This window comes from Mesorhizobium neociceri (assembly GCF_013520985.1).
Taxonomy (GTDB): Bacteria; Pseudomonadota; Alphaproteobacteria; order Rhizobiales; family Rhizobiaceae; genus Mesorhizobium; species Mesorhizobium neociceri.
The window spans coordinates 57,672-139,730 of sequence record NZ_JACDTY010000017.1 but is presented as its reverse complement, the minus strand read 5'-3'; the positions used below and the strand labels follow the sequence as shown (position 1 = coordinate 139,730).

At 60.1% G+C, this 82,059-nt stretch carries 70 protein-coding genes, 1 tRNA gene and 2 pseudogenes (1 of these 73 cut by a window edge); 29 read left to right on the top strand and 44 right to left on the bottom strand.

The features are described from left to right. Nucleotides 1-627 (top strand): transposase (locus H0241_RS27240; RefSeq protein WP_181060865.1); only part of this gene is annotated, 627 nt, incomplete at its 5' end. On the opposite strand, the gene H0241_RS35445 is transcribed toward H0241_RS27240, so the two are convergent. Continuing rightward, nucleotides 624-833: a site-specific integrase gene (locus tag H0241_RS35445; RefSeq protein ID WP_210285092.1), complete on the bottom strand. Its 210-nt coding sequence runs from the start codon at nt 831-833 to the stop codon at nt 624-626. The two genes, H0241_RS27240 and H0241_RS35445, sit on opposite strands and share 4 nt — an antisense overlap. Nucleotides 834-1,925: 1,092 nt before the next feature. Between H0241_RS35445 and H0241_RS27230 the strand changes: the two genes are divergently transcribed. After that, nucleotides 1,926-2,447 (top strand): helix-turn-helix domain-containing protein, encoded by a 522-nt coding sequence (locus tag H0241_RS27230; RefSeq protein ID WP_050596621.1) that lies wholly within the window; start codon nt 1,926-1,928, stop codon nt 2,445-2,447. A 684-nt stretch (nt 2,448-3,131) separates the two neighbouring features. Here the strand turns inward: H0241_RS27230 and H0241_RS27225 are convergent. The 7 genes from H0241_RS27225 to H0241_RS27195 form a co-directional block, all read right to left on the bottom strand. Then, entirely contained in the window at nt 3,132-5,735 is a 2,604-nt protein-coding gene (locus H0241_RS27225; RefSeq protein ID WP_050596620.1) for a Ulp1 family isopeptidase, read from the bottom strand. A 205-nt stretch (nt 5,736-5,940) separates the two neighbouring features. Then, nucleotides 5,941-8,052, bottom strand: coding sequence for a secretin N-terminal domain-containing protein (locus tag H0241_RS27220; protein ID WP_081738840.1), 2,112 nt, complete (start codon nt 8,050-8,052; stop codon nt 5,941-5,943). 78 nt (nt 8,053-8,130) lie between these two features. Continuing rightward, nucleotides 8,131-8,643: a hypothetical protein gene (locus tag H0241_RS27215; RefSeq protein WP_027038473.1), complete on the bottom strand. Its 513-nt coding sequence runs from the start codon at nt 8,641-8,643 to the stop codon at nt 8,131-8,133. A 40-nt stretch (nt 8,644-8,683) separates the two neighbouring features. Beyond that, nucleotides 8,684-9,433 (bottom strand): hypothetical protein, encoded by a 750-nt coding sequence (locus H0241_RS27210; RefSeq protein ID WP_155936644.1) that lies wholly within the window; start codon nt 9,431-9,433, stop codon nt 8,684-8,686. Nucleotides 9,434-9,607: 174 nt separating this feature from the next. Further along, nucleotides 9,608-10,606 (bottom strand): type III secretion system translocon subunit SctE, encoded by a 999-nt coding sequence (gene sctE / locus H0241_RS27205; RefSeq protein WP_181060864.1) that lies wholly within the window; start codon nt 10,604-10,606, stop codon nt 9,608-9,610. 7 nt (nt 10,607-10,613) lie between these two features. Further along, entirely contained in the window at nt 10,614-11,111 is a 498-nt protein-coding gene (locus tag H0241_RS27200) for a SycD/LcrH family type III secretion system chaperone (protein WP_032901167.1), read from the bottom strand. Nucleotides 11,112-11,159: 48 nt separating this feature from the next. Next, nucleotides 11,160-11,882, bottom strand: coding sequence for a CesT family type III secretion system chaperone (locus H0241_RS27195; RefSeq protein ID WP_027038469.1), 723 nt, complete (start codon nt 11,880-11,882; stop codon nt 11,160-11,162). 563 nt (nt 11,883-12,445) lie between these two features. Between H0241_RS27195 and H0241_RS27190 the strand changes: the two genes are divergently transcribed. The 7 genes from H0241_RS27190 to H0241_RS36480 are packed head-to-tail and all read left to right on the top strand — an operon-like array spanning nt 12,446 to nt 17,274. After that, a complete protein-coding gene (locus tag H0241_RS27190; RefSeq protein WP_155936642.1) occupies nt 12,446-12,814 on the top strand; it encodes a hypothetical protein in 369 nt (122 codons plus the stop codon). Further along, nucleotides 12,811-13,242 carry a type III secretion system inner rod subunit SctI gene (gene sctI, locus H0241_RS36260; RefSeq protein ID WP_181060863.1) on the top strand — a complete coding sequence of 144 codons (432 nt, stop codon included), beginning with the start codon at nt 12,811-12,813 and terminating at the stop codon, nt 13,240-13,242. The genes H0241_RS27190 and sctI overlap by 4 nt, the downstream gene beginning before the upstream one ends. After that, nucleotides 13,239-14,081, top strand: coding sequence for a type III secretion system inner membrane ring lipoprotein SctJ (gene sctJ, locus H0241_RS27180; RefSeq protein WP_050596619.1), 843 nt, complete (start codon nt 13,239-13,241; stop codon nt 14,079-14,081). The genes sctI and sctJ overlap by 4 nt, the downstream gene beginning before the upstream one ends. Beyond that, a complete protein-coding gene (locus H0241_RS27175) occupies nt 14,074-14,745 on the top strand; it encodes a hypothetical protein (protein WP_027038466.1) in 672 nt (223 codons plus the stop codon). The genes sctJ and H0241_RS27175 overlap by 8 nt, the downstream gene beginning before the upstream one ends. Then, nucleotides 14,724-15,350 carry a FliH/SctL family protein gene (locus H0241_RS27170; RefSeq protein WP_027038465.1) on the top strand — a complete coding sequence of 209 codons (627 nt, stop codon included), beginning with the start codon at nt 14,724-14,726 and terminating at the stop codon, nt 15,348-15,350. Before H0241_RS27175 ends, H0241_RS27170 begins: the two co-directional genes overlap by 22 nt. Nucleotides 15,351-15,361: 11 nt before the next feature. Continuing rightward, nucleotides 15,362-16,735 (top strand): type III secretion system ATPase SctN, encoded by a 1,374-nt coding sequence (gene sctN, locus H0241_RS27165; protein WP_050596618.1) that lies wholly within the window; start codon nt 15,362-15,364, stop codon nt 16,733-16,735. Then, on the top strand, nt 16,732-17,274 hold the full coding sequence (locus H0241_RS36480) for a type III secretion protein (protein ID WP_027038463.1): 543 nt from the start codon (nt 16,732-16,734) through the stop codon (nt 17,272-17,274). Before sctN ends, H0241_RS36480 begins: the two co-directional genes overlap by 4 nt. Here the strand turns inward: H0241_RS36480 and H0241_RS35440 are convergent. Next, nucleotides 17,158-17,607 carry a hypothetical protein gene (locus H0241_RS35440; protein ID WP_210285098.1) on the bottom strand — a complete coding sequence of 150 codons (450 nt, stop codon included), beginning with the start codon at nt 17,605-17,607 and terminating at the stop codon, nt 17,158-17,160. The two genes, H0241_RS36480 and H0241_RS35440, sit on opposite strands and share 117 nt — an antisense overlap. A 194-nt stretch (nt 17,608-17,801) precedes the next feature. Between H0241_RS35440 and H0241_RS27150 the strand changes: the two are divergent. Continuing rightward, nucleotides 17,802-18,184, top strand: a pseudogene (locus tag H0241_RS27150) (hypothetical protein); the annotation flags it as partial. A gap of 323 nt (nt 18,185-18,507) precedes the next feature. On the opposite strand, the gene H0241_RS27145 reads toward H0241_RS27150, so the two are convergent. After that, nucleotides 18,508-18,684 carry a hypothetical protein gene (locus tag H0241_RS27145; RefSeq protein WP_181060862.1) on the bottom strand — a complete coding sequence of 59 codons (177 nt, stop codon included), beginning with the start codon at nt 18,682-18,684 and terminating at the stop codon, nt 18,508-18,510. 545 nt (nt 18,685-19,229) lie between these two features. Here H0241_RS27145 and nifA (H0241_RS27140) point away from each other — a divergent pair. Then, nucleotides 19,230-20,939: a nif-specific transcriptional activator NifA gene (gene nifA, locus H0241_RS27140; protein ID WP_050596623.1), complete on the top strand. Its 1,710-nt coding sequence runs from the start codon at nt 19,230-19,232 to the stop codon at nt 20,937-20,939. A gap of 194 nt (nt 20,940-21,133) precedes the next feature. On the opposite strand, the gene H0241_RS27135 is transcribed toward nifA (H0241_RS27140), so the two are convergent. The 8 genes and pseudogenes from H0241_RS27135 to H0241_RS35825 form a co-directional block, all read right to left on the bottom strand. After that, on the bottom strand, nt 21,134-23,044 hold the full coding sequence (locus tag H0241_RS27135) for an ABC transporter ATP-binding protein (RefSeq protein WP_032901160.1): 1,911 nt from the start codon (nt 23,042-23,044) through the stop codon (nt 21,134-21,136). Then, a complete protein-coding gene (locus H0241_RS27130; RefSeq protein WP_027038459.1) occupies nt 23,044-24,906 on the bottom strand; it encodes an ABC transporter ATP-binding protein in 1,863 nt (620 codons plus the stop codon). The genes H0241_RS27135 and H0241_RS27130 overlap by 1 nt, the downstream gene beginning before the upstream one ends. A 41-nt stretch (nt 24,907-24,947) precedes the next feature. Then, nucleotides 24,948-25,871 carry an SIR2 family NAD-dependent protein deacylase gene (locus tag H0241_RS27125; RefSeq protein ID WP_050596617.1) on the bottom strand — a complete coding sequence of 308 codons (924 nt, stop codon included), beginning with the start codon at nt 25,869-25,871 and terminating at the stop codon, nt 24,948-24,950. 33 nt (nt 25,872-25,904) lie between these two features. Continuing rightward, the gene (gene nifT, locus H0241_RS27120) at nt 25,905-26,117 is read right to left on the bottom strand and encodes a putative nitrogen fixation protein NifT (RefSeq protein WP_027038458.1); all 213 of its coding nucleotides are present in this window, start codon (nt 26,115-26,117) and stop codon (nt 25,905-25,907) included. Then, nucleotides 26,114-26,434, bottom strand: coding sequence for a nitrogen fixation protein NifZ (locus tag H0241_RS27115; protein WP_027038457.1), 321 nt, complete (start codon nt 26,432-26,434; stop codon nt 26,114-26,116). The genes nifT and H0241_RS27115 overlap by 4 nt, the downstream gene beginning before the upstream one ends. 96 nt (nt 26,435-26,530) lie before the next feature. Then, entirely contained in the window at nt 26,531-26,725 is a 195-nt protein-coding gene (locus H0241_RS27110) for a 4Fe-4S binding protein (protein ID WP_027038456.1), read from the bottom strand. Between the two features lie 33 nt (nt 26,726-26,758). Beyond that, on the bottom strand, nt 26,759-28,240 hold the full coding sequence (gene nifB, locus H0241_RS27105) for a nitrogenase cofactor biosynthesis protein NifB (protein ID WP_027038455.1): 1,482 nt from the start codon (nt 28,238-28,240) through the stop codon (nt 26,759-26,761). 627 nt (nt 28,241-28,867) lie between these two features. After that, nucleotides 28,868-29,124, bottom strand: a pseudogene (locus H0241_RS35825) (DUF932 domain-containing protein); the annotation flags it as partial. A gap of 87 nt (nt 29,125-29,211) precedes the next feature. On the opposite strand from H0241_RS35825, the gene H0241_RS35435 reads away from it, so the two are divergent. Further along, entirely contained in the window at nt 29,212-29,868 is a 657-nt protein-coding gene (locus H0241_RS35435; protein WP_235984503.1) for a DEAD/DEAH box helicase, read from the top strand. Nucleotides 29,869-29,883: 15 nt separating this feature from the next. Here the strand turns inward: H0241_RS35435 and H0241_RS27095 are convergent, their stop codons facing one another. The 10 genes from H0241_RS27095 to H0241_RS27050 all read right to left on the bottom strand — a co-directional run bounded on the left by H0241_RS27095 (nt 29,884) and on the right by H0241_RS27050 (nt 41,619). After that, nucleotides 29,884-31,059, bottom strand: coding sequence for a Fic family protein (locus H0241_RS27095; RefSeq protein WP_027038454.1), 1,176 nt, complete (start codon nt 31,057-31,059; stop codon nt 29,884-29,886). A 678-nt stretch (nt 31,060-31,737) separates the two neighbouring features. Beyond that, nucleotides 31,738-33,507, bottom strand: coding sequence for a nif-specific transcriptional activator NifA (gene nifA / locus H0241_RS27090; protein WP_027038453.1), 1,770 nt, complete (start codon nt 33,505-33,507; stop codon nt 31,738-31,740). A 170-nt stretch (nt 33,508-33,677) separates the two neighbouring features. Beyond that, on the bottom strand, nt 33,678-33,977 hold the full coding sequence (locus H0241_RS27085; RefSeq protein ID WP_027038452.1) for a ferredoxin family protein: 300 nt from the start codon (nt 33,975-33,977) through the stop codon (nt 33,678-33,680). Nucleotides 33,978-33,988: 11 nt separating this feature from the next. Continuing rightward, the gene (locus tag H0241_RS27080; RefSeq protein ID WP_027038451.1) at nt 33,989-35,296 is read right to left on the bottom strand and encodes an FAD-dependent oxidoreductase; all 1,308 of its coding nucleotides are present in this window, start codon (nt 35,294-35,296) and stop codon (nt 33,989-33,991) included. 10 nt (nt 35,297-35,306) lie between these two features. Then, a complete protein-coding gene (locus tag H0241_RS27075; protein ID WP_027038450.1) occupies nt 35,307-36,416 on the bottom strand; it encodes an electron transfer flavoprotein subunit alpha/FixB family protein in 1,110 nt (369 codons plus the stop codon). A gap of 16 nt (nt 36,417-36,432) precedes the next feature. Then, entirely contained in the window at nt 36,433-37,284 is an 852-nt protein-coding gene (locus tag H0241_RS27070) for an electron transfer flavoprotein subunit beta/FixA family protein (RefSeq protein ID WP_027038449.1), read from the bottom strand. A 193-nt stretch (nt 37,285-37,477) separates the two neighbouring features. Then, nucleotides 37,478-37,858, bottom strand: coding sequence for a nitrogenase stabilizing/protective protein NifW (gene nifW, locus H0241_RS27065; RefSeq protein WP_181060874.1), 381 nt, complete (start codon nt 37,856-37,858; stop codon nt 37,478-37,480). A gap of 313 nt (nt 37,859-38,171) precedes the next feature. After that, a complete protein-coding gene (gene nifV / locus H0241_RS27060; protein WP_027038447.1) occupies nt 38,172-39,323 on the bottom strand; it encodes a homocitrate synthase in 1,152 nt (383 codons plus the stop codon). Continuing rightward, a complete protein-coding gene (nifS, locus tag H0241_RS27055; protein WP_050596616.1) occupies nt 39,313-40,536 on the bottom strand; it encodes a cysteine desulfurase NifS in 1,224 nt (407 codons plus the stop codon). The genes nifV and nifS overlap by 11 nt, the downstream gene beginning before the upstream one ends. A 762-nt stretch (nt 40,537-41,298) precedes the next feature. After that, complete coding sequence (locus H0241_RS27050) at nt 41,299-41,619, bottom strand: iron-sulfur cluster assembly accessory protein (protein ID WP_027038446.1); 321 nt, start codon at nt 41,617-41,619, stop codon at nt 41,299-41,301. A 763-nt stretch (nt 41,620-42,382) separates the two neighbouring features. Here H0241_RS27050 and H0241_RS27045 point away from each other — a divergent pair. The 4 genes from H0241_RS27045 to H0241_RS27030 all read left to right on the top strand — a co-directional run bounded on the left by H0241_RS27045 (nt 42,383) and on the right by H0241_RS27030 (nt 45,684). Then, nucleotides 42,383-43,450: a hemin-degrading factor gene (locus H0241_RS27045; RefSeq protein ID WP_181060861.1), complete on the top strand. Its 1,068-nt coding sequence runs from the start codon at nt 42,383-42,385 to the stop codon at nt 43,448-43,450. A gap of 463 nt (nt 43,451-43,913) precedes the next feature. After that, the gene (locus tag H0241_RS27040; protein WP_181060860.1) at nt 43,914-44,708 is read left to right on the top strand and encodes a type IV toxin-antitoxin system AbiEi family antitoxin domain-containing protein; all 795 of its coding nucleotides are present in this window, start codon (nt 43,914-43,916) and stop codon (nt 44,706-44,708) included. Nucleotides 44,709-44,783: 75 nt separating this feature from the next. Further along, nucleotides 44,784-45,173, top strand: a complete 390-nt coding sequence (locus H0241_RS35820; RefSeq protein ID WP_181060873.1) for a nucleotidyl transferase AbiEii/AbiGii toxin family protein — start codon at nt 44,784-44,786, stop codon at nt 45,171-45,173. Further along, on the top strand, nt 45,070-45,684 hold the full coding sequence (locus tag H0241_RS27030) for a site-specific integrase (RefSeq protein WP_081738836.1): 615 nt from the start codon (nt 45,070-45,072) through the stop codon (nt 45,682-45,684). Before H0241_RS35820 ends, H0241_RS27030 begins: the two co-directional genes overlap by 104 nt. 140 nt (nt 45,685-45,824) lie before the next feature. Here H0241_RS27030 and H0241_RS27025 read toward each other — a convergent pair whose 3' ends face one another. Beyond that, nucleotides 45,825-46,295, bottom strand: coding sequence for a hypothetical protein (locus tag H0241_RS27025; protein WP_027038443.1), 471 nt, complete (start codon nt 46,293-46,295; stop codon nt 45,825-45,827). 261 nt (nt 46,296-46,556) lie between these two features. Here H0241_RS27025 and H0241_RS27020 point away from each other — a divergent pair, with 261 nt between their 5' ends. The 4 genes from H0241_RS27020 (at nt 46,557) to H0241_RS27005 (ending at nt 49,987) form a co-directional block, all read left to right on the top strand. Then, entirely contained in the window at nt 46,557-47,609 is a 1,053-nt protein-coding gene (locus H0241_RS27020; protein WP_235984502.1) for a type IV toxin-antitoxin system AbiEi family antitoxin, read from the top strand. 1 nt (nt 47,610) lies between these two features. Further along, a complete protein-coding gene (locus H0241_RS27015) occupies nt 47,611-48,495 on the top strand; it encodes a hypothetical protein (RefSeq protein WP_027038441.1) in 885 nt (294 codons plus the stop codon). Between the two features lie 269 nt (nt 48,496-48,764). Continuing rightward, nucleotides 48,765-49,760 carry a DUF4238 domain-containing protein gene (locus tag H0241_RS27010; protein ID WP_027038440.1) on the top strand — a complete coding sequence of 332 codons (996 nt, stop codon included), beginning with the start codon at nt 48,765-48,767 and terminating at the stop codon, nt 49,758-49,760. Beyond that, a complete protein-coding gene (locus H0241_RS27005) occupies nt 49,757-49,987 on the top strand; it encodes a hypothetical protein (RefSeq protein ID WP_027038439.1) in 231 nt (76 codons plus the stop codon). Before H0241_RS27010 ends, H0241_RS27005 begins: the two co-directional genes overlap by 4 nt. 79 nt (nt 49,988-50,066) lie before the next feature. Here H0241_RS27005 and H0241_RS27000 read toward each other — a convergent pair whose 3' ends face one another. The 4 genes from H0241_RS27000 to H0241_RS26985 form a co-directional block, all read right to left on the bottom strand. Next, nucleotides 50,067-51,179 carry a potassium channel family protein gene (locus H0241_RS27000; protein ID WP_081738835.1) on the bottom strand — a complete coding sequence of 371 codons (1,113 nt, stop codon included), beginning with the start codon at nt 51,177-51,179 and terminating at the stop codon, nt 50,067-50,069. Nucleotides 51,180-51,627: 448 nt separating this feature from the next. Continuing rightward, entirely contained in the window at nt 51,628-52,083 is a 456-nt protein-coding gene (locus H0241_RS26995; protein ID WP_235984501.1) for a MucR family transcriptional regulator, read from the bottom strand. Between the two features lie 177 nt (nt 52,084-52,260). Further along, nucleotides 52,261-52,515: a topoisomerase DNA-binding C4 zinc finger domain-containing protein gene (locus H0241_RS26990; RefSeq protein WP_235984500.1), complete on the bottom strand. Its 255-nt coding sequence runs from the start codon at nt 52,513-52,515 to the stop codon at nt 52,261-52,263. A gap of 563 nt (nt 52,516-53,078) precedes the next feature. Continuing rightward, nucleotides 53,079-53,161: transfer RNA gene (locus H0241_RS26985), tRNA-Ser, on the bottom strand. Nucleotides 53,162-53,844: 683 nt separating this feature from the next. Between H0241_RS26985 and H0241_RS26980 the strand changes: the two genes are divergently transcribed. Then, a complete protein-coding gene (locus H0241_RS26980; RefSeq protein ID WP_235984499.1) occupies nt 53,845-56,028 on the top strand; it encodes a S46 family peptidase in 2,184 nt (727 codons plus the stop codon). A gap of 1,419 nt (nt 56,029-57,447) precedes the next feature. Here H0241_RS26980 and H0241_RS26970 read toward each other — a convergent pair. Next, nucleotides 57,448-58,674 (bottom strand): MFS transporter, encoded by a 1,227-nt coding sequence (locus H0241_RS26970; RefSeq protein ID WP_027038435.1) that lies wholly within the window; start codon nt 58,672-58,674, stop codon nt 57,448-57,450. A gap of 1,084 nt (nt 58,675-59,758) precedes the next feature. On the opposite strand from H0241_RS26970, the gene H0241_RS26965 reads away from it, so the two are divergent. From H0241_RS26965 to H0241_RS26940, 6 genes are all read left to right on the top strand, one after another. Further along, entirely contained in the window at nt 59,759-60,976 is a 1,218-nt protein-coding gene (locus H0241_RS26965) for a cytochrome P450 (protein ID WP_027038434.1), read from the top strand. A 59-nt stretch (nt 60,977-61,035) separates the two neighbouring features. Continuing rightward, nucleotides 61,036-61,320: a ferredoxin gene (locus H0241_RS26960; protein ID WP_050596622.1), complete on the top strand. Its 285-nt coding sequence runs from the start codon at nt 61,036-61,038 to the stop codon at nt 61,318-61,320. A gap of 125 nt (nt 61,321-61,445) precedes the next feature. After that, nucleotides 61,446-62,030: a nuclear transport factor 2 family protein gene (locus tag H0241_RS26955; protein WP_050596613.1), complete on the top strand. Its 585-nt coding sequence runs from the start codon at nt 61,446-61,448 to the stop codon at nt 62,028-62,030. Between the two features lie 220 nt (nt 62,031-62,250). Then, nucleotides 62,251-63,852, top strand: coding sequence for an SDR family oxidoreductase (locus H0241_RS26950; protein WP_027038432.1), 1,602 nt, complete (start codon nt 62,251-62,253; stop codon nt 63,850-63,852). A gap of 292 nt (nt 63,853-64,144) precedes the next feature. Continuing rightward, entirely contained in the window at nt 64,145-65,197 is a 1,053-nt protein-coding gene (locus tag H0241_RS26945) for an LLM class flavin-dependent oxidoreductase (protein WP_027038431.1), read from the top strand. A 308-nt stretch (nt 65,198-65,505) separates the two neighbouring features. After that, nucleotides 65,506-66,126 (top strand): nitrogen fixation protein NifQ, encoded by a 621-nt coding sequence (locus H0241_RS26940; protein WP_235984511.1) that lies wholly within the window; start codon nt 65,506-65,508, stop codon nt 66,124-66,126. A gap of 15 nt (nt 66,127-66,141) precedes the next feature. Here the strand turns inward: H0241_RS26940 and rpoN are convergent, their stop codons facing one another. The 5 genes from rpoN to H0241_RS26915 form a co-directional block, all read right to left on the bottom strand. Beyond that, a complete protein-coding gene (gene rpoN, locus H0241_RS26935) occupies nt 66,142-67,608 on the bottom strand; it encodes an RNA polymerase factor sigma-54 (protein WP_181060858.1) in 1,467 nt (488 codons plus the stop codon). 70 nt (nt 67,609-67,678) lie between these two features. Further along, on the bottom strand, nt 67,679-68,212 hold the full coding sequence (locus tag H0241_RS26930) for a peroxiredoxin (RefSeq protein ID WP_181060857.1): 534 nt from the start codon (nt 68,210-68,212) through the stop codon (nt 67,679-67,681). Nucleotides 68,213-69,666: 1,454 nt separating this feature from the next. Then, nucleotides 69,667-70,884 carry an ABC transporter permease gene (locus H0241_RS26925; RefSeq protein ID WP_181060856.1) on the bottom strand — a complete coding sequence of 406 codons (1,218 nt, stop codon included), beginning with the start codon at nt 70,882-70,884 and terminating at the stop codon, nt 69,667-69,669. Continuing rightward, complete coding sequence (locus tag H0241_RS26920; protein WP_181060855.1) at nt 70,881-71,585, bottom strand: ABC transporter ATP-binding protein; 705 nt, start codon at nt 71,583-71,585, stop codon at nt 70,881-70,883. Before H0241_RS26920 ends, H0241_RS26925 begins: the two co-directional genes overlap by 4 nt. 3 nt (nt 71,586-71,588) lie before the next feature. Then, nucleotides 71,589-72,875 (bottom strand): efflux RND transporter periplasmic adaptor subunit, encoded by a 1,287-nt coding sequence (locus H0241_RS26915; RefSeq protein ID WP_181060871.1) that lies wholly within the window; start codon nt 72,873-72,875, stop codon nt 71,589-71,591. 1,221 nt (nt 72,876-74,096) lie between these two features. On the opposite strand from H0241_RS26915, the gene H0241_RS26910 reads away from it, so the two are divergent. After that, the gene (locus H0241_RS26910) at nt 74,097-75,962 is read left to right on the top strand and encodes an ABC transporter ATP-binding protein (RefSeq protein WP_181060854.1); all 1,866 of its coding nucleotides are present in this window, start codon (nt 74,097-74,099) and stop codon (nt 75,960-75,962) included. 18 nt (nt 75,963-75,980) lie between these two features. Here the strand turns inward: H0241_RS26910 and H0241_RS26905 are convergent, their stop codons facing one another. The 3 genes from H0241_RS26905 to H0241_RS26895 are packed head-to-tail and all read right to left on the bottom strand — an operon-like array spanning nt 75,981 to nt 78,729. Further along, a complete protein-coding gene (locus H0241_RS26905) occupies nt 75,981-77,216 on the bottom strand; it encodes an HAD-IA family hydrolase (protein ID WP_181060853.1) in 1,236 nt (411 codons plus the stop codon). A 3-nt stretch (nt 77,217-77,219) separates the two neighbouring features. After that, nucleotides 77,220-78,275 carry a DNA-processing protein DprA gene (locus H0241_RS26900; protein WP_181060852.1) on the bottom strand — a complete coding sequence of 352 codons (1,056 nt, stop codon included), beginning with the start codon at nt 78,273-78,275 and terminating at the stop codon, nt 77,220-77,222. 19 nt (nt 78,276-78,294) lie between these two features. After that, nucleotides 78,295-78,729: a helix-turn-helix domain-containing protein gene (locus H0241_RS26895; RefSeq protein ID WP_181060851.1), complete on the bottom strand. Its 435-nt coding sequence runs from the start codon at nt 78,727-78,729 to the stop codon at nt 78,295-78,297. A gap of 659 nt (nt 78,730-79,388) precedes the next feature. Between H0241_RS26895 and H0241_RS26890 the strand changes: the two genes are divergently transcribed. After that, nucleotides 79,389-80,348 (top strand): omptin family outer membrane protease, encoded by a 960-nt coding sequence (locus H0241_RS26890; RefSeq protein ID WP_181060850.1) that lies wholly within the window; start codon nt 79,389-79,391, stop codon nt 80,346-80,348. 313 nt (nt 80,349-80,661) lie between these two features. Here H0241_RS26890 and H0241_RS26885 read toward each other — a convergent pair whose 3' ends face one another. Both H0241_RS26885 and H0241_RS26880 read right to left on the bottom strand, forming a co-directional pair. After that, on the bottom strand, nt 80,662-81,897 hold the full coding sequence (locus H0241_RS26885) for a type II toxin-antitoxin system HipA family toxin (protein ID WP_181060849.1): 1,236 nt from the start codon (nt 81,895-81,897) through the stop codon (nt 80,662-80,664). Further along, a protein-coding gene (locus tag H0241_RS26880; protein WP_181060848.1) for a helix-turn-helix domain-containing protein crosses the window boundary here: on the bottom strand, nt 81,890-82,059 show its 3' portion. Its footprint extends 478 nt past the window's final position; only the last 170 of its 648 coding nucleotides appear in the window; its start codon lies beyond the right edge, outside the window — the gene reads right to left on this strand; it ends in the stop codon at nt 81,890-81,892. Before H0241_RS26880 ends, H0241_RS26885 begins: the two co-directional genes overlap by 8 nt.

The following is an 82,059-nucleotide window of genomic DNA, read 5'->3' as shown; positions in this document are numbered from 1 at the left end:
GAGCGCTGGCTTGCAGCGGGCGGGGAGCCCGAGCACCGGCGGCCGCCCGCGCGCTCGGTTCTCATGGATCCTTTCCAGGAGTATCTCGAAGGACGCTGGCAGGAAGGCCAACGTAACGGGTTGCACCTGTGGAGCGAAATCAAGCGCCGCGGCTTTGCAGGCAGCAAGGCGACCGTCTACAGGTGGACCGCCGCCCGCCAGCAGTGCTCATCGACCGCTCCGCCAAATGCGCGATGGCGGCCGCCGTCGCGCCGAAACTGTGCATGGCTGCTGAGCGAAGACCCGACTTTGCTCGATGAGCAGACCGAGCAATTCTTGGGCAATCTCTATGACTGCGCGCCGGAGCTCTTGAAGGCGGGTGACCTGGCTCGACGTTTCGCTGCACTGATACGCGGCGACGATGATGCCGGCCTCGAGCAATGGATCGACGACGCCACGGACAGCGAACTGGCTTCCCTTGCAGCAGGCATCGGCCGTGACATTGCGGCTGTTCGGGCCGCAATCACCCAGCCCTGGAGCACCAGTCCCGTCGAGGGACAGATCAACCGTCTCAAGACCATCAAGCGCCAGATGTATGGGCGCTCTGGGTATCCGCTGCTGAGAAACAGGCTGCTGGCAGCCGCCTAACGACCGTAGAAACAGACGGGGCAACCAAGGGAACGCCGCCCCTGCACCAAATATGCGGAAGATCCCGATCTGGATGAGAAGCCGCTCTCAACTTGATTGTCGCGCTGCATGTCGGCCTGAAGATAGATGGCGGTGGTTTCGACCGACTCGTGGCCCAGCCACAGAGCGATGACCGAGCGGTCGACGCCGTGCTGGCGCAGGTCCATTGGCCAGCGATGGGCAGTGGCGACGTGCGACGGCGAGGTGCTTGTTCAGCAGGTATTGAAGTGCGTCGTGACTCAATGACGTGCCGCTTATCGTCGGGAAGGCAGGATCGGCGCTCCGCCCGCGTCGCTCGACAAGCCAGGCACGCAGCACCGTGACCGTATCCTTGCGAAGCGGGGTGTTGCGGAGTTTTCGGCCCTTTCCCCGTCATTGCACATAGGCGGCCGGGCCGAGGACAATGTCCTCGCAGCGTAGGCCGACGGTCGGCAGCACGCAGGCCGGTTTGCACGGCCAGCAACAGAAGCGCCCGGTCACGGCGCCCGATCCAACTGCTGAGGTCGGGAGCGGCGAGCAAGGCGGCCACTTCGACGCTGGTGAGGAAGGCGACCGGCCGGCGAACATAACGCTTGCTAGGGATGGCGATGCATCCGGTTCAAGCGCAAGCTTGTAGGACCTATCAAGCCGATGAGATGAGAAGGGTCTGATGAACGGGTGGAAGTCAGCCTGACTGATAGTCTTCGGAGGTCGGGAGAGCCGACTTCATGGGAAGCGGTCAGCTGTAGTTGAATTGTTCCAGGGCGACATGGGCTCCATTCAACGGGAATCACAGCCTTCTATTCAAAGAGAAGATCAACTGACCATGGAAACGAAACTTGAACAAATAGCAGACCGCTTATCCCGTTCGCTCAGGTGGCCACAATATATGGTGCTGCGTCTGTCCCCGTCTCCCGGTCGATTTAGCGTAGACTGGGCCAAGTTGGCACGATTCGGGTGTTGCCAGCATCCCGCCAATTCGGAGATCGGTCAGGCCTTGACGCTCGCCAGCACCTGACATACTTTCTATAAGCAAGTTGCGTAGGGATCGCGTTTGCAGCCCGATGACGTGGAACTCATTCTGGACGCCGACATTTCGGAGGACCCATGCCTCCTCTTTGATGTCGTCACGCCGGATGGCGTGCTTCAGCTATTAGGAGAAGTGGAGATGGGCAGCAACCATCTGGTCGTCCGTGACCTCCATATTGGGGGCGATGCCCAGGTCCAGTGGGGTTGGTCAAAATTGCGCAGGCTCGGTCGAGTGATCGCGGAGAAGCTTAATGTCGACTACATCGAAGTTCATGGAGCGGTTCGGACAACGGGTGCGAACCCGGGACGTCGTCCGAGTGTCGCCAGGCTCTCCCGTCCGGCTGAGCCTCAGCTTTCTACACGGCGCGAATACTCCTGAAGCTGCTCGGGTTCTCGTCAGGAGGCAGCTGCCGCTGAGGACGGCCCATGCGGTCCTCACGGAGATGGTCGATCACGGCAAGGCGTTCGTGACTGTTCCTTGCGTCGAGGACCTGCGGGCACTGAAGGACGAACTCTCGTCCGCAGGAGTGATCGCGAAGGTTCATGCGCCGCGGCCGATAAGCGTTCGCGAAGTTCGGGATAGCACGAAGCTGTCCCAGGAGGCGTTCTCCGTGAGGTATGGCCTCGATCTGGCAACGCTTCGAAACTGGGAGCAAGGTCGCTCGGAACCGGATGCAGCTGCGAATACTCTCCTTTGGACCATCGCCCGGAATCCGGAGGCAGTCGAAAAGTCGCTCGACATGGAGGACGAAGTGGCGGCGCCGTCTACCTAGTAGTCTAAGTCTAGGTAGAGGGCCGTCGGAACGGCCACTCCATCGCACGGCTACTCGGCCGCCAACGCGATGGCCGGCCGCCGGACGGGAGGCAACGCCAGGGTCCGCGGGATGAGCGGATCCGGCCTGCTGTAGCGCCTGCCCGTCAGCCGTTCCTCGCCTGCAGCCGCAGCCGTGATGGTGGTCGCCTCAGTTGGGGCGCTTTCTACCAGATCAAAGAACGGACCCGCTACTGCGACCCAAACTGCGGCCCCCACATAGGGAACTGCAAGCACTCGCGGTACTGTGAACCAACTGCCGAAGAGCGTGGTGCGGGAAAGCCGCACGCCACGTTCTGTGGGAAGCGGGGGCGGCGACCGCCTCCGGTGCCGGTGACCCGGTGGGCGGCGCCGTGAGGCGTCCCCCTATCCCGATCAATCACTCAAGATTTGGGAACCCCCTAACTGAGGACACGCCCTAGCACGCGGCGCATGGACAATATTTCCAGCCCGCCCGACCACAAAATTGACGGCCATCGCAGCCACCAATCCTGACGGTATCCAAAATGATTCACATAGTGCGTAAGCGACAAGCCAGATCGCCTTTGATTCGAAGCCGTCCTCCGCCGACAAGTTTGAAATCCTCGCGGGCTGATTGACCTCGCACCAGCGCCCCTGTTCAGCCGTTGCAACAAAACCGCCGTCATCAGCTAGGGTAGACCTGAATGAGGTCCTGCGTCCCATGCAGCACGGCTGTGTAGAGCATGCCACCGATCATGAAGTTAGTCTTGGGTTGGTCCTGGCTCGGCAGCACATTATGCCAGTACATTCCGCGCATAAGATCCGTCGGCGCCCACTGGTTGCCGTGTTGCCAGTCAGGAGGAGCGAACTGTCCCAGCTCCGGCGGTGCGGCCTGAACGGGAGGTGTCGCCCCGAAGATTGATGCGCCAAGGTCTGCCTGCCACGATGACTGCTCGACGCCTAGCTCTGGCACCTGGACAATTGGAGAAAATTGCTGCCAATGCTGCGTATTGAAACTATCGGCGGCAGCATCGGGCTCACCTCCCTCACGCCTGGGAGCGGGGCTCAACCGCAGTCGGAGTTGCTCGCGACTGACGACGATGTTGTCGAGGTGCAGCGGCTCCCGGGCTGGCCACCCGCCCTCCCGCAATCGTTGAACCAGTGCCCGCGTGCCGTCCACCACAAAGACGCCGCAATCGTAATCGTTCTGCTGTTCGGCCATGCGGGCTGGCGTCAGCATGGCGCCTATCCGCCTTGCGAGAGCTGTTGCGGCCGCGTCGTTGTATCTCCTTCGCTGGAGGGAGTCGTAGTGGTAGGCGACGGCCGGCCTTTCCGAGTTGCTGCTGTCGACGAGCAACAGCGACCAATGGGTGCCATTGTTTATCGGCAAGAACAGGAAGTTGGCTCGGGCGTTGTTCTGATCAATAATGGACTGCAAATGTCTTTGCACGGTTCGCTGGTCCGTGCCGGGCAAGCCCAGTAGATGGGATACCATCGGATCCACCAGCCTTATGCTGGCGGCGAAGCCTGGATCGATTTGCTGGAGTTCCTCCTGCAGGAGCTCGTAATCCCTCTGGATATGGGCGTCGCTCAGCCACTCGGTGTAGCCGAGCACCGACCCCACCGGGACGTTGGACGAGGCTGTCGGACCCAAAGCCGCGGTGCGAGCATTGGAGTTGGTCGGAAACTCCTGGTGCGAGGAGGAGGACGGGCGGCCGCGAGTTGGCCGCTGACGTGCCTGCTCAGGCGGCGACTCCAACGGCCGGTTCTCTTGTACGTACTGCGCAAGCGCGCCAACCATCCTTTTCAAACTCATGCCCGTTGGTCCTACGGCTTCGCGGAAGTCCTGGTAATTTGCTGCCAACGACGCTTGCTGCTGCTCAGTGCCGTTGAGGCAGCTCATTATGCTATCTCTTTTCTCGGCTTGGAGCCACTCACTAAACCTGCGCTGACGTGTAGCAGTACTTTCGGCAGTTTTAATATTTGCGCCGTTGCTCACCTGTTCAGTGAGGAAGCCACGGATGATCTCGGCGTCGTCGGGATAAGGCTGATGCCGGGTCAATTTGGGCTGGGCGCCTATGTACGTCCGAAACCGATCGAACGCCACGCCATAGCGCTGACCCATCGCTGTTATAAAATCCCCGTAATCTGCTTGCAACGAAGCTTGCTGCTGCTCAGTGCCGTTTAGGCGGCTCACTATGCTCCCCCTTTTCTCGCTTCGGAGCCAATCACTAAATTTGCGTTGACCGGAAGCCAAAGAGTGGGCAGAAGGCTTTTTGTCGCCCTTGCTCACCCGTTCATTGTAGATGCCATCGATGACGTGGCCGTCCTCGGGATAAGGAACAGCTGTTTGGCGCCCCATCAGGCGGGGCCCGGGGCCGACGCTTTGGAGTTCTTGCCCACCAGGGGCGAGCTTTCTAAGATGTGATAGTGCCTTCAGGACACGGCGGCCATCATCTCCAGCAGCAACGTCTTTGTATGCCTTGATGTCTTTGGCGAATTCTTCTTCATCGGCATAAAGCCGAGAAGCAATTGGAGTTCTGTCTTCTGCTCGAAGCCAACGTGCAAACCTGCGAAGAACCCCTACAGTATGCGTGAGGGTATGCTCGGGAACCCTTCCATCCCCTCGTCCGATGCTACCATCGGGTAGGATTTCGTAGCCCCGGACTGCTGCCGCCAAGTTCTCCAGAAGGCTCTTGTCATCAGAATACAGGTCCGCATCGGAGTGCCCACGCTTGGCGAAATCCATGCGAAGCTCTGAATAGACCACGTCGTGCGCCGAGCCGCCGGACGACTTCTCGCGGCGACTCTCCCCGAAGGCCCTGCCGACCCCCGATTTCACACGCGACCACAGTCCTCGGCTCTTGCTATCCTTTGTCCGCCCGACAGGCTGCGGGTCCCATGGCGCTGTAGAACGCGTACTGCGCGATAGACTGTCACGCAAGTCAGACTGCAATACCCGCGCAGCCGAACCACCAACCTCTATGCTATGGCGCGTACTGCTGAACTGGCCGTCGCGCAGATCGGACTTCGGCGGCATCCGCATCGAACCGCCGAGGTCAGTGCGCTGGATATCTCCATGCGCCTGTACGAATGGAGCGTCTTGCGAACTCGCCTCAGAGGAGTTGAGGTGCAGTTCGCTCAGTTGCTGCACAGAACCGGCATCATCCGCAGGAATGTTGCCCGATTCTTGTTGCTGCCGCCGCACCATACCAGGGTAGCTGTTGTTAAAAACGGTCGTATAATCGCCCGTATAATCGCCCGTATAATTGAAGTGCACGTTGTCCATATTACTCTCCTTATGAGCTTCATCTTCTTATCGTCTTGGGCCAACTCAAGTTGCGGCCGCAGTGCTTCAGCCTGAGAAACCCGGTCGCCGAGGTTCACAATCAGACCATATTGCCCATTGGTCATTCATTCCGAGTTGTCACGCTTTGGGCATCAACCTGTTCGTAAAATCCGGAAGCCTGACTTGCGGGCCGCCGCGGTTCACGTCAGCTGCGCCCATTTCGCTGTAGCCTTGGTATCGACGGGCTCGGCTGCGGCAGAGCTGACGGCGTTAGCCGGCGGCCCAGGTCGGGGGCTAGCACCTCGAACTTCTCGCGCAACTCCTCGGTCAGGGCCCTTGCATCGGTGTCACCTTCAACCACCCGGGGGTTAAGCAATATCAAGAGCTCAGTCCGTTCTTTGCCATATTCGGTGCTGCGGAACAGTCCTCCCAAAAGCGGAATATCCTTCAGCACAGGAACGCCAGCATTGGCCCGATTGGTGCTATCTTGCATCAATCCGCCAATAGCGATCGTGTCGCCGCTTCGTGTCGATACCGTACTTTGGAGCCGGCGCACCGAAATCACCGGGGACTGAACATTGGTGAGCGTGTTCCTGTTGCCAGTGCTGACCTCCTGAAATGTGTCAAGCGTTATATTACCCCCGGCACCGATTCTGGGCGTAACAGCCAAGATCACCCCCGTGTCGCGCATCTCGACGTCGCTCACGATCGGTGAGTTCTCGCTTGCGACAGATTGCGATGATCGGACGAGGATCGGAACCTGATCACCGACCTGGATGGTGGCGGTTTGATTGTCGACCGCAAGAATGCGCGGCGCGGATACAACCTTTACGTCTCCAAGCGCTCCTAGCCCGTGTAATACGACATTTACGTCCGTGCCGGGAAACACATATGACAAACCATTTGGAATTGGGGCCAAGCCCCTGGTGGAGAGAAGATAATCAACGCCGTAGCGCAGGCTGTCATTCAGCCGCACCTCTGCGAGGATAGCTTGGATGAGAACCTGTCGAGGTTTGACGTCGAGTTGACGGATCGCGGCCTCCACGATCTTGTAGTCGTGCGGTGCTGCGAGTACTACGAGCGCGTTCTGTCCGCGGTCCGCCTGGATTCGCACAGGCGCCAAGAGGCCGAGACGGTTCGCTGACAACACCATTTGGTCCGCCGGGTGCGCTTCAGTGCCGGTCGCATCTTGCGTTTCGGACGGCAAACCTGGCACGTTGACCGGCAGGCTGGCTCGACTGGATACGCCATTTCCAACCGACAGGTTGCCGAATGTTCCCGCGGGCTGCGCATCTGGGACAGCATCGGGCGCCTGAGCGCCGAACGTTTGCGCCAGCACATGCGCCACTTCCGAAGCTCGTCGGTAGAGCAACGGACGCACATGAATGTTTGCGGTCGCCTCCGACGCACTATCCAGTTTGGCAATCGCCCGGCGGACTTGCTTGAGAGCTACAGGATCATCTGCCACAACTAGGATACCGTTCAATCGCTCTAGCGCCGCAAATTGGACAGGCCCCCTCCCTTTGCCATTCTGATTAAACAGCAACCTGAGTTCTCGTTCCACGCCAGCCGGGCTCGCTTGAGATAGCGTATACAGCGCGAATGACCTGCGAAACATGGCGTCTGTGTCAAAAAGGCCGACCAGTTCCCGCACAGAACTTACGGATCCCGGCGGCCCACTGACAACAATGCCGCGCCCTTCGGGCGCTGGTGTGAGACGCACACCCTCCTCCACGTTCGGCCGGATCACCCCGATGACCTCAGCCGGATCGACATACCGAACAGGAACAACTTGAACGTTGCTCTGCGTGCCGCCGGGAATATCGGCCAAGCGCCCCACCCGAACTCCTTGATCAACCACGGCCAGCCCATAGCCGTGCGGCGCCAGTGCCTTGTCAAGCAGCCGCGGCACCTCACTCACCGGCACCTGGCGATCTGTACGAAGGGTCATTTTCCCTCCAACGCCAGGATCGATGGTTACTGGCATCCCCATAACATCGCCTACGATCTCCCGCACGACTTGGCGAATGTCGACATTGGTATAGTCGAGACTCTCGCGTCTGCTATCCAAGACTACTGGCAGCTTGCGCTGGATAGTGGCTGCTACCGGCTGCGCCTGCTTCTGCCCCAGCACTTCAAAGCCTCGGGTCTGCGGCTCGCTAGCTTCTCGCACAGGTGCGTGGTCGGAATGGCCGAAGGAGCGTGAATTCAGCAAAACCCCGCGATCGGCAATGGTACCGCTGCCGGAGCACCCTGCTATATTTGACAGTAAAATAGGAAGATACAGCAAAGCAGTATTCCTGCTGGTAATAGCCATTCGTACCACTCCGCTCGCGCAGATTTGATTGTAGAGGAGGGGGCGATTACCCGTCCTCCTCGGCAAATAACCGGCTATTTACCTGATATTGCCCATGACGTTCTCTTTGACCTTGCCATCCTTGGCCACCAAGTTCGTCGTGAGTTGAACACATTGGTTTACTTTGTCCATCAGGGACTGCAGGTGGATCAGAGCCATCTGCGAATCGCTATTCGCGGTATCAATGGCTGCCTTCACGTTTGAAATGGCGGCGTCGAAGTCCTGCTGACTACCACTGTTTATACCGTAGGGAACAGGGATGTGGTTCTTGAGCATCCAGGCATAGACTGTCTGTTTATTGCCCTGTGGATCGGTAATTTCGCCATATGCATGCATTTTGTCGTTGATGGGGCGGTTGACACGCAACTGCGCTAGAGCGTCGTTCGCTGATTTCAGCCAATCGTTGCGCTTCTTCATGCCGTCGAGTTCTTCCCGAAGTTGGATACCAAGAATATTATACCGCTCTATCTGGAGTCGCATCGCCAACCCGCCCAGGTCGCCCCCCCACTCAAATGCCTCATGGTTTTTTGTCAAATTGCGAATACTAAACATTTCTGCGAGGACCTTTGTTGTGAAGATTTGTTGTTCTGAGTTACCCGATGCTTACGATCTTACTGTTTGTCTCAGCCTCTGCACGTCTGACCTCCGATAGGGTTTCCAGAACATCTTGGATCATCTTTTCATACGCCGACTTGAATTCACTTTGCGCATCGGCATTAGAGCGCATCTCGGTGGCCTCCGCTTCTAGCCTTGCCTTTTTCTCCTGCTCAATCGTCGCCCCCATGTTGAGGCCGGCACCTCCGATTTTGCCGACCTCGGTTATGCCCGTGGCGGCGCCGCTCCACATCATCGTCGTTGCCTGGGCGCCTTGCTGAGCCTTTTGGATACTTCTCACGTCGCCCCTGGGCGAGCCGGTGACGTTCAGGGACTCGCCTGAGTTAGCCTGGCTATTTGTCTTGTTGAGCGCCGTCGAACCGCCGAGCTGCTGCTGAAAGGATACCTGTGCCTTGATCGCTCCTTTGAGGCTGGCCCCCGCACCCGCTATTGCAAACGCGGAAGTCAGGACCGTTCCGACCAGCTGAAATACCCCAGCAGCACGAAGCGCCTGGGCAGCGGCATCCTGCGCCGCGATATCGCAGTCACGCGCAGCCTGCCTGTCCAATCTGGCAGACTCACGGAACTTTAGATTGAGGCTGTGTAGCAATGCGCCAATTGTATAGATGTCAACTGAAGCGAGCCGTGCTCCCAGGGCAGATTCGGCACCGTTGTTTCGAACGGCGATGTCTCCGAGCGTTGGAACACCGGCCGATGATACGTTGGAGTGATCGGCGGGCGTTGCCACGGCGCCGCCGTGCCTCATGCCAATGGAAGGCGGGGAGATAGGCAAGAAGGGCCGACTGTCTAGCGAAGCGCCGCCCCACAAATGACGGTCGCCGATACGGTTTGTTTCTACGGCAGTGTGTAGCACGTATACTCTCCTGTATTTGAACGGGGGAGGGACAGCTATGAGCGCTCGTCAGCCGATATTTCGTATGACGATCGACGCGGATCGAGTTTGTTCCTGGATCGCATCAACAACTCTCTGCGTCATAGTCTTTATGCCGAGGAACAATTCCCGGATGTGCTCGATGTCGTCCTCTTGAAGCTGCGCCAGCCTCGCGAGGGATTTCCTGATGCCCAAGGTCTGCGCCTGTGTGTCTGTTGCCTGCTTCTGCTGGGCCGCGCTCGCGACCGCTGCAACGGACGCACCTACCGACGCAACGGCCTCGCCCGCCTGAGCGGCTGTCGCAAGGCGCTGACCTGCCGCAGCAATTTTCGCCACCGTACCCATTTGGCTTGTGAGCTTCGTGGCGACGCTCGTTGCCGCGCTCCACCCACCGGACACGGCACCGGCACCTAAGCTGGCGAGTGAACAAGCAAGGACGATGCCAACCGTGATCCACGCGGCCCACTGCTTGGACTGCCTGTCCCCCATCCCCTCGTCTTCCATGAGGCGCTTCGCAATGGACTGCGTCATCTTATCGATGACGCCCGTCTCGGCTAGGGTACCCACGGTGACGGCCACTGCTGCGGCCGCAATGGCAAAAGCCCCGCCGGTAGCCACCGCCGCTACACACGTCAGCGCCACCGCTACCCATCCAAAAATCTTCTTGAATTTGGAACTCTTCTTCGCCTTTCTCAATTTCTGAGCCGCGTCGATGATGTTTCGGGCGATCTTCTCGTTCTCCAGCTTCTGCAGCTTAGCGCGGTCTCGCACATCTGCCATGCTCCCGGCAGCCTCGGTGTCGGCCATCTTCATCTGGAGCGCCAGGAGCGTTGCGGCCATATCCATCGCAGCAAAGGCTCGTGGCGGGGGTAGCGTTGGGGCTGAATCGGACCCGGGAGCGTCGTCGGGGACTGGTGGCGGCGTAACTTCAGCGACCGACTTGCAACTACCAAACACAGAATTGCTGGTCTGCGTGTCAACCTGAGTCATCCCGGCTTCAGGTAGCGGTCCACCGATCACTTTTGTCATGCTCATGCTATCCATTGCGGCATTCTCCTTCACATTCTGTTTTGGGCCTGAGCCGCTGCAGCATCAGGGACGCGCGCTGAGCGAAATTCTCATGCTCGGGCTTCCCTCCGCTAAGCGCCATTACACTCTCAAGCGCGCTTACGGCTGCTGCGGGTTGATCGAGCTGAATGAAACATTTCGCAGCGCGAAGAGGGATCTGTGGATCCTGGTCATTCAGTAGCGCAGCCAGCCCATAGGCACGTACGGCATTTGCTGTATCGCCCAACATCTGACTGGCAGCACCGAGTCCGAACCAAAATCTCGCGTCGATGTATCGGTGCACGCACAGAAAACGAAAGAAGCTCAGCGCCTCGTCGTATTTACCGACACAATAAAAACGATGGCCGAGCGCGTAGACTGCCTCGAGTTCGTCATCCGATATCCCGATGACAGCCGCCAAATCCGTATGCCCTGCAATAATATCTTCCGTAAGCCGTGCTAGCCGTCCAGCCTCAGCATCGTCCATTTGTCGCCACCCCGCCCCTTACAAGCCTCTAGTTCTTGCATAGCCGCTTCAGACCCGCTGCCGTGTCGGCGAGACGCGCGGTCCACCAACCGGCAGCTGATTGGACGTGACTCTTATGATATCGCCCAGAACCGCCTGCCGCTCCCGATTTTCGGTTTGCCGAAATCCTTGGCCCTGAGCCTCAAGCAATGCCGAGTTGATGTCGCCGGTGATTCCAAGTTCGTCCAAGAGATCAGCTTGCCGACCGAGTTGTTCCCGACCTTCGCTCAATAAGCTTTCCATCTGAGCGATCGTTTGCCGCGCCCGCGCCATGCTCCCATCGAGATCTTTACTGTCGATACGTTCTCTCGCGGGATCGCAGACGTTGCGCCAAAGATCCAGGTCACGGGGGATGTATTCATTCCTGCAGAGCGGTGACTGCTTGATTCTGCGATGTCGACGGCAAGTACCACCCCAATGAACGGCCGCCTTGTAGAATGCCATGATCCGCTCTCTCGTGACCGCCGTGTCCCCATGGGCGTGATCAATATCAGCCCAAAGCAGCAGAGAACCATCTCGATCGGAACACAGCGCCCCATGTACGGAAGCACAGTAAAGCAGGTTCTTTCGTAGCAATTCGCGGATCTGCATCTCGCTGTCCGGCATGTTGTTTAAGACCTTGCTGGTTAACCTCACCGTTCGCACTCTCGACATCTCAACGGCGATCGCAAGGTCATCGACACTGAGCTCAAGCCGCTTCGACGAAGCGGAAGAGCGGTCGGAATTCTTCATTAAGCAATCCAGAGTGAATAGCAGGAGGTCGTCTGGTGATGTTGGCGTCACGCAGGCATTTCCTTTTTCTAACGGGCTTGCTCACATGATTTGGGAGCTTTGCGCCATCCTAACTGGTAAGTTCGCTGATGGAGCTTTGGGTGCTATCGACTATTATCTGCGGCGATCCTGAGGAGGAAAATATTATGTTGATATGTAGCTATCGGCAGGTGAGATGGTATCGGGTGCATTCTTACTGAGATGCGGCGACAAAAAGCTTCTTCTGTCCAGCGAGTATATGCGGCAGGTATGGAGGCATATTGCCTTTGTAGTTGCACCCGGCGGGCTTTCGAGCACAATTAGGCACGAGACGCGTAAGGCCTGATTACCAGTTTACCGCCGACGCCCGGATTGGCGGCAGGTACAAGAGGAGCCGGGCCGTTTGAATCGGCGCAATGTTTCTGCGGCCGAGGTCGCAGCCCGATTGCGTGTGCGCAACTTGGCCGGAAAAGGAAGGCTGATAAACGATGTTTCCTTCGTGTACATCTGCCGCGCCTGAGCGTCTCGCCGAGATGGGGGTGCGCTTGCGGCGGCATCTCGCCGAAGCGGCATTCCTGGCTTGCATTTCGAATGACGTAGAGGGGGCCAGACGTATAGCGAAAGGCCTTGATGCTATTGCACAGGGCTGTCGCGAGTCCGTCATTGCTTACGCGCTGGCGGATCTGACGGCAGGCGATGTCGAGGCAGCGCTGCAGCAGTTAGGTCCGCTTTCCGACGCCGAAGACGCATATGGGATGGTGTTTCAGGCGCTGGCTCTCCACCTTGGCGGACGGATGAGCGAACGCGATGCCGTGCTCAGGCGGATTCCAGGCGGACAGACCGACGTCGATGGACTCGTCGCAGCGTTTCGCAATAACTCGGTCGGATATGCTGTAGACAGGGGCGTTCGGTGAGCGTGACCAGCATCATTCCACGAGCGCTGACCGCAGTTTTGCCAACGGACACTGCGCTCGTATCGGAAATACCGCCTGGGTCCGTTGACATCGTTCACGCCCCATCCGACTGGCCCTTGTCACCACAAGACGACAGGTCAGCCGCTGTTGCAATCGACCAGTTGGCTGAGGTGGCGCGCGAACCTGGCGTCAGCCGTACGCCGGGTGACGCCATCCTCAACAGCATGGAGAAGCTAAGCGCGAGCTTCACCCAAGGTATGGAAACCGCTCGCAGCACCGCGGAGAGGATGAAACCGGGAGAAATCCAGTCAAGTGATTGGCTGAGCGCACAGGTCGCGATGTCAGCTTTGACCCTGCAGTGCGACATCCTCGCGAAAGTCGTCGGCAAGGCCACCCAAAGCCTAGATACTTTCCTGCGAAACCAATGATCAATGCTGGGGGACGTCTGACGTCAGTATTGACGCAGCTAGCGACATTTCTCGGGCTGTTTACGCTGGTAAGCTGCGCAGCGAAGACCGAGCTCTACCGCGACCTTCCCGCGCAGGAAGCGAATGAAATGCTTGCACTTCTCATGCGTAAAGGCGTCAATATTGACAAAACGATAGGCAACAACGGTACTGCCTCCCTGGTGGTGGATACTATGGACGTTCCCCGTGCCATGGAAGTGTTGAATCGCGCCGGCCTGCCTCGCGAACTGTATGCCGACATGGGCAGCCTTTTCAAGAAAGAAGGTATGATCTCATCGCCGACAGAGGAGCGTGTGCGTTACACTTATGGCATCACACAGGAGCTGTCGCGGACCCTGTCTGGCATCGATGGTGTAGTCAATTCCCGTGTCCATGTGGTCTTGCCGGAAATGTCGAGTGACGATCGAATCCCGTCCTTCCCGTCGAGTGCTGCCGTGCTTGTCCGTTACCTACCCAGTGCTACTGTCGATCAGATCGTGCCGAAGATCAAAGAGCTCGTAGCAAACAGCTTGGAGGGCCTGTCCTATGATAAGGTCTCCGTTATTCTCATAGAGGCAACTCAGGACAATGCTTTGCGGCCCCCTGTCTATAGCGCTGACCCCCCTACAAAAGACAGCGGTGCATCCCGTCTTGTGATCGTGCTTTCATGCGCCATAGCTGTATTGCTCGCCGGCAATGCCATCCTGGTATTTCTGCTATGGCGTCGCTTTCATCGGACATCCGCCATCACAGCTCATGAGGTCAAACCGATGGAACAATTCAGCAGTGATCGCAGCCAGACGGCCAGCAGCGATGTCTGATGAATGGCTTGATGCGCCATGGGCGAGGGCGGTGATATGCTGCATCGCCGATCCTGCTGCTGACATCGATCCCACCATGGCGCTTGGTTGGCCCGAATGGATGCCGCTGGAAATGGCCCAGGCCGACCCGTTCACACGTGTTAGGCTCGGTCGCTGGCTGCTTCGAGAAAATAGTGGGCAGCCGTCTGCCATCATTACCGCGTGCGCCACGCGACGAAGCCGGCTCGCGTTCCTCCCGCCACCAGAAGCCGTGCGCCTTATGGGGTTAGCCGGCGCGTGGGTGGGTGCCTCCGGCCTTACGGGGCTCCTTCGGACGAGCGATATCGCGGCGGCGAACTCAGCCCTGGGAGAAGAAGCCGTCGCATTCGCCCGGCAAACCGTTCTGCTACCGCGACCGACTGCCGCACTGATGTCGGAGATCGGTGCTTCTGAGATCCCGTGCGCACCCACCGCATTGCTTCACTGCGGCGCGGCGATATTCGGCCTTGCGATCGGCGCCATCCCGCAAATGCTGCGGGCCCGATTAAGCTTGCGCCGTCCGGCGCCGCTCTGGAATACGGTGGTGGGCGCCTGTCGTGACGATACTATGGGTGAGGAAGCCTTTTGCGCGATGCGGCGACTGGCCCGCAAGACGATGATCACATGGTCGCATTGGTTCAACTGACACCTGTAACCGCCGGCGTTATCGGCCCTGGGCGAGTCGTGCCGGCCGGGAGCGCACAGGCGCTCGTGGACGCCGAGCAACTGCTAGTGCAGGCAAGGCGCGAAGCCGAGGCGATCGTCGATGCGGCGCACGACTGTGCCAGAGCCATCGAGGCGGCGGCCAAAGAGGCTGGCTTGGCCGCGGCGCAAGCGGAAATCCAGGCCGGTCTGACCGCCATCGCCACGCAGGCTCTGAGGATTACGGCGCAATATGAGGAGCAGATCATTGACATAGGCCTGCAGATCGCGCGCCGGATCATCGACACAATCGAGCCGGAGGAGGCGGCGGTGCAGATCGCATTACGCACTCTCAAATTCGCGGGCGGCAACGCTCTCGTCCGGCTGCGCGTATCACCATCACTCCTCGAGGCGGTCCGCAACCGGTTAGATGACATCCTTCCGGCGGCAACATCGCGCGCCGTCATCGACCTAGTTGGTGACGCGCGCGTGAAAGATGCAGGGTGCATTCTCGAGACCGATGCTGGACTGGTCGAAGCCACAATTGAGAGCCAGCTTGCCGCGATCGAAATCGGCCTGCGCAGCGGCCTAGCAGCCTCTAATTTCTGAAAGCAAAAGTGATGTCCGAGCCGGTAGAACCGCCCAAGGCCGTGGCTGTTTCCACCTCCTACGAGAACATCGATCGTTTCTTCCGGCTCGCAAAAACAGCAGTTGCGCAGACCTCGACAATGCACGTCCGCGGCCGTGTCCTTCAAGTCGTTGGAACCACAATCCGTGCGACGGCACCGGGAGCCCGCATTGGTGACCTTTTCACGCTTCGCAATCCCGAGAACGATTTCGAGTTATCGGCTGAAGTCATCGGCGTGCGGGGCGATGTCGCCACCCTGACACCGCATGGAGAAATGCTGGGCTTCTCCACGCTCACGGAAGTGATCCCAACGGGGAAGCCCCTCATGGTTCCGACCGGCTGGAACCTGCTCGGCCGCGTACTTAATGGTTTCGGCCAACCTCTCGACGAATCCACTCATGGGCCCCTGCTTCCCGAAACCCATGTGCCTGTCTCAAGGGATGCACCGGATCCGTTAACCCGGCGTATTATCCACAACGTTCTTCCTGTTGGCATACGAGCGATCGATGGTCTTCTAACGTGCGGTGAGGGACAGCGCCTGGGCATCTTTGCCGCTGCAGGTGGCGGCAAGAGTACACTGATCTCAATGCTGGTGCGAGGCGCAGCGGTCGACGTATCGGTGATAGCGCTCATCGGCGAACGCGGCCGGGAAGTGCAGGAGTTCATCGAAAACAATCTCGGCACAGAAGCGCGATCGAGAGTGGTTTTTGTGGTTGCAACTTCTGACCGCTCCGCAATGGAGCGGGCCAAGGCGGCCTATGTTGCCACAGCAATCGCCGAATGGTACCGCGATCAAGGAAAGCGTGTCCTGCTTCTCATGGATTCGGTCACCCGTTTCGCGCGCGCGCTTAGAGAGATTGGTCTTGCGGCCGGTGAGCCGCCGACACGGCGTGGTTTCCCGCCATCGGTTTTCGCTTCGCTGCCGCGGCTTATGGAACGGGCTGGCAACAACCACCGCGGATCCATAACGGCCTTCTACGCCGTGCTCGTAGAGGGTGATGATATGGCCGAACCGATTGCCGATGAGACCCGTTCCATCCTGGACGGCCATATTGTGCTCTCACGCGCCTTGGCGATATCGAATTTGTATCCTGCCATCGACATTCTGGCGAGTGTCAGCCGTGTGATGAGTGCCATCGTGTCGTCGCACCATGAGCGGTTGGCGGGCAGGGTGCGTGAGCTGATGGCCAAATACCAGGAGGTGGAACTATTGGTACGAGTTGGCGAGTACGAAGAAGGATCCGATCCCATCGCTGATGCAGCAATCGCGAAGGTAAACCAGATACGAACCTTCTTGAGGCAGTCGACAGAGGAGCAGATCGGCTTCGACGCAATGCTCGATGCGCTTGCCGCGTGCTTGGCATGATCCTACTCCCAGTACAGCGCCTCCTTGAACTGAAGGAACTACGGCGCCGTCGAACCGAAGACGCACTGCGCCGGCGGCACGGAGCCCTCGACAATGCTGTCGCGGCTGTGCAAACCGCCGTGACCGACCTTCGCAGGTGGCGGGAGCACCGACCCAGTCGGGAAGCCGCGCTATACGATCCGTTGATCGGGAAAGCCGCGGCTCTCATTGATCTCGAGGAGGTGAAAGCAAAAGTGATCTCGCTGTATCAACACGAGCAGTTGCTCCAAAACCGCCTCGAAGGGGCTAGAGCAGAAGCCGACCGAGCTCGACAGGCACGTGAGGAGGCGTATCACGTGGCACGCGAGGCGTGGCGCGCGGTCAGCAAGTTTGAGGATCTCGTTCGAGTCTTGCGCACCGACGCTAACGTTGAGGGGGAGCGCTCAACGGATTTGGAATTGGAGGATTTCGCCCAAGGGCGCAACAGTTTGGGCAGTGAACAAAACGATGACCCGATAACCTGTCTTCCCACATGCTGCTCCAAAAGCGTCATGCGGTGAAGGATCGCTGAGGCGGTGAGGGTGTGTTGCAGCTTGAACGGCAAGGGGCTTTTGCCATCTGGCGGCATTGCGACGTTCAAAGGCCGCCAGTTCGACCATTTCTGATCCCGCTTTGCGGGCGTTGGTACCGTACCCGTCCGGTGAGCTCGGTGAGGACCCCAGACGTGCGTATCCGGCGGCCATGAGCACCTGAGCACCGCGGTGCCGGGGTCCATCGAGGAGGAGTTTGATTTCCTCGATGCCTTCATCGGTGAAGGCCAGGACACCGTCGTCATCGATCGCGCCGTAAACACATGACGCCGTCATCGGGCTCGATACCGAGGGTCCGTTCATGGATGAGCGCTTCGCTGACGCCGAGGTCCCTGTCGACATGCGCGACGGTGCGGCCGGGACGGCGCACGCCGCCTGGCTCCGGCGCGGAAAATGTGCGCCCTGAGCAAAACCGCGGCCTTTTTTGCCGCATGAAGGTTGGATAATCAGCGCTGGCGGCTTGCCGATTGCGCCGGCCGGCGCGCACTCTGGCAGCCATGGTGGCGGCGCATGTTGAATTGGCGTTGTTTGAGCAGTCGCTCGGCAATATTGAGGGGCTCAATCGACCGTTCTACGATCGCGTGGCTGACGCTGCGGAAAAAACCGCAGGGTCGCTTCTGTTCGATGTTCGCGTCGACGGCGATCCCTGCGTTCAGCGGATGGCTGCGATTGGATATGGCGTAGCCGGCACAGCCATCATCGTGATGGAGAAGAACGGACACCTCAGAGCCGAATCGATAAACCCAGACACCTCTGTTTGGGTGGCGGAACTGGCAGCCTGGAATGCGTCTCCGCTGAGTGAGCAAGCAACGTTGACCGCTGCGGAACGGCCAGCATCCTGCTGGCGAAGCTCCGTAGCTCAGCACACTTCGGCCGTCTTTTAGCCGGCGCGCTGCTCTCATCCGACGACCAAATTCTTTCTCGGCTCAAATGGGAGCGGATGACGGTATAACCCACAGTGAAACCCAGGTGAGGCGATCGCCTCATGGGTGATCCGGCGCAGGTACCCTGCGCCTGCGGCTGGGTCGCTTCGATTGAGGATTGCCGCATAATCGCCTTGGGGTGCAGAGATGACCGGCTTGAGCAGATTTGAGAGAGGGGAAGATGAAAGCGGATTTTCCGTAAGCGGTTTATTCTAGTTGGCCGTGGACTTCTCCTCCAACGGGCGATCATCCTGCCCCGGGGGAAGAGCATGTTGAAACTTTATACTTGCATTCCCGCGCAGCATGATTTGCGCTGGTTGCGCTGGCGGCCATTATCTGCGCCCCTCGCCTCCTTTACGGCAGTGATTCTCCTCCACCACGTCGGGCGCAGTGAAAGCGAGATGCGGCGGATCTGCTGTTTTGCTTGAGGAAGTATGAAGCTGATGGAATTTTTCATTGGCGCCGAGTTTCCTTTCATAGATGAAAGAAGGCTCGATTGACTGTCCTGCCTCCTTCCGCTCTGTTTGCTGAGCATGCGGTTGCGCCCGGCAGAAGCCAGAAGCCAAGACTGGGCCACGGTTCAGGAAGGAAAGCCTTGCACTCTAGGACATTGCGGTGGCCCGACTTGAGCCCAGGGCGGTTTTCTCGCTTGCCCGCGACCCGGCTCTGACTGACGTCCGGATCTGTGATCAATTCCAGCGCCGCGCGCTGGCGGCGGACGTCTGGCTTCGCCGCGGCCGACGCGGCCGTCACGATTAACTCTGCGCCTCCCAGCGCATCAAACGAGTGGGCGCCTTTGCGCGAGCTAGCTCGCTGATTTGCAGCGGTCTGCGGTGGCGACGCACTCTTGCTGGTATCGGTTAACGCCGGTCCCGACGCGAGATCGAGGATGATATGGAACACGATATCGGCAAAACCGAACAGAGCGCCGCGGAAATCCCCTCATGCCACACATCGCTACAGGACGTGAAAAGCGGCATCCCGAATTCAGAGACGAATGACATGGTCTCCATTGCCTCGTTACACGAGCGGACACTTACCGGCATCCTTGACATATCCAAGGTGCTGACCGGCACCTCCGGGCTTGAAGTGACGTTGGCCAAGGTCGTCGATCTCTTACGATCTTTTGTGCAGATGCGTCACGGCACCATTCGCCTCTTTGAGGGCGACGGCGTGCAGAATGTTGCCGTTGACGGCGGCTGGAGCGAGGGCGGTCATGAGCATTCCCGAATTTGCCTGCCGCGGAACGCAATCGAACGGATTGTGACAACGGACAAGCCCCTCGTCATCGAGAACATAGCAGCCCATTCACACTTCAGTGCCGCCGATAGGGAGGTGCTTGGCGCCACGAGTACCAAAGCAGTGTCGTTTATCGGCGTTCCCATTCGCGTCGATGCGAACGTTGTGGGCACGCTGACCATTGACCGGGTTCTCGAGGACGGGTCAAGCTTTCGGCCCGAGTGCGACGTCCGGCTGCTTACCTTGATCGCCAACATGGTGGGGCAAACGGTGAAGTCTCATGGCTCGTTCGCGTGCGACGGCGAGCGGACTTTGGCAAAGGAGCACCGGCTGCAAAAACAATTCACTGATCTCAAGCACCGTGAGCGGGAGCATGACAAGGTTCGCGTCGGCGGGATGATCGGTGACAGCCCGGCGCTGCGCGCGCTAACCGAGAAGATCGCGGTGGTAGCCAAGACCAGGACCACCGTTCTGGTGCGAGGCGAATCCGGTACCGGCAAGGAACTCGTCGCTAAGGCCATTCACGAGTTGTCGCCGCGCGCCAAGCGGCCCTTTATCAAACTCAATTGCGCGGCGCTTCCTGAGACAGTCCTGGAATCTGAACTCTTCGGTCATGAGAAGGGTGCCTTCACGAGCGCGTTCAATTCGCGCAAAGGTCGCTTTGAGCTCGCCGACAAGGGAACGTTGTTTCTCGACGAGATCGGCGAAATCTCGGCCTCGTTCCAGGCAAAACTGCTGCGCGTGCTCCAGGAGCAGGAGTTTGAGCGCGTCGGCGGCAACCAGACTATCAAGGTTGACGTGCGCGTGATTGCCGCGACGAACAAGAACCTTGAAGAGGCGGTTGCAAGGAACGAATTCCGCGCGGACCTCTACTATCGCATCAATGTCGTTCCCTTGTTTTTGCCGGCACTACGTGAAAGGCGCAACGATATTCCGCTCCTGGCCGCTAAGTTCCTCAAGACTTTCAACGAGGAAAACAGCCGAAAGCTGGCCTTCGATGCCGGGGCGATCGAGGTGCTGATGAGCTGTGGTTTTCCCGGCAACATCCGCGAGCTCGAAAACTGCGTGAACCGGACGGCGATCTTTGCGCCGGGACCACTAATCGGCCGAAATGACCTCTGTTGCTCCAACGGCCAGTGCTTTTCGGCGGCACTGTGGAGGAGGAGCGGATCGTGCACGGCGCCGCCGCAATCGGGGGGCACCGGGGGGGTGGCAGCAAGGCCAACCCCGCCCGTTGAGGGCTCCGGGTCGGCCGCCGTTGCGACCCCGCCGGGGCTGAACGGGCACGCGCCGCTAGGGCGGGCCCCCTCAGCCTACTTAAACGGCCCCAGGATAACCGATGCCGAGCGCGTCATCGAGGCCATGGAAAGATGTGGTTGGGTGCAGGCAAAGGCGGCACGCCTGCTTGGGCTGACGCCGCGCCAGATTGGTTACGTGCTGAAAAAATACGGCATCGAGGTCAAGCGCCTTTGAAGGCAGATCGATGGGATACAGCCTTGATGGTTCGGCGAGTTTTGGCCGATTTCGCTGCTTCCGTTCAAAAGATAGGTTGGTCGTCCCACGCACAGTTATGCCTCTGGCCCGTTCAGATCCTGAACTCGCCGGCACGAACTCGTGGGGAGCGAGAACAGATGCAACGGCTCACCCCGGAAAATGGCCGCCAGACCTCAGCTCCGAAACCTAGCTGACGCGGCCGCATCGAGTTTCTCTTTGGGAATATCGTCGAAGGACGCGTAATTGAGATTGTAGAGGCTGGAGTAGAACCCACCCATCGCGATGAGTTCGGCATGGTTTCCAGTCTCAACGACCTGGCCATGTCGAAGCACAATGATGCGGTCGGCACCGCGGATCGTTGCCAGGCGATGGGCGATGACGAGCCCAGTCCGGCCCTTAAGAAGTCTTGTCAGAGCTTTTTGGATCTGCATTTCCGTGTCGCTGTCGACGTTGGCGGTGGCCTCGTCAAGCACCAGGATCTTAGCGTCGGCAACGAGAGCGCGAGCGAAACTGAGAAGTTGGCGCTGACCGATAGATAGATTGCCGCCACGTTCGCCGAGTTGGGTTTCATATCCATTGGCGAGGCTCATGATGAAGTCGTGCGCGCCGACCGCCTTGGCGGCCTCGATCACCTGCTGGCGCGTCGCTTGCCTTCTCCCGTAGCGAATGTTCTCAAAGACCGTCCCGGTAAAAAGGAACGGCTCCTGCAGCACCATGGCGATCTGGCGGCCTAGCGATGCTTGGGTGAGATCGCGCACATCATGTCCGCCGACCAGCACTTGGCCCTGCTGAACATCATAAAATCGGTGGACGAGGGCCGTCGCGCTCGATTTGCCAGAACCGGTCGGCCCGACCAGCGCCGCCGTCTCGCCGGGATTGACCTTGAAGGAGACATCTTTCAGTACTGGAAGGTCGGGATAGTAGCTGAAGGTGACGTTCTTGAACTCGATCGCGCCGTCCATTTCGGCCGAAAGCGCCTGGGCGTCCGGTTTGTCCCGCACGTCAATCTCGATGTCCAGCACATCGATCAGGCGCCTGCCGGAGGCCATGCAGCGCTGCATGATCGAATAGTGCATGGTAAGCGAGCGGATCGGATCAAAGAAGCGCTGGATGTAGAAAAGGTCCGCAACCAATACGCCCGCTTCGATGCGGCCATTCATGACCATCGAGCCTCCGACCACAATGACGAAAGCCATCGCGAGGCCGGTGAGGCCATCGACCGTCGGCACCATGACCTGGGCATACCTATCAGCGCTCAAGTGAGTTCTGAGATTGGCATGGGCCTTGTCGTCATAGAGAACAAGATTCACCTGCTGGCGGTCCATGGACTGGACGGCGCGCACGCCGTGAATGGCTTCTGCCAGCGCACCGTTGGCGGCCGAACTGGTCTCGCGCGCAGCCATGAAAGCCTGGCGGGCACGCGGCAGCCAGGTAATGCGGATGATGAGCAAAATCGGCAGGACCGAGAGCGTCAGGAGGCCGAGGCTGAAGTCCAGCCACAGCATCACCACCACCACGCCGAAAATAAGCGCAATATCGCCTATGCAAAATAGCGACGTTTCGAGGAATTCCTGGATCGAGTTGACGTCTCCTTGCAGGCGGGACATCAGGCGTCCAACCTCGATCTTGTCCATGAAAGAGAGTGAAACCACCTGCAGATGGCCGAACATGGCGCGGCGTATGTCGAAGAGGACATTCTCGGCTGCTTTCCCCACCACGGCTTCCTGAATGTAGCCGGTTGCGAAATTGACCAAAATCGCGAGAAGGAATGCGCCGGAAGCCGCGAGCAGGGCAGAGTTATCGACGCCTCGCTTACTGTGATCGATCACGTAGTGAATAATCAAGGGGATGAGAAGCTGCGTGCCGGTGAAGATCAGCAACGCGGAGGCCGAGATGGCTACCTTGGCCCGGTAAGGACGGACGAATGCCCAAATGCGCGCGATAATCATCTTGTCGAAAACCGGGCCGAAGATCTCCTCATCAATACGGTGCGAGCCAACCACAGCGAGTGGAGGGCGTTTGCGATCGACATGGTCGCCATTACGTCCGGTTTCGGGTTCGCCCGCGTGCTCCTCCTGGCTCATCAGCGTCCGTCCCCATTCTTGATCGCCATGCCATCAGCCGGGCGCATCTGCAGGTCGTGGAGGGCCTTGTAGCGCCCTCGCTTTGCCAGAAGCTCTTGATGGGTGCCGCGTTCGATTATCTCGCCGTTGTCGACAAACAAGATCTGGTCGGCGTACATGAGCGAACTCAACCGATGGGAGATGACAATCGTCACCCGATCCTTGGCGAAAAGTCGCATCGCCGTTCGGATGCGCTGCTCGGTGGCGGCATCGATCGCGGCTGTCGAGTCGTCGAAGATGACGACCGACGGGTGCAGCATCATGATCCGAGCGATAGCCAGGCGCTGGCGCTGACCGCCCGAGAGAGAGACGCCTCGTTCGCCCACAACGGTCTTGTAACCGGCCGGGAGGCCGAGGATGTAGTTGTGCAGTTGCGCCGACTCGCTGGCGCGCTCAACCCGCTGCGCCTTTGCCCAGGGATCGCCATAGGCGATGTTGTTCTCGATCGTGGTGGTGAAAAGGAATGCGTCCTGCTGTACGACCGCCACCGCCTTGCGGAGCGTCGCCAGGGTGACCCTGCGGATATCCTGCCCGTCAAGCGTAATAGTGCCGTCAGTAACGTCGTAAAATCGGGGGACCAGATGAGCGATCGTCGATTTGCCCGAACCGGGCGGACCGACAATCGCGACTGTCTCGCCCCTACGGGCCTCAAAGCTGATGTTCCTTAGAACGGGACGGTTTTCCAGGCCGCGGTACGCAAACGAGACATTGTCGAAGCGCAGAGCGCCGTCGCTTATTTCAAGCGGTCTCGCCTCGGGAGCATCCCTGACGGTAATATCCTGGTCGAGAAGACCGAATAGACGCGAACCGCAAGTGGAAGCGCGCGCGAATGCATTAGCCATCAGGCCGATCTGGCGTACAGGGATTTGCAGCGTCGTCATGGTGGTCAGGAACGTTGTGAGCGTTCCAATGCTGATGTCGTCGGCGATGAGCTTGTTGCCACCCACCCACAGGACCAATCCCAGGGAAGCAAAGAAGGACAAGCTCATCGCCGACGTGTTGGATGCGTAGGTGGCGACGCGGTCATGAGCAAGGATGAGCGCGGTGTTCGAGGCTTGGTCGAACTTCAGCATCTCATCATCCTGTGCCGCGAAAGCACGGACGACGCGGATGCCCCCGAGATTTTCCTCCATCACGCGGCTTAGAACCGACAGCCGCTCCTGCAAGTCCAACCAAGTCGCACGCAGCCTAAGCTGCATTACCGACGAGCGCCAGCCGACGAACGGCACGAAGCTAAGCGCGAGCACACCGAGCACCGCGTCAGTGGAAATCAGCATGTAGGCGCCGATTCCGATCAGCATCGTCAGCAGACAGGCGCGAACCAGACCGGTGGAAAAATACATCCTGACGCCTTCGAGATCGAGCATGCCGATCGTGATCAAATCGCCTGAATGCACCTGATCGTGAAAGGAAAAGCTGAGACGTTGGATTTTGTCGTAGCAGGCGAGCCGTAGTTCATACCCGACATGATGCCCAAGCGCTTCGGCAAAGTAGTTCTGCGTCATCGTGAAGATGCCGCGCAATGCGCTGACGGCGAGCAGCAGGAGAGCTGAAATCCACAGTGCCTCTTCCGCCGCGGCCGTCACACCGCCGCCGCCGAGGGTGGTCTGAGTCTGGTCGATTGCCCGGCCGAGGAGCTGCGGGATGAGCAACTGGAGGATCACCGCCAGGAACGTGGAACCAATCGCGAAGGCAACCTGCCATGGATGCCGTAAATGCATCACGGTGATGCGCCGCAGCGTCAGCAAGGACCTGCCCCAGCCGCTCGCTGCCACATGAGCGGGCGAATTGCGAGAGCTCGTGCCGACAGCATCACTGCGCACGGGTGTGCTCCCGACCGAAGAAGCAAGCCAGACGGCTCATGTCAAAGGCGTGCTCCATGTTGAGCGCGGCTGGCACCTGCTGCAGTGGCCGATTCGACGAGCCGAGCCGCGGCTTCAGTCAGTGGCATATCGATTACAGTGATTCCGCTGGCGGCAAGGAAACGGGCTTCGTTTCTCGTCAGCGTCTTCGAATCCATGACCGCGCAATGTGGGCCTTCGGAGCGCTTCATGATCTGTCTGGCGTAAGTGCGCAGCATCTGATCGTCGAAGCGGCACCCGACGAAGAAAAAGCCACGGTTCGCGCGCCGCTGCTTCACCACCCCAGGGATCGGCGTCTGGATGTCGATTTCGGTCAGGACTTCGACATAGTCCGAGTCCGCTACGAGAAAATTTGCGGCTGGACTAATGGCGCCGTGGGGCGTGTAGAGAACCGTCTTTGCCGCAGGGTCGGCCTTGAGCTCTCTGCCCGACAAATCGTAGGTTTTCGTCCAAATGTCGCCGCTCTCATTGGCCCGCGTGATGCCTTGTATCTCGACGACATCGGCCCGGCCGGTCTGTGTGAACGCCGTCCGCATGGCACCGTCGTACCAGCTGTCCACGATCAGGGAGAGCGGCAGTCTCGCCAACCAGGCATGGAGGACGGTAGGCGCGACCGACGCTGCGAATATGTCGGTCATCCAGGCTTGAAGCGTCCGGCGATGCCGGCGCTGTTCGATGAACTGCGCGACCGACCACATGTTGGTGCGGATCACGGCAGGCGCCGGCGCGCGCGTGTTGAGTGCCGCGGCGACGGCTTCGGGCGTATGCGGTACCGGCGGCTCCGCGCGGTTGAGCCCAAGTAGACCCGGGCCGAGATAGGGGATCACGTGATCGGCGGTGAGCGCTCGCTTCGCCAGATCAAGCAGCTTTTCAGCAAAACTGTCCCGGACGATCACGAGGTTGCCCGAGGTCAGGTTGGTATTCATGTTTGTTCCTCTCGACGCTCTTGTCCGCCGGCGTCAGTCTTCGTCGGCAATCTTCCTTGCCTCGACGGTGATCGGCAGACGCGTATCGCGCGGAAGATCGGGTAGAATGAACCGCCACCCGTTTCGGAGTGTCACGGTCCCGCCCCACAGGTCCTCGTTCTCGTGCCTGATGATCGGCTCCTCGAGATCCTTCTTGGGGACATACGCAGATAAGCCGGCATCGGTCCTGCGGATCATGACTTTCATCTCGCCGTTCCTTCATTGGCTTTGTTTTCAGCGCTGCAGGGCGCTTCGGCTTTGTCGAGGCTCATCAGTTCACGTGCTCGCATGCCGACGACCGTGCCACGGTCGATCCATTCGACCGCATAGATGAAGAACTGCTGGAGAAAGGTGCCAATGTCGCGCACATAGCCCTCGTCGCCTCTCCGAACGAGGTTTTCGCCGATCTCCCTGCCAGGATAGGTGCCGTCATTCTTGATGTGGCGAGTTGCACGCACCCGCTCTCCCGGCACAAATCGTGGAGGCGTGCGAATTTCGACTTCCTGTTCACGTCCGAGCCACATGGGTTGTTCCTTGTTCTTCATGAGGGCGCAGATTGTTGACAACGGTTGAGGCGTCCTCCGGGGGCGGTCCCCTCCATATCGGTGGTCAGTTGGCGGTTAGGCAGGAACGCAGGTCTCCGCCACTGGACACACCGAGGCACATTGCTGCGCATCGAAGCTGCCCTCGCATTCGGTGCACTTCTCAGGCACGATCACGTAGTTCTCGCCTTGGAATTTGATCGCGCCTGAGGGGCATTCGAACTCGCAAGCGCCGCATTGGGTGCATTGGGATGCGATGATCTTGAAAGCCATTTTAACTCCTGGTTCGAAATGGAATGAGACAGATCAGGCGGTTGCCGCGCTCGCGGGGGCTCCGGATGCGGCGGCGTAGATCGCGCTGATGGCAGTCTCGATATAGTCATGCGCATAAGCGTCGCTGGCTCGGATTCCGGCGGCCGCGAGCTGATCCTTGGGGCAATTTCCGATCTTGGCGCAAAGCACGACATCGATGCCCTCCAGCGCCGCAACGATGCCGTCGAGAATGGCGTCTTTGCCCCAACCGCCGAGGCAATACTGTTCAACCTTGCGGTGGCCGACAAAGCTGATCCCATCCGGCGAGGCGGCATAGACCTGGAATTCCTTCGCATGGCCGAAGTGTTCATTGACTCGGCCGCCGCCCTTAGTCGTCACCGCGACGAGGAGCGACTTGCCGGAGCCTGCTGCCTTCACAACATCTATCGCATCGCTCTTGGCCTTCACGTGATCGAGGCGCTCATGCGCGACCAGCTCCCGATAGGCCTCGCGCTTGCTGCCGTCGTATGTGATCTCGCCGGGAACCCGGCCGAGTCCGAATTCCTGACCACGATCCTCGCCGAGCAGGCCGACGGCATCTGCCCGGCACTGCCGGCAGTGGCGCATCAACTTGGCGCCGCCTTCAAGACGATCCTGGAGAGCCTTGATCTCGATTGGGTGTGGACCACGCTGCCCGGTCAGTCCGTAATGCGTACCGTGCGCCGGGTCGGAAATCAGAGGCATGACGTTGTGCAGGAATGCGCCGCGCTCCTTGACCCATTTGTTGACCTCGATCAGGTGTTCGTCGTTGACGCCGGGGATCATCACCGAATTGATTTTGGTCAGGATGCCGCGCTTGCTTAGCATCTCCAGGCCCGACATCTGGCGCTCGTGCAGGATCCGGGCGGCTTCGATGCCGCCATATCGGCGATGGTCGTAGAAGATCCATGGATAAATCTTGGCGCCAATTTCCGGGTCGACCATGTTGATGGTGATCGTCACGTGATCGACATTCATGTCGGCAAGCTCGGCGACATGGTCCGGCAGCGCGAGCCCATTCGTGGAGATGCAAAGCCGGATGTCAGGGATTTCGTTGGCAACTCGTTGGAACGTTGCCTTCGTCTTTTCCCAGTCGTAACAGGCATCGCCCGGCCCGGCGATGCCAAGCACGGAAAGCTGCGGCACTTCGTTGGCGACCGCGACAACCGTGCGCAGCGCCTGATCGGGCGTCAGCTTTTCCGACACGACGCCAGGTCGGCTTTCGTTAGCGCAGTCATATTTGCGATTGCAGTAGTTGCACTGGACATTGCAAGCCGGCGCGACCGCGACGTGCATGCGCGCGAAATAGTGATGCGCTTCTTCCGAAAAGCAGGGGTGATCCTTGATCTTGTCCCAGATCGCCGGATCCATGTCGTCCGGCTTTCGCGACGAGCCGCAGGACGAAGACGCGCAGCCGCCAGATTTCACAGCCGCCGATGCCAGTTCAGAGGATGTCGTGCCGGTCAGGCTCTCAACCGAAATTGCCGGTGCGGACATTGAACGGCTCCGTCGCGGGGTGAACGTCGCAATTCGAAGCGCAAGAGCTATGCCACTCAAATCGTCGGTTTTGTCGCGAACGGGCTATTCGTTTCGTTTGCTCCGACACAGTTTTCTGTCGGGCTTCCGACACCGGAACAATCGGGCGGGCATCGATGACGTTCGGGTTTCCGCCAACCAAGGCAGCCCGGTGTTCAACTTCGGTTCCGAAGATCGGCAGTTCGGAAACAGCAAACGCTGCCTCGTTCCTTCATGCGCGTTCTCGAGTTCACGGGCACGAAATATCCGAAGGCGAGACATCGCTTCACGCTCGGTTCGCGGTTCATCGCTGTCGCGGGGCTGTGGCGTGAGGCCCCCGGCAACAAGCCGCCCACAACCTTCAAGATGCTGACCACCGATCCTGGGCCCGACGTCGCGCCCTGTCACAATCGTCAGGTGGTGGTCCTTCAGCCCAAAAGTGGGAGGCCTGGATCAGTTTGACAAAGCCTGAGGCTGAGCTCTCGCGGGCGAGACGATCCGGCTGTTCGCTTGAGATGGACGTGCTTGGTCTGTTCGGTGCTGGCGAGCGACTGTCCAACAGGGTCGTTGCCGATGTCGGCGATCTGGCTCAGACCGTCGAGCAGGCTAGGCGGCCGGCTCGCCGACCAGGCCCGCGAGCTGGCCGAAGCTCCAGTGGGTCGGCATGACCGGTGCATCCGAGCCAGGCAGGACCAGCACCAAGCGTTCGGCATCATCGCGATTGGCTTCCACACGGATCGACGCGCTCTCCAGAAGTCCGCGTGCGGCTGCGCTCGGTCCGGCTGCGCACAGCGGCGTAGAGGTCCGACAGGGATAGGGTACCGCTCGTCCGCCGGCCGCGAGAACCATTCCGAGGACACGCGGCCATCTTTCGGCGACGAGTTTCGAGCTCGTGGCCCGCCGAGCGAAGGCGCGCTATGTCCTCGGGCTTTCCGCGACTGTGGCTCGCAAAGATGGTCACCATCCGATCATCTTCATGCAATGCGGACCTGTTCGATATCGCGTTGATGCGCGTGCCCCAAGCGGCGGGGCGGGGAATTGTTCACCGCGCCAAGACTCGATCGACGCAGTTTCAGCTGCCGCCGCCCTTGGAGGGATCGGACCGTCCCTCCATGCCAGCGGTCTATGCGGCCATCGCGCGGGACGAACTGCGCAATAACCTGATCTTCGACGATGTGCTGAAAGCGCTGGAGGCGAAGCGGTCACCGGTCGTGCTCACCGAATGCCGGGATCATCTCGAATATCTGCAAGGCAGCTTTTCGCGCTTCGTGCGCAATCTTGTCGTCCTTCGAGGCGGAATGTCGGCAGCCGAACGCAAGGCGTCAGACGCCGCCCTGCGAGTGGCGGACGATCAGGAACGGCTCATCCTTGCTACAGGGCGGTACATGGGCGAAGGCTTTGATGACCCAAGATTGGACGCGCTGTTCTTGACGATGCCCATTTCGTGGAAGGGCACCTTGGCCCAATATGTCGGTCGGCTTCAACGGCAGCATGCTGGTAAAACAGAGGTTCTGGTCGTCGACTATGTCGATGACCTCGTGCCGGTTCTGGTGCAGATGGCGGCGAAGCGGCGATCTGGATACCGTGCGCTCGGCTATCGGGTTGAGTGATCCACCGCCGGCCGCTCACCGGCTGAAGTCCAGTTCCGTTCCGGTTCGCAGACGTTCCATATAGGCGCGATAGGCGAAACTGCGGTCGCGCTTCTTTCCCGTCGTTTCCACGAGGATACGGATCTCAGCCAGCACTTCGATGGCGCGGGTTGCGGTCGGCTTGCTTGTCTCGAGCAGCTTCATGGCCGATGCGACGGTCACAATCGGATGCCGTGGAAGCCGCTCGAACAATCGAAGAGCTGAAACGGATACCGATTCGACACCGAGCAGCCGGGTGCGATCCGCGCTGATGAGGTTGAACAATTCGCGCGCCGCCGCGACCGCTTCGTCGGCAATCGTGGCGACGCCATCGAGAAAGAAATCGATCCAGCCCTCCCAGTCACCTTCCAACCGCACAAGGTTGAGGCGCCGGTAGTATTCCTCGCGGTGACGCTTGAAGAAGAGGCTGAGATAAAGAAGCGGAGCCCCCAAGAGTCCCCAATGTTCCAGCAGGAGGGCGATCATCAAACGCCCGATCCGCCCATTGCCATCCAGATAGGGATGAATGGTTTCGAACTGTGCATGCAAGAGACCCGTCCGCACGAGTTTCGGCAGCCGGTCGTCGGCATGGATGTATTTCTCGAATGCGCTGAGAAGCTGCGGAAGTTTCTCGGAGGGCGGCGGAAAATAAGCCGCGTTCCCTGGCCGGCTTCCGCCAATCCAGTTCTGGCTGCTGCGTATTTCTCCGGGTTGTTTACTTCCGCCGCGCACGCCGCGCATCAAGCGCTTGTGTGCCTCGTTCAAGAGCCGCAGGGAAAGCGGCAGACCACGTTTCGACGCGAGCTGGCCGCGCGCGTAAGCAAGCGCGTCGAGGTAATTTGTCACCTCCTCGACATCGGCGTTGGGCTGGGGCTGTTCCTCGGCTTCGAAAGCGAGAAGGTCGACGAGCGATGCTTGCGTGCCCTCGATCTGAGACGAGATCACCGCCTCCTTGCGCACGAAGGCGTAGATGAACCAGTCGAGCGAAGGCACCATCTCGCCCGCCAGGTCGAGTCGGACAAGCGCCTGCTCGGCTTGCCCAAGGCGACGTTCGAGTTTGGCGTCGATGACGAGCACCGGCCGCGCGGGCGGAAGATCGAAGGGAACGAAGGCGTTGACTTTTTCGCCGCCTGCGGTCACGCTTTCGTATCGGCCTGTTGTGCGCTTCGGCATGTTTTGGCGGGCTCAAATCCGTGGACAACGTCGTTCCAACGGCCGGGCGCAAGGAACGCTCACGTTCCCCTGTTGCTTTACTAAGAACGTAGTCTTTACTAGCGAGAGCTGTTAGTCAAGAGATTGTTCCTAGCGCCAAGACCGCCAAGAGCCTGCTCTGGGATTCAATCGTGAGCCGACGAATTGCCTGACTGACTGCGGGCCGGACTCGAAACCGGCTAGTGGATGGGCTTAGCGCACCGAGCCGTTACGCCGCTGCCTTCTCGTCACCATCTCGGGCCTTTGCTGGCCGTGTGTCCTTCCACACCGCCGCAGCAAGTGTCCCTATTATCAGTCGCCTTCCTTCAACCTCAATAGGCCAGGTTCGTGTGATATCAGGAGGGCGCAAACATGGCCAGCGTGAACGCCCTGTGCTATGGGTGCTGACGGTCTTTTCGTTCTGGCGCAGAATGCGCCGTGCGATAGCCGACGTGAAAAATTGACCGATTGTTGGCGATCGTTGTCGAAGCCGAGCAATTCGAATCGCGCAAATTTCCTTTTGAAATCATAAGCGGAAAATTTTGACGGCTCGTCGGTCGGGTCATCCAAAATCGTCGCGTGGGGAAGGATTCCGCGCCTTGGCTGCCCAGAATGTCAGGAAGACTACTCCTGGCCCGACGTTTGATGTCATTACGATGGCTAAAATTTCCTGACCTCTATACCATGCCGGCGCAGAGCGTAGCCGACTTGTCGCGGCGTGAGGCTCAGGATGCGAGCCGCCTTGGCCTGAACCCAGCCGGCCTTCTCCATGGCGTCGACCAGCCGGGCGCGTTCGGTGACACGCGGGCCCATTGCAGGACAGGCCGGATCGCCAGAATCGCCGACCGCGAGAGGCGAGACGTTGTCGTCCAAACCGCCGACCCGCCCAGCCCACGGCCGCGATCCAGCGGGCGCCATGTTCCCCGCAGCGCAGCCCTCGATGCCATTGGCGCCGTGCGCATGGTCGGCTCTTTTCCACAGAAGCCAAGAAAGGCATTGATTGTTCGTGCAGGCGAAATCCGATGGGGAGATCGTTCTGGAACGCGCAAGTGTAGCCGTCCTTTGCACGCAGTTTTCCAGCTCACGGACGTTTCCTGGGAAGTAGCATTGCGAGATCAGCTGAAGCGCCGACGGTGCAAAGGCGAGCTCCCTACGGTTCTCCCTGTTGAATCGGTCGAGGAACGCGTTCGCTAGGCGCGGGATATCGCCGGCCCGCTCTCTTAGGGGAGGCAGGACGATTGGGACCACGTTGATACGGTAGTAAAGGTCGGCCCTGAACACCCCATTCACGACCGCCGCCTCGAGGTCTTTGTTGGTCGCGCAGATGAGACGGACGTCCACCTGTAGTGTCTTTGTGCCGCCAACTCGTTCCAGCTCGCCTTCCTGCAAGACGCGCAACAGCTTGGCTTGAAAGGCAGGCGAAATCTCGCCGATTTCATCGAGCAGCAGCGTTCCGCCATTTGCCAATTCAAAACGGCCGGCGCGCTGGGAGATGGCCCCCGTGAAGGCGCCCTTTTCATGCCCAAACAGCTCCGATTCCAGGACGCTCTCGGACAGTGCGGCACAGTTCAACTTGACAAAGGATCTATTTCTGCGGCGCGAGAGCTTATGGATTGCTTGCGCAAAGAATTCCTTGCCGGTGCCGCTTTCGCCCCGCAAAAGCACGGTGGAGTTTGTCTTCGCTACGACCGAGACGGTTTCGAGTACCTGTTTGAGTGCGGGACTTTCCCCTATGATCCCGTCGATTTTAACAGGCGCATGCTGGGCGCAGTCCGTCGCCTCCTCGTCGGCCGAATGTTCAGGTCCCCGTTGCGCAGCGGTACGGGGCTGACGCTCTGTACTAAGGATGCGATGGAGACAGACAGTTCGGCCAACAAGGTTGGCGACCATTGTCAGGAAGCGTACGTCCTCGTCGAACTTCAAACTGATCACGCTGTCAATGATGCGGTCGATCGACAAAGCCCCAAGGATCTTCTGCTCCACCTTTATCGGGATGCCGATAAAGGCAACCGGGATCCTACCCGCGCTCGAAGACGAGGAAAGATCCGCCTGAAATGGTTGGGACTTGCTGACGTCAGGTATAACGAGCGGCGATCCCCGAGCGACGATATGGTCTAAAACGGCCTTTGGTATGAGGCGGCGAGAGCCTGATTGAGGCGTATAGGTGTTGCGGGCACTTGCGGCTATCTCCGGCTCGCCTTCAGCGTCCAGGACAACGACTGCCCCGTCACGCATTTCCAGAAACGACGGGAGAATATTCACGACGTTGGCGAGTTTGACTTCCAACTGAGTGGGAGCGGTCAGTACCTTCGATAATTCGTAAATGCCCCGAGCTGACATATTACCTTGGGACAGGATCTCGACGAGCGGTTCAGGGTAGGTCTCCCGAGATCCTACGTCATTGGCCGGGCCTCGCTCTGTATGAGCCATGGAAATGCCTCATGGGTTGTCGTCCAGGGTGGTCCTCCCAAGCGTCCGCTTCATATTGAATCTCGAAGAACGTGTTCATCAGCTTCTCTTCAGCCCGGGGTACGATTGGACGGGGTTGCGCTGGAGGTTTAGGCGTCGCGGTCCACGCCGTTGCGACGTGCGAGCGCCGATTATCCAAACTTGAAGAGCACGCCGAAGCCGCCGCGCGGATAGTTCCACTCGATCTCGCCACTGGCCTCGCACAATACGCGGCAGGTTCCGCACTCCATGCAGCCGTCTGGGGTGATCTCCACTTGACCCTTGTCATTCAACTCATAGCATTTCGCTGGACAGACGTGGATCAACGCAAGCAGGTTCGCGCTTGGCCGCTCGTGCGGTCGCACTTTGATATGCGGTCGGCCGGAGTCCACCAGATAGCGGTTCTGGTAAAGCTTGTCTTCAACACGCAACTTCGTCACTGGCTTCGTCATTCGTCAGCCTCTCACCGCCATGCCAATGCCAGGCGGACCGCGTCGCTGACCAGCCCCAAGCGCGAGCGCGCCTTGATGAAGGCTGCCGTGGTCGCCTTTTCCTTCTCGATCTTTGGCGTGCCGTCGACGCGCATGAAGTTCTGCGCCGCTTGCGACATCAACCGCGGATAGGTTGTGAAGAAATTGCAGGCATTGGTGTGGAGCAAGGCCGGCATGTCTTTGTATTTCCGCAGGTCTTTGACTACGAAGGATTTATCCAACAAGGTCTTGTAGAGGGAGAGGTTTCGTTTGGTCATGGGAGCGTTTCGGTTCTTGACCTCGACGATGGCCTCAGCCGCGATGCGGCCGGAGGTCATAGCAAGGTTCGATCCCTCGCGATGAACGGCGTTGTTCAATTGCGCGGCGTCGCCGACCACCACCCATCCATCTCCAAAGAGCTGCGGAATGGACTTGTACCCACCTTCGGGAATGAGATGCGCGGCATATTCCTTCACCTCCGAGCCGGCGATAAGCGGCCGGATCGAAGGATGGCTTTTGAATGCGTCGAGGAGGGCGTAAGGGCTCTCTCTCATCGCGGCGAAGTCGGAAACGAGGCAACCTATTCCCAGTGAGATGGATTCCTTGTTGGTGTAGAGGAAGCCAAGGCCTGCCATGCTGTGGGATATCGTGCCCACCGCCTCGATGACACAGCCTTCACCGCCCTTAAGGCTGAACCGCTGCTCAATCACCTCTTCGGGCAGGAAGTGCATTTCCTTGACGGCGAGCGCCACTGCCTCCGGCTTCAGCATCTGGCGCAGGCCGCCCCGCGTGCCAAGCAGCCCGGAGACGCCTTCTGCAAGAACGGTCACGCCCGCGTAGATCGCTCCGCCGGCCCGATCTGTGCGGACGCCGATTACCTTGCCCCTGCCATCGCGGACAAGCTCCGTCACGGTCGTTTCGCACAGAACCGTCGCGCCGGCCTCGCGCACCTTGCGAGAAAACCATTTGTCGAACTGGGCACGGATGATGGTGTAACGGTTGGGCTTTGCCTCGTTGAAGTCGTCCGACCGATAATGGACTCCGGTGTGCGAGCTGTCGTCCATCACCCAGAGCCGCTGTTCGATCACATGTCGCTCAAGGGGCGCATCATCCCGAAAATCCGGGATGATCTTTTCCAGCATGTTCGCGTACATGATGGCACCCTGGACGTTCTTGGAGCCCGGATATTCGCCGCGCTCCAACTGCAGGACCCTCAGGCCCTGGCTTGCCATGATGTAGGCAGCTGCATTCCCGGACATGCCCGCCCCGATAACGATTGCGTCGAATTCTTCCTCGATCATCCCCGGCCCCCTAGCTTGCAAGCTTGTCACGACTGTGCGGCGACAGCCGCCGGGTGAAGGCTTCCGTCAGTGCGGGCAGGAAGCGGATTGCATCGATGACGATACCCACGTGAGCGAAGTCGAAAATCGGCGCATTCGGATCCGTGTTGATGGCCACGATGAGATCGGCTCCCTCGACGCCGACCCGGTGCTGAATGGCGCCGGAGATCCCGGCAGCTATGTAAAGCTTCGGCCGGATGGTCTTGCCAGTTTGACCGATCTGTCGATCAGCTGGCATCCAACCCTTCTGGACCAGCGGGCGCGAACAGCCATGTTCGGCGCCGATCGCTCGCGCGAGACTCTTCACGAGCTGCAGGTTCTCCGCCCCGCCGAGGCCGAGGCCACCTGCGACGACGATGTCGGCATAGGCGAGATTTGCCTGTACCGACTGGCTATCGGGCAGAAACCCGAGCACTTTGGTGACGATGTCGTCCTCGGCTAACGACAGCTTGTGCTGGATGACGCGCCCGACCGGCTTGTCCGCCCGCTGCGGCATGGACATGACCCTCGGTCGCACTGTCGCCATCTGCGGCCGGTAGTTGAGCGTGTAGATCGTGCACAACAAGGAACCGCCGAAAGTCGGACGAGTCGCGGCGAGAGAGCCGTCGGAATCCACGTCGAGCTCGGTGCAGTCGGCCGTGAGCCCTGTGCGCAAGGTCGTCGCCACCGAGCCTGCGAGATCCCTGCCGAGCGTGGTGGCACCCAGAAGCAGGATCTCTGGTTTGTAAGTATTGACCAGATCCGTCATCGCCCTGGTGAAGGGCTCGTTGCGATAATCGGTAAGCAGCAGTGCCCCGACCATGTAGACAAGGTCGACGCCATAGGCGAAAGCCTCGGCAATTGCGGAGTTCGTGGCTTCTCCCGCGGGGCCGAGCACGGCGCCCGCAAGCTGGACGCCGAGCTTGTCGGCTAGCTTGCGGCCTTCGCCGAGCAGTTCGAGGGATACTGGATGAACCTTGCCACGCTCGAGCTCGATGAACACCCAAACATGTCGATAGTCCTTGAAACGCTTGGATAGTTCCTTCTTCACGCCGGCACGGCCGGCGGCAGGGCGAGGGGTTTGCTTTTTTGCGCTCGACATAGTCTGCTCCTTGCCGTCACGCGCCGCCATCGAAGGCGAGTTCCCGTTCTAGCGCCGGCTGACGGGCCAAGATTTCGGCGGTCAGCTCGTCCGCGAGATCGCGCAGCGTCTTCTCGGCGACCTCGATTTGCGCTGCCTTTTCCGCCCGCACGGCAGGGGCGAAAACGCGCTTGACGACTGTCGGCGAGCCGCGCAGTCCGCACATGCCGAGGTCCTCAATGCCTGCGTCGGCTGCACTCCACTTCAGGATCTGGCTGCGCGCGCCGCACAGGGCGTCCTCGATTGACCCCCGTCGCATCTCGTTGGTGCCTTCGAGCATGGTGATGAGGCAAGGCAGCCTGCTCTTCAGCTTCTGCATGCCGCCCTCGCAACGGCGCACGACCGTGATCTCGCGCGAAGTAAGATCAATAGCGGCGATTTTCGCGACATAGGTGAGTTGCAGAAGATCGAGGCGCTTGGCAATGCCAGGCCCGACCTGGGCGGTGTCGCCGTCGATCGTCTGCTTGCCCGTGAAGACAATGTCCGGCATGTCGAACGTCTCGCCAATCTTGGCGATTGCCTGGGAAAGAGCAAAGGATGTCGCCAGCGTGTCGGAACCGGCAAAATAGCGGTCGGTCAAGAGCACTGCGCGATCGGCGCCGTAGCCGAGCGCCTTGCGTAGCGAGTCCTCAGCCATGGGCGGACCCATGGTGAGCACGGTGACCTCGCCACCATGGGCGTCGCGCAGTCTGAGGGCTTCTTCGAGGGCGAACAGGTCGTAAGGATTGATGACGGTCGGCACACCTTGGCGCATGATCGTGTTTGTCACCGGATGGACACGTATCTGTGTCGAATCCGGCACCTGCTTGATGCAGACTACGATGTGCATTGGGCGGTCTCGCTAAGCTTCGATCCGGACGGTTGCTTCTATCCGGATTGGGGTTGGCAGATATCTAGTGGGAGCATCATTCGTGCCAACCGTCACGTGCTGCACGATGCCTTGAAGTCGGGTACTCCTGGGCGCCTTCACGAAGCGCGGCTTTGTCAGCTTCTTGACATCGCGTGTCGCACCCGTGTCGCGATCATTTCCTTTCGAACCGATTCATCACGGAATCGAACGCGACGAATGCCCGGCCTGGCGTCGAAGCTTTGGCCGGATCGTGGTCTTTGAGCACCTTGAAAACCCGGTGTGTGAGCGGAGAGGCGATCGCGAAGTCCTCGTAGGCGCGTTTCAGCGTGGCTTTCGCGCGTGCGGCGATGACCCGGTCGGGCAGGCCGGACAAATCCTCATTGGCAAGGTACTGGCCCATCCGCTTCATGACATGCAGACGCGAGACATTGAGCACCTTCGGGTCATACGAGACGCCAAGCACCGCAAAGAACTCCTCCGCGGCCGACAGTCGCCTCAGTCGCGCGAGGATCTCGATGACGTCGATCGAGCGGCTGTCAGCGGAACAAGTCATTTGCATTCTCCGGGTCCAAAAGCGTGATGTCGGGTAGGGTCGCCGCACGGCTACTCCGCGCTCGCAAATAAGATGCCGTGTCGGGCAGGTGACGCTGAGGAGGATGCGGCCATTTACGGAAAGTGGCAGCGCCGACCAGCCTCACGATGGGTGGGACGCGCTCCCCGGTTCGCATCGGCGCAGATTCGGCAGTCGCGCCGCTGCGTCCGGTGAGCCCTCACCGCCATCAGAACCACCAGCCGAGCATTCTGCGCTGTGATGCGGGGCTACCAATCAGGAAAAAACCTGCCGAGGACAAGTGACACTGCCGGCCTCACTCGATTCCAAGGTCTCGGCCGGCTGCCTCCGTGCACAGCCAGTCGTAAAGCTCGATCAGTTGAGGTGCGGTGATGCTCGATTTGATCTCAGTGGCCTTGCGGCGAACGCGGGCGACCATCGCGGCTGCCAGATCTGGGTCGAGATCGCGGCCGCTTTCGCTCAGCACATGCGCAATCGCGGTCGCGCCGGAATGCTTGCCAATGACTATTCGCCGGCAGCGGCCCACGAGAGCTGGATCGAGCGCCTCATACGTCAGCGAGTCCTTTAGCAGCCCTGCGACATGAGTCCCGGTTTCATGGGAAAAGACATCGGCGCCGACGATCGGCTTCATGGCCGGCGTCTGCCGGCGGGCGGCGCGCGCTACCTGGCAGGCGAGGTCGGGCAACGCGGCAAGCTCGATGCCGGTGTGTGCGCCGTCGAGCACGGCCATCGCGACGGCAACCTCTTCCAACGCGGCATTGCCCGCCCGTTCGCCGAGCCCCAGAACGGTGACCGAAGCATGGCGCGCACCGGCACGGATCGCGGCCAGCGTGTTTGCGCCTGCGAGGCCAAGATCGTTGTGCCCGTGAAATTCGAACTCGACGGGACACTGCGCCGCGAGGTGGGCGACAAGTTCAAAGGTCGAAAAAGGATCGAGAACGCCGACCGTGTCGGCCAGCCTGATGCGGCTTGCACCAGCGCGCGCGGCCGTCTCGATGACGCGGCCCAGATGGTGTCGGTCGGCGCGCGAGGCATCCTCGCAGCCCACTGCTACGAAAAGGCCGCCGGCGGCTGCGCGTGCGACCATACGCTCGATTGTCTCCAGCGCTCCCGACTTATCCAGACCGAGCTTGGCGAGAAGCTGGATGTCCGATGCCGGCAGCGACAGATTGACGGCGGTGAGGCCGCACTCGATGGCGGCATCGAGATCCTTGGGCGTCATGCGGCACCAGGCCGTAAGTCGAACGGGTAGACGCAGCGCGATGACGGCTTGAATTGCTTCGATCTCCTGCGCGCCCATGACCGGCGTGCCGATCTCAATCTCTGGCACGCCGGCTGCCGCAAGCGACTCGGCAATCTCCAGCTTTTCCGCCAAGGTGAAGACGACGCCGGCTGCCTGCTCGCCATCGCGCAGCGTCGTGTCGTTGAGAAAAATCTCACGGCTCATGAGCGGCCGCCTGTTCTGCTGCCGCTGAGGCTAAATTCCGTTGAACGTCTTCGGCACTCACCCGGTCCGCTCCAGGACTGGGACAGTCACGCAGCTTCTGCACGATCGCGGGCATGACCTCGAGTACGCGGTCGACGTCCGCTTCGCCGTTGTCGCGCGAGAGGGAGAAGCGGACCGCACTGTGGGCGACCTTCATCGCACTCAAGACATGGCTCTGCTTCAGTGAGCCGCAAGTGCAGGCGGAGCCGGAAGAACAGGCGATGCCCTCGCGGTTGAGAAGATGTACGATTGCTTCGGCCTCGATAGGATCGAAGGCGATGTTTGCCGTGTTGGGCAAGCGCGCTAGCGGATCGCCTGTGACGGTGGCGTTTTGGATGGCCTGGACAATTCCGTTCTCAAGCCGGTCGCGGAGCGACTTTACCCGTGTCGCCACGTCGTTCATCGACTTCAACGCCAGTTCGGCCGCCATGCCCAGCCCAACTATGCCAGGCGTGTTCTCCGTACCCGCACGCCGGTCGCGCTCTTGGCGACCTCCTTTGATCAACGAGCTAAAGGGCACGTCACGCCTCACGTAAAGTGCGCCGATCCCTTTCGGGCCATGAAGCTTGTGACCGGAAAGCGACAGCATGTCGATTGCAGTCGATTTCAGGTCCATCGGAGTTTTGCCGACCGCCTGCACAGCATCGGTATGGAAAAAAGCGCCGACTTCCTTGGCCAACTCAGCAAGCTTGCCAAGAGGGAAGATCGTGCCGGTCTCGTTGTTTGCCCACATGATCGAGACGATTGCCACCCGCGGGGTGAGGGCGGCCCTGTAGGCGTCGAGGTCGAGCCGGCCGTGGCGATCAACCGGGATCTTGTGCACCGTGACGGCCTGCGTCTTCTCAAGATGCGCGCACAGCGTCAGCACGGCTGGATGCTCGACGGCGGAAATCACGATATCTGTTCGATCATGCAGCACATCGAGCGCCGAAAGTATCGCTGCATTGTCGCTTTCCGTCCCGCCCGAGGTGAAGATGATCTCATGATCGAGCTCCGCGCCGATAAGCGTTTGCAGTTGCAGGCGCGCCCTGCTCGCCGCCACATCAGCCGCGGCGCCAAGATCGTGCGTCGACGAAGGGTTGCCAAAATTATCCCTAAAGAACGGCAACATCGCTTGAACCACCTCAGGATCGGCCCGTGTCGTCGCGTTGTTGTCGAGATAGACAGGTCTCATGTTTATAAGCTTTCAGGTTGACCAGAATGACGCGGTACTCGAAATCGGCGCTCGAGCTCTGGCGCGGTGGCGCTGATGGAGATGGAGTCGAATAGGCAGGCGGTGCAGGGCCTGACGGTCTGACGTCAACATGGTCGGCGTCGCCGTCGTCAAGTTCGGGTCCCCGACGTGAGGCTTTAGGCAACCGCTGGGAACGTCTGCCGTCAGGCGCTGCGGCCCCGCCGCTTGGCGGCCAGGCAGCTTCGGCTTGCCAGGACCTGAATTGTTTCGAGCGGCGACGTTCCGCGCATCCCGCGGCAAGCGATCGCCGGTCCCGGTACCGGCTCCGCCCCTGCCTACTTCCTAAGGGTGGGCAGGTCTGTCGTGCCTGGCGTATTGACCTGCTCTGCCGCAACAAGCCCCGCAGCGGGCGTTTCTCGCCGGACCAATAGAGGCGTTTCTTCGATGGCGTCGAGCCATGCGAGTCAGCCGCGGCCCACCCTAATGTGGCAGGTGATCTGCTCGCTTGCGGTTTGCCGATGGCGAGTCCGGTGATCGCCGACACGGAGCGGATCCGGGCCCCGCCGCTGAAGGGCTGGCTGTCGGGGGCGGTGATCGTCGACCTCGCAGGGCCGACGCCGATCACAGATTCAAACTGGTCGACATAGGCGATTGTGCCGACCTTACCTGCTGCGTTCGCCCTATCCAGAACGCCAGCATGCGTCCGGTCGAAGTGTTTGTTGGGCTTCTCGCTGCAGTTCCGCTTGCGGCTGTCTCGGGCCATTAGCCGAAGGACTTGCCGCAAGCGCACTTCTCCCGCGCGTTGGGATTGTCGAAGACAAAGCCGGAGGATTCCAGATCTGTGACAAAGTCGACGGTCATGCCCGCCACATGTGGCTGAGACCCTACGTCCACGAACACCTTGACCCCATTTGCCTCGATGATGGCATCGCCCTCGCGCAAGTCGCTCTCGAGGCCCATCTGGTACTTAAAGCCGGCGCAGCCGCCGTTCTCGACCATGATGCGAAAGCCCTCCGCGGGCTCGCTGGCGCGAGAAAGAGCGATCTTGACAGCCGCAACTGCGTTGTCAGTGAGCGTGATCATGGCTCGGTTTCTCCTCAGTCCGGGACGCGTGTGCGGATCACCAAGCATGCGCCGTGCCAAAGCAAAAAACAGTTTCAAAACAGGGCCTGTCCCTGACACGCTGTGTCGGATGTGCGACATTGTCGGGTGCGTGGCGACTTCACATACGTGAATTCAGCCGCGACAATCCTCCTCATCTTGGAAAATTAGATGGGGGGTGGCGGTTGTCCGCTCCGCGACACAGCGGGTCTTAGCGTCGGCCGTGCTCGCTCTGGCGCAAACCATTGAGCTGCATGCGGAAGATGTTTTTCTGAGCTCGCTTCTGCGCGATTGGCACACCGCTTGAACCTCCCTTCTGGCGAGACGGCACAACGGCGAGGGACACTGATTTTGTCGGTGGCCTCACCAGTTCACGATGGAAGGAACGCAAATGTCATGCTCGGCCCAGATTCGCTTTCTGAGGGACGGCACCAGCGTCCGTCGATCCCGAATGCCGGATCGGTCCTTTGGCGTCGAGGTCCACAATCACTCGCGACCGGCTGGTCGCCGCCATGGATTGGCTGGGGTGCGACCGGCATCTGACTCTGACCGTCAGTCGCGTGGGGCCCTCGGGGCAGCAGCCGCCGCGTTTCGAACCGGTGACATGGCGCCAGGTATGGCGTCCAGCAACGCTCCAGGTCTTGGCCCGAGCACAAGATCGGCATCGGGCGTCACGATACGCTCTATCGGAGAGTGGCCGGCAGAGCAGCTGATCCTCAACATGGTTGGGAAGCAGGGGTAGGATATGGACCAGCTCGAGAAACCTTCTCCGGAGCAAATCCGCCGGGCACAGGAACACAGTCCGAAGGTCCGGGAACACGATCTCGCCGCCAAGCTGAATATTTCGGAAGCGGAGCTGGTCGCGGCACACTGCGGTTTCGGCACGGTGCGCATGGAGCCGAGCGCCAATGATGTGTTGATCGGCCTCGAAGCGGTCGGCGAGGTGAGGGCGGTGACCCGCAATCAAAGTGCCGTGCACAAGAAGCTGGGCGTCTACAACCAAGTGGTAACCGGCAATGACCATGCCTTGGTGCTCGGCGACGAAATCGGCCTGCGCATCTTCCCGAAGGTTTGGACGCATGGCTTTGCAATCGAAAAGCGTGATGGAGGCGACATCCGCCGCAATCTGCAATTCTTCGACGCCACCGGCGCAGCAGTGCATCAGGTGGATCTCGGGCACAACTCCAACCTCTACGCCTATCAGAAGCTGGTGGGCGAGCTTGCATCCTCGAACCAGGAGCCGATCGTGTCGGTCGAGGCGAAAGGCGCCAGCTCCGACGCAGACGTTCCGGACCAAGCCGCCACGGTCGAGGAGCTGCGCGAGCACTGGGGCCGACTGACTGATGTGCACGAGTTCTTCGACATGCTGAAGACGCTGAAGCTCAGTCGCTGCCGGGCCATGCGCATGGTAGGCCAGGATTACGCCTGGCTCCTAGACGATGGCGCCATTGGCGCCATGATCCAATGCGCGGCAGAAGACGAAATGCCTATCATGTGCTTCGTGGGCAATCGGGGCTGCATCCAGATCCATTCCGGCCCGATCAAGTCGGTCAAGCCGGTCGGCCCGCGGATCAATGTGCTGGACGAAACCTTTCACCTTCATCTCCAAACCCACCACATCCGTGAGGTTTGGGCCGTGCGCAAGCCGACCAAGGACGGTCACGTCACGTCACTGGAGGCCTATGGCGCCGACGGCAAAATGATCATTCAGTTCTTCGGTCAGCGCCATGAAGGCGAACGCGAGCGCAGCGATTGGCGGTTCCTGGCCGAGACCCTCCCGCGTGTTCCAACTGCGACAGCCGACATGGGGTAAGACCGATACATGTTCATTTCCGTTTCGCTCGGCGGTGCACCGTGGTCCAAGGTAAATTTCGGCGAAGGACTTTTGGAGCTCGATTAGAGCAAGACGGGCAACTCAATCCGGCCTCTAGGAGCGGCTGCCGTCACGTGCTCGAAAGTCTCGGCAGCAGTTTCGTCTTCTCGCCGGAGCGTGGCGATAGCTACTTCGAGGGACCAAGCGCATTTGGGCGAAGGCGATCAAGAAGGCAGAGCTTCCCGGGTGATTTGCCGGGGATAGCAAGGCCGAAAGAACGAGCAGAAGGAGCGCAGGCGGAGGTGCAGCGAGCCGCATGGCGAGGAATAAGGTGTCCGGATCTGTATTTGACTCGCAAAAAATTCGCAGTTTTTTGGAATTTTACGTGTTTGACTATATCGATCCGGCTATCTAAACACACAAAATTCGCAGTTTTCGGGAATTTTCATGATATAACTATACCATGGATTCGCGCACTCTGACCGAAGGAAGAGCCCGGCTCGCGGCTGTTGTCAAAGCGGCTGGCCCGGTTGTGAGCATTGATGATGCTCAGAAGGCTTTGCAGATATCGCGAACCGTTGCCGCGAAACTGCTGTCAAGATGGGCAAGCCAGGGGTGGCTCCGGCGCGTCGGGACCGGGGCCTATATGCCGGTGCAATTGGAACTCCTCGATGCGGAGCAGGTGGTCGAGGATTCCTGGATACTGGTGCCGGTGTTGTTCGAGCCGGCCTATGTCGGTGGGCGCACGGCGGCGGAGCATTGGGACCTAACCGAGCAGATTTTCCGAGATATCGTAGTGTACACGCAGCGGAGGGTGAATGCGCCAGTGGTCGAGCGGCAGGGCGCGATCTTCTCAGTGCGGCATATCGCTGAGGCGAAGGTTTTCGGCACACAGGCTGTCTGGCGAGGACGCACAAGAATTGCTGTGTCTGATATCCACCGCACGATGATCGATATGCTCGATGATCCCGCCGTCGGCGGGGGCATTCAGCATGTGGCTGACTGTCTTGGCCAATACCTGCACCGCAACGATCGAGATCCGGAAAAGCTCATCTCCTATGCCGAGCGGCTAGGCAACGGGGCGGTATTCAAGAGGCTGGGGTTCCTGTCCGAGCGGCTGCCGCAAGGGAAGGAATTGGCAGAAATGAGTAGTACGCGGCTCACAAAGGGACACGCCCTGCTCGACCCGGCGCTTGAGTGCTCGCGCCTAGTGACGCGCTGGCGCCTTCGCGTCCCGGAAAGTTGGGCCGGCCAATGATCGGAAAGCGAGAACTCCTCGAATACGGCGACGCGAGTTGGGCTTAACCCGAGCGTTGTCGAAAAGGACTACGCGCTGGGCTGGGCACTCGCCGGCATCTTTGCGCATCCGGAGCTTGCGGACAAATGGGTGTTCAAGGGCGGAACCTGCCTCAAGAAATGCTACTTCGAAACCTATCGGTTTTCCGAGGACCTGGACTTCACGCTGCTCGATCCGACGCATCTGGACGAGGCGTTTCTGAAGCGGGTGTTTGGTGAGATTTCGGCCTGGATTTACGAGCATACCGGCCTTGAATTTCCGGCGAACCTCCAGGATTTCGAAATGTTGACGAACCCTCGAGGCAAACCAAAAGGCGGTCAATATTGCACGGCTTTGGGTCCTGACTGGCTGCCGCCGGGAGGAGATTGCGGCGCTCAAATGGTCCGAGGTAAATCTCGGCGAAGGACTATTGGAGCTCGAAGATAGCAAGACGGGCCAGTCAATCCGGCCTCTCGGAGCGGCTGCCGTCACGCTGCTCGAAAGTCTCCCACGTGAGGTTGGCAGCAGTTTCGTCTTCCCGGCTGAGCGTGGCGATAGCTACTTCCAAGGAACCAAGCGCATTTGGGCGAAAGCGATCAAGAAAGCGAAGCTTCCCGGGGTTACCCCTCATACACTTCGGCATACGATTGGGTCGACCGCGATCTCGACGGGCGAAGCCCTGGCACTCACGGGCGCGATTTTGGGCCATTCAAATCCGCGTTCGACGGCCATTTACGCGCACGTCCAGAACGATCCCTCCCGTCGCGCTGCGAATCGAGTTGCCAAGAAAATCGCTGCGGCACTTGCTGGAAACGTGTCGCTGTCTCGCAATCAGAAGGCGCGACCTAGTGATCTCGAAACGCTGGTGGCCAGTCTCACGGATAGGCTCAAAGCTGAGGGCATCGACGGCGCACGTGTGCAGTCGATTATCGCTGACGCAATAGGCGCCAAACACTGAAGGGGATAGTTTCGCAGACGTTCATCGTCCCATGTCGACTTCAGCGGGACGATCGCTATAGCCAGCACCAAGACGACGGTGTCGTCTGGGTGCTGGCGACGACCGTGGCCATGCGATGATCGGCATGATGAGCATGCTCGTCATGCCGCCCGCCGGTGAAGTTCCTCTCCCACCAGCTTCTCAAGTGCGAAAAGGTTCTCGTTACCGAGGAGTTTGATCAAAACGTCGGCTACGGCCAAATCCGATCCGCCTTGGGGGGCGCCGCCTTCCCCGGTCGAGCGCCGGATGCCGCCTTCCCTGAACGGCTGGCCGGATGTGAATACCATGTCCCCTTTGATCAACTTTGAGCCTGTGGATCTTAGGCAGCCGAAGTGCCCTTCCACGATAGCCGCAGTCACCTCACCTGATAGGCGGCGCAGGTTGTCGTCTTGAGCTGCCTCCTGGCCGATCGATTCGACGAGCGGCTGCGATAGCGCGGTGACCGGCTTTTCACCCACGCGGATTCGACGAAGCATGTCTTGCTGCACGTCCTCCCGAGAAGCGATTTGTAAGAGGATGTCGCCGTTCTTAAGCCCTGCCGCCCGAGTACGTATCCGAGAGTTGAAGTCCATTTGCGCCGTCCTTTCTGATATAACTGCCAATAGGTCTGTTTGTAGGGCGGTCTCTCTTATGTCAACAGATATATCGACTGTTATCTCTCCGATCGGGGGGACGACGCCGTTATTCTAAAAAACCGCTATATTCACTGTGCAGTGAATGTTGCGCCGAAGCTAGCAATTTGCCAAAATGCCATTATTCACTGCGCAGCGAAAATGGTAATCATGCAAACGACTAGCGAGCACGAGCGAGAAAGGGATCTTCTGGACGCGTTGATGAGCGCGCTCCAGAAGATCCCTTTTGCGCAGACATCGATAGTGAGCGAAAAACACCCGCTCACGCAGTTAGGTCATGAACTTGATGCTCAAATCGATGTTGTTGTCGCCGACCAGAACCTGGTCCTTCTTATAGAGTTGAAGCGGAGCGTATATCCCCGCGATGTGCGGCAGATCCTGTGGCAGTTGAGCCGGGCAAAAAATGAGTACGCTCAAAGCGGCAAACAGAACGTCGTGCCGATGGTGGTGGCTGAGTCGATTTCGGTTGGCGCACGGGACCTGCTCCGAGATGAGAAAGTCGGTTTCTTCGACAGTGGAGGTAGCCTCTTCGTCCCCGCGAAGGGCGCCTATCTGTATGTCGAGCGCCCTGTCCCCAAGACCATCGAAAAGTCGATCCGGTCGCTGTTCACCGGCAAGCGATCGCAGGTACTCCATGCTCTTCTCCAAGGACACCGCGATTGGGTCGGTGTTGTTGAGCTTTCCAAGCTGGCGGAGGTCTCTCCCGGTACGGCCTCCGAAACCCTGGCCGGCTTGGAGCGGATGGATTGGGTTGTGGCGCGAGGTCAGGGACCATCTAAGGAGCGCCGCCTTTCCGCTCCCTCAGCATTGCTCGACGAATGGCGAACGCAGATCCAGGCCGCTAGGCACCCCCTGGCAAGGCGGCGGTACTATGTGCCGGGAGGAAGCAGCGAGTCGCTTGCCAATCGTCTTGCAGCGCTGTGTGAAACCGGCGCCGTCGACTATGTTTTGACGCAGGACGTGGCCGCTCAGGAATACGCCCCTTTCCTGTCCAGCATTTCCCGTGTTGCCTGCCGCATGACTCCCGGCAAGGCGGCCGGAGAGGTTCTCGCAAACCTCGAAGCGCGCGTTGTGACGGAGGGTGCAAATCTCGATGTGATCGAGACGCCATCCCGTGGTGAGTTCCTCTTCAAGGAGCAAAGGGGGCACCTCTGGCTGGCAAGCCCCGTCCAGGTCTATCTGGACCTTCTGCGCAACGAAGGTCGTTCGCGAGACATGGCCGAGCATTTGAGGAAAGAAGTCCTGGGTATTTAAGATGATGAAACCGACGACGGCCGAAGGCTATAGCAATGAAGTGACTGAGAATTGTGAGCGTGTCCTTGTCACGTTGATCCGCGGACTCGGCCCGTGGCGGGATTCCGTGTTCCTCGTTGGCGGACTCACTCCGCGCTACCTAGTAGATAAGAAACCGCCGGACGTTCCCGCGCATGCGGGTACCGGTGACGTCGATGTCGTCATCCAGCTGCACATGCTGGCTAATACCGACGCGTACCATACGCTGGAGGACAACTTCAAAAAGTTAGGCTTTGCACGCGGCACAAACAGCGCAGGAAAGCCTGTTTCGTGGCGCTGGGAAACCAGGTCCAGCGGGACCAAAGTGATTCTCGAACTGCTCGCAGATGACCCGGAAAAATCCGGCGGAAAGGTCGTGGAATTGCCAACAGACGGAAATGTCTCCGCGCTGAATATCCCCCATTCCGCTATCGTCTTCGATCACCATAAGACCAGAGAAATCAAGGCAGAACTCCTCGGCGACAACGGTGTCGCAAGTGTCACCCTGCACTATGCGGATCTGGTCGCCTTCACTTGCCTTAAGGCCTACGCGGTTGATCAGAGAGACGAGCGCAAAGACGCGCATGATCTGGTCTATTGCCTGACGCACTATGATGGCGGCATCGATACAGCCGCCAAGGAATTCCGTTCTGCCCTGGATGGCAAGCACAAAGCAGTTGTTGGCGAGGTTCTCGGTCTTCTCGCCCGCCATTTCGCAGACGATGGGGAGACCGAAGGTTACAAAAAGAACGGCCCAGTGGCCGTGGCAAAATTCGAATTGGGTGAGGATTCTGATCGTGACATCCGCATTCTCCGTCAGAGAGAGGTTGCCGAACAGGTAATGCGGTTGCTGAAGGCGATCGGCTAGATAAAAGTATGGCTGGTTCTTCAGTTCTCCCACACGGCCGCCGCGTTAATAACAGGCAGCCGGAGCTAGGCAGTGCTTTCCAACCGCTACTCGGATCCGGGTGGTGATACATAAATTCTTCCTGTTTGAGCATGATCGCGCGCTGGAAGCCAGAGGCTGCTCGGCGCCGTGAAGGACCCAGGATTTCCAGGCAACAACCGACGCCCATGAGTTCCGAGACAGATCCCAGCGCTGCGACCCTTATCCCATTTCGGAAATCGAACCCTCCGATGACGCGAGCTGCCGCCTTGACGCTTGTTCCCCATGTCAGTGCTGACGCGATCGACCCCCTGGCGCACATCTGGGACGAAGTAATACATCGGATCGTTGGCGAGATGCTCGCGCTGGATCACGACCAGTCCCCTCTCCACATCAATATCCGCGAGGAAATGGCCCTGGAACTCGCGCGCTTACAGCTCTGGCTGGGCAACGAGGTCGTTGCGAAACGCTTGGTTGCAGGTCGCGAATTGACTTCGATTGATCTAGAGCAGGAACGCCATGAATGCTTGGGGCCAGCAGGCTCGGTGATGATCGCCGCCACCGCCAAGCTGGCCTATGAGCATGTTTGGAAAACATTCATGGAGACCCGATGGAAGCCAAAATCTCAGAGGGCCATCGAACGGGATGCCAATCCGCCAAAAGCTAAACTTTCTATAAAGCCCGAAAAAAAAAATCACTTCATTTCGCGCGGGTTCATTCGGGATCACTGGGCGGTCGGCGGAACGGTTCTGCGCTGGCAGCGCAGCGATGGTGGTTGGCAATCCGCTTCCCGTGCTTTTGGAAAATGGGGATTCGGGCACAATCTATATAGCGACCGGCTCGAGGCCTATTTTGGGCTCATCGAAGGGGATGCGAAAAAGCCAATCCAGATGCTTCTGGGGAGGGAACCGCTCAATGGGCCGCAGCGTGAATCGCTGGTTGGCTTTCTGGTTATACAGATACTTAGAAACCCCAATTTCATAAACGCGGTTCGGGGTATGATGGGGCCGAACCTGGAGAAGCTTGGCTACGCCGATGACCTCGATATGGCATCGAAAGCCTACGAGACGCTTTACCAGAGCAACGAATTCTACCACGCGCTCGCACATCCGTTAATGTGGAGCCGCTGGGCGCTCGTCAGAGCTCGAGCGCCTTTGTTCGTCTTGCCTGACGTTTTCAGTGCCCGGGGGGATTTGGGCGATGGTCTTCGCCTGATCGCACCCTCACGCCGACTGCATGCTTCGTGACCTTGCCCAGCCGAGAGAACGAAAAGCGGATTTTGCCGCGTTACCTTCTTGCTGACGATGAACTTGCGAGGCGCATTTCATCACTTCTCATTAGCAGTGCTGCCAACGAGTTTCTATCGCACCCTGAATTCCAGATCGACGAAAGCATCGATGCCCTTACCTTCGGCCAGGTGCTTGAGGAGATCGAATCAGCCGTTGATCGAGGCGTGAATCAATCTAATCCCTAAAATTCACCAGGTTGATGAATCAGGGCTACTTCTCAGTTCCGGCATTCATCTGGGTTCAGGATTCGCGCTCTAACCAGCGTCACTTAGGAAGTCTGCCGAGCTCCACGAGCGTGGCGACGCATTTGGAAGCGACGGAGTTAGAAATGCCGAGCTTAGCCGCAATGAGTTTGTGGACTTGATTGCCCCATCCGTCCTTAGATCCGCTCGGCATCTCCGCGAGGACGCGCTCCAATTGAAGCGAATGATAGCCCCGAGCTTTCCAGGCCTCGGCCTTCCCCAACCCTATGGCCATTGACTGAAAGAGCAGCTCCGACTTGTTCTTGGCCGCTGCTTCGGCCAGCGTCAGGCTCGCCGGCTTTTTTAACCGCAGTGAGATCAGGACGGTCCCAAACAGGGACGACCTCGTAGCGGCAGAGCGATGAAGTCGACTCATCAACCGCACAAGGACATATATCCTTGTGCAGCACGAAACGGCTCTGGCCATCACGACGGCGTCACTGTTCTTGCCTGATCCGTGGACGATCCTCGAGCAGACTTCGAAGGCGAGATCCAATTCGTCATACAGCGCCGACAATGCGCTGAAGTTGCCAAACTCAACGATCCCAGCTTGGAAACCGTTGAAAGACATGTAGTTGCTAATCGACTGGGTCAACGTACGAAGCGAGTATAGTTCCGCCCGATTGCTTTTCGTGGTCGCCTCGCTTTCGGACTTCTCTGACAAAGCGCCGCGGATGTTTGCAAGTTCCTTTGCGAAGGCGGAGATCCGGCGCTGCGTGTCACTGGTGTGGAGCAGAAGGAGCAGCGAGGCCTGCCGTTCGGACGCGACCTTCCCAATCAGAACGGCAGTCAGCAGAAGGCCACAGGCGACATCAAGAACGGCAACGACCCGGCCGAAGCCCACGGGAAGCACGTCCCCGTACCCAAGCGACGTGAAAGTTACAATGGAGAGATAGACGGCCTCCGGGAAAGTTAGAGCGCGTCCTTCGAAAAGAGCTCCTTGGCTTTGTGGCGCGAGCCAGAAGTACGTTGAGGAGACCAAGAGCGTTGCGGACGCAACGATCATCAGATCCCAGTATGTAGCGCGATCTAACAGGCGGCCGAACGGGCTTGGCATGTTCGGCTTCGAATGCGGACGCATCGCCTGTAGATCATCTGGACCGACCTTGGCGGCCCCCGCGTCTTCCATAGGCATTCCTTACTCCACGGCGCGCGACTGGAACCGCCCCCGGTCATTTACAGGCCGTGGATTCAGCGGGCAGGCAATAGGACGCCCAACCTTTTCGACACATTTTTTGCTAGATCGAGGGCATAACCCGGACAGCGCTCGTATAGCAGCCGGAGGGTCAAAGTTCCCAGTACCTGCGATTCGTGCAGATCACTGTGAGGAGCACTTGCTTGGCGGCGGCGAATTCTTTGTTGATTCGCAGAACATCCCAGCGACCAGCCGGGTCCAGGCGCTGCTTCGTATTCCGCCTAGTAGAAATATCTACTGGTGGGCGGATTTCGGCGTGCTTGAAGATCGTAAACTTCGCCGAAGATCGCCGGGAATGAAGATGGAGTGCGCCCACGAAGGTGGTCTCCATTGGCTACCCGCGCCTGACGAAGCACCCGAGGTTGGACGCTCAAACATCCTGCCTCCACTAAGTCCTAGGCTTGCGTTTGGCAGGAGCCTTTTTGGCCGGCGTCGGCTGCGGCTTGCGTCCGAGCCCCGCCGCCTTTGCGAGCGTCGATCTTTGGGCCGCGTAATTTGGCGCAACCATCGGGTAATCCTGCTTCAATCCCCACTTCTCGCGGTATTCGTCTGGAGTGAGGCCGTAATGTACTGCGAGATGCCTTTTCAGCGATTTGAATCTCTTGCCGTCTTCGAGGCAGATGATGTAGTCCGGCGTTACCGACCTTTTCGGATTGATGGCCGGGTCCTGTGTCGGTTGGGCGGTCCCACTCGGCTGGCCCAGGTTTGACAGCGACGAATGGATCGACGCGATGAGGTCTGGCAACCCAGCGACGGGCAGAGGGTTTTGGCTGACATAGGCCGAGACAATGTCTGCCGTCAGCCCGACCAGATCGGCCGTCGGGGCTACGTTTTGATCGCTCAAAGGTTCACTCCTGGTATGGTGGCCAAAACTCGCTTCATACATCCGCCGTATACCGCAATTTTGGGCAATGCCGATATAAATGCCTCGTTCATGACTGCAGGATAGCGAAAGCGAATCCAATCACTCTCGGCAGGAAGCAGCACAGTTTCGGTGTGACAGTACTAGCAAGCCTGCGGCCTACAAAGAGTGAGGTGAACGGGACCGACTCCTACGGTCGGCAGCCACCGGTTCACCGTGTTTGCAGTCCGGGAACTGATTACATCCACGAAATACGCCTCCGTTCTTATTGCGCCGCTCAACCAATTGGCCGACGAGGCAAGCTGGGCACTGGCTTAATGCGACGCCCTCGATCGTCTCGAAGCGAACTTCGTCGTTAGCAATCTCGCAGAGCTCACTGATATAGCGAGATGGCTGACGGCGATTAGTGATCATATAGACGCCTCGGCTGGCACGCGTCGTCCCACAACGCGCCTCGGGTATAAACAAGCTTTCCGTCAACCTTTTTGAACTCGTCCTGCCAAAGAGTAACCACGACGGTTCCTTTGCTCTCGTTTCTCGCTGACCAACTCCATTGGACGTTCGTTGGCACAGTATCGAAATGCGCAAAAGCTTGCGTATGATTGAACCGCTTGGACATTTTGGCTCTCCTCCTATCACTGAAGCATCGGCGGTGTAGGACAAGCAAGTCCGGTTTCATAGCCATCCGGCGCTGTGCGTGGTTTGGTGAAGGAGGATCGGTTGCGCCTGCTTCGACCCGCTCCTCCGCCATCGCGTTGGTTACCCCTGGCAAGGAATGGAGTCTTCCACGGCCGCGATTGGGACCGGTAGGACGCGATGAGTCTTGACCAAGCTGCGCTATAGCCCAGCCCGCGTGCTATCGGCTACGTGGGAAATCGATCAACGTGCGTGTTGACCGGGTGTTGACCAATAGCAAAAACAGAAAGGGCCACCGTGCGGCGGCCCTTATCTAAATGCTTGATTTCCCTAAGGAAAACTGGAGCGGGTGAAGCGATTCGAACGCTCGACCCCAACCTTGGCAAGGGCGGTAGCCAGATGGCTTCTGATTGCTACCATCCGCAGCAAAGTTTGCCGTAGTAATTGGCGAAAAAGTCCGTCGCCGGTCGCCTCGATCGGGCTTTCCATCACCGAGATTCCTTAGGCACCTGGCGAGCATGGTCTTGCTAGCTCCGGTTCGACGAGCTGCGACGTATAAGTGGCCTTCGATGACGCCCACCCTTACCGCTGCTATTTTGTCGGCCTGGTGCTATCGGGCTGCCGAACCGCGCCGGTCTTCATCACGGCTAGCCTACCGGCGCGTGCCGATGGCACGCTAGAATTTTCTCCGCATTTGATGCGCCGCCGGCGACCCGGGCTCTTAGCAGACCTGAGCGCCGGCGAGGATGGCCGCAGTTCAGCAACATCTCGACGAGCTCCCCGGCAAGAACGCTGAGGGAAAAATGCTGCAAGCTGAAACCTAAGGTCTGTGCCAGCACGAAAGTGTCGGGTCTGCACCAATGTCGACGGTCCGACATAGGATGGGACCGCTCGCCACCTAGTATTGCAAGCTTTATTGCCTTGGCATGCCAAATGCGACGGATGATCCGCAAACGTTGCATGGAACCGATACGGTGACAGGCGAGCCTCATCCAGTTTCCGCGCCATTGCCCACGCGGTCTTCACCAGCGGCAGTCGCGCAGCCCGCTGGCGGACGCCGGCCTTGCCGATAGCCATCGATCCGATCTGCCGAGAAGAGGAATCAATATGGAAGATGGAAGCGAGATCAGCATGAACCCGAATTTGAAATGTTTGGCCGAAGCGACTGCCGTCGCCTTGCTCTTGATGGTGAGCGCTGCGTCGGCGCACGAAGGAATGTGGATGCCGGGCCAGACTGCGGAAGTGGGGGAGGCCATGCGCGCGGATGGGCTCCAGATCGATCCCGCCCAGCTGCTCCGTCTGGATGCTGACCCGCTCAACGCGATCGTATCACTGGGTGGATGCTCCGCCTCCTTCGTCAGTCCACAAGGGCTGGTCGTAACCAATTATCACTGTGTGTTCGGATCCATCCAATACCACAGCAACGACGGCCAGGACTATATCACAGACGGTTTTCTGGCGAAGAGCCTGGGTGAGGAATTGCCCGCCGCGCCCGGCAGCCGCATTGAGGTCATCGAGGATGTGCGCGATGTGACCGCCGACATGCTCGAAGGCGTCTCAGACGAGCTGAACGGCTTTGACCGCTATGAGAGGCTCGACAGAAACCGCAAGGCGCTGACCGCCGCATGTGAAGAACAGCCCAATCGCCGTTGTAACGTGGAGTCCTATTATGGCGGCGCTTCCTACTATCTCGAGCAGAAGCTCGAAATTCAGGACGTGCGCCTCGTCTATGCGCCCGCGCTCGGCCTCGGTAGCTTCGGGGGCGAAACCGACAATTGGATGTGGCCACGCCACACAGGCGACTTCGGCTTTTATCGCGCCTATGTCGCTCCTGATGGTTCCTCCCGGCCTTATGCGCGCGACAATGTGCCTTACCGGCCGAAGAGCTGGCTACCCATAGCCCGTGAAGGCGTCGAGGAAGGCGACTTCGTAATGGTCGCCGGCTTTCCCGGCGCAACCGATCGGTTCCTCACCGCGGATGAAGTCCAGTTCAACTTCGCGCACCACGAACCGCTGTTGCACCATTTGTTCTCGGATTACGCCACCCAGATCAACCGGGCAACGGCAGGCAATCGCGAGGCGCAGATCCGCTACGCCTCCATCCTGCGCAACGTCCAGAACGTCGAGAAGAAGCTGGCGGGCGATCTCGCCGGCGCAGACGCGATCGGGCTCGACGCGCGCAAGACCACCGACGAGAAAGCCTATCGCGACTGGATCGCTGACGATCCCGCGCGGCAGGCGCGCTATGGCGCAGCAATCCGCGAACTGGACGCCGTCGTGGCCGAGAACAGCCGGTCCTCGCTCAAGAGTCTGCGGGAGTCGGTGCTAGAGCGCGCGAAAATCCTCTCATCGGCGCGCACTCTCTATCGCTGGGCCAAGGAGCACGAGAAGCCCGATGAAGAGCGCGAAAGCGGCTTTCAGGATCGTGACCTTAACGAGACCGTGGATCGACTGACGCGGATCGAACGCAGTTATCTGCCGGACATCGATCGCAAGCTGTTCGAGGCCGCGCTCGATGAATATCGCCGGCTGGACGCAGAGGACCGCGATACTGCCTTCGAAACCGCTCTGGACCAAATTGGCTTTGACCGACTTTATGCAGACACCAAACTCGCAGACACGGCAACGCGGCTCGGCTGGCTCGAGAAACCGGCTACTGCCTTCGAGGCATCGGACGATCCTTTTATCAAGCTGGCGATCGCACTCTATCCCGGCGACATAGCTGCGGACCGCACGGCGAAGGACCGCGCTGGCCGCGGGCTGACGGCGCGCGCGACCTATATGGAGGGCCTGCGTGCCTATCGGCAGGCGATCGGCCGGCCGGTGTATCCCGATGCTAATGGATCGCTGCGCATCACCTGGGGCAAGGTGACGGGGCGAACGCGCGACGGGCAGGTCTGGACGCCCTTCACCACTGCAGAGGGACTTCTGGCCAAGCACACTGGCAGGGGCGAGTTTAATGTGCCGGATGCCGCTATCGCCGCGATCCGGGCCAAGGATTATGGCCCGTATGTGGCGCCTGTGCTGGGCACGTTGCCGGTCAACTTCATGTCCACGGTCGACATCACTGGCGGCAACAGCGGCTCGGCGACGCTGAACGGGCGCGGCGAGTTCGTGGGTCTCGCCTTCGACGGCACGCTGGAGGGCGCGATCTCGGACTGGGCCTTCGACACGGATCGCACACGCGCCATCCATGTCGACAGTCGCTTCATGCTTTGGACCATGGACAAGATCGACGGCGCGAGCCGGCTGCTCAAGGAAATGGGAGTGCGGCCGGCGTCGCGCTCCTGAGGGTTTGTTGTAAGGGCTGAATACAGGTACAGACCCAGCCGTTGATGCGAGGCCAGTCAGGCGGCGAGGATTTCAAACTGCTCGGCCAAGGCCGATTCGCACTGAAGCGTACCTCGCCTGTCGCTCGCGCATCATGTGGGTCATTTCGATGCCGGCCAGGATCGCAGCTGCGCTGCCGTCGATCTGAAGCCGAGCATCGGCCGGTCACCACCTTGATGAGCGATTGGTCCTGCTCTGTCCGCATCGCTGAGGCGCAAGTACTCGACCGTTCAAGTACTGCGCCGCGGCGTATCCAGATCGGCTTCCGCGGTGATCGGAACACTGGCGCTTTCGGCCTGCTCGGGACAGCGCACAGCTATCCACGTTTACCCCGAGGCGACGCTCCGGATGGCAGCCGCCATCGCGGAGCCGCAGAAGCAGTGGTTTCGCCAGCATTGGCAGTCGCCGTGATCGCAAACCGGCGTTGGGGGCGCAACGTCGTGTCCTGTTTAAGCCAATCTTGAAAGGCAAGCGTGTCGAAGGTCACTGTCCCAAGCAGGTCTTTTAGCGGCGCTTGACCTATGGTGTGAGCGGGCGAGTGCTGGCCATCCTACGCTCGTCAGATTCTCGAAAGCTCGCCCGAGTATGCATGCGCTCGGACATATGGGACGTCCGTTAGTCATAGGAGCTTGGAATGCATTTGAGCAGAATAGATGGGGGTCAGATGCTGCATGACGCAGTCATAGAGAGGCTAAGACATCATAGGCCGGAGCCGGCTCATTGCCGACAAAGTCCGGGCGTCACCAAGAACCTGGAGGGGGTGGCAAAACAGGTGGAGTTTGAGACGCATCTAGGCGGGTTGCGGCCGCACATCGTGGGCGCTCGCGGTGGCCGGCCTATGGTGCTCGGTCATGTGTCCTGCCCACTTCCCGCCTACTCCGCGAATCCAGTTCTCGCCTGTTCCGCGAATCCCGGTTGCATCGGAGAGTTAGGGGGTCAGTCCGTTGGAGGGGCCGCATCTTAGCGGCCCCTTGCTGCTGACCTTGCCCAGAGGCGATCCAGTTTGAACTTCGCTTTGGCCCACCACAAGGACCAAACGCCTGGAGCATGAAGGGCAACTCGATTTTCTGAACGAGAGATCATTGGCAGGCAGAGAACAGGGCCATGCAGTCGGACATACGAACGTGCTGAGTTGGGCCGGGCTGCGTCGCCCTGACTCACTCCGTCTTGGGAAATCATTGGGCCGCTCCCTTGGCGCGAAGGCGAGGGCGGGCGAGACGCTGGCACTGTCGATCGGAAGGCGCCCGGAAGGCAGTAGCCGCGCGCAGGCAGCCCAACTACCGGCAAGACAAAGCCTGAGGCCGCTAAACAATAGTACGCTCGATCGCGGGCCGCGGCTGATGCGACTGCATCTTTCGCCGCGCCGAGCTGAGGCCTTCTTCAGGCGATGTAGGTTGCGCGCTTCGTGACGAGCAGGAAAATTGTCAGTGCAGCGAGGAACGTGGCAATCGCGCTGTAAGTGAAGACACTGGCCAGGTCGACATTATTCACCAGCAGTCCGCCCAAAATAGCGCCGACTGCGATGGCCACTTGGAAAGCTGCGGTCATCAACACCCCTGCGCTTTCGGCCTGTTCGGGAATGGCGCGCAGCACCATCCATGTCTGAATCCCCACCGGCACCGCCCCGTAGGCAAAGCCCCATACGGCAACCGCCATCGCCGAGGCCGAGGCCGATGCTCCCACCATCAGCAGCGAAACAGCGGCTGTACCCATGAGCAGAGGCGGTACGGCCACGACCGCCGCTAGGCTGTGTTTGACCCCGAATGCGGCGGCCAAGTTGCCGAAGAAGCCCCCTATTCCAGCAGCGAACAACACAAGCGAGATCGTCTCGATATCAAGCGCGGGAATCTTTTCGAGGAAGGCTCGGATGTAGGTGAAGCTGGCGTAGTGTCCAGAACCGACCAGCAGGACGGCCAGAAGCGCGCCCTTGATCATCGGTTTCTTGGCGAAATAGAGCAGATTACGCAATCCAGCCATTTCAACCGGCGGCAGGGTTGGAAGCGTTGCGACTTGCACCAGCAGTGTAATGGCATTGACGACCGCCGCGATCATGAAGTCGGCTCGCCATCCCCAGATGTCGCCGACATAGGCGCCGATGGGGGGCGCGCAAATGACAGCGACGGAACCGCCGGTGAGGATGATCGACATGGCGCGCGGCAGGAGGTGATTTGGGACGAGCCGTCTCGCCAGCGATGCTGAAATCGACCAGAAGCCGCCGAGCGCAATCCCGAGCCCTACGCGTGCAGTCAGGAAAACCGAAAGGGACCACGCAAACTCCGCCAGAACGTTGGACAGGATCTGCAGCAGCATCATCGCCCACAGGATGATCCTGCGGTCCAACCGCTTTGTGATGATGGCCATCGTCGGCGCAGAGATCGCCGCAGCGATCGCGGTGGCTGTCATCGTCTGTCCGGCCGCGCCCTCGGTGACACCGAGATCATGCGCGAGCGGTGTCAGAACGCTGGCCGGCAGAAACTCTGCCGCCACCAGCCCGAACGTGCCCAAGGCAAGCGAAACGACTGCACCCCATGCAGGGTCAGACCGTTGATCCGGCCTTTCCGGCTCGTGCAGAACAGCGCCCATGAAGCCTGTCGCGGAATCGGTCATGAATAAGCTCGCCAATTGGGTGCGCTGGAACGTGAGCTGGCAGCGTTGACCCGCACAAAACCAAAAGATCCACTGGTCTCGGCGGCATTGCGCGAAGGGATGTTCACTACCCGACATGTTGCGATGGCGAGAATGCAATATCGGTGCCGGTTTCTCCGAGGCGGAGACGAGCAAGTCGCCTCGGATGGAAGGTGGCCGGTAATTCCATGGCGAACGTCGCGGTCGCGAGACAGCTACGGCTACCGAGCACGAGGTGTGAAGGGTCGAGGTACCGCGGCGAGACCGGCACAATCTCCAAGGCGCTTCGACAGAGTGTCGTCTCTTAGCCAGGGTTCCGTCGTCTTTTCTGATGCCTTGATGGGCCTCACCGTGCGTGCAAGTGCCAATGCCACCTCACCTGAAGCAACGATTGACCCGTTTGAGCAGGCGCATGGTGCCTTCCCCGGACCGGGCCCGGCTCGCTTGCCGCCAGGGCCGCTCGGATGGTGCTGTATAGTCGGCGCAATCTGCTCTTGCTCACCGGCTTCGGACAATGAAGCGCCAAGGGCCGACCGACGCTTTGCGGCAAACCGGTGGGACGGTATCGACCTTGACGGCTCCGTCTCTAACGCGTTCTGCTTGCGCCGCAGCGGTCTGTGAGGACACCGGTCTGCGAAGACCCCCGTCGCAGCAACGGCGATCGCATCCTGCTCCTGCTCCTGTTTTGTCTGGAGGGTGTTTCACATCCCCAAGCGCGCACCACTGCGGGAAATTCGTCTCGGGTCGTGGCGTTTGCGGCCTGAGGCGCCTTCATCAGCCACTTGCTGTGTTCGAAGCTGAGCAAGAATGTCGCAAGCCGAACAACAGGCGGCCAAGACCCGGCCACTGGTTGCGGGCAATTATGCGGCAACGCAAGGGGTGCGTTAAACGGCACGCAACTTGCCCTGACGATTTTGTCAGGCGGCATGTTGGTTCATTTGAGCGCATCTCATTGCCCGATCAGTACGCCTGGGCCGGAACGTACCACGCGTGGTCAATCCATGGTGTGACCTGCCGTGCGATCGCCAATCGAACGCAAACAACGCCTGAAACATAGGAGAGCCAAATGCCGGTCAGCCGCGTTCCAGATCATGTCCCGCGCGAAATGGTCAGGGACTTCAGCCTCTTTACGTCGCCAGGCATGCAACGGACGCCCAACGGGGACCCGCACGCAGCGGTCGCTTGCGTCCACAGCGGGCCGCCAATCTTTTATTCTCCCTACAATACGCAAGATGGCCTGGGCACCTGGGTCATCACTCGCGCCGCAGATCAGCGCCGGGTGCTGCAGGACGCCGAAAACTTTTCCAGCCATCGTAAACTTTTTTCAGCCGCGCTGGATGAAAGCTGGCCGACAATCCCGCTTGAGCTCGATCCACCGGCCCACGGTGTCTTTCGCTCACTCCTCAATCCGCTGCTCTCGCCAAAGCGGGTGGCGGAACTGGAGCCCGCTGTCCGCGAGCGAGCGGTCTTGCTCATCGACAGAATCGCCGCATCGGGCTCAAGCTGCGACGTCACGAAAGATTTCGCCTTCCCTTTCGCGGTCAGCATCTCCCTTCGTTTTCTGGGCTTGCCGGATGACAGGCTCGATACATTTGTCCGCTGGGGGCAAGAGCTGCTCCACGGCGATCGCCCTGAACGATCGGCGGCTGCCCGGACGATCGTGGACTTCATCGACGAACTTACAGCCTTGCGCCGCAAGGAGCCCGTCGATGATTTTATCAGCTTCATCGTGCAGGCCGAGCTCGAGGGTCGCCGGCTGACCGACGAGGAAGTCCGTGGCATTGGCGTGCTTGTGTTCGTCGCGGGACTCGACAGCGTCGCAGCAGCTATAGGCTTCGACCTGGCCTATCTCGCGCGCAACCCCGAAGATCAGGAACTGCTGCGCAGCGAACCGGAGCGGATTGCGCTCGCAGCCGAAGAATTGCTGCGCGCCTATCCGCCCATTCAGATGCTCCGCGTGGCAAGGAAGGATATCGACTTCGAAGGCGCGCCGATCCGCAAGGGGGATTATGTTTCCTGCGCGACGATGATCGCAAATCGTGACCCGGCAGAATTCGAATGCCCCAACACGGTCGATCTGGCCCGAGAGAACAATCGCCACGCCGCCTTTGGCTATGGACCCCATCGTTGCATTGGCTCACACCTTGCCCGACGGGAGATTGTCATTGCCTTGGAGGAGTGGCTGGCGCGCATACCGGCTTTCCGGATCAAGAAGGGTACATCGCCCATCACCTATGGCGGCCATGTGTTCGGGATTGAAAATCTGGTCCTGGATTGGTCATGACGACGGCCGCCCCGAGACACGGCGCAGACAATGGCGCGAGCGACAAGGTAGGCAGCGCTATGCGCATTATCGTCCACAACACCAAATGCCAGGGCCACGCGCGTTGCTCGGCGCAAGCGCCGGAGATCTTCAAGCTTGATGACGAGGGCTACATCCTGCCCGGTGACATCGAGATTACGGCGGGGGAGCAGTTGCTCGCGCTGCAAGGCGCGCAATCCTGCCCCGAACGTGCGCTGGAAGTGGACCGCACGCCCGCTGCGCAGCGTGAGCCGGACTCAGTCGAACGCGGCCCGGACGAGCTTAAATCAACCTCCGTCAATGTGGCGGCACGCTGGCCAGGATAATTGCGTCCTCTGATCCACCGTTCTCGTCGCAGCTGCGCAAGGGACATCTCAAGCCACTCCACATGACGCGCAAACGGTGGGCGAGCGCGCGAACGCCTTCCCAGTTCAGTGTTGCGACAGGACCGATGGACCAAGAAAAAATCACGGAATTACTCGACCGCGAAGCGATCCGCGATTGCCTTTATCGGTACTGCCGCGGGATTGACCGCGCGGATGAGGCGGCGCTGCGCAGCGCGTACTGGCCAGATGCGCACGACAATCATGGAGCCTATTGCGGCTCGGCAGAAGGTTTCATCCGGTCGGCGCTCGTGGTCTTCAAGACCGGACCGCGAAACATCCATCGGATCACGAACGTGCTGATCGAATTCATCAGCCAGGCAGAGGCCGCCGTCGAGAGCTATTTCTCAGCAAAGCAACGCGGCCCGGACGAGGACGGAGAAGTACGCCAGATGCTGCTCTGCGGCCGCTACTGCGATCTGTTTGAGAAGAGGCAAGGGCAGTGGCGGATCTCCGAACGGACGGTGGTCTACGATTGGGTCGAGGAGCAGGTCCCACCCGCGGTGCCTGAGGCAGAACGGTTTGGCCGGCGGCAGCCGATCGGCGCACCTCGTCCGGTTGACGCGGTCTATGCGCTCGCAAAGCATCGCATCCCTCCTCGCCACGAAGCAGAGGTTCCGAGCCTGGGCGGCGATCGAAGACAAGGTCTGTGATGATTACAGACAGCAATCCCGGCGCAATTCTGCCCGGCACGGACGCAGCCGAGGACATAGCGTTTCTGCCCGGCAGCGGCCCGATGGGGAGGGCGGCCTGCTATGTTGCTCACACTGCGGTAACGCAGGGCCAAGTATTCCCAAGCAGTTTTTGCTTTAGCGCGGCGCAGCATTCCGCGGTCCGACGGGCAGGAATTGCTGATGCCCGCAGCAAGATCCCGTGAAGCAGGCCGGGCGCATCGTGATCATCACAGGGGCCGCGGGGGGAATCGGCCGCGCCCTGGTCAGTATCCTGGCCGGGGATGGGGACACTGTTGTTGCGGTCGACCTCCCCGGCAGGGGCGTGGTTGAACTGGCTCGTGACTGCGGCCATCCGCATCTGGGCCTCGAATGCGACGTCTCGCGAGAGGAGGAAGTGCGCGCACTCTATGGCCGGCTCCAAGCTCAGTTCGCGCAGCTCGACGTCCTCATCAACAACGCAGCCGTCGGGCCGACCATGACTGCGACAGTTGACTCGGGCGTCGACGCCTTCCGTCGCGGCCTGGCAGTAAATCTAGTTGGGCCGTTGCTCATGTCCCGCGAAGCCGCCAGGCGCATGGGGCCGGGCAGCGCAATCGTCAATATCGCCTCGATAGCGGGCATTATCAGCAATCCCAAACGCAACGCCTACGCCGCTTCAAAAGCGGGTCTGATCTCGTTGACGAAGTCGCTGGCTTGCGAGTGGGCTTCACGCGGCGTCCGCGTCACAGCGGTAGCGCCGGGCTGCGTGCACACGCCGATGATTGCAGCACTGGAACGGGCGCGCAAAATGGACCCGGCGGCGATGCGCCGCCGCGTACCGATGGGGCGGATGGCGCGGGCCGACGAGATCGCCCGGGTCGCCCGCTTTCTGGCCAGCCCGCAGGCGAGCTACATCACCGGATCGGTGCTGGCGGTCGATGGCGGCTGGATGACATTCAACCAGGCAGGGGATGCGCATGCCGCAGTGGAAGGGGCACCCCGAAACGAGCTTTCCTGTAAGGCCGAACCCACCGACTCACGAATCGTGGTCGTCACGGGCGGCGCAAACGGCGCCGGCGCCGCCATTGTTCGCCGTTTCACCGCCAACGGCGATACCGTCGTAATTGCAGATAGGGACTACGCTGCCGCCACAGCGCTCCCTGGATCGCTGGGCGGAAGGAGCCTGGCGCAGTCCGTGGATGTGGCCCTCGAAAGCGAGGTGGTGGCGCTGTTCAACGACCTGCGGGGGCGATTCGGACGCATCGATGTCCTCGTCAACTGTGCTGCTGTCGCCGAGGCTTTCAGTTCAGGCATTGAAGAAACGCCGGTAGGGATAGAACACGTCCTGGACGTCAATATCACCGGTGCTTTCACCTGTGCGCGCGAGGCGATCAAGGTGATGTGCCCGGGCAGCGTGATCCTCAATCTCGCATCGATCGACTGCTTTCTGCCCTTCGCGCCACGCCATATCTATGGCGCCTCGAGAGCGGCGATGGATATGCTGTCCCGATGCATGGCGGCCGAACTTGGGCCGGTCGGCATTCGCACAGCCACCGTCGCTCCTGGTTGCATCCGCACGCCTGCCATTGATCAGTTGGCCAGGGCCGGTCGCATCGATTTGAATTTGATCGCACGACGCATCCCGATGGGCAGGATGGGACGGCCGGAAGAGGTCGCGGATGCGGTGTTTTTCCTTGCTTCCTCTGACGCCTCGTACATCAGCGGCTCGACCCTTTACGTGGACGGTGGCTGGACCTCGTTTGGCGATGCAGGAGACACTGGCGGCCTCCCTGACCACGGTTTTGCGGAGGCCGCGGGTTGATGGACGCCCATGCGCAATGCCACGTGCTGTGGCCTTTCGATGCCGACGAAAAACGTTGGAGTTCCCGGCTGCGCGCCCCCACAGGGCGGCCGCGGTCGAGGATGTCATCAGCGGCGCGGATGTTCCTCCGGGTTGAAGCAGCTCCAACTTTGGGAGCGCCCCAGCACGCAGTATGCGCGCGGTCTGCCGAAGAATCCCGCCCCGCCAAGCGCCAGATCGATATGGCGAGCAACCGTGCGGATGCCGAGCCGGCCCATGATCGGCCAACCCTTCTGCGAGCAAAGGAAGCACCATGGAATTTGCCACCTTCATCCTGGCTGCTCAACGCGGCTATCATCAATCTTGCGACAGCGTCATCCGCAACTCCATCGAACAGGCGGTCGTATCGGAGCAGGCTGGCTTCAATACAGCCTGGTTCGCCGAGCACCACTTCAACAATTACAGCCTCATTCCGTCGCCCTTGATGATGGTGGCCCACTGCGCCGGGGTGACGAGCACCATTCGCCTCGGCACTGCCGTGTGCGTGCTGCCGCTCTATCAGCCACAGCGCCTGCTGTCCGAGGTCGGCTTCGCTGACATCGTTTCGAACGGCCGTCTCGAGCTCGGCCTCGGCTTGGGGTATCAGCAATTCGAGTTTGAGCGCTTCGGCGTGGATATTGATGGGGCGCCCGCCGTCTTCTCGGAATATTTGGACATCCTTCTCAAGGGTCTCAAGCAGGACATCTTCGAGCATCACGGCCGGTATGAGACGATACCGCTGACGGCAACATCGGTGCGCGTCGTCCAAAAGCCGACCCCTCCGATCTGGATCGCCAGCGGGTCCGCGCGCATGAGCCGGGCCTATCGTGAGGGACTCAATTTATTTGTCACAGCATTGCACAATGGCCTGGAAAGTTTGAGCACGCTGCGCACAACGATCGAAAAGGCCGCGGCTTCCGAGGGCAGGAAAGTCACGGACGCCAAGATATCTTTGCTGCGTTGCTGCTATGCCAGCGACGACGAGGCAGAGATCAACAGCTATCTCGACAATGCGCGCTTCCAACGCCGGCTTTCTGAAGCGCTGCATGAGCGGCGCGAGCAGAGCGTGGACGGCTATCTGCTGCAGGAAACGCCGACCCAGCAGGATCTGTCATTCGAAACCATGCGCGAGAACCTGCCGATCGGCAGCTTGAATCGCGTAATCGAACGACTGCTGGAAGAGATCGACATCTTGAAGCCGGACCAGATCGCAATCCAGACCCAGTTGGGAGATTTCGACCAAAAGACGATGCTGCGCCAGATGGATCGCTGGGGCGAGAAGATCATTCCAGCGATCAACAAGTCGCTTGGTCATGCGCGGGTTTGAATTCGCAACCGCATGATGCAGAGGGTGCCTGCCATCTCATCAATAGACACAGCGCCAGCAGCATCGGCTGCGGCCGCCGCTTCAAAAACTGCGCGCGCGAGGTCGTGCGTTCTGATGCCATTGACCACGCAGGTGAAATGCGCCGGCCGCAGAAGGCGAGGACGATGGCTTTGACCACGAGCTCAACCGCACCAGCCTGTTCTCGACCATGCCTGCGGTTGGCGGTGCACTGTGCCCGAGTCTGACTGCCAGACAGTGGCCGATAGCGTCTCTGCATGACCGACGAGACAACCCAGGAGAACGGGACCATGTTCGCCCATCGCGATGGCGGTCTCGGCACCGGCCAAAGACCTGGCTTCGAGCTGGAAAAGGGCTTCGACCAGCATGTGCTTGCCTGTGTCCTGTCGTGCGCGCTCAAGGAAGTTGAGGCCGGCGAGGCGACGGCGACGGACTCAACCGGGCTTTCCCGCGCCGAGCTGCGCGATCTCGTCGCCCGTTGTTGCCCGGCAATTGTGATCGACGCCTTCGCCTTGGAAGAGGCATGCGACCCCGAGCCCGAGATGGAGGAAGAACTTCTGCACGATTTGCTCTTGGCGCATGCTCGGCCACGCGACCCGGCGAGCGCCTGCTTCGCCAAGATCATCGCCCGCCGTTCGATGCGCAACGATCATCTGTGGCAGGACCTTGGCCTTGTCAATCGGGCCGAGCTCAGCCGCCTGCTTGCCACGCATTTCCCGACCTTGGCAGCCGGCAACACCCAAAACATGAAATGGAAGAAGTTTTTTTACCGCAAGCTCTGCGAGGCGGAAGGTTTTTCGCTGTGCACCGTGCCTAGCTGCCGGGAATGCAGTGAATTTGAAGGCTGCTTCGGTCCGGAGGAAGGCGAAAGCCGCCTCACACGCATCAACAGCGGGATCGCTTTGGACTAAGGGTAGCTCGTCAGCTTAAGATGCCTTCAGGCCTTGATCACCGTTGAGCCATAAGCGCCTTTCCCGGCGTCGTTGTATCGAGGAGGGGATGTTCATCGCCTCGCGATATTTGGTGACGGTGCGGCGAGCAACATGGATACCCGTTTCCATGAGCCGGGCTGCGATGTCATCGTCGGAAAGTACCTCCTGCAGCGATTCTGCGGCGATGATTGCCTTGATCAGATGGCGGACAGATTCTGCGGAGTGAGCGTCACCGCCTTCGCAGGAGGCGATCGCCACGGTGAAAAAGTACTTGAGTTCGAAAACACCGCGGGGCGTAAGCATGTATTTGTTCGAGGTCACCCGGCTGACCGTGGACTCGTGCACGTTAATGGCGTCGGCCACAGTCCTGAGATTGAGAGGCCTCAGATGCGCGATGCCGTGTTCCAAAAAGGCTTCCTGCTGGCGCACGATTTCGGTGGCGACCTTAAGGATCGTCTTGGCGCGCTGATCAAGGCTGCGGATCAGCCAGTTCGCGTTCTCCAGACACTGGTTGAGAAATGCCTGATCTTTCGAATTTTGGGCGGTCGCGCGCGAGACTTCGGCGTAATAGGTTTGGTTGATCAGCAGCTTGGGCAGTGTGTTCGGATCAAGTTCGATTTGCCATCCACCGCCGGGACAGGGCGTCACCCAGACCTCGGGCATGACGGATTCCAGCACGCCGGTTTGGAACTGATTCCCAGGCTTGGGGTCAAGCGCACGGATTTCATGCAACATGTCGAGAAGGTCTTCTTCGTCGACACCGCAAAGCTGCTTCAAGGCCTGATAATCACGTCGCGCAAGCGTCTGAAGATTGGCAACCAAAGCTGCCATAGCCGGGTCGAACCGGTCTCGCTGGCGCAACTGGATCTCAAGGCATTCGCTGAGCGTTCGCGCAAAGAGTCCCGGTGGGTCAAAGTGCTGCATGGTTGCGAGCACCCGTTCCACATCGCCCTCTCGGACGTTCAGGCTGCCGGCCAGTTCTGACAGGCTTACCCGCAGATAGCCGGTTTCCTCCAGATGCGCGGCAAGCTGGCCGGCAATCAGCCGCTGCTGCGATGTGAATGGAGTGAGGGCAATCTGGAGAGCGACATGGTCGTGCAATGTTTCGGTGAAAGCGGCAAAATTGTCGACGGCATTGCCTTCGCCCGACGGGGCGTTGGCCGTGTTGCGGGTCGCCTTCGATTGCGTGAGCCGCTCAGGCGTGCCGGCACTGATCGGCTTGGCGAAGTCCTTTTCGCGCATGTCGATCTGGGAATCCTCCCCCGACATCGACGAATCTTGTCCAGACGCGCCATCATCGTTTGACGCCAGCTCCAACAGAGGGTTCTTCGCGATTTCCTGCCCCAGATACTGATGCAGTTCGGTATGCGACAGTTGCAGCAACCGTATCGACTCAATCAGCTGAGGCGATGCCACCATGGATTGCTTCTGACGCTGAAGCAGGCTTGCTGAGGATTGCATGGCGAGCGCGAACTCCTGTCGAGCGTGGCTCCGGCGGCTACAACTGTATGTGAGGCTTGGCGCCTCTAACTCATGCGGCAGCCTTGAGCGTTTCAAGAACGTTTTGCGGGGATGAGACCAGGTAGGGGTCGGCTTCGCAGTTGTCGGAGAAACCATCCTCCTCAAACCATTTCTCCACCACGCCATTGCTGATGAGGGCGGCGTAGCGCCAGGAGCGCATGCCGAATCCGAGATTGTCCTTGGCCACCAGCATGCCCATTTTGCGCGTAAACTCGCCTGACCCGTCCGGGATGAGCTCTACCTTCTGAACGCCCAGGGATTTTCCCCATGCGTTCATGACGAAGGCATCGTTGACGGAAAGGCAGTAGATCGCGTCGATCCCCTGCTTTTTGAACTCGTCATAGAGGTCGTCGAATTTCGGCAGTTGGTAGGTCGTGCAGGTCGGCGTGAAGGCGCCAGGTAGCGAAAACAGTATGACCCGCTTGTCGGCAAAATAGTCGTCGGATGTCTTGTCTTCCCAGCGATATGGATTTGGCCCCTGAACGGATTCATCGCGAACCCGCGTGTGAAACGTGACGAAGGGGACCTTCTTGTGAACCGTCATAAACTTGCTCCTCTAGAAAATGTGTGCACGGCCTTCTTAGCCAGCCGACGGACATCATCTTCGGCGGCCGGGCATGACGAGGTCGTGTGGTTTCCGACCCGCTTTCCTTCCGGTGACACGAGAGCGTCGTGGCTTGTGGGCTTCCTCACCAGGAGGAGGCTGACGCGGCTGATGTCGGGCGGCGGCGACAGGCAAAAAGGTGACAAGGCGCTGCTCCTCGTCGAGGAAACAGGCTTTGTGGTCGCATATGTGTGCGTCGAAATAGGGCTGTGCCGGGACGACTGTTGGGCTGCTCGAGAGCCCGGCTGCAGCCAATCCCAGATTACCGAAGATGGGCGGGCAGTGACGTGCCGATGGCAGTGTCGCCGTCCCCTGCATGAGCTTATCGGCACTCACGCACTGATCAGAACCGACCGGCAATTTGGCGGCCGCCACGAACCGGCGCGTCCGGCGAACAGCAGCCATGGGCAAGACAGTTGCCGAGCACGGACCTCTAAAAGGGACGATACCTCGATAGGCGGCGGCCGGAATAGGCATGGTTTCCTCTGGCTTTCTATGGAGCTCCGCGTTTCAGCCACGGTTGGTCCGTGGCTTCGCTGCGTGCTGCACAATCCTAGAAACTGGGTAGCAAGCGCCATGCCACCTGACTCAAGCAGGGTTCGGCCCCGCGACGCGGTGCTTTTGTCGGGCTTTCGACATTCTTGTCCTGTGTCCGACACAACATGGTTTGTTGGATCGCACCTAACGCAATCATGCTTCCGGTTGGCGCGATGGAGGTCCCGGCTCGACCCCGGGCCACATCCCTTCGCCCTCAACATTGAGCGGTGATCGCCAAGAATTGGCGTCAGGAAACGGCGGCCAATCAGGCGTTTTTTGGCGGCATGTGGTGCTGCTTTCCGATCTTGCCTTACAGAGACGGGAGCCTCGTCGGCCGCTGCCCTGCGGTCTATTCGAGCTTCTTGCTCTGGGCGTAAGCGGCGCGAGAATTCCGGTGCCGCGCATGCCTATGGCTCTGGTGGCGGGGCGGCAACGCGCTGGTGGCGATCGGCATGGACCGCACACGGTCAATGCCGGCCGCATTTATCTCAGCGCCGGCCCGTCAAACCGATCGACTTTCGCGAGGGCTGGTCGTGCCCACTTCAACAAGATCGGCGAGGTGAGGGGGAAGGCGGAGGAGGCTGAACATGGACGGCGCTCATGCAGTGTCGACGCCGAGCGGTACGATGATCTTCCAGCGCTACCGGATCGCTGGCTTGGCCGACGAGCTGGCGCCGCATCAGCCCACTCGTCGCGGCCGAGGCGGAGCCGCAGATACGAGGGGCTGCTCATCATCCGCGATGTGACGGACCAGCCCGAAGGCCTCATGCGCCGCATATGAAGTCTTTGATCGAATCGCATTCGCTGGCCACGATTGGTCGGGCACCGGAAAATCCGACGGGGAGGCGGCGTCGGATTTACTCATGCCGCAGCGCGTCGATCGGGTCGAGCCTGGCGCCGCGCAGCGCCGGGAAGAAGCCGAACACCATGCCGATCAGCGCCGAGAAGCCGACGGCGAGCAGAATGACCGCCGGGCTTGGCGCGAACGGTATCGTCAGCGTCGCCGAGGCGAGGCCGGCCAGCGAAAGCCCGATCAGGATGCCGATGATGCCGCCAAGCAGCGACAGCACCGTCGCCTCGACCAGGAACTGGATGAGGATGTGCTTTTCATGCGCGCCGATCGCCAGCCTGATGCCGATCTCGCGCGTGCGCTCGGTGACCGACACCAGCATGATGTTCATAATGCCGATGCCGCCGACCAGCAGGCTGACGCCGGCGACCGCACCCAGCATGCCGGTCATTGTGGTGGTGGCGCTGGCCATGGCGTCGGCGATCTGGGTCATGTCGCGGATGGCGAAATCGGGATCGCGGTCGGGCGTGATGCGGCGCGTGTCGCGCAGGATGTCCTCGACGCGCGGCTGCAGTTCGGTGGTCGGCGTGCGGTCGTCGGCGGCGATATAGATGTTGTCGAGGTCGCGGTTGCCGGCGATGCGGCGCTGATAGGCGTGCAACTGCATCAGCACGACATTGTCCTGGTCCTGGCCGAAGCCGGTATAGCCCTTAGGCTCCAACAGACCGATGATCTTGCACGAGGTGCGATTGACGCGGATGATCTCGCCCTCAGGCTCGCCGGCACCGAAGAATTGCTGGCGCACCGTCTCGCCGATCAGGCAGACGCCGGTGCCCGAGCGGGTTTCGGAATCGCTGAACCGCCTGCCCGACACCAGCTTCCAGTCGCGGGCGTCGAGATAGGCGCTGTCGGTGCCGGTGACGCCCGAGGTCAGGCTTTCGGTGCCGAAAATGACGCGGACCTGCTTTTGCGAGGCGGGCGAAATGGCGCGCGCGCCGCTCAGATGCGCGACCAGCGCCGTGACATCCTTTTCGGCCAGCGGACGCATGACCTGGTCGAGCCCGCCCGGTCCGCCGGGCCCGGCGGGACGGCCGGCGCGGACGACGAGAAGATTGCTGCCGAGCTTGGAAATATCGGCCTTGACCTTCTCCGTCGTGCCGGAGCCGATGGTGAGCATGGCAATGACGGCGGCGACGCCGATGACGATGCCGAGCAAGGTCAGGAATGAGCGCAGCACGTTGCGGCGGATCGAGCGCAGCGAGAGGCGGACGGTCTCCCAGATCATGCGGCCTCCGCCTTCATGGTGTCGGAAGCGACGTGGCCGTCGAGGAAGCGGATGGTGCGGCCGGCATAGCCGGCGACATCGGCCTCGTGCGTGACCATGACGATAGAGAGCCCGAGATCGGCGTTGAGCCTGGTCAGCAATTCCATGATCTCGTGCGTGCGCGCCGTGTCGAGATTGCCGGTCGGTTCGTCGGCGACAAGCAGCGTCGGCCGGGTCACGATGGCGCGTGCGATCGCCACGCGCTGCTGCTGGCCGCCAGAGAGCTCCGCCGGCGTATGGTGCTCGCGCCCGATCAACCCGACCTCAGCCAGCGCCTGCATGGCGAGATCGCGGCGTTCGCGGGCGCCGACGCCACGGTAGATCAGCGGCAGCTCGACATTTTCCGCCGCCGTGGTGCGCGGCAACAGATTGTAGCCCTGGAAGACGAAGCCGACATAGAGGTTGCGCAGCAAGGCGCGACGGTTGCGGTCGAGCCGTCCGGCATCGACGCCGATGAAAGAATAGGTTCCGACCGTCGGCGTGTCGAGGCAGCCGATGATGTTCATGGCGGTCGATTTGCCCGAGCCGGACGGGCCCATGATGGCGACGAACTCGCCGCGCCGGATGGCGAGATCGACGCCGGCCAGCGCATGCACGCGGGCCTCGCCCTCGCCATAGCTTTTCCAGACCTTGTCGAAGGTGATCAGCAGGGGAGCCGACACCGGTCAGCTCCGCTGCTGCGCGCCGGTGATGACCTGCGCGCCTTCGTCGAGACCGGACGTGATCTCGGTCAACTCGCCGTCGGTCGAGCCGATCCTGACGTTGACCGGATGCGGCCGTCCGTTCTCCAGCACATAAAGCGTGCGCGAGCCGTCGGTCGGCGCCTTCGTCGCTTCGCGCTGCCGGTTGGGGCGGCCCATGCGGCCGGTGAACAGGTCGCGCAGGCTCCAGCCACGCTCGGCCAGTTGCGCCGGGCGGTAGCGGAAGGCGGTCGAGGGCACCGTGAGCACGCCCTTGGCCTGCTTGGTGACCACTGAGACGGTTGCCGTCATGCCTGGCCTGAGCAGAAGCTCGTTGTTATCGACCTCGAGCCGCGCATTGTAGGTGACGACGCCATCGGTGGTGACAGAGGCATAAGCGATGTCGCGGATTTCGGCGTCGAAGGGGCGGTCGGGGAAGGCGTCGACGGTGAAGCGGGCATGCTGTCCAGGTTTCACCGCGCCGATATCGGCCTCGTCGACTGCGGCCTGCAATTCCATGTTCCTCAGGTCGGCGGCGATGATGAACAGCACCGGCGCCTGCAGCGAGGACGCAACCGTCTGGCCGGGATCGACCGAGCGCGTGAGCACAATGCCGTCGATCGGTGCGTAGATCGTGCTCTTGGCAAGGTCGGTCCGCTGCGCCTTGAGGTCGGCCCGGGCGATGGCCAGATTGGCCTCGGCGCTGTCCAGTGCCGCCTTCGAACGATCGCGCGTTGCCGTCGCTGCCTCAAGCGACTGGTCCGTCGCCATGCCGCGCTTGGTGAGGGCCGCCGCGCGCACCACGGCGTTCTCGTTTTCCTGCAGCGTGACCTTGGCGGTCTCGACGGCTGCCGCCGCCGCCTTTGCCGAGGCTTCGGCACGTTCGATCTGGACCTCCAGCTTGGCGGTATCGAGCGTCGCCAGCACGTCGCCCTTCTTCACCTGCTGGTTTTCATTGGCCGCGACCGAGCGGACGATGCCGGAGAGCTCGCTGGAAATGTCGACCTGGGTCAGCGGCTGCAGCGTGCCCGTGGCCGATACCTCGACGATGAGGTCGGCGGTCGCCGCGGGCACGGTGGTATACTCGACCCTCGGCGGAGCGGCCGCATACTCTTGGTAAACGCCAGTGCCGGCCGCGACGATCGCTGTCGCCAGCAGAACGTAGAGCCAGAAGCGTCGACGCTTGCGGCTTACGCCCTTACGGTCGAGCCCGAGCGCGCTCTCGATGGAAGTGTCGGATCCCGCCTTCGACGGATTGACAAGTTGGTCCAGGCCAGACCTCCAATGCTGAAAATTGCTGTCCCTATCCGTGCACAGATCAGGTCTTAAGGTTCAGATTTGATTAATCCTCGTGTTGAGATTGAGGCAGAACCTTGAGGCGGGCGAATGGTTGTCCCCGCGGTCACTTGCTTTACGATGCGATTACCACCGAACGGCTGGCCGGAATTCCACTTGCAGTGGTGCCGAACTCGCCAGCAAGGGAACCGGCATCTTCGTGCGGGAGGAGAATATCGGACCGATGCCTTGCCCGGGGAGAAAGCGTGACGGCTTAACCTTCGACGAGTTCGATCTGGTGAAACTGCCGCTCTTTCGCAGCGTGGCGATCTTCAGCGACAGACTGGCGAAGGCCGGGTTTCTAACCCGTCATGGAGTTGCTCCTGCACTTGTTTCGACCGGTTTTAGGCAGATCAGGCCGTGAGGGAATGTCCCTTGCCCGCAGATGATCGGCAACCGGGCCCGATCGCGCGACGCGCGGGATCGGTTCTTCCGTGGAACCAGCAGTCGATGTCTCAAGAATAAGGTTCCGTGGCTATCGCGCGACCCATGGCTGGCGCAGCAAGGCAGCAGCATGAGCGCGCGCTCCTCAGCAATCACCCTGGTCAGGATCTGGTGAGGATCGAATTCGGCTCGGCTGCGACGATTATCATCCGTGCCGCCATCCGGTCCTCCCCGAACGTCTCATAGGCGACCCTTCTGTGTCCGAAACTGACAAGAATGTCGGAACCCCACCGGCGGTCACAACCAGGCACCGGCTGGCGAGCAAGCGGTCGAACGCAAACGGAGCGCGATCGGCATGCAAATTGCTTTGATGAACCTCGTAGACGTCGACAGGGCGTCGCGGAGGACGGGTAATAAACCAGGAGCGTGCTCGATGCTCGCAGTGCGACGGCCAGAACAGGATGATGAACCCAGCCACACCTGGGCAACTGGACCGCTATAGCCAGCCGGGGCGCTTCCTCGTAGATCGCGCCACCTGTGCCAAGCCGGTTGGCGTCCATCAGCACCACGAGGGCCACCCTATGCAGCTCCCGAGGCTGGCCACAGCGTGCATGTAGAACCAAGCGCGCCCCTCGGCTTTGCGTGGTCCGTTCGAACCGCGCCAGGACGGCATCGATGTGTGGACGCTGGACGTGCGCTCGGCCCTTCAGATGGCGCGAGCGCTCTCGCCCGATGCGCCGCACCCATTCATCCGATCATCCGGTTTGACCAGCCATGTCGCCTTTGCATTCGATCTATCGCTACTTTGAGACGCTTATCCGCCCGCTGGATATCCCCTACGCGCCGTTGCCGGCAACAGGTCCGTTTGCGCTGCTTTTGCATTTCGCACGCATGTTCCGCGGCGTGCTGGGGACCATCGCCGTCTTCACGATGGCGGTCGAGGGAATAAACCTCGCGGTGATCTGGGGCATGTCTATCATTGTGGACGGCGTGAACAAGAAAGGTGCGGCGGTTTTCCTTGAGGAAGCTTGGCCTACGCTTACGTGCCTCGGGCTGCTGATGTTCCCGGTGCAACCGCTGCTGATGTTCTTCGTCAAAACGTTGGGGTCCCAGGCAATGAACGTATGCATGCCCGCGGCTATGAAATGGCACGGCTACAAGGCGGTCGAACGTCAGGACCTTGCTTTTTTCGAGGATCTCTTCGCCGGCCAGGTGGCGTCGCGCATTTCGCAACTCGCCTCTGCCGTGCAGCAGCAGATCGTCGTAGCGTCTTACAGCATACCGCATTTCCTCGTGCACGTTCTCGGTTCGCCCTGGCTGCTTGGCACAATGTCCTGGCCACTGGCGCTTCCGGTCTTGTTTTGGATCGTGGCCAACGTCGCTGTCGCGGTTGCGGCAGTGCCTCATTTTTCCCTCCGGTCCCGCCACTCTGCCCGCGCGCACAGCCTCGTCATTGGCGCCATGACCGACTTCTACAGCAACATCCATCTGGTCAAGCTGTTTGCGGCCGAAGACAGCGAGGCGGGCGCAATGCGCACGATCATGAGAGATGCCATCGAGACGCAGCACCTTGAACGGCGCATTCACCTAACAACCGACACCAGCGTTTTCTTGCTGAACGTTGTTCTTTCGCTCACCAACATCGCCGTAGGGTTGTGGGGACTCGTGGGCGGTTTTCTAACCACCGGCCAGTTTGTTGCTTCAATGCTACTCATTCAGCGGCTCAGCGCCAACTCCCTGGCCTTTCTCCAGCTAGGGCAGCAGATATTCCAGGCTGTGGGCACGATACGCGACGCGATGCCTGTCATCACCACGCCTCCAACGGTAATCGACGCCCCCGGAGCTAAGCCGCTGGCCGTGGTCGCCGGCACCGTCGAGTTCAGGGATGTCAGGTTCGAATACCGGCAGGGAAAAGGGGTACTTGAGAACCTATCGCTTAGGGTCCGCGCCGGCGAGAAGGTCGGGCTCGTCGGCATGTCGGGGGCTGGCAAGTCGACTCTAATCAGCCTGCTTTTGCGGTTCTTCGATGTAAACGATGGCGCAATCGTCATCGACGACCAGGATATCCGTTCCGTAACGCAAGCAAGCCTGCGTGAGAATATCGGGGTCGTTGCCCAGGATGTCTCGTTGCTGCATCGCTCTGTCGGGGACAATATCCGTTACGGCCGGCCGGATGCCTCGCCGGAGGAGGTCGAACGCGCAGCAGTGCTGGCCGATGCGGACGGCTTTGTTGCGGATCTGAAGGACAGCGAAAACCGCACCGGCTACGATGCTTTCGTCGGCGATCGCGGGGTGAAGCTTTCCGGCGGTCAGCGTCAGCGGGTCGCCATCGCACGGGTGCTGCTTAAGGACGCGCCCATCCTCCTTCTGGACGAGGCGACTTCCGCCTTGGACAGTGAAGCCGAGGCGGCGGTCCAAGAAAAACTCGAGCTTCTGATGGAGGGCAAGACGGTGATCGCCATTGCCCACCGCCTGTCGACAATTGCCGGCATGGACAGGATCGTCGTGCTCGACAAAGGGCGCATCGTCGAGGAGGGCTCCCCCTCGGAGCTACTCAAACGGGACGGCCTTTATGCCCGGCTGTGGAGGCGGCAAACCGGTGGCCACATTACGGACACTTCCGAGGGGAGCTCCAGATAAGCCCGTTGGAAGTCTGTGTTAGAAGTCTTCGGTGTGCCGGCAGTGATCCGGATAACCCGAACAGCCCCAAAATTTTTCGTGCGTCGTGTGATTCTCGCGTATCTTCATCGATCGTCCGCAGGCCGAACAGGTCTTGCGCGAGAAGACGCGCTGATCCTTGGCAATCGCCATCACCCGGACCTCGCCAGCCCCGTTGGCGTTAAGAATGCGCACACACTCTCTTGTGGTCTCTCCGGTCGTATAGACGTCGTCGAGCAGCAGAATCTTGGCACCGCTCCAAGTGTAATCCGTATCGAAGGCGTCCTTGATGGCCTCCGCTCGCTGCAGGGCGTTCATCTGCTTGTAGCCGTCGATCTCCTTGACGGTTTTCAGGCCGCTGAGTTCAACCTCGATATCCTCGTCGAAATGGTCGGAAGCGCTTTCGAGCAGTTCCTTGAAGCGGTTGCGCTCCTGCGAGGGCTTCATGGGTACGGGGATGATGCAATCGGGATTCCAGTCGAAAAGGGCGACGGCGCGGCCAACGCATTCGCCGAGGATCTGCGCTTGGCTGTCATTATTTTTCAAAGACAGAACGGCCGCGCTCAAGGGGCTGGTTGCGTGCCGTGGATCGGACGCCGTGAAATAGCGGCCAAGTGCATAGACGACGGGCTCATCGTCGCAATGGAGAATAGAGCCCCAATGGCTGTGGAAGGGCCATTTGCTGGTCAGCGCTTCGCCGATGTAGCCGCGCCCACCGATGCGGTCTCGGCGTAGCAGCGTCGAGGCCTTCGACATGAAAATGTCGGGCGCACTGGACGAGAGCTCGAAGATCGACGTAGGACCCCAGCGGACTGCAACGGAAGCCAATCCGGCGTGGTAGGCGGCCTCTACATCTCCGACATCATCGCCGATGTAGAGCGACTCCCGGCTTGCTGCGATGCCAAGGCGCCGGAGGGCTTCCTCGATCGGCGCAGGATCTGGCTTGTGGTTCTCGGTGTCGCCGTAGCTGACCAGCACGTCGTAGGGAATTCGGAACTGCTGCAGAACAGCGGTCGCGTACCATTCCGGCGATGACGTAACAATGCCGACTGCCTGCCCGTCGGCCCGCAGCAGCGCAGGAAGTTCATGCGGCGCTGCCCGCCCTTGCGCTGGAAAGGCTCGGATGAGATTCATATTCTGACGAACGGCGTTCCACATCTGCGAGCGCCGCAGATGTGCAAGCGCCGAGCTGTCGACAAGCGTCATGTCGAGGTCGAAAAGAAACACGTTCGGCATTGGTCAGAGCATCGACATCTGCGTGGGTGACGATGGCCGAACCGGCGCGTCTTGGGCTGCATCACCTCCCAACCGATTTTCCAGCAGCTCAAGCATGGAGGTGTAGTCCTCCTTGCTGGCAAGCGGCACAGCCACGGGGCCATTGGGATATCGTTCGGAGAGAATACGCCGATAGTCGCCTTCGGCACGCGCGATGTCGGCAAAGCGGGTCGCCGAAAACTGCGTCATCGCGAGAATGCCCTGGCTCTTGGGTTCTGCGGCGTGGCGGCCCTGCGGCACTGGCGCGAACAACAGACGGTTCTGCTGGATCGTGTAGCGGACCGTATGCATCGACCCGCCCTTGATGTCGGTTTGCATGACGAAGGTCGCGACCGAAAGCCCGCTCTGCAGGCGATCGCGCTGGACGAGATTGCGCGGCGACGGCGGCACACCGAAGGGCTGCTCGCTGATCAGCGCGCCGTCCTTGTCGAGAATCTCGTCGGCAAGCTTTGCGTTCTGTCTCGGATAGATCGCGTCGAGACCGCCGGCCATTACGGCGATGGTCCGCCCGCCATGATGCAGTGCTGCTTGGTGACTAAGCGTATCGACTCCGATCGCCAGCCCGCTGACGATCGCCCAATTCGCGCTGATGAGGATTTCCACAATCCTATCACTAACGATTTCGCCGAACTCGGACGGCTCGCGCGTCCCGATACAGGCGACGCTGCGGCGGGGCGGCAGTTTGCCCTTAACGAAGAGAATGGGAGGGCGATCGGAGAGGGAACGAAGAGCCTCGGGATAGTCGGTGTCGAAGACAGAGAGGACGCGCACGCCACGTCGCTCGGCTTCATCAAGCACCCTCTGGGCTTTTTCACCGGCATTGACTAGAGCGGCGGGTTCGTGAAGGCTCTCGGCGACGGCGGCCGACACCACGCTTCGAAGCTTCCCAGGCTCTGCTTCGACGATGCCGTCCAAGAGCGCAAAGCGCTCGGCGAGCCGTTCGGCCGTAGCCGGACCGATGCCGCGCAAAGCTGTGAGCGTGAGAATACCAGCTGCGGTTCGCGTCTCGGTGCCAATCATGAATCAACGCCTTTCAAAATTACGACCGGTCTTCAGCGTTCTGTGGCGACAGCCTTGTCAAGCGCTGCGGATGGACGGTGTCGGCGTGTCCAGCCGTGGCGAGAGACGTTCTACGAGGAGCGAGATTTGCGGAGAATGTGGAGCGAGGGTCGCTGATAGCATGGATGCGCAGGGCCGGGTGCTTTGGTAGCCTGACGGTCAGCTCGAGCTTTCCGCCCACGGCTTCGACATAGCTGCGAAGGGTCGAGATGTGCATATCAGCTCGGTTTTCGATCTTGGAAACAGACGGCTGTTTGATCTTCAGAGCGGCAGCGACGTCAGCTTGGGCCTTGCCTGCTATGCGGCGCAGGGCCCGAAGACCTTCTACCTCTTTGGTCGGCTTCGAATATAGCGCCTCGGTGTGGTCCCGCTGTCTCTGCGGCACAGATGCAAGGATCTCGATACCACGTGCCACGAAAATTTAACTCCGTAATGTTGGCGGACCGCACTTGCGTCAGACGAAACACGGCACACGATTGCGAGAGCCGGCATCGGAACCCTGCAGGGCAGTCAAGATATCGATCGCGCCATCTCAAACGTGCTGTCGGACCACCAGAATGACGGCTCTGATCGAATATAGCTCTCAGGCTATCTTGGATCAACGTCGAACCGCTAGGCCGAACCCCTGGTTAAGCCCGGTGCTACAGAAGGGCACTTCGGTGAGATCAAGCCCCAGCAAACAACCAAGGCAAGCTATCATGCCAGGACAAAGCCCATCCGAGGCGCCGCGCCGGGCTGCGGATGTCCCGCCGACTTGTTTAACGACGCCACCGCAATTCGCTCCGCAAGGGCTCGCGAACCGAAATTCAAGCACGCCATTGCCGTAAACTGATCCAGCTCAAGGCAGCCCGCGGCCACCCATGTAAAAACGGGCAACGAGCGCGGGCGCACCAGACAAAGGGCAGTGACCAAAGCGATTCCTCGACGTCGCGTCGAAGTTCAACGTCTTCGCGCCAGCGCCCAGGAATGGTCCACGCGACGAACAGTACGGGCGAACGGCGCTGACAGCCGCCGACGTTCAACGAAAAATCACCAACGGCTATCCCGATCCCTGGGGGCCAAGGAGGCTGCCCTATGAATCGCTGCACATCATCATTTGCAACTCTTGCTTTCGCCACTGTCTGCACATGGTCGGCCTTCGCCACGGCAGCGGATCGGACCATCTATTCAGCGCCCGACAAGAGCCTCGTGTTCCTTGGTGGCGTCGGCTACACGTGGCTCAAGGCCGACGAGCTTGTCTTCGACAGCGCGGGCAACCGTATCAGCAAATTGATCTGGCAAACCAATGCGCCGGTCCTGACGGCCGGCCTCACCGCTGACGCAAACGGCTGGACCTTTTCAGCCAATGCCGTGGTAGGTTTTTCTGGCAACAGCCACATGGAAGATTACGATTGGTTGGAATTGGCGCCGAGCTTTGCTGCTGCAGATTGGTCGAATCAGTCGATCCATCCCGACACTCACCTTGACCGCTACATCAACCTTGACCTCGCAGCAGGCCGGGATTTCGCGATCGACGAGGTCACGACCCTCAACCTGCATGGCGGCTTCAAATACACGAACGTGAAGTGGAGCGCTTATGGCGGTTCGTACGTAGGTAGTGTGAAACGCTTTCGCGACACTCGCGGCAAGTTTCCCCCCGACGAACCGCTCGTCGATTACGAACAGCGCTATCCGGGCTTTTTCCTTGGTGTGGAAGCCACCACGAAACTAGACAATTGGGCGCTCTCGGGTCTCGTGCGCGGCGGCCTTTCGATTAACGCACGCGCCATTGACCTTCACTGGCCGAGCAGGGTGGGCCAATATGACTTCCGTACCAATCCCTTCATCTCGGTCGGCGCCAAGGCTGATTATCGAATCAGCGACCGCGCCAGCCTCTTCCTGACCGGCAATTTCGACGAGTATTTCCGGGAGAAAGGCGACACGACATCGTACGAGCTTTCGAAGGGCGCCCAAAGCAGCATGACCTTCAAGGATAGCGCTGGCCTGGACTTCTATGCCTTAACCATGTCGGCCGGCTTCAAGCTGACGTTTTGAGTACAATCGCGTCTGAGCCGAGCACAAACCTGGCGCCAGCCCGCCATCTGCTCGCCGAGAGTGCCTATAGCTCGAGCGGGATTCCGCGACCCCTCGTCCAGCACGGCATCGCTCCGCGGTTCCGGCTCATGGAGACACCGCATGAAGCGTAACTCCGATCCGATTCTTTAGCGCCAAGCCACAAGATCGACAACACACCTTCGCTCGCCTCAAGTAATGGGGACCCATTCTCGTCCGCTATCGCCTTCGCCGCCAGTTTTCACTTCCGGGATCAATCAGTCCAGACGCTGGCCACGAGCAGGCAGAGTTTCCGCTAGCCGATGGACCTCTTCCTTGCGAGGGGAACCATCGCGATGTTGCGATCGATCGCATCGACGACGTCTTTGCCGAGCCACAGGTTGTTCTTCTCGGCGCTCCATACGTTGAGGAAGCGCTGCACGGTTTCGTGGGCACAATCGAGAACCAGCTTCTCTGGCAGGCGTGCTTTTGCTGCCAGGTAGCGGAGCTCGTCTTCGTTGAATTCGCTGACCCTGTTGGTACGCGCAAATTTCAGCGCCGCCGTTTCATCGGGAATGTAGGGGATGGTGGACAAAAGATCGTAGGCCGGAGACAATGCAGGCGTTCTGCGATCGTAATAGATCAGCGACCAATTTTTGAGATGCATATCGGCATTGCCGATCAGTGTGCAATAAACCAACCGCCGGATGAATTCGGCGATGCTCTCCTCGTTGGTTTCGATCCCGAGGACCGTGGCGATGTTGCGGTAGCTCGCAGTTTCGTACTTCTGGTCGGGATAGCGGCGAAAGACCTGCGCGAAGTCCTCTATGTGGACAAGATCTTCGCCGTCTCGATCGAAACGCCGAATGGCGAAAGCCTTGTCGCCGCGCAATCGCCCCAGCCCCTCGGGAAGCCCTTCCAGAGAGTCGACATGGACCAAGTCGATTTCAGGGACATTGATGCCGATGCGAGAGGCGATCGTCATCATCGAGAATTCATTCTCGGGGACGCCGTCAAACCGCTCAGCCGGGAGTTTCACAATCCAGGAGCCGCCGACGCCCTTGGCCGGAATGACGAGGCCGCTGTTCTTGCGCTTGTTTCTGATGGCCGAGAACTTCAGCTGCACGCCGGCGAGCGAAAACCGCAGTGCCTTTTCTTTTTGTCTGCCGTCGCCGACAGCGTTGTCGGCGGGCGGCCACGCCTCTGCGTTCGTCGGCGTGATGGTCACGGCGCCGGGTAGGTCGCGCCCCAGCACCCACAGCAGGAAAAACTCGCGTACCTCCTTCACGCCGGCCCGTTCTGCCAGGTACTTGCGCAATGGACCTTCCGGCAACAGGTTTGAGAAGAAAGGCGATACCTGAACATGGGTGGCTGGTTGCTCGGTGATGAGCCCGCCGTGATCGTCTTTGAAGGAGAGGCTTAAGGTCGGCCGTCGCGCATCGTCGATGTATTCCTGGGTGAATGCAAAGATCGAGCGGTCTCCTTGCAGGAGCGTGAGCGTGCCGATCTTGTTTCCATACAGGGCGACATCGAGGATGGACACATCACTCATTGTCGTCCTCCAGATCATAGGCTGGTTTCGGGCCGGCTGTCGTTACATTGACAGCGTGAACGAGACGATTGCGCAATGCCTGCAGCGATCCCGTTGCCTCGCGCAGCTTATTGACCACCTCGGGTGCCGCGGTGATCCTGCGTATGTCCTCGTCAAGCGCTG

Coding starts and splice junctions, on each gene's coding strand:
- H0241_RS35445 (WP_210285092.1), bottom strand. CDS start 833: ATGGACCTGCGCCAGCACGGCGTCGACCGCTCGGTCATCGCTCTGTGG.
- H0241_RS27230 (WP_050596621.1), top strand. CDS start 1,926: ATGTCGACTACATCGAAGTTCATGGAGCGGTTCGGACAACGGGTGCGA.
- H0241_RS27225 (WP_050596620.1), bottom strand. CDS start 5,735: ATGGACAACGTGCACTTCAATTATACGGGCGATTATACGGGCGATTAT.
- H0241_RS27220 (WP_081738840.1), bottom strand. CDS start 8,052: ATGGCTATTACCAGCAGGAATACTGCTTTGCTGTATCTTCCTATTTTA.
- H0241_RS27215 (WP_027038473.1), bottom strand. CDS start 8,643: ATGTTTAGTATTCGCAATTTGACAAAAAACCATGAGGCATTTGAGTGG.
- sctE (WP_181060864.1), bottom strand. CDS start 10,606: ATGACAAAAGTGATCGGTGGACCGCTACCTGAAGCCGGGATGACTCAG.
- H0241_RS27200 (WP_032901167.1), bottom strand. CDS start 11,111: ATGGACGATGCTGAGGCTGGACGGCTAGCACGGCTTACGGAAGATATT.
- H0241_RS27195 (WP_027038469.1), bottom strand. CDS start 11,882: ATGAAGAATTCCGACCGCTCTTCCGCTTCGTCGAAGCGGCTTGAGCTC.
- sctJ (WP_050596619.1), top strand. CDS start 13,239: ATGATCAATGCTGGGGGACGTCTGACGTCAGTATTGACGCAGCTAGCG.
- H0241_RS27175 (WP_027038466.1), top strand. CDS start 14,074: ATGTCTGATGAATGGCTTGATGCGCCATGGGCGAGGGCGGTGATATGC.
- H0241_RS27170 (WP_027038465.1), top strand. CDS start 14,724: ATGGTCGCATTGGTTCAACTGACACCTGTAACCGCCGGCGTTATCGGC.
- sctN (WP_050596618.1), top strand. CDS start 15,362: ATGTCCGAGCCGGTAGAACCGCCCAAGGCCGTGGCTGTTTCCACCTCC.
- H0241_RS36480 (WP_027038463.1), top strand. CDS start 16,732: ATGATCCTACTCCCAGTACAGCGCCTCCTTGAACTGAAGGAACTACGG.
- H0241_RS35440 (WP_210285098.1), bottom strand. CDS start 17,607: ATGAACGGACCCTCGGTATCGAGCCCGATGACGGCGTCATGTGTTTAC.
- H0241_RS27145 (WP_181060862.1), bottom strand. CDS start 18,684: ATGAAAAATTCCATCAGCTTCATACTTCCTCAAGCAAAACAGCAGATC.
- nifA (WP_050596623.1), top strand. CDS start 19,230: ATGGTCTCCATTGCCTCGTTACACGAGCGGACACTTACCGGCATCCTT.
- H0241_RS27135 (WP_032901160.1), bottom strand. CDS start 23,044: ATGAGCCAGGAGGAGCACGCGGGCGAACCCGAAACCGGACGTAATGGC.
- H0241_RS27125 (WP_050596617.1), bottom strand. CDS start 25,871: ATGAATACCAACCTGACCTCGGGCAACCTCGTGATCGTCCGGGACAGT.
- nifT (WP_027038458.1), bottom strand. CDS start 26,117: ATGAAAGTCATGATCCGCAGGACCGATGCCGGCTTATCTGCGTATGTC.
- H0241_RS27115 (WP_027038457.1), bottom strand. CDS start 26,434: ATGTGGCTCGGACGTGAACAGGAAGTCGAAATTCGCACGCCTCCACGA.
- H0241_RS27110 (WP_027038456.1), bottom strand. CDS start 26,725: ATGGCTTTCAAGATCATCGCATCCCAATGCACCCAATGCGGCGCTTGC.
- nifB (WP_027038455.1), bottom strand. CDS start 28,240: ATGTCCGCACCGGCAATTTCGGTTGAGAGCCTGACCGGCACGACATCC.
- H0241_RS35435 (WP_235984503.1), top strand. CDS start 29,212: ATGGTCACCATCCGATCATCTTCATGCAATGCGGACCTGTTCGATATC.
- H0241_RS27095 (WP_027038454.1), bottom strand. CDS start 31,059: ATGCCGAAGCGCACAACAGGCCGATACGAAAGCGTGACCGCAGGCGGC.
- nifA (WP_027038453.1), bottom strand. CDS start 33,507: ATGGCTCATACAGAGCGAGGCCCGGCCAATGACGTAGGATCTCGGGAG.
- H0241_RS27085 (WP_027038452.1), bottom strand. CDS start 33,977: ATGACGAAGCCAGTGACGAAGTTGCGTGTTGAAGACAAGCTTTACCAG.
- H0241_RS27080 (WP_027038451.1), bottom strand. CDS start 35,296: ATGATCGAGGAAGAATTCGACGCAATCGTTATCGGGGCGGGCATGTCC.
- H0241_RS27075 (WP_027038450.1), bottom strand. CDS start 36,416: ATGTCGAGCGCAAAAAAGCAAACCCCTCGCCCTGCCGCCGGCCGTGCC.
- H0241_RS27070 (WP_027038449.1), bottom strand. CDS start 37,284: ATGCACATCGTAGTCTGCATCAAGCAGGTGCCGGATTCGACACAGATA.
- nifW (WP_181060874.1), bottom strand. CDS start 37,858: ATGACTTGTTCCGCTGACAGCCGCTCGATCGACGTCATCGAGATCCTC.
- nifV (WP_027038447.1), bottom strand. CDS start 39,323: ATGAGCCGTGAGATTTTTCTCAACGACACGACGCTGCGCGATGGCGAG.
- nifS (WP_050596616.1), bottom strand. CDS start 40,536: ATGAGACCTGTCTATCTCGACAACAACGCGACGACACGGGCCGATCCT.
- H0241_RS27050 (WP_027038446.1), bottom strand. CDS start 41,619: ATGATCACGCTCACTGACAACGCAGTTGCGGCTGTCAAGATCGCTCTT.
- H0241_RS27045 (WP_181060861.1), top strand. CDS start 42,383: ATGGACCAGCTCGAGAAACCTTCTCCGGAGCAAATCCGCCGGGCACAG.
- H0241_RS27040 (WP_181060860.1), top strand. CDS start 43,914: ATGGATTCGCGCACTCTGACCGAAGGAAGAGCCCGGCTCGCGGCTGTT.
- H0241_RS27025 (WP_027038443.1), bottom strand. CDS start 46,295: ATGGACTTCAACTCTCGGATACGTACTCGGGCGGCAGGGCTTAAGAAC.
- H0241_RS27020 (WP_235984502.1), top strand. CDS start 46,557: ATGAGCGCGCTCCAGAAGATCCCTTTTGCGCAGACATCGATAGTGAGC.
- H0241_RS27015 (WP_027038441.1), top strand. CDS start 47,611: ATGATGAAACCGACGACGGCCGAAGGCTATAGCAATGAAGTGACTGAG.
- H0241_RS27010 (WP_027038440.1), top strand. CDS start 48,765: ATGACGCGAGCTGCCGCCTTGACGCTTGTTCCCCATGTCAGTGCTGAC.
- H0241_RS27000 (WP_081738835.1), bottom strand. CDS start 51,179: ATGCCTATGGAAGACGCGGGGGCCGCCAAGGTCGGTCCAGATGATCTA.
- H0241_RS26990 (WP_235984500.1), bottom strand. CDS start 52,515: ATGATCACTAATCGCCGTCAGCCATCTCGCTATATCAGTGAGCTCTGC.
- H0241_RS26980 (WP_235984499.1), top strand. CDS start 53,845: ATGGAAGATGGAAGCGAGATCAGCATGAACCCGAATTTGAAATGTTTG.
- H0241_RS26970 (WP_027038435.1), bottom strand. CDS start 58,674: ATGACCGATTCCGCGACAGGCTTCATGGGCGCTGTTCTGCACGAGCCG.
- H0241_RS26965 (WP_027038434.1), top strand. CDS start 59,759: ATGCCGGTCAGCCGCGTTCCAGATCATGTCCCGCGCGAAATGGTCAGG.
- H0241_RS26960 (WP_050596622.1), top strand. CDS start 61,036: ATGCGCATTATCGTCCACAACACCAAATGCCAGGGCCACGCGCGTTGC.
- H0241_RS26955 (WP_050596613.1), top strand. CDS start 61,446: ATGGACCAAGAAAAAATCACGGAATTACTCGACCGCGAAGCGATCCGC.
- H0241_RS26945 (WP_027038431.1), top strand. CDS start 64,145: ATGGAATTTGCCACCTTCATCCTGGCTGCTCAACGCGGCTATCATCAA.
- H0241_RS26940 (WP_235984511.1), top strand. CDS start 65,506: ATGTTCGCCCATCGCGATGGCGGTCTCGGCACCGGCCAAAGACCTGGC.
- rpoN (WP_181060858.1), bottom strand. CDS start 67,608: ATGCAATCCTCAGCAAGCCTGCTTCAGCGTCAGAAGCAATCCATGGTG.
- H0241_RS26930 (WP_181060857.1), bottom strand. CDS start 68,212: ATGACGGTTCACAAGAAGGTCCCCTTCGTCACGTTTCACACGCGGGTT.
- H0241_RS26925 (WP_181060856.1), bottom strand. CDS start 70,884: ATGATCTGGGAGACCGTCCGCCTCTCGCTGCGCTCGATCCGCCGCAAC.
- H0241_RS26910 (WP_181060854.1), top strand. CDS start 74,097: ATGTCGCCTTTGCATTCGATCTATCGCTACTTTGAGACGCTTATCCGC.
- H0241_RS26905 (WP_181060853.1), bottom strand. CDS start 77,216: ATGCCGAACGTGTTTCTTTTCGACCTCGACATGACGCTTGTCGACAGC.
- H0241_RS26900 (WP_181060852.1), bottom strand. CDS start 78,275: ATGATTGGCACCGAGACGCGAACCGCAGCTGGTATTCTCACGCTCACA.
- H0241_RS26890 (WP_181060850.1), top strand. CDS start 79,389: ATGAATCGCTGCACATCATCATTTGCAACTCTTGCTTTCGCCACTGTC.
- H0241_RS26885 (WP_181060849.1), bottom strand. CDS start 81,897: ATGAGTGATGTGTCCATCCTCGATGTCGCCCTGTATGGAAACAAGATC.